Annotated in this window: 114 protein-coding genes and 1 tRNA gene (2 of these 115 cut by a window edge); 60 read left to right on the top strand and 55 right to left on the bottom strand. The window is 68.0% G+C overall.

Annotated elements, in window-relative coordinates; all coding sequences use genetic code 11:
• Positions 1 to 187, bottom strand: the 5' end (the start) of a protein-coding gene (locus tag OB2597_RS12720) for a tyrosine-protein phosphatase (RefSeq protein ID WP_009805982.1). The gene continues 494 nt to the left of window position 1, outside the view; 187 of the gene's 681 nt are visible here — the first part of the coding sequence; the start codon lies at positions 185 to 187; its stop codon lies off the left edge, out of view.
• A gap of 92 nt (positions 188 to 279) precedes the next feature.
• A complete protein-coding gene (locus tag OB2597_RS12715) occupies positions 280 to 1395 on the bottom strand; it encodes a flavin-containing monooxygenase (protein ID WP_009805981.1) in 1116 nt (371 codons plus the stop codon).
• A 164-nt stretch (positions 1396 to 1559) separates the two neighbouring features.
• Here OB2597_RS12715 and OB2597_RS12710 point away from each other — a divergent pair, with 164 nt between their 5' ends.
• Positions 1560 to 2759 carry a pyridoxal-phosphate-dependent aminotransferase family protein gene (locus OB2597_RS12710; protein ID WP_009805980.1) on the top strand — a complete coding sequence of 400 codons (1200 nt, stop codon included), beginning with the start codon at positions 1560 to 1562 and terminating at the stop codon, positions 2757 to 2759.
• Here the strand turns inward: OB2597_RS12710 and OB2597_RS22290 are convergent.
• Positions 2756 to 2929, bottom strand: coding sequence for a hypothetical protein (locus tag OB2597_RS22290; RefSeq protein ID WP_009805979.1), 174 nt, complete (start codon positions 2927 to 2929; stop codon positions 2756 to 2758). The genes OB2597_RS12710 and OB2597_RS22290 overlap by 4 nt on opposite strands.
• 115 nt (positions 2930 to 3044) lie before the next feature.
• Positions 3045 to 4160 carry a pyridoxal phosphate-dependent aminotransferase gene (locus OB2597_RS12705; RefSeq protein ID WP_009805978.1) on the bottom strand — a complete coding sequence of 372 codons (1116 nt, stop codon included), beginning with the start codon at positions 4158 to 4160 and terminating at the stop codon, positions 3045 to 3047.
• A 139-nt stretch (positions 4161 to 4299) separates the two neighbouring features.
• Between OB2597_RS12705 and OB2597_RS12700 the strand changes: the two genes are divergently transcribed.
• Positions 4300 to 5091 (top strand): crotonase/enoyl-CoA hydratase family protein, encoded by a 792-nt coding sequence (locus tag OB2597_RS12700; RefSeq protein ID WP_009805977.1) that lies wholly within the window; start codon positions 4300 to 4302, stop codon positions 5089 to 5091.
• Positions 5092 to 5170: 79 nt separating this feature from the next.
• Here OB2597_RS12700 and OB2597_RS20990 read toward each other — a convergent pair whose 3' ends face one another.
• Complete coding sequence (locus OB2597_RS20990) at positions 5171 to 7732, bottom strand: hypothetical protein (protein WP_050759236.1); 2562 nt, start codon at positions 7730 to 7732, stop codon at positions 5171 to 5173.
• Between the two features lie 190 nt (positions 7733 to 7922).
• On the opposite strand from OB2597_RS20990, the gene OB2597_RS12690 reads away from it, so the two are divergent.
• Positions 7923 to 8636 carry a thiamine diphosphokinase gene (locus tag OB2597_RS12690; RefSeq protein ID WP_009805975.1) on the top strand — a complete coding sequence of 238 codons (714 nt, stop codon included), beginning with the start codon at positions 7923 to 7925 and terminating at the stop codon, positions 8634 to 8636.
• Here the strand turns inward: OB2597_RS12690 and OB2597_RS12685 are convergent.
• Together OB2597_RS12685 and OB2597_RS12680 are read right to left on the bottom strand one after the other, a co-directional pair.
• Entirely contained in the window at positions 8554 to 9504 is a 951-nt protein-coding gene (locus OB2597_RS12685; RefSeq protein ID WP_009805974.1) for a DMT family transporter, read from the bottom strand. The two genes, OB2597_RS12690 and OB2597_RS12685, sit on opposite strands and share 83 nt — an antisense overlap.
• A gap of 117 nt (positions 9505 to 9621) precedes the next feature.
• Positions 9622 to 10992, bottom strand: a complete 1371-nt coding sequence (locus OB2597_RS12680; protein WP_009805973.1) for an L-serine ammonia-lyase — start codon at positions 10990 to 10992, stop codon at positions 9622 to 9624.
• Positions 10993 to 11233: 241 nt separating this feature from the next.
• On the opposite strand from OB2597_RS12680, the gene rpiA reads away from it, so the two are divergent.
• The 7 genes from rpiA (at position 11234) to OB2597_RS12645 (ending at position 18691) form a co-directional block, all read left to right on the top strand.
• On the top strand, positions 11234 to 12022 hold the full coding sequence (rpiA, locus tag OB2597_RS12675; protein WP_009805972.1) for a ribose-5-phosphate isomerase RpiA: 789 nt from the start codon (positions 11234 to 11236) through the stop codon (positions 12020 to 12022).
• A 130-nt stretch (positions 12023 to 12152) separates the two neighbouring features.
• Positions 12153 to 13514, top strand: a complete 1362-nt coding sequence (gene gor / locus OB2597_RS12670) for a glutathione-disulfide reductase (RefSeq protein WP_009805971.1) — start codon at positions 12153 to 12155, stop codon at positions 13512 to 13514.
• 66 nt (positions 13515 to 13580) lie between these two features.
• The gene (gene hflK, locus OB2597_RS12665; RefSeq protein WP_009805970.1) at positions 13581 to 14744 is read left to right on the top strand and encodes an FtsH protease activity modulator HflK; all 1164 of its coding nucleotides are present in this window, start codon (positions 13581 to 13583) and stop codon (positions 14742 to 14744) included.
• 1 nt (position 14745) lies between these two features.
• Positions 14746 to 15822 carry a protease modulator HflC gene (locus OB2597_RS12660; protein ID WP_009805969.1) on the top strand — a complete coding sequence of 359 codons (1077 nt, stop codon included), beginning with the start codon at positions 14746 to 14748 and terminating at the stop codon, positions 15820 to 15822.
• On the top strand, positions 15819 to 16016 hold the full coding sequence (locus OB2597_RS12655; RefSeq protein ID WP_009805968.1) for a DUF2065 domain-containing protein: 198 nt from the start codon (positions 15819 to 15821) through the stop codon (positions 16014 to 16016). Before OB2597_RS12660 ends, OB2597_RS12655 begins: the two co-directional genes overlap by 4 nt.
• Before the next feature lie 197 nt (positions 16017 to 16213).
• Positions 16214 to 17641: a DegQ family serine endoprotease gene (locus OB2597_RS12650; protein WP_009805967.1), complete on the top strand. Its 1428-nt coding sequence runs from the start codon at positions 16214 to 16216 to the stop codon at positions 17639 to 17641.
• Positions 17642 to 17851: 210 nt separating this feature from the next.
• Complete coding sequence (locus tag OB2597_RS12645) at positions 17852 to 18691, top strand: hypothetical protein (protein ID WP_009805966.1); 840 nt, start codon at positions 17852 to 17854, stop codon at positions 18689 to 18691.
• A 13-nt stretch (positions 18692 to 18704) separates the two neighbouring features.
• Here OB2597_RS12645 and OB2597_RS12640 read toward each other — a convergent pair whose 3' ends face one another.
• Both OB2597_RS12640 and OB2597_RS12635 read right to left on the bottom strand, forming a co-directional pair.
• Positions 18705 to 19268 (bottom strand): peptidoglycan-binding domain-containing protein, encoded by a 564-nt coding sequence (locus tag OB2597_RS12640; RefSeq protein ID WP_009805965.1) that lies wholly within the window; start codon positions 19266 to 19268, stop codon positions 18705 to 18707.
• A gap of 49 nt (positions 19269 to 19317) precedes the next feature.
• Positions 19318 to 19758 carry an OB-fold nucleic acid binding domain-containing protein gene (locus OB2597_RS12635; protein WP_009805964.1) on the bottom strand — a complete coding sequence of 147 codons (441 nt, stop codon included), beginning with the start codon at positions 19756 to 19758 and terminating at the stop codon, positions 19318 to 19320.
• A gap of 127 nt (positions 19759 to 19885) precedes the next feature.
• Here OB2597_RS12635 and OB2597_RS12630 point away from each other — a divergent pair, with 127 nt between their 5' ends.
• Both OB2597_RS12630 and OB2597_RS12625 read left to right on the top strand, forming a co-directional pair.
• The gene (locus OB2597_RS12630; protein ID WP_009805963.1) at positions 19886 to 20209 is read left to right on the top strand and encodes a 2Fe-2S iron-sulfur cluster-binding protein; all 324 of its coding nucleotides are present in this window, start codon (positions 19886 to 19888) and stop codon (positions 20207 to 20209) included.
• A 3-nt stretch (positions 20210 to 20212) separates the two neighbouring features.
• On the top strand, positions 20213 to 20971 hold the full coding sequence (locus OB2597_RS12625; protein WP_009805962.1) for an FG-GAP repeat domain-containing protein: 759 nt from the start codon (positions 20213 to 20215) through the stop codon (positions 20969 to 20971).
• A gap of 150 nt (positions 20972 to 21121) precedes the next feature.
• On the opposite strand, the gene purD is transcribed toward OB2597_RS12625, so the two are convergent.
• The 4 genes from purD to OB2597_RS12605 form a co-directional block, all read right to left on the bottom strand.
• On the bottom strand, positions 21122 to 22390 hold the full coding sequence (gene purD / locus OB2597_RS12620; protein ID WP_009805961.1) for a phosphoribosylamine--glycine ligase: 1269 nt from the start codon (positions 22388 to 22390) through the stop codon (positions 21122 to 21124).
• Between the two features lie 141 nt (positions 22391 to 22531).
• Positions 22532 to 23395 carry a carbon-nitrogen hydrolase family protein gene (locus OB2597_RS12615; RefSeq protein WP_009805960.1) on the bottom strand — a complete coding sequence of 288 codons (864 nt, stop codon included), beginning with the start codon at positions 23393 to 23395 and terminating at the stop codon, positions 22532 to 22534.
• Positions 23392 to 24000, bottom strand: a complete 609-nt coding sequence (locus OB2597_RS12610) for an inner membrane-spanning protein YciB (protein WP_009805959.1) — start codon at positions 23998 to 24000, stop codon at positions 23392 to 23394. Before OB2597_RS12610 ends, OB2597_RS12615 begins: the two co-directional genes overlap by 4 nt.
• A 14-nt stretch (positions 24001 to 24014) precedes the next feature.
• Positions 24015 to 24917 (bottom strand): DMT family transporter, encoded by a 903-nt coding sequence (locus OB2597_RS12605; protein ID WP_009805958.1) that lies wholly within the window; start codon positions 24915 to 24917, stop codon positions 24015 to 24017.
• 60 nt (positions 24918 to 24977) lie between these two features.
• Between OB2597_RS12605 and OB2597_RS12600 the strand changes: the two genes are divergently transcribed.
• Entirely contained in the window at positions 24978 to 25466 is a 489-nt protein-coding gene (locus OB2597_RS12600; protein ID WP_009805957.1) for an MgtC/SapB family protein, read from the top strand.
• 153 nt (positions 25467 to 25619) lie between these two features.
• Here OB2597_RS12600 and ftsY read toward each other — a convergent pair whose 3' ends face one another.
• On the bottom strand, positions 25620 to 26942 hold the full coding sequence (ftsY, locus tag OB2597_RS12595) for a signal recognition particle-docking protein FtsY (RefSeq protein ID WP_009805956.1): 1323 nt from the start codon (positions 26940 to 26942) through the stop codon (positions 25620 to 25622).
• A 244-nt stretch (positions 26943 to 27186) separates the two neighbouring features.
• On the opposite strand from ftsY, the gene OB2597_RS12590 reads away from it, so the two are divergent.
• Positions 27187 to 28212: an alkane 1-monooxygenase gene (locus tag OB2597_RS12590; RefSeq protein ID WP_009805955.1), complete on the top strand. Its 1026-nt coding sequence runs from the start codon at positions 27187 to 27189 to the stop codon at positions 28210 to 28212.
• A 76-nt stretch (positions 28213 to 28288) separates the two neighbouring features.
• Positions 28289 to 28693, top strand: a complete 405-nt coding sequence (locus OB2597_RS12585; protein ID WP_009805954.1) for a hypothetical protein — start codon at positions 28289 to 28291, stop codon at positions 28691 to 28693.
• Between the two features lie 3 nt (positions 28694 to 28696).
• Here OB2597_RS12585 and xseA read toward each other — a convergent pair whose 3' ends face one another.
• Positions 28697 to 30262 (bottom strand): exodeoxyribonuclease VII large subunit, encoded by a 1566-nt coding sequence (gene xseA, locus OB2597_RS12580; protein WP_009805953.1) that lies wholly within the window; start codon positions 30260 to 30262, stop codon positions 28697 to 28699.
• A gap of 220 nt (positions 30263 to 30482) precedes the next feature.
• On the opposite strand from xseA, the gene OB2597_RS12575 reads away from it, so the two are divergent.
• The 13 genes from OB2597_RS12575 to OB2597_RS12510 all read left to right on the top strand — a co-directional run bounded on the left by OB2597_RS12575 (position 30483) and on the right by OB2597_RS12510 (position 48578).
• Complete coding sequence (locus OB2597_RS12575; protein WP_040609752.1) at positions 30483 to 31619, top strand: TIGR03032 family protein; 1137 nt, start codon at positions 30483 to 30485, stop codon at positions 31617 to 31619.
• A gap of 5 nt (positions 31620 to 31624) precedes the next feature.
• Positions 31625 to 32845, top strand: a complete 1221-nt coding sequence (locus OB2597_RS12565; protein WP_009805951.1) for a glycosyltransferase — start codon at positions 31625 to 31627, stop codon at positions 32843 to 32845.
• A 186-nt stretch (positions 32846 to 33031) separates the two neighbouring features.
• Positions 33032 to 42241 carry an Ig-like domain-containing protein gene (locus OB2597_RS12560; protein WP_009805950.1) on the top strand — a complete coding sequence of 3070 codons (9210 nt, stop codon included), beginning with the start codon at positions 33032 to 33034 and terminating at the stop codon, positions 42239 to 42241.
• Between the two features lie 63 nt (positions 42242 to 42304).
• On the top strand, positions 42305 to 42874 hold the full coding sequence (locus OB2597_RS12555; RefSeq protein ID WP_009805949.1) for a VPLPA-CTERM sorting domain-containing protein: 570 nt from the start codon (positions 42305 to 42307) through the stop codon (positions 42872 to 42874).
• A gap of 233 nt (positions 42875 to 43107) precedes the next feature.
• Positions 43108 to 43326, top strand: a complete 219-nt coding sequence (gene infA, locus OB2597_RS12550) for a translation initiation factor IF-1 (RefSeq protein ID WP_005978431.1) — start codon at positions 43108 to 43110, stop codon at positions 43324 to 43326.
• Between the two features lie 22 nt (positions 43327 to 43348).
• Positions 43349 to 43924, top strand: coding sequence for a Maf family protein (locus OB2597_RS12545; RefSeq protein WP_009805948.1), 576 nt, complete (start codon positions 43349 to 43351; stop codon positions 43922 to 43924).
• A complete protein-coding gene (locus tag OB2597_RS12540; RefSeq protein ID WP_009805947.1) occupies positions 43921 to 44982 on the top strand; it encodes a ribonuclease E/G in 1062 nt (353 codons plus the stop codon). Before OB2597_RS12545 ends, OB2597_RS12540 begins: the two co-directional genes overlap by 4 nt.
• Positions 44979 to 45179: a DNA gyrase inhibitor YacG gene (locus tag OB2597_RS12535; RefSeq protein ID WP_009805946.1), complete on the top strand. Its 201-nt coding sequence runs from the start codon at positions 44979 to 44981 to the stop codon at positions 45177 to 45179. Before OB2597_RS12540 ends, OB2597_RS12535 begins: the two co-directional genes overlap by 4 nt.
• Before the next feature lie 55 nt (positions 45180 to 45234).
• Positions 45235 to 46554, top strand: a complete 1320-nt coding sequence (hisD, locus tag OB2597_RS12530; protein WP_009805945.1) for a histidinol dehydrogenase — start codon at positions 45235 to 45237, stop codon at positions 46552 to 46554.
• A gap of 108 nt (positions 46555 to 46662) precedes the next feature.
• The gene (locus OB2597_RS12525) at positions 46663 to 47142 is read left to right on the top strand and encodes a UPF0262 family protein (protein WP_009805944.1); all 480 of its coding nucleotides are present in this window, start codon (positions 46663 to 46665) and stop codon (positions 47140 to 47142) included.
• Positions 47143 to 47146: 4 nt separating this feature from the next.
• On the top strand, positions 47147 to 47608 hold the full coding sequence (locus tag OB2597_RS12520) for an arsenate-mycothiol transferase ArsC (protein ID WP_040609310.1): 462 nt from the start codon (positions 47147 to 47149) through the stop codon (positions 47606 to 47608).
• Positions 47605 to 47994 (top strand): ketosteroid isomerase-related protein, encoded by a 390-nt coding sequence (locus tag OB2597_RS12515; protein ID WP_009805942.1) that lies wholly within the window; start codon positions 47605 to 47607, stop codon positions 47992 to 47994. The genes OB2597_RS12520 and OB2597_RS12515 overlap by 4 nt, the downstream gene beginning before the upstream one ends.
• Positions 47991 to 48578, top strand: coding sequence for a GNAT family N-acetyltransferase (locus OB2597_RS12510; RefSeq protein ID WP_009805941.1), 588 nt, complete (start codon positions 47991 to 47993; stop codon positions 48576 to 48578). The genes OB2597_RS12515 and OB2597_RS12510 overlap by 4 nt, the downstream gene beginning before the upstream one ends.
• Here the strand turns inward: OB2597_RS12510 and OB2597_RS12505 are convergent.
• The 5 genes from OB2597_RS12505 to OB2597_RS12485 all read right to left on the bottom strand — a co-directional run bounded on the left by OB2597_RS12505 (position 48575) and on the right by OB2597_RS12485 (position 53908).
• Entirely contained in the window at positions 48575 to 49867 is a 1293-nt protein-coding gene (locus tag OB2597_RS12505) for a flavin-containing monooxygenase (RefSeq protein ID WP_009805940.1), read from the bottom strand. The genes OB2597_RS12510 and OB2597_RS12505 overlap by 4 nt on opposite strands.
• Position 49868: 1 nt before the next feature.
• On the bottom strand, positions 49869 to 50831 hold the full coding sequence (locus OB2597_RS12500; protein ID WP_009805939.1) for an NAD-dependent epimerase/dehydratase family protein: 963 nt from the start codon (positions 50829 to 50831) through the stop codon (positions 49869 to 49871).
• 48 nt (positions 50832 to 50879) lie between these two features.
• On the bottom strand, positions 50880 to 51515 hold the full coding sequence (locus OB2597_RS12495; protein WP_009805938.1) for a TetR/AcrR family transcriptional regulator: 636 nt from the start codon (positions 51513 to 51515) through the stop codon (positions 50880 to 50882).
• 153 nt (positions 51516 to 51668) lie between these two features.
• The gene (locus tag OB2597_RS12490) at positions 51669 to 53573 is read right to left on the bottom strand and encodes a sulfotransferase (protein ID WP_009805937.1); all 1905 of its coding nucleotides are present in this window, start codon (positions 53571 to 53573) and stop codon (positions 51669 to 51671) included.
• Positions 53570 to 53908 (bottom strand): hypothetical protein, encoded by a 339-nt coding sequence (locus OB2597_RS12485; protein WP_009805936.1) that lies wholly within the window; start codon positions 53906 to 53908, stop codon positions 53570 to 53572. The genes OB2597_RS12490 and OB2597_RS12485 overlap by 4 nt, the downstream gene beginning before the upstream one ends.
• Before the next feature lie 165 nt (positions 53909 to 54073).
• On the opposite strand from OB2597_RS12485, the gene OB2597_RS12480 reads away from it, so the two are divergent.
• From OB2597_RS12480 to OB2597_RS12465, 5 genes are read left to right on the top strand one after another with little or no spacing between them, the layout of a single operon-like run.
• On the top strand, positions 54074 to 54685 hold the full coding sequence (locus OB2597_RS12480; RefSeq protein WP_009805935.1) for a DUF4178 domain-containing protein: 612 nt from the start codon (positions 54074 to 54076) through the stop codon (positions 54683 to 54685).
• Complete coding sequence (locus OB2597_RS12475) at positions 54682 to 55974, top strand: DUF4178 domain-containing protein (RefSeq protein WP_009805934.1); 1293 nt, start codon at positions 54682 to 54684, stop codon at positions 55972 to 55974. Before OB2597_RS12480 ends, OB2597_RS12475 begins: the two co-directional genes overlap by 4 nt.
• Before the next feature lie 12 nt (positions 55975 to 55986).
• The gene (locus OB2597_RS22285) at positions 55987 to 56151 is read left to right on the top strand and encodes a hypothetical protein (protein ID WP_009805933.1); all 165 of its coding nucleotides are present in this window, start codon (positions 55987 to 55989) and stop codon (positions 56149 to 56151) included.
• 12 nt (positions 56152 to 56163) lie between these two features.
• Positions 56164 to 56382, top strand: a complete 219-nt coding sequence (locus OB2597_RS12470) for a DUF350 domain-containing protein (protein ID WP_009805932.1) — start codon at positions 56164 to 56166, stop codon at positions 56380 to 56382.
• 4 nt (positions 56383 to 56386) lie between these two features.
• Positions 56387 to 57925, top strand: a complete 1539-nt coding sequence (locus OB2597_RS12465; protein WP_040609307.1) for a polyamine aminopropyltransferase — start codon at positions 56387 to 56389, stop codon at positions 57923 to 57925.
• On the opposite strand, the gene speD is transcribed toward OB2597_RS12465, so the two are convergent.
• The 9 genes from speD to OB2597_RS12420 form a co-directional block, all read right to left on the bottom strand.
• On the bottom strand, positions 57892 to 58254 hold the full coding sequence (gene speD / locus OB2597_RS12460) for an adenosylmethionine decarboxylase (RefSeq protein ID WP_009805930.1): 363 nt from the start codon (positions 58252 to 58254) through the stop codon (positions 57892 to 57894). The two genes, OB2597_RS12465 and speD, sit on opposite strands and share 34 nt — an antisense overlap.
• Positions 58255 to 58518: 264 nt before the next feature.
• On the bottom strand, positions 58519 to 59313 hold the full coding sequence (locus tag OB2597_RS12455) for an enoyl-CoA hydratase-related protein (RefSeq protein WP_009805929.1): 795 nt from the start codon (positions 59311 to 59313) through the stop codon (positions 58519 to 58521).
• Positions 59314 to 59376: 63 nt separating this feature from the next.
• The gene (locus tag OB2597_RS12450) at positions 59377 to 60312 is read right to left on the bottom strand and encodes an AEC family transporter (RefSeq protein ID WP_009805928.1); all 936 of its coding nucleotides are present in this window, start codon (positions 60310 to 60312) and stop codon (positions 59377 to 59379) included.
• On the bottom strand, positions 60312 to 61109 hold the full coding sequence (locus OB2597_RS12445) for an MBL fold metallo-hydrolase (RefSeq protein WP_009805927.1): 798 nt from the start codon (positions 61107 to 61109) through the stop codon (positions 60312 to 60314). Before OB2597_RS12445 ends, OB2597_RS12450 begins: the two co-directional genes overlap by 1 nt.
• Entirely contained in the window at positions 61109 to 61924 is an 816-nt protein-coding gene (locus OB2597_RS12440) for a TatD family hydrolase (protein ID WP_009805926.1), read from the bottom strand. The genes OB2597_RS12445 and OB2597_RS12440 overlap by 1 nt, the downstream gene beginning before the upstream one ends.
• A gap of 12 nt (positions 61925 to 61936) precedes the next feature.
• Positions 61937 to 63097: a DNA polymerase III subunit delta' gene (locus OB2597_RS12435; RefSeq protein WP_009805925.1), complete on the bottom strand. Its 1161-nt coding sequence runs from the start codon at positions 63095 to 63097 to the stop codon at positions 61937 to 61939.
• Positions 63094 to 63747 (bottom strand): dTMP kinase, encoded by a 654-nt coding sequence (tmk, locus tag OB2597_RS12430; RefSeq protein ID WP_009805924.1) that lies wholly within the window; start codon positions 63745 to 63747, stop codon positions 63094 to 63096. Before tmk ends, OB2597_RS12435 begins: the two co-directional genes overlap by 4 nt.
• Positions 63744 to 64964, bottom strand: a complete 1221-nt coding sequence (locus OB2597_RS12425) for a D-alanyl-D-alanine carboxypeptidase family protein (protein ID WP_009805923.1) — start codon at positions 64962 to 64964, stop codon at positions 63744 to 63746. The genes tmk and OB2597_RS12425 overlap by 4 nt, the downstream gene beginning before the upstream one ends.
• 58 nt (positions 64965 to 65022) lie before the next feature.
• A complete protein-coding gene (locus OB2597_RS12420) occupies positions 65023 to 66075 on the bottom strand; it encodes an SPOR domain-containing protein (RefSeq protein ID WP_009805922.1) in 1053 nt (350 codons plus the stop codon).
• 191 nt (positions 66076 to 66266) lie between these two features.
• Here OB2597_RS12420 and OB2597_RS12415 point away from each other — a divergent pair.
• A tRNA-Ser gene (locus OB2597_RS12415) sits at positions 66267 to 66356 on the top strand.
• Positions 66357 to 66530: 174 nt separating this feature from the next.
• Here the strand turns inward: OB2597_RS12415 and OB2597_RS12410 are convergent.
• The 5 genes from OB2597_RS12410 to OB2597_RS12390 form a co-directional block, all read right to left on the bottom strand.
• Positions 66531 to 67289: a fumarylacetoacetate hydrolase family protein gene (locus tag OB2597_RS12410; RefSeq protein WP_009805921.1), complete on the bottom strand. Its 759-nt coding sequence runs from the start codon at positions 67287 to 67289 to the stop codon at positions 66531 to 66533.
• A gap of 249 nt (positions 67290 to 67538) precedes the next feature.
• Entirely contained in the window at positions 67539 to 69182 is a 1644-nt protein-coding gene (locus tag OB2597_RS12405) for an AMP-binding protein (RefSeq protein ID WP_009805920.1), read from the bottom strand.
• Positions 69183 to 69225: 43 nt separating this feature from the next.
• The gene (locus OB2597_RS12400; RefSeq protein WP_009805919.1) at positions 69226 to 70386 is read right to left on the bottom strand and encodes an acyl-CoA dehydrogenase family protein; all 1161 of its coding nucleotides are present in this window, start codon (positions 70384 to 70386) and stop codon (positions 69226 to 69228) included.
• Positions 70386 to 71186: an enoyl-CoA hydratase family protein gene (locus OB2597_RS12395; RefSeq protein WP_009805918.1), complete on the bottom strand. Its 801-nt coding sequence runs from the start codon at positions 71184 to 71186 to the stop codon at positions 70386 to 70388. Before OB2597_RS12395 ends, OB2597_RS12400 begins: the two co-directional genes overlap by 1 nt.
• Positions 71183 to 71683: a MarR family winged helix-turn-helix transcriptional regulator gene (locus OB2597_RS12390; protein ID WP_009805917.1), complete on the bottom strand. Its 501-nt coding sequence runs from the start codon at positions 71681 to 71683 to the stop codon at positions 71183 to 71185. The genes OB2597_RS12395 and OB2597_RS12390 overlap by 4 nt, the downstream gene beginning before the upstream one ends.
• Before the next feature lie 170 nt (positions 71684 to 71853).
• Between OB2597_RS12390 and OB2597_RS12385 the strand changes: the two genes are divergently transcribed.
• From OB2597_RS12385 to OB2597_RS12350, 8 genes are all read left to right on the top strand, one after another.
• On the top strand, positions 71854 to 72684 hold the full coding sequence (locus OB2597_RS12385) for an alpha/beta hydrolase (protein ID WP_009805916.1): 831 nt from the start codon (positions 71854 to 71856) through the stop codon (positions 72682 to 72684).
• 127 nt (positions 72685 to 72811) lie between these two features.
• A complete protein-coding gene (locus OB2597_RS12380; protein ID WP_009805915.1) occupies positions 72812 to 74002 on the top strand; it encodes an ABC transporter substrate-binding protein in 1191 nt (396 codons plus the stop codon).
• Positions 74003 to 74030: 28 nt separating this feature from the next.
• Complete coding sequence (locus OB2597_RS12375; protein WP_009805914.1) at positions 74031 to 74948, top strand: branched-chain amino acid ABC transporter permease; 918 nt, start codon at positions 74031 to 74033, stop codon at positions 74946 to 74948.
• Positions 74945 to 75940, top strand: coding sequence for a branched-chain amino acid ABC transporter permease (locus tag OB2597_RS12370; protein WP_238529720.1), 996 nt, complete (start codon positions 74945 to 74947; stop codon positions 75938 to 75940). The genes OB2597_RS12375 and OB2597_RS12370 overlap by 4 nt, the downstream gene beginning before the upstream one ends.
• The gene (locus OB2597_RS12365) at positions 75937 to 76692 is read left to right on the top strand and encodes an ABC transporter ATP-binding protein (RefSeq protein ID WP_009805912.1); all 756 of its coding nucleotides are present in this window, start codon (positions 75937 to 75939) and stop codon (positions 76690 to 76692) included. Before OB2597_RS12370 ends, OB2597_RS12365 begins: the two co-directional genes overlap by 4 nt.
• Positions 76692 to 77378, top strand: coding sequence for an ABC transporter ATP-binding protein (locus tag OB2597_RS12360; protein WP_009805911.1), 687 nt, complete (start codon positions 76692 to 76694; stop codon positions 77376 to 77378). Before OB2597_RS12365 ends, OB2597_RS12360 begins: the two co-directional genes overlap by 1 nt.
• Positions 77379 to 77395: 17 nt before the next feature.
• Positions 77396 to 77842: a cupin domain-containing protein gene (locus OB2597_RS12355; RefSeq protein ID WP_009805910.1), complete on the top strand. Its 447-nt coding sequence runs from the start codon at positions 77396 to 77398 to the stop codon at positions 77840 to 77842.
• Between the two features lie 4 nt (positions 77843 to 77846).
• The gene (locus OB2597_RS12350; RefSeq protein WP_009805909.1) at positions 77847 to 79091 is read left to right on the top strand and encodes a flavin-dependent oxidoreductase; all 1245 of its coding nucleotides are present in this window, start codon (positions 77847 to 77849) and stop codon (positions 79089 to 79091) included.
• A gap of 307 nt (positions 79092 to 79398) precedes the next feature.
• Here the strand turns inward: OB2597_RS12350 and OB2597_RS12345 are convergent, their stop codons facing one another.
• Complete coding sequence (locus OB2597_RS12345) at positions 79399 to 81687, bottom strand: bifunctional salicylyl-CoA 5-hydroxylase/oxidoreductase (RefSeq protein WP_009805908.1); 2289 nt, start codon at positions 81685 to 81687, stop codon at positions 79399 to 79401.
• A gap of 195 nt (positions 81688 to 81882) precedes the next feature.
• Between OB2597_RS12345 and OB2597_RS12340 the strand changes: the two genes are divergently transcribed.
• From OB2597_RS12340 to OB2597_RS12310, 7 genes are all read left to right on the top strand, one after another.
• A complete protein-coding gene (locus OB2597_RS12340) occupies positions 81883 to 82302 on the top strand; it encodes an acyl-CoA thioesterase (RefSeq protein WP_009805907.1) in 420 nt (139 codons plus the stop codon).
• Entirely contained in the window at positions 82299 to 82703 is a 405-nt protein-coding gene (locus OB2597_RS12335) for a RidA family protein (protein ID WP_009805906.1), read from the top strand. The genes OB2597_RS12340 and OB2597_RS12335 overlap by 4 nt, the downstream gene beginning before the upstream one ends.
• 11 nt (positions 82704 to 82714) lie before the next feature.
• Positions 82715 to 82951: an Lrp/AsnC ligand binding domain-containing protein gene (locus OB2597_RS12330; protein ID WP_009805905.1), complete on the top strand. Its 237-nt coding sequence runs from the start codon at positions 82715 to 82717 to the stop codon at positions 82949 to 82951.
• A 34-nt stretch (positions 82952 to 82985) separates the two neighbouring features.
• Positions 82986 to 83816 (top strand): tryptophan 2,3-dioxygenase, encoded by an 831-nt coding sequence (locus OB2597_RS12325; protein WP_009805904.1) that lies wholly within the window; start codon positions 82986 to 82988, stop codon positions 83814 to 83816.
• Positions 83813 to 85015 (top strand): kynureninase, encoded by a 1203-nt coding sequence (kynU, locus tag OB2597_RS12320; protein ID WP_009805903.1) that lies wholly within the window; start codon positions 83813 to 83815, stop codon positions 85013 to 85015. Before OB2597_RS12325 ends, kynU begins: the two co-directional genes overlap by 4 nt.
• Positions 85016 to 85159: 144 nt before the next feature.
• Entirely contained in the window at positions 85160 to 86026 is an 867-nt protein-coding gene (locus OB2597_RS12315; RefSeq protein ID WP_009805902.1) for a DMT family transporter, read from the top strand.
• Positions 86027 to 86320: 294 nt separating this feature from the next.
• The gene (locus OB2597_RS12310; protein WP_238529719.1) at positions 86321 to 87388 is read left to right on the top strand and encodes an AI-2E family transporter; all 1068 of its coding nucleotides are present in this window, start codon (positions 86321 to 86323) and stop codon (positions 87386 to 87388) included.
• Between the two features lie 3 nt (positions 87389 to 87391).
• Here OB2597_RS12310 and OB2597_RS12305 read toward each other — a convergent pair whose 3' ends face one another.
• From OB2597_RS12305 to OB2597_RS12290, 4 genes are read right to left on the bottom strand one after another with little or no spacing between them, the layout of a single operon-like run.
• Positions 87392 to 88327, bottom strand: coding sequence for an ornithine cyclodeaminase family protein (locus OB2597_RS12305; RefSeq protein WP_009805900.1), 936 nt, complete (start codon positions 88325 to 88327; stop codon positions 87392 to 87394).
• Entirely contained in the window at positions 88324 to 88839 is a 516-nt protein-coding gene (locus OB2597_RS12300; protein WP_009805899.1) for a TRAP transporter small permease, read from the bottom strand. The genes OB2597_RS12305 and OB2597_RS12300 overlap by 4 nt, the downstream gene beginning before the upstream one ends.
• Before the next feature lie 2 nt (positions 88840 to 88841).
• Positions 88842 to 89834 carry a TRAP transporter substrate-binding protein gene (locus OB2597_RS12295; RefSeq protein WP_148234727.1) on the bottom strand — a complete coding sequence of 331 codons (993 nt, stop codon included), beginning with the start codon at positions 89832 to 89834 and terminating at the stop codon, positions 88842 to 88844.
• Between the two features lie 30 nt (positions 89835 to 89864).
• The gene (locus OB2597_RS12290) at positions 89865 to 91184 is read right to left on the bottom strand and encodes a TRAP transporter large permease (RefSeq protein WP_009805897.1); all 1320 of its coding nucleotides are present in this window, start codon (positions 91182 to 91184) and stop codon (positions 89865 to 89867) included.
• 76 nt (positions 91185 to 91260) lie between these two features.
• Here OB2597_RS12290 and OB2597_RS12285 point away from each other — a divergent pair, with 76 nt between their 5' ends.
• Together OB2597_RS12285 and OB2597_RS12280 are read left to right on the top strand one after the other, a co-directional pair.
• Complete coding sequence (locus tag OB2597_RS12285; protein WP_009805896.1) at positions 91261 to 91896, top strand: helix-turn-helix domain-containing protein; 636 nt, start codon at positions 91261 to 91263, stop codon at positions 91894 to 91896.
• A gap of 1 nt (position 91897) precedes the next feature.
• Complete coding sequence (locus OB2597_RS12280; protein WP_009805895.1) at positions 91898 to 93322, top strand: amidase; 1425 nt, start codon at positions 91898 to 91900, stop codon at positions 93320 to 93322.
• Positions 93323 to 93378: 56 nt separating this feature from the next.
• Here the strand turns inward: OB2597_RS12280 and OB2597_RS22090 are convergent, their stop codons facing one another.
• From OB2597_RS22090 to OB2597_RS12255, 6 genes are all read right to left on the bottom strand, one after another.
• Positions 93379 to 93537 (bottom strand): hypothetical protein, encoded by a 159-nt coding sequence (locus OB2597_RS22090; protein ID WP_009805894.1) that lies wholly within the window; start codon positions 93535 to 93537, stop codon positions 93379 to 93381.
• Positions 93534 to 94211, bottom strand: a complete 678-nt coding sequence (locus tag OB2597_RS12275; RefSeq protein WP_009805893.1) for a DUF4386 family protein — start codon at positions 94209 to 94211, stop codon at positions 93534 to 93536. Before OB2597_RS12275 ends, OB2597_RS22090 begins: the two co-directional genes overlap by 4 nt.
• Positions 94208 to 95074, bottom strand: a complete 867-nt coding sequence (locus tag OB2597_RS12270; protein WP_009805892.1) for an SDR family oxidoreductase — start codon at positions 95072 to 95074, stop codon at positions 94208 to 94210. The genes OB2597_RS12275 and OB2597_RS12270 overlap by 4 nt, the downstream gene beginning before the upstream one ends.
• A 15-nt stretch (positions 95075 to 95089) precedes the next feature.
• On the bottom strand, positions 95090 to 95458 hold the full coding sequence (locus tag OB2597_RS12265; RefSeq protein ID WP_009805891.1) for a hypothetical protein: 369 nt from the start codon (positions 95456 to 95458) through the stop codon (positions 95090 to 95092).
• Positions 95459 to 95654: 196 nt separating this feature from the next.
• Positions 95655 to 96020 (bottom strand): hypothetical protein, encoded by a 366-nt coding sequence (locus OB2597_RS12260; RefSeq protein WP_009805890.1) that lies wholly within the window; start codon positions 96018 to 96020, stop codon positions 95655 to 95657.
• A 99-nt stretch (positions 96021 to 96119) separates the two neighbouring features.
• Positions 96120 to 97130 (bottom strand): AraC family transcriptional regulator, encoded by a 1011-nt coding sequence (locus tag OB2597_RS12255; protein WP_009805889.1) that lies wholly within the window; start codon positions 97128 to 97130, stop codon positions 96120 to 96122.
• Positions 97131 to 97230: 100 nt separating this feature from the next.
• On the opposite strand from OB2597_RS12255, the gene OB2597_RS20985 reads away from it, so the two are divergent.
• Both OB2597_RS20985 and OB2597_RS12245 read left to right on the top strand, forming a co-directional pair.
• Positions 97231 to 98241, top strand: a complete 1011-nt coding sequence (locus OB2597_RS20985; protein ID WP_009805888.1) for an alpha/beta fold hydrolase — start codon at positions 97231 to 97233, stop codon at positions 98239 to 98241.
• A 56-nt stretch (positions 98242 to 98297) separates the two neighbouring features.
• On the top strand, positions 98298 to 99362 hold the full coding sequence (locus OB2597_RS12245) for a serine hydrolase domain-containing protein (protein WP_148234726.1): 1065 nt from the start codon (positions 98298 to 98300) through the stop codon (positions 99360 to 99362).
• Positions 99363 to 99531: 169 nt separating this feature from the next.
• Here OB2597_RS12245 and trpS read toward each other — a convergent pair whose 3' ends face one another.
• The 4 genes from trpS to OB2597_RS12225 all read right to left on the bottom strand — a co-directional run bounded on the left by trpS (position 99532) and on the right by OB2597_RS12225 (position 102748).
• The gene (trpS, locus tag OB2597_RS12240; RefSeq protein WP_009805886.1) at positions 99532 to 100533 is read right to left on the bottom strand and encodes a tryptophan--tRNA ligase; all 1002 of its coding nucleotides are present in this window, start codon (positions 100531 to 100533) and stop codon (positions 99532 to 99534) included.
• A gap of 355 nt (positions 100534 to 100888) precedes the next feature.
• Positions 100889 to 101674, bottom strand: a complete 786-nt coding sequence (locus OB2597_RS12235; protein WP_009805884.1) for an SDR family oxidoreductase — start codon at positions 101672 to 101674, stop codon at positions 100889 to 100891.
• Positions 101675 to 101761: 87 nt separating this feature from the next.
• The gene (locus OB2597_RS12230) at positions 101762 to 102115 is read right to left on the bottom strand and encodes a VOC family protein (RefSeq protein ID WP_009805883.1); all 354 of its coding nucleotides are present in this window, start codon (positions 102113 to 102115) and stop codon (positions 101762 to 101764) included.
• A gap of 309 nt (positions 102116 to 102424) precedes the next feature.
• The gene (locus OB2597_RS12225) at positions 102425 to 102748 is read right to left on the bottom strand and encodes an ArsR/SmtB family transcription factor (RefSeq protein ID WP_009805882.1); all 324 of its coding nucleotides are present in this window, start codon (positions 102746 to 102748) and stop codon (positions 102425 to 102427) included.
• 122 nt (positions 102749 to 102870) lie between these two features.
• Between OB2597_RS12225 and arsB the strand changes: the two genes are divergently transcribed.
• Genes arsB through arsH form a run of 3 tightly spaced genes read left to right on the top strand, consistent with a single transcriptional unit; the run spans position 102871 to position 105053 of the window.
• Positions 102871 to 103923, top strand: a complete 1053-nt coding sequence (arsB, locus tag OB2597_RS12220) for an ACR3 family arsenite efflux transporter (protein WP_040609304.1) — start codon at positions 102871 to 102873, stop codon at positions 103921 to 103923.
• Positions 103924 to 103926: 3 nt separating this feature from the next.
• The gene (gene arsC, locus OB2597_RS12215) at positions 103927 to 104343 is read left to right on the top strand and encodes an arsenate reductase (glutaredoxin) (RefSeq protein ID WP_009805880.1); all 417 of its coding nucleotides are present in this window, start codon (positions 103927 to 103929) and stop codon (positions 104341 to 104343) included.
• Positions 104340 to 105053, top strand: coding sequence for an arsenical resistance protein ArsH (arsH, locus tag OB2597_RS12210; RefSeq protein WP_009805879.1), 714 nt, complete (start codon positions 104340 to 104342; stop codon positions 105051 to 105053). The genes arsC and arsH overlap by 4 nt, the downstream gene beginning before the upstream one ends.
• A 168-nt stretch (positions 105054 to 105221) precedes the next feature.
• On the opposite strand, the gene OB2597_RS12205 is transcribed toward arsH, so the two are convergent.
• From OB2597_RS12205 to OB2597_RS12195, 3 genes are all read right to left on the bottom strand, one after another.
• The gene (locus OB2597_RS12205; RefSeq protein ID WP_009805878.1) at positions 105222 to 105878 is read right to left on the bottom strand and encodes a 5-formyltetrahydrofolate cyclo-ligase; all 657 of its coding nucleotides are present in this window, start codon (positions 105876 to 105878) and stop codon (positions 105222 to 105224) included.
• Positions 105875 to 106306 (bottom strand): PACE efflux transporter, encoded by a 432-nt coding sequence (locus OB2597_RS12200; RefSeq protein WP_009805877.1) that lies wholly within the window; start codon positions 106304 to 106306, stop codon positions 105875 to 105877. The genes OB2597_RS12205 and OB2597_RS12200 overlap by 4 nt, the downstream gene beginning before the upstream one ends.
• 387 nt (positions 106307 to 106693) lie before the next feature.
• Positions 106694 to 107101 (bottom strand): zinc-binding dehydrogenase, encoded by a 408-nt coding sequence (locus tag OB2597_RS12195; protein ID WP_322786321.1) that lies wholly within the window; start codon positions 107099 to 107101, stop codon positions 106694 to 106696.
• Between the two features lie 29 nt (positions 107102 to 107130).
• Between OB2597_RS12195 and OB2597_RS12190 the strand changes: the two genes are divergently transcribed.
• Genes OB2597_RS12190 through OB2597_RS22545 form a run of 3 tightly spaced genes read left to right on the top strand, consistent with a single transcriptional unit; the run spans position 107131 to position 107745 of the window.
• Complete coding sequence (locus tag OB2597_RS12190) at positions 107131 to 107400, top strand: thiamine pyrophosphate-dependent enzyme (RefSeq protein ID WP_084658768.1); 270 nt, start codon at positions 107131 to 107133, stop codon at positions 107398 to 107400.
• A gap of 14 nt (positions 107401 to 107414) precedes the next feature.
• Positions 107415 to 107606 carry a hypothetical protein gene (locus OB2597_RS22550; RefSeq protein ID WP_238529718.1) on the top strand — a complete coding sequence of 64 codons (192 nt, stop codon included), beginning with the start codon at positions 107415 to 107417 and terminating at the stop codon, positions 107604 to 107606.
• On the top strand, positions 107557 to 107745 hold the full coding sequence (locus OB2597_RS22545) for a hypothetical protein (RefSeq protein ID WP_322786320.1): 189 nt from the start codon (positions 107557 to 107559) through the stop codon (positions 107743 to 107745). Before OB2597_RS22550 ends, OB2597_RS22545 begins: the two co-directional genes overlap by 50 nt.
• Positions 107746 to 107766: 21 nt before the next feature.
• On the opposite strand, the gene OB2597_RS12185 is transcribed toward OB2597_RS22545, so the two are convergent.
• Both OB2597_RS12185 and OB2597_RS12180 read right to left on the bottom strand, forming a co-directional pair.
• Positions 107767 to 108567 carry an SDR family NAD(P)-dependent oxidoreductase gene (locus tag OB2597_RS12185; protein ID WP_009805873.1) on the bottom strand — a complete coding sequence of 267 codons (801 nt, stop codon included), beginning with the start codon at positions 108565 to 108567 and terminating at the stop codon, positions 107767 to 107769.
• A gap of 9 nt (positions 108568 to 108576) precedes the next feature.
• A complete protein-coding gene (locus OB2597_RS12180; protein ID WP_050759235.1) occupies positions 108577 to 109545 on the bottom strand; it encodes an LLM class oxidoreductase in 969 nt (322 codons plus the stop codon).
• Positions 109546 to 109654: 109 nt separating this feature from the next.
• Here OB2597_RS12180 and OB2597_RS12175 point away from each other — a divergent pair, with 109 nt between their 5' ends.
• Positions 109655 to 110560, top strand: a complete 906-nt coding sequence (locus tag OB2597_RS12175) for a LysR family transcriptional regulator (RefSeq protein WP_040609740.1) — start codon at positions 109655 to 109657, stop codon at positions 110558 to 110560.
• A gap of 13 nt (positions 110561 to 110573) precedes the next feature.
• Here OB2597_RS12175 and OB2597_RS12170 read toward each other — a convergent pair whose 3' ends face one another.
• Positions 110574 to 110965, bottom strand: the 3' end of a protein-coding gene (locus tag OB2597_RS12170) for a LysR substrate-binding domain-containing protein (RefSeq protein ID WP_009805870.1). 502 nt of this gene lie beyond the right edge of the window; only the last 392 of its 894 coding nucleotides appear in the window; the start codon falls outside the window, past its right edge; the stop codon is at positions 110574 to 110576.

Below are 110965 nucleotides of genomic sequence, written 5' to 3'. Positions count from 1 at the left end.
GATGGTTCGAGCGGTACACGTCGGGCGAGATCTGGAAGAAGTTGCCCCAGACCGTGCGCAGGACCGCATGATCGAAATACAGGTTGTAGGTGCGCGCCCGCCGCCGGTTCTCCGGCGTCGACAGATCGACGTTGAAGGACTTTCGAAAGGCCCGTTCCCACGCCTGGAGTCTGGCAATCAGCTTCATCCGCCCCCGGCTCGTCTCGCCGGGTCCGGCCCGGCCCGACCCATTTAGGCGAGGGACCCGGCACTGACAAGCGGAGGGGTGCAGCCGCGCGGTCACGCCGTCGCCGCGAAGGCGCCCGCGACATGGGTGGCGATGGCCTTCGCCTCGCGGCTGCTGGTGCGCAACTGGCCCTCGGACGAGGCCCGGTAGGAACAGAAGTAGAGGCCCGGCTCGGGCGACGGTCCGCCGCTGACCACCGGGCGCCCCTGCGGGTCGAGGGCGCGGCACGCGCTGCCCAGCAGCGGGCGCAGATCGACGCGATAGCCGGTGGCGGCGACGACCGTGTCGAAACCCTCGGTCCCCTCGTCGGCAAAGGTGACGCGCCGGTCCGCGACGCCGGCGACGCCGGGCCGCACCTTGATGGCGCCGGCCTTTATGGCCGCCAGGGCGCCGACGTCGATCATCGGGATGCGCCCGTCCTCGGCCACCATCGTCGCGGGCCCCTTGCCGGAGGTCAGGCCGTAGTCCTCGGGCCGGCCGACGACCCGGCGCAGGATCGGGGCGGTCAGCCGGTCCGCCGCGCGGGGGCCGAGAAGGCGGCTCATCAATCCGAACGAGGTGATCGGCACGCCGAAAAGCTCCTTGGGCAGGATGGTGACCGGACCGCGGACCGAAAGCGTCACGTCGACCCCGGCCCGGGCCAGATCGAGCGCGATGTCGCCGCCGGAATTGCCGAAGCCGACCACGAGCACCCGCTGCCCCGAGAAGGGCCGGGAGCTCCTGTAGGCGCTGGAGTGCAGCACCGCGCCGCCGAACCCCTCTGTCCAGTCCGGCAGGCGCGGCTGGCCGTTCAGGCCGGTCGCCAGGACGACGACCGGCGCCTCTTCGGTGCCCCGGCCGTGCTCGACCCGCCACAGGTTCCCCTCGCGCCGGATGGCAGTCACCTCGCACCCGAACCGGGGGCGCAGATCCTGCGCCTCGGCATAGCTCTCGAGATAGTCGACCACCTGCGCGCGTGCGGGATACCGCCCCGCGCTTTCGGGAAAGGGCAGGCCCGGCAGGCCCGAGCGGTGTCGCGCGGTATGCAGCCGCAGGCTGTCGTAATGCGCGCGCCAGCTCGACCCCACGGTCGCGGCCTTCTCGAGCAGGATCGGCGTGATCCCGACCTGTCCGAGGCAGGCGCCGACGGCCAGTCCGGTTGGCCCGGCGCCCACGACGATGGCCCGCATGATCCCCTCCCTCTGCGTCAGCTGTCTTGCCGAGGACAAGCGTCCCGCGCCAGAGCGGCCCTGTCAATGCACCGGTCCCGTTGCGATAATCGCTCTCGCTGCGGATTGACCCCGGCGCAGGCGCGGCTAAGACTTGCGCCGTTCCACGTCATTCGAGGTGCCAGATGTCTCTTGCCGCAGGCCGCCCCTACCTTGCCATCCCCGGCCCCTCCGTCATGCCGGACGCGGTGCTGCAGGCGATGCATCAGCCCGCCCCCAACATCTACGAGGGCGATATCGTAACGATGGTGCAGGCCATGGTTCCCGACCTGCGGCGCGTTGCCATGACCGAGGGCAAGGTCGCGATCTACATCTCGAACGGGCACGGCGCCTGGGAAGCCTCGCTCGCCAATGTGGTCAGCCCGGGCGAAAAGGTCCTGGTCTGCGTCACCGGGCGGTTCGGAAACGGCTGGGCGGAAATGGCGGAAGGGCTGGGGATCGAAGCGGTCCGGCTGGATTTCGGCACCAAGACCGGCATCGACGCGGCGCGTCTGGAAGAGGCGCTGCGCGCGGACACGGGACACAGCTACAAGGCCGTGCTCTTCAGCCATGTCGATACCGCCTCGTCGCTGAGGAACGATCCCCGGCCGCTGCGGGCCGCGCTGGACGCGGCGGGACATCCGGCGCTGCTCATGGCGGACTGCATCGCCTCGATGGCCTGCGAGGAATTCCACATGGACGCCTGGGGCGTCGATATCGCCGTCACGGGCAGCCAGAAGGGTCTGATGGTGCCGCCGGGCCTTGCCTTCATCTTCGTGAACCGGCGGGCCGAGGAGGCCCGGCGCGCCATGCCGCGCGTCTCGCGCTACTGGGACTGGACCCCGCGGCTGGACCCGGAGTTCTTCTACCAGTTCTTCGGCGGCACGGCGCCGACACATCATCTCTTCGGGCTGCGCGCGGCGCTGGACCTGTTGCATGACGAGGGTATCGAGCACGTCTGGAAACGTCATCAAACGCTGGCCCGGACGATCTGGGCCGCCTGCGAGGCCTGGGGCAGCGACAACGGGGCGATGCGGCTGAACGTGGCCGATCCGGCCCTGCGCAGCCATGCGGTCACAGCCCTCGGGCTGGGCGAGAGGAACGGTTCGGCGCTGCGGCAATGGGTGGCGCGCAACGCCGGGGTGACGCTCGGGATCGGGCTCGGCATGGCGACCGAGGAGGATCCCAAGGGCGAGGGCTTTTTCCGCATCGGTCACATGGGGCACGTGAACGCGCATATGGTCCTGGGGATGCTCGGCACGCTCGAGGCGGGGATGCGCGCGATCGGCGTCCACCACGGCCCCGGCGGCCTCGAAGCCGCGGCCCGGGTCGTCGCCAGCGGCTAGGTGCGGCGCAGGCGGCTGATCCCCAGATTGAGCAGCCAGCCGACGGCGATGACGGCGAGCAGCCCGAAGAGCGACCAGATCAGCCCGAATATCCAGAGCAGGTTGATGAAGCCCATCCAGAGCGTGGCATTGGTGTAGTTCGGCGCGGAAGTCGGTCTGTCGGTCTGCACGATCGGGTCCGGGAAACGCGGCTGCGGGGTACCTGATCCGAATGATAGGCGCATCGCGCGGCCGGTCACGCGAATTCGGCGTGACCGGCCGGGCCCGCCGCCCCGGAGCGGCGCCTTACCCGGCGACCTTTTCGCGCGCGGCGGCGAGCGCCGGGGGCAGGGCCTCGTCCAGGACGCGCATGTCAGCTTCGGTCCCGCAGCTGATCCGGATGCACCGATCCTGGGGGGCGACGAAGGGCATGCGCACGAATACGCCACGGGCGCCCAGTTCGGTCACCATCGCCCGCGCAAGATCGCCGTCGCCGCCCAGGTCCACCGCCACGAAATTCGTCGCCGAGGGCAGGGGCGTCAGGCCGTTCCCGGCGGCGATGCGGGCGATCTCGTCCCGCGACCGGGCTACGCTGTCGATCACCCAGGCCAGGTGCTGCGGGTCCGCCAGCGCGGCAAGGGCACCGGCCTGCGCCGAGCGGTTCATCCCGAAATGATTGCGGATCTTCTCGAACGCGCGGATCAGCGGGGCCGCACCGAGAGCATAGCCGATGCGGGCGCCGGCCAGCCCGTAGGCCTTGGAAAACGTGCGCATCCGGATCACGCGCTCGTCGGTCACCGGCAGCGGCAGTGCCGCATCCTCCGGCGCGGTCTCGGCATAGGCCTCGTCCAGCACCATCAGCGTGCCGTCGCCCAGATCGTCCAGCGCGGCCGCGATCTCGGCCCCGCTCCAGTAGCCGCCCATCGGATTGTCGGGATTGGCAAGGTACACCAGCTTGGCGCCGGTGTCGGTCGCGCGGGCGACGAGGGCCGGAAGATCCTCGCGGTCGTCGCGATACGCCAGGAAATCCAGCACGCCGCCATGGCCGTTCACATGGTAGTTGAAGGTCGGATAGGCCCCCGACGACGTCACGACCCGGTCGCCGGGCGCAACCACGAGCCGGACCACGTAGCCCAGCAGCCCGTCGATCCCTTCGCCCACGAGGATGTTTTCGGGCGCGACGCGGTGGTGCTCGGCCAGCGCATGCCGCAGGTCGTAGCTGGTCGAGTCGCCGTATTTCCAGATCTCGGCATCCGCCGCGCGCATCGCCTCGAGCACCTTCGGCGAAGGGCCGAAGACGCTCTCGTTGGCGCCGAGGCGCGCGTCGAAGCCGGCGCCGCGTTCGCGTTCCAGGGTCTCGGGCCCGATGAAGGGCACCGTGGCGGGCAGGCTGTCTACCAGCGGGGTATAGCGCGGCGGCATCTCGTTTCCTCCTCGATCCGGGTGAGGGGCAGATAACCGGGCCGTTGCGTCATGAGCAAGAGGAACGCGCCATCGGGGCTGGTCTCGGGCCGTGGCTCCGGGCACACTCGTGCGGCAATGACCCATGGGAGGAGGCGGAATGCCCCGAGTGACCACCGAGATCCGCGACCACGTCGCCTATGTGACCCTGACGCGCGGCGACAAGATGAACGCCGTCGATCCGGACATGGCCGAGGCCATCGTCGAGGCGGGCGAGGCGCTGGTCGGCAATGCCGACATCCGCGCGGTCCTGCTGTCGGCCGAGGGGCGCGCCTTCTGCGCCGGTCTGGACGTGGCGAGTTTCGGCCAGCATGCTTCGGGCGGCGACCAGACCGACCGTATCGTCAAGCGGACGCACGGCGACTCGAACCTGATGCAGCGGGTCGCGACCGTCTGGCGCGACGTGCCGGTCCCGGTGATTGCCGCAGTGCAGGGCGTGGCCTTCGGTGCGGGGTTCCAGCTGGCGCTCGGCGCGGATGTGCGGATCGCGGCGCCGGGCACGAAATTCGCGGTGATGGAGGCCAAGTGGGGGCTCGTGCCGGACATGGGCGGCATGGTCCTGATGCCGCGCCTCATGCGGTCGGACGTGATCCGCCTCATGACCTACACGGCCGAGCCGGTGACGGCCGAAAAAGGGCTGGACTGGGGTTTCGTGACCGAGATCGCCGAGGACCCGCTGGCGCGCGCGACCGAGATCGTGACGCTGATCGCGGAAAAGTCTCCCTCGGCCACGCGTCTGGCGAAGTCGCTCATTGCAACGGCCGAGAGCGGCGCTTCGGATGCCGATGTGCTGATGGCGGAAAGCGTCGAGCAGGCCAAGCTGATCGGCGGCGCGGACCAGATCGAGATCGTCTCGGCCAACATGGCGGGGCGCAAGCCGAATTTCGGCTGACGGCGGATCCGGCAGCCGGTACCGAAATGTCAAAAGGCCGGCTATTCAGCCGGCCTTTTCCCGTGGCGGTGCGGGACCGTCAGACGGCGGCCCGTTCCTCGGGGCGGAAGTTGATCCGTTCCGAGACCGAGAACTGACCCGCCGCGACCTTGCGCAGCTTGCCTTCGCGCAGCAGCCGGCCGAAGTGGCGCAGCCCGTCCTCGCGCGAGAACTCGCCCTCGAGAGCCTGCCGTGCCTTGGTCATCAGCTGCGGGCGGGTGAACTCGCCACGCCCCTCGACGAAGGCGAGGTAGGAGGCCGCGGCCTCGAGGATGTCCGGCAGTTCATAGGCGCCGACGCGATCCGCGAATTCCGAGAACGAGGCCGCGTTGGCCGCCGTGGCACGGGCATGCGCCTCGGCCTCGTGATCCATGTCCAGGTCCTCGTGGCCCTCGTTCTCGGCCTGGCGCTCCGCGATGTCCGAAACTCGGACCCGCCGGGGGCGGATCGGACCGGCCTGGGCGGTGTCCGAGACGTCCACGCGCTGTTCCGCGACCAGTTTCAGCGGGGCCGGGCGGTCTTCGGTGCGGCGCGACGGGGCGTCGCCCCGGGGCACCGGACGGCGCGGCCGGACCACATGGGCGAGGTCGTCGCGATAGGCGTCGGTGGCTTCGCCATCGTCGTCGGCGAAATCGGCCCCGGCCTGTTTCTCGGCCTTGGTGGCGGCCACGGCGGCCCGCAGGTGGGCGATGGCGCTGCGGCGCCGGGTGCCGTCGCTGTCGCCCAGCTGGTTGTCGGTCTCGGCAAGGATCCGGTCCATGTCGTCATCGGCCTTGCGGAGCAGCCGGCGGCGCGGATTGATCACCTGCGGCGCCTCGTCCGGCACGGCGGGCGCGGCGGCCTGTTCGGCAACCTCTTCCGGTTCGGCGTTGTCGGCCCCTGCCGCGTCACCGGCATCTTCCTCGTCGTAGGCTTCGAGGTCGTCATGCTCTTGCAGAGCGCCGGGCCCGGCATCCGCGCCGCCACCGGAGATCTCCGCCTCGAGCGCCTTGAGTTCGCTCTGAAGCTCGGCCTCGTCCTCGGGGCTGAGCGTGCTTTCGCCATAGGCCGTTTCGGGCAGGGCGGCCTCGGTCCCGTCGGTGTCGGGCTCTTCCTCCAGCCGGCCCTCGCGGACGGCCTCTTCGAAGTCGCGGCGCTTGACCTTGAGGACCCGGGCGACCGGGCGGGCGGGCGTGTCCTGCGCGCCGGCGGGTTCGGGCGTCACCTCGTCCGCATGGTCCGGATCGTCGTGCGGATCCGACAGCGACAGGTCATCGTGATCGTCGTCTTCGCCGTCATCGAAGGACAGGTCGTCGAAGTCGTCGTCGTCGTAGGCCGCGAGGCCGAACCCGTCGTCCAGATCGTTCATATCCTCGTCCGCGTCGGATGCCGCGGCGATATCGTCGTCTTCGGAGACATCGGTCAGCGCGACATCGTCGGCGAGATCTTCGTCACCTAAATCCTCCTCGCCCGGCGCATTGGCGATCGCCATTGCCGCGCTGAGGTCGAGATCCTCCGTATCCTCGAGCCAGACATCGGGCTGCCGGGCGGGGCCGGCTTCGTCTGTCCCACGGGCCACGCTTTCGTGTTCGTCAGCGTCGAACCCGTCATCCAGAGCGGCGAAATCGCTGTCTTCCGTGATCTCGTCGTCTTCGAGGTCGTCCTCGGCGTAGTGGAAATCGGGCATCGCCGCGGCGGGCGCCAGGGGCACGTTATCGGCGTCAGACATGTTCCCGAGCAGGGCATCGCTTTCGGCGAGTTCGCCCTCGTCGGCATGCTGGTCCTCGCTGTAGTCGGCGACGGCGGGGGGCTTGCGGTCCTTGGCCACCACGTCGCGGATCCGCTGGAGCTTTGCCGCGACGGAGTTCTGATCGGCCGCCGGGGTTGCCGGGGCCGCGGGGGCGGTCGGCGTTGCCGGGACGGCGGGCCGGCCGGCCGAGACCCGGACGGTGCGCGGGCTGCTGGTCGAGACCCGGACGTTGGGGCGCGGTTTCGTCGAACGGGCGGTGGTCGCCTGGATCGGCCGGGCCCGCACCACCCGGGCGCGGGGCGCAGGGGCGGCCTCTTCGGCGGGAGGTTCGGTTGCGGCGGCGGGCTCTTCCCGGGGGGCTTCCGGTGGTTCGCTTCGATCCTCGGGTCCGCCCTCGACAGCGGCGGCCTCAGGGACGGGCTTAGGGGCGGGCTCATCCGTCTCGGGGGTGTCGCCGGCATCCGCTGCGGGCGCGGCCGGGGGCGGCGCGTCGGCCGTGTCCGAGGTGCCGCGGGGCGGCGACGCGGTCGCGTCGGGCTGCGGGCCCGTTTCCTCAGCCGTTTCCTCTGCCGCGTCAGCGACGGCGTCGGACGCGTGGCGGTCATCCGCCAGCGCAGCGCGGTCCTGGCGCAGCACGATACCGGTCTCGTTCCGGTGCGCCTCGACCCGGCGCGCAGCGCTGCGGCTGGCGAGCTGGGCCAGCATCTCGGGGTCGGGGGTCGGCGGCTCGGCGCCGAAGAAGCGATCCTCAGCCGCAAGGTCACGGAAATACTCTGCAATCGCCTTCATCGTCGAAAAGGCATCGTCGAACCCTTCGAGCGTGCAGGAGAACGTGCCATAGGACACGGTCAGGATTTTGTTTGACTCAGCCACGGTGTTTCTCGCTTCTTGTCACTTGCCTGTGGGCGGTACTGCTCTCACCACCTCGTCGGCCGGACGATGCGACCCATTGGGTTCGAATCTAAGGAATGGGTCGTCTCATTTTGTGACAATTTCGTGGTACCTGTCCACTTTGGCTCCTATTCATAGACAATCGCCCGCCCAATGCCCGGAAGAATACGCCTTGAGCCATGAAGATATCGTGATCTCGGACCGCCCCGTCCTCATGCTGGGCGGCGCGGTGACAGAGGCCGCGCTGCGGGTGGTCGGAGGTTTGCTGGCCGAGCCGGACCTGGCCGGCGCGCCGGTCGTTGCCGTGGACGGGGGCGCCCGGCTGGCCATCAGCGCCGGTCTCACGCCGCAGGCGGTCATCGGCGATTTCGACAGCCTGGGCCCCGATGAGGCCGCCCAATTCGATCCCGCGACCCTGCACCGGATCACCGAGCAGGAGACGACCGACTTCGACAAGGCTCTGCGATCGGTCCGCGCTCCGGTCGTGCTGGGGGCCGGCTTTCACGGCGCGCGGATCGACCATCATCTGGCGGCGCTGTCCGTGCTTGCCCGGTTTCCCGATCGTCACTGCATCCTCGTGGGAACCGAGGATGTCACCTGCCTCTGCCCGCCGGAACTTGCCATCGATCTGTCGCCCGGAGACTGGCTGTCGCTGTTTCCTCTGGCCGAGGTTCAGGGCACCTCGTCCGGGCTGGAGTGGCCGATCGACGGGCTGCGCTTTCGCCCGGACCACCGCATCGGCACGTCCAATCGCGTGACCGAGGGGCGGGTGCGGCTGCAGATGACCGCGCCGGGAATGCTGCTCATACTGCCGCGCCGGGCCCTCCGCCCGCTGCTTGCGGCACTGTCACGGTCTGGCGCGCGATGGCCCGCTCGCGCAGGATGACGTAGAGCCCGGCGCCCATCGTGATCACGATCCCCACGGCGGCGAGCCCGTTGGGCAGGTCCGAGAAGGCCAGCCAGCCGATCAGCGTGGCAAAGGGGATCTCGAGATACTGCATCGGGGCGAGCGTCGCCGAGGGCGCGAAGCGCAGCGACCAGGTCATCAGCAGATGGCCGAAAGAGCCGAGAAGCCCGAGCAGGATGTAGAACCCGATGGCCTCCTGCGGGATCGGCGCGAGGCTCAGGGTCTCGGACCCGGTCGCCCAGCCCAGGGCCGCGAGCGGAAGCAGCACCGCCATGGCCATCGCGCCGCTGACCCCCTGCATGGCGATGGGATCGGTCTCTTTCGCGATGCGCCGGGTGACCAGCATGAAGAGCGCGAAATTCAAAGCGACGCCGAGCGGCAGGAGCGCGGGCCAGCCGACATCGGCAAAGCTGGGCTGAATAACCAAAAGCGTGCCCAGGAACCCGACGGCACAGGCGGCGAGGCGCCGCCAGCCGACCTCTTCCCCCATGAGCGACCATCCCAGGAGCAGCAGGATGAAGGGCATGACGAAGGCGATGGCGATCGTCTCGGCCAGGGGGAGGAACCGCAGGGACAGGAACATCAGGCCCACCCCGAGGACATGCAGCACGGTCCGCAGGAAGACGAAGCCGGAGATCCGGGGCGACATGCGCAGGGTGCGGCCGGTCGCCACCGCGATGGGGATCAGGAACAGCGCCTGCATCAGGAAGCGCAGGAGCACCACCTGGAACACCGGCTGGGCGAACGCCGCCTGCCCAAGGTACTTGGCGGTGGCATCGCCGAGCGGCGCGGTAAAGCAGAACCCCAGCATGAGGGCGATCCCGAGAAGCGGGCGGTCGGCGGTCATCGGTTCCTCCGGTCAATCGGGGAACTGAAGCATGAGCCGGAAGGTGGAACAATGGCCCGGACGCGCACAGCGATGACCAACCGGGGTTGCATCATCGTCGGGCCGGCCGGCGCGGCCTCAGCAGTTCGGCACGTTGACCGCAAGCCCGCCGAGCGAGGTTTCCTTGTATTTCTCGTGCATGTCCCGTCCGGTCTGGCGCATGGTCTCGATCGCCGCGTCGAGCGGGACGAAATGCTGACCGTCGCCGCGCAGGGCCAGCGAGGCGGCACTGACGGCCTTGATGGCCCCGAGAGAGTTGCGTTCGATGCAGGGCACCTGCACCAACCCGCGGACCGGGTCGCAGGTCATGCCGAGGTGATGTTCCAGCGCGATCTCGGCCGCGTTCTCGATCTGCTCGGGGGTTCCGCCCAGCACCGCGCACAGCCCGGCCGCGGCCATGGCGGCGGCCGAGCCCACCTCGGCCTGACAGCCCGCCTCGGCCCCGCTGATCGAGGCGTTGTACTTGACCAGCCCGGCAATGGCCGCGGCGGTCAGCAGGAACTCGGGCACCCGCGTCTCGGAGGCGCCGGGCACGTGATCGAGCCAGTAGCGCATGACGGCGGGCACCACGCCGGCGGCCCCGTTGGTGGGCGAGGTGACGACCTGGCCACCGGCGGCGTTCTCCTCGTTCACGGCCATGGCGTAGGTGCCGATCCAGTCGTTGACCACGTGCGGCGCGGTCAGGTTCTGACCGCGTTCCTCGCGCAGCTTGGCGTAGATGCCCGGGGCGCGGCGGCGCACGTTGAGCCCGCCGGGCAGGACGCCCCCGGTGGCGAGACCGCGGTCCATGCAGGATTTCATCACCTGCCAGATGCGGTAGGTGCCCTGGCGCAGGGCGCCGGTCTTGCGCGCGGCCTCGTTGCGCTCCTTCATCTGGGCGATGCTCAGGCCCGACTCGGCCGCCATGTCGAGCATCTCCTGCGCCGTCTTGAAGGGGAAGGGCACCGGCGCCCCCTCGGCCCTGGCCTTGCCGGAGGTGAGTTCCTCGTCCGTCAGGACGAACCCGCCGCCGATGGAATAGTAGGTTTCCGACAGGATCACGTCGCCCTGCGCGTCCAGCGCCTCGATCACCATGCCGTTGGCGTGGCCGGGCAGCGCGTTCTCGTAGTCGAAGCGCAGGTCGCTGCGCGGATCGAAGGTCAGTTGCGGCAGGCCCGGCGCCGAGATCCGGCGCGATCCGGCGATGGACAGCAGCGTCGCCTCGGCCTCGTCCGCGTCGTAGGTCTCGGGCCGGAAGCCGGCGAGCCCCAGGATGACGGCCCGGTCCGTCGCGTGGCCGCGCCCGGTGAAGGCCAGCGATCCGTGCAGGGTCGCCCGGACCCCCTTGGCCGCGAAGGGCGCGCCGCGAAGCCGGTCGAGGAAGCGCGCCGCGGCCACCATGGGCCCCATGGTATGCGAGGACGAGGGGCCGACACCGATCTTGAAGACCTCGAAGACAGAAAGAAACATGCGCACTCCGTCAGATACCAGGTCGATCCTGCATGAGACACGGCCCGTGGCGCTACCGGAAAACGACAGGAATTCGGGCGATAGCGCCGCTTGCGCGCGAAACGTGTAAACTGCATGAACCCGGGTTGGCGCGCGAATGAGCTTTCGGGCCTGGATCCGGACGGAAATTTCGGGCGATTGCGTCTCGCCCTCGCGGCGGCTGGGCCCTATAAGCGGGCGAGTTCATGTACGGGGGAAGCCGATGTCCGGAGAGCTGTCGCCAATCGACAAGGCAAAATTCGTTGCCGCCAAGCGGTCCGTCGACTTTGTCGAGGACGGGATGCGCGTCGGCCTCGGCACCGGGTCGACCGCCGCCTGGATGGTCCGCTGTCTCGGCGAACTGGTGCGCGAGGACGGGCTGAGGATCAAGGGCGTGCCGACGTCCACCCGCACGGCGCAGCTGGCGCGGGAGGTGGGCATCGAGGTGATCTCGCTCGACGAGGCGAAGTGGCTCGACCTGACGATCGACGGCGCGGACGAGTTCGACAGCAGCCTGAACCTGATCAAGGGCGGTGGCGGCGCGCTGCTGCAGGAAAAGATCGTCGCGACCGCCAGCGACCAGATGATCGTGATCGCGGATATCGGCAAGCAGGTCGATGCGCTCGGCGCCTTCCCGCTGCCGATCGAGGTCATCCCCTTCGGCTGGCAGACGACCCAGGCGCTGGTCGAGGAGACGCTGATCTCGATGGACGTTCTGGGCCGCAACTCGACCCTGCGGATGAACGGTCAGCGTCCCTTCGTGACGGACGAGGGCAACTACATCCTCGATCTGCACCTCAACCGCATCGGCGATGCCCGCCAGCTCGCCATGGTGCTGAACCAGATGCCGGGGGTGGTCGAGAACGGGCTCTTCATCGACATCTGCGACTGCGTCATCGTGGGCTTCGGCGACGGCCGGGTCGAGGTGCGCGACATCAATGCCGGCACGGTCGAGGAGAGCCGGCTCGATTTCCTCGAGGACGACAACCTGTTCTCGGACCTCAGCGACTGAGGGCCGCCCCCGGCGCCAGCCGCGCCGCGCCGCCCGGGGCAGATGCCGTCAAGGTGATCGGGGGCGCGTTGCGCTGGCCATCGGGGTGCCCATGTGGGATAGGGAAGCGTGCTGAGCGGAGACGGGCTGAATGAGCGATTTCGACTATGATCTTTTTGTGATCGGCGGCGGATCGGGGGGCGTGCGCGCGGCCCGTGTCGCGGCGGGCGAGACGGGGGCCAGGGTCGCCCTGGCCGAAGAGAGCCGGTATGGCGGCACATGCGTGATCCGGGGCTGCGTTCCGAAAAAGCTCATGGTCTTCGCCAGCGGCTATGCCGAGATGGTCGAGGATGCCCGGGCCTACGGCTGGGAACTGGGCGACGGGACCTTTCACTGGGACACCTTCCGGCCCAAGCTGGATGCCGAGCTGGACCGGCTCGAAGGGATCTACAAGAAGCTGCTCGACACGCCGGGCGTGGAGCGGTTCGACCAGCGCGCGCGGATCAGGGATGCGCATACGGTCGAACTGGCGGACGGCACCACCAAGACGGCCAAGCACATCCTCGTCGCCACCGGCGGACGGCCGGTGCGTCCCGAGATGGAGAATGCCGAGCTGGGGATCGTCAGCGACGATGTCTTCCAGCTCGAGACGCTGCCGAAATCCGTGCTGGTGGTGGGCGGCGGCTACATCGCCTGCGAATTCGCCTGCATCCTGAACGGTATGGGCGTCGAGGTGACGCAGTACTATCGGGGGGCGCAGATCCTGCGCGGCTTCGACGACGAGGCGCGCGGACTGGTCGCCGAGGAGATGAACGCCAAGGGGGTCGACATTCACTGCGGTACCAACCTGCTCGAGATGCGCCGCGAGGGCGACGGCATCTGGGTGAAGGCGACCAACGGCAGCGAGAGGGTGTTCGACAAGGTCATCTTCGCCACCGGTCGCCGGCCCAATACCGACGATCTGGGCCTCGAGGAGGCCGGGGTGGAACTGGGACGCAGGGGCGAGGTGGTGGTCGACGACTATTCCCGGACATCGGTGCCCTCGATCTACGCCATCGGCGACGTCACGGACCGGGCCAACCTCACGCCTGTCGCCATCCGCGAGGGCATGGCCTTCGTCGAGACGGTGTTCCGGGGCAATCCCACCAAGCCGGATCACGAACTGATCCCGACAGCGATCTTCACGCAGCCCGAGATGGGCACTGTCGGTCTGAGCGAGGAAGCCGCGCGCGAGCAGGAGCCGATCGAGGTCTATGCCACCTCGTTCCGGCCCATGCAGACGGTCTTTGCGGGGCGGCCGGACCGTGTGATGATGAAACTGATCGTCAGCCGCGAGACGCGCCGGGTGCTGGGATGTCACATCGTCGCGCCGCAGGCGGGCGAGATGATCCAGCTGGCGGGGATCGCCGTCAAGATGGGCGCCACGAAAGAGGATTTCGACCGGACGGTGGCGGTTCACCCCACCATGGCCGAAGAGATCGTCACCATGCGCGAACCGACCCGCGCAACTTGAAATCCGGCCCCGGATGCACAGTTTGGGGCCTAAGACAATACGACAGGTAAAGTGAGAAGGACTGACATGGCTGGTAATTCGGGCGGCCCCTGGGGGGGCGGCGGCAATTCCGGCGGCGGGCGGCAGCAGCCCCCCTCCGGCGGCGGAGGGGGCGGCCGGCGCCCCGAGGGAGACGGACCGCAAATCCCGGATATCGACGAGCTGATGCGCAAGGGGCAGGACCAGTTGCGCGTGCTCATGGGGGGACGCGGAAACAACGGCAACGGCAGCGGCCAGGGCGGCGGCACCGGCGGCGGGCCGAAGTTGACCCGCGGGACGATCGTGATCGGTCTGCTGGTGGCCTTTGCCCTCTGGCTCACCGCCAGTTTCTACACGGTGCGCCCGGAAGAACAGTCGGTCGAGCTTTTCTTCGGCGACTATTCCTCGACCGGCAACCCGGGTCTGAACTTCGCGCCGTGGCCCTTCGTGACCTACGAGGTCATTCCGGTCACCCGCGAACAGACCGAGGATATCGGCGTCGGCGGGAACCGCGGTGGCGATGCCGGGCTGATGCTGACCGGCGACGAGAACATCGTGGACATCGACTTCCAGGTGGTCTGGAACATCAACGATCCGGCCAAGTTCCTGTTCAACCTGCGCGACCCGCGCATGACGATCCGGGCCGTGTCCGAATCCGCCATGCGCGAGATCATCGCGCAGTCGGAACTCGCGCCGATCCTCAACCGGGACCGTGGCGCCATTGCCGGCCGGCTGAGGGACATGATCCAGTCCACGCTCGACAGCTACGATTCGGGCATGAATGTCGTCCGCGTGAACTTCGACAAGGCCGACCCGCCCGCCGAGGTGATCGACGCCTTCCGCGAGGTGCAGGCGGCGGAACAGGAACGCGAGACCCTGACCAACCAGGCCGATGCCTATGCCAACCGTGTCCTGGCGGGCGCGCGCGGTGAAGCCGCGCAGGTCCTGGAAGAGGCCGAGGGCTATCGCGCCCGCGTGGTCAACGAGGCCGAGGGTGAAGCCAGCCGCTTCTCCGCCGTCCTGACCGAGTATACCAAGGCGCCCGAGGTGACGCGCAAGCGTCTCTATCTCGAGACGATGGAGGATGTGCTGGGTCGGGTCGACAAGATCATCATCGACGAACAGACCGGAGAGGGCGTGGTGCCGTATCTGCCGCTGAACGAATTGCAGCGGAACCGGGCGTCGGGCAACCAGCAGAGCGGAGGCAACTGAGATGAAGAGATCAGGACTCATTCTCATTCTCGTCGTGGTGCTGGCCCTGGTCGGCCTGAACTCGATCTTCATCGTGGACGAGCGCGAAAAGGGGCTGGTGCTCCAGTTCGGCCGCGTCGTCGACGTCAAGGAGGATCCGGGTCTCGCCTTCAAGGTGCCGATCATCCAGGAGGTCGTGCGCTATGACGACCGTATCCTCAGCCGTGACATCGACCCGCTCGAGGTGACGCCGCTGGACGACCGCCGTCTCGTGGTCGACGCCTTCGCCCGCTACCGCATCGTCGATGTGGAGCAGTTCCGGCAGGCCGTCGGTGCCGGCGGCATCGCGGCGGCGGAAAGCCGGCTGGATTCGATCCTCCGGTCCCAGACGCGGGAGATCCTCGGCTCGGTCAGTTCGAACGACATCCTGAGCGTCGACCGCGCTGCGCTGATGCTGCGTATCCGGAACGGGGCCATCGACGAGGCCGCGAACCTCGGGCTCGAGATCATCGACGTCCGGCTGAAGCGCACCGACCTGCCGCGCGAGAACCTCGACGCGACCTTTGCGCGGATGCGCGCAGAGCGTGAACGGGAGGCAGCGGACGAAGTGGCCCGCGGCAACGAGGCCGCGCAGCGGATCCGGGCGCAGGCCGACCGGACCCAGGTCGAGATCGTGTCGGACGCCAATCGCCAGGCCGACATCATCCGCGGTCAGGCCGACGCGCGCCGGAACGCCATCTTCGCCGAAGCCTTCGGGGCGGATCCGGAGTTCTTCGACTTCTACCGCTCTCTCACCGCCTACCAGCGGGCGCTGCAGGACGGCAATTCGACGATGGTCATCAACCCCAACAACGAATTCTTCACCTATCTGAAGAACACGGGGGCCGGGACGTCTTCGCTGGCCCAGGGCGGCGGGACGCCGGTGGCGGCCGAGGCTCCGGAGACCGGGTCCGAGACGCAGGCGGAACCGGAACCGCAGGCCGCGCCGGAATCGGAGACCGGACCGGAGACCCAGGCCGAAACAGGGACCGCGGCCGAACCGGTGGCCGAGGATGCCGCCGGAGCGCCGGACGCGGAAGACGTGCCGGCGACGCAATGATCGGCACCGCGCTTCTGGCCCTCGGGCTTGTACTGATTGTCGAGGGGCTGGCCTATGCGCTGGCCCCTTCGCTTGTTGAGCGCATGCTCGAGATGCTCCGCCTCATGGCCGAAGACCAGCGCCGGTTCCTCGGGCTGGCGGCCATGGCGCTCGGCCTCGCGCTCGTCTGGCTGGCCAGGTCGGCCGGTGCCTGAGCCGCTCTCACATACCTCTCACGGTCACTTGTGCGGCCGCGATTGGCTTTGTGTTGCGGACATGAGACCCTACATTGCATGACATGCCCGAAGGCCCTGGATGCCGCCGGGGCCCGAACCGATATCTACCAAAAGGAGAAACGGGAGTGAGTAACCAGGCAATTTCCCGGTCCACGGTCAGGTCAGAGCAGCGGGTGATGCTGTCTCCCCGGGCCCTCTGGACCCTCATGCTGGCAACTCTTCTGGTGCTCGTCCAGGCCGTTCAGGCCATGGCGCGCCCCGAGAGCTTTGCCGATCTGGCTGACAGGTTCAGCCCCTCGGTGGTCAACATCACCACCTCGACCATGGTGGCCGGTCGCGAACAGGGGTCGCCGATCGTTCCCGAAGGGTCCCCGTTCGAGGACTTCTTCCGCGAGTTCCAGGACCGGAACCGCGGTGACCGTGCCCCGCGCCGGTCCTCGGCGCTCGGATCGGGATTCGTGATTTCCGAGGACGGCTACATCGTCACCAACAACCACGTCATCTCGGGCGCGGACGAAATCACCATCGAATTCTTCAATGGCGAGGAACTCGATGCCGAACTCGTCGGCACGGACGAAAAGACCGACATCGCGCTTCTGAAGGTCGAAACGGACGAGCCGCTGCCCTACGTCAACTTCGGCGACAGCGACCTGGCCCGGGTCGGCGACTGGGTCGTCGCGATGGGCAATCCGCTCGGCCAGGGCTTCTCGGTTTCCGCCGGGATCGTCTCGGCTCGCAACCGGGCGCTCAGCGGCACCTATGACGACTACATCCAGACCGACGCCGCCATCAACCGCGGCAACTCGGGCGGGCCGCTGTTCAACCTCGACGGCGAAGTCATCGGCGTGAACACCGCAATCCTCAGCCCGACCGGCGGTTCCATCGGGATCGGCTTTTCCATGGCGTCCAACGTCGTGAAGGGCGTGGTGGACCAGCTCAAGGAATACGGCGAGACCCGCCGCGGCTGGCTGGGTGTCCGCATCCAGGACGTCACCGAGGATATGGCCGATGCGATGGGCCTCGAAGAGGTTCGCGGCGCGATGGTTTCTGACGTTCCCGAAGGCCCCGCGATGGAGGCCGGCATGAAGGCCGGCGATGTCATCACGTCCTTCGACGGTGTCGATGTCGAGGATACCCGCGGCCTCGTGCGTCAGGTCGGCAACACGCAGGTCGGCAAGACCGTGCGCGTGACCGTCTGGCGCGACGGCGAGACCGAGACGCTCCGGGTCACGCTGGGCCGTCGGGAAGAGGCCGAGGCGCAGGCCGTGCCTGCCGCGCAGCCGGGCGGCGACGAGCCGATGGAGAAGGACCTGATGGGCATGTCCCTGTCCGCGGTGACCGAGGACCTGGCGGGTCAGCTCGGGCTGGACGCCGATGCCGAGGGTCTCGTCGTGCGCGATGTCGACCAGGCCTCGGACGCCTACGAGAAGGGCCTGCGCGCGGGCGATCTCATCACCGAGGCGGGACAGCAGCAGATTGCCACCATCGGCGATCTCGAGGAACGCGTGGCCGCGGCGCGCGATGCGGGCCGCAAGTCGATCCTTCTGCTGATCCGGCGCGAAGGCGAGCCGCGCTTCGTGGCCTTGCCGATCAGCGAAGACTGATCCGACCGGACAGACGCACAGGTTGAGGGCCGCGCATCGCGCGGCCCTTTTTCGTGGCCGGCCGCCGCCGGGTCGTCGCGGCGCGTTTCCGGATTCGCGACGAAACGCGTCAGGGCACCACAATGACCGAAATACCGAAACTTTGCCTTAGTTACGTCGCAAACTTTATCTACATTGCTTCGCGAGCAGATCAGAAAGCAGGTAGAAACAATGCTTACGGATTCATCCAACGTCGCCCTGTGGGGCAAGCTCGGAATGTCGGCGAAGACCGTCGCGATGGGCACGGCAGGCGTGGCCCTCTGGGGGTCTCTCGCCTTCTTCTTCTTCGTCGGGGACGATGGGTCGGAGACCAAGGCCGCGGCGGGCGGGGCGGAAAGGCTCTTCCTGCGCATGGAGCTTCCGGAAACCGCCTTGCTCGACGGATGTACCGAGAATTTCGGCGGCGCCGACTGCACCGGTCAGGCCTGGGTCATCATTTCGGAAAACCGGGACGATGGATCGGCGTCCGGCATGCCCGCCGCGCTCGAGGACAAGCTGCCCGAACCGCTCTGGAACGAGGTGGTGGCGCGCCACTCCATATCCGAGGCGCAGTGCAGGGACACCCTGACCGAAGAGCTGCCCAAATGGCTGTCGAGCGGCGCCCGCGACGTTCCGGGGCTTCACGCGACGTTGCTGCCGGACCGGTTCACGGCCTGTCAGGGAATCGCGTCGGACATCGATCCCATGCGCGACGTCCAGGCGTTCTGGATCATGTCGGACCACCGGGTCGTCGCCGAGGTCCGGTGCACGATGCCCGGCGGCGACATGGATTCCGAATGCCAGCTTTCCGCCTTCCCCGAACACGGCGGCTATGTCGTGTCCTATTCGCGCCTTCCGGCAAGCAATATCCAGCAGATCGTCGCGCAGTCTTCCGGGATGCTGGCCATCGTCGCCGACAACCTGCCCGAAGAGGTTGCCGCCCATGTGAACCTCGCCTTCCTCGACGGGAGGATCGCGCTGGACGACGCGACGGCCCATGCCGTCACCTCGCTGCGCGGAATGGTCCGCTAGGCCGGGGCGTCTGCTAGGGCTGCCCCGGAGCTTCCGGGGCGTCCACCCGTTTGGGATCGACCACCGCCAGGCCGAGCTTGCGGGCCCCGGCCAGGGACAGGATCCCGCTGTCGAGGCCCAGCGGCGCCTGGTATCGCCGAACCGCATGGCGCGTCGCCCGGTCCATCACCCCGTTGACCTGTCCCCTGTAGAGCCCCCGGGCCGCCAGCGCGCGCTGCAGCGAGGCGACGAAGTCGAAGGTCAGCTCGGGCGGGCAGGGGGTGCGGAACCAGAGCTCCCGCCGCTCCTTGACGATGCGCTGCCGGGTTTCGGTCTTGTAGACCGCCGGCGCCTCGACAGTTCCGTCCGAACGCACCTGGGCCGGCTGCAGCAGGATCTGTTCGGTCACCGTCTCGATGACGGCGGGCGTGGCCTCGCGTCCCCAGCAGGCGCCGGGCGGCGAGCCCGGTGGCGGCGTGGAATGGATCCGGATGATCTCGGGTGCGCCGAGCCCGGGCACCGGCAGCGGCAGGTCGCATGCCGCCAGCAGGACAAGCGCCAGGGTTCCGGCGGTCGCGGACCTGCTGCCTCGGATCATGTGTCGGCCTTTTCTGCTCGGGGCGGGTCTGCGGCCCGCTGGCCCCAGTCTACCCGGTTTTCCGCTCCCGAGGAAGGGGCGCGGGCCGGGGCATCCGGTCGCCCGGTCCGCCGGGCCGAAGCAGATCGTCGAGCATCCCGGATATGTCCTCGACCCGCTCGGCGATGATGTGGGTCACTTCGCTCTCGCGCTGAAGCCGTCCCGTGATGCGGAGCATCCGCCCCGCGATCACCGCCCTGCGAAACTGCTCGTAGAGCTTGCGCCAGACGATCACGTTCACGACACCGGTCTCGTCCTCGAGCGTGATGAAGATCACCCCCTTGGCGGTGCCGGGCCTCTGCCGCAGGATCACCAGCCCCGCCACGGCCACGCGCGCGCCCTGCGGGGGGCGGTCCAGCAGCGCGGCGGGCAGACAGGCGGGGGGGCGCGGCCAGGGGTGGGGATCGGGCCGGCGCGGGTCGGGAAAGGGCGGCGGCGGGGCATCTCTCATTGCGGAACATTTAGGGAACAACCGGGCGGTTCGCAACCCCCGCCTTCCCGTGACGCGGCGCAAAGGGGCTGGAACCGCCAGCCGGGGGCCGTTACTAGGGTCGGAGCGACGGGTCAAGGAGTACAGCATGGCGAAGATCACCTATATCGAGCACAACGGAACCGAACACGTTGTCGAAGTCGCCACCGGCATGACCGTGATGGAGGGGGCCCGCGACAACGGCATCCCAGGGATCGAAGCCGATTGCGGCGGCGCCTGCGCCTGCTCCACCTGCCATGTCTATGTCGCGCCGGAATGGGTCGACAAGCTGCCCGAGCGGGAGGACATGGAAGAGGACATGCTCGATTTCGCCTACGAGCCCGACCCGACCCGCTCGCGGCTGACCTGCCAGATCAAGGTCACCGAGGCGCTGGACGGTCTGGTCGTCCAGATGCCGGAAAAGCAGATCTGATCCATGCCGGGCGGGGCGCGGCGTCACCCGGACCGCCCGTGGCGGCGTCATGCCCGCCGCGCAGTGGCGGCGTCGGTCCTGTGGCTGGCGGCGCTGGCACCCGCCGCGGCCGAGCCGCGGATAACCGGCGCGGCCTATGCCGATCCGACGGATCGCTATGATCACGGCGTGCTCGGCGATGCGATCGAACATGCCACGCTGGTATTGACTTTCGGGAACGGCAGCGAAGAGCGGTACACCCTGCCCGAGACCATGGTCTTCGAGGATACCGCCCCCCGGCTCGCGGATGTCACGGGCGATGGCCGGCCCGAGGTGATCGTGGTGGAATCCAGCCTCTCCTCCGGCGCGCGTCTCGCGGTCTATGCCGCCGGCGGGCGTCTGGTGGCGACGCCGCATATCGGCCGGCGCAACCGCTGGCTGGCCCCGGTCGGCGCGGCCGATCTCGACGGGGACGGCGCGATCGAGATCGCCTATGTCGACCGGCCCCACCTGATCCAGACGCTCCGCATCGTCCGGCTCGAGGGGGGCGCGCTCGTCGAGATCGCCGCCCTGCGCGGCGTCACCAACCACCGCATCGGCTGGGATCATATCGTCGGCGGCGTGCGCACCTGCACCGGCCGGCCCGAGATCATCGTGGCGACGGGCGAATGGTCGACCAACCTCTCGGTCTTCTGGGCTCGGGACGACCGGCTGGACACGCGCCCCGAGGGACGGTTCACCGGCCCCGAAAGCATGGAACGGCTGCTGCGCTGCGAAAGCTGACCCACGGGCCGGTCAAGGCGCCGCCGGGGCTGCCTGCCGCCGCGCCCCTGCTTCTTTGGTCCGGAAAATATCCTGGGGGGTGAATTGGCCCCGCAGGGGGCAAGAGGGGGCAGACAGCCCCCTTCGCCCGTTCCTGGCCCCCGCGCCGGCCTATCGCCGCAGGACCCGCCAGCCGATGTCGCCGCGATGGAACCCGTCGTCCCAGTCCACGGCTTCGGCCATCGCATAGGCCCGGTCCCGCGCCTCCTGCAGCGTCGCGCCGCGCGCCGTCGCGTTCAGGACCCGGCCGCCGTTCGCCAGCACCCGGCCGCCCTCGGCCCGGGTTCCGGCGTGAAAGCAGATCTCCCAGGCGGTTTCGGGCAGCTGGTCCAGCCCCCGGATCTCGGTGCCCTTGGCATAGTCGCCCGGATAGCCCTTGGCGGCCAGCACCACCGTCATCGCATGGTCGCCGGCCCAGTTGACCCGCGCCTCGTCCAGCCCGCCCTCGGCCGCGGCCAGCAGCAGGTCCAGCGCCTGCGCGCCGAGGCGCAGCATGAGCACCTGGCATTCCGGATCGCCGAAGCGGCAGTTGTACTCGACCAGCCGCGCCGTCCCGTCGCGGATCATCAGCCCGACATAGAGCACCCCCGCATAAGGCGTGCCCCGACGGGCCATCTCGGTCAGGGTGGGGCGCACGATCCGCTCCATCACCTGGTCCTGGAGCGCATCCGTCAGCACCGGGGCGGGCGAATAGGCGCCCATGCCGCCGGTGTTGGGCCCCTCGTCCCCGTCGAAGGCGCGCTTGTGATCCTGCGCCGTCCCCACGGGAAGCGCATTCGTTCCGTCGCAGAGCACGAAGAACGAGGCCTCCTCGCCCTCCATGAATTCCTCGATGACCACCTCGGCTCCGGCCGCGCCGAACTCGCCGCCGAACATGTCGTCGATGGCAGCCAGCGCGGTGGCTTCGTCCATCGCCACGATGACGCCCTTGCCGGCGGCCAGCCCGTCCGCCTTGACCACGATCGGCGCACCCTGCGCCCGCACATGGTCCTTCGCGGCGGCGGCGTCGTCGAACCGGGCGTAGGCGGCGGTCGGTGCGCCGGCCGCGTCGCAGATCTCCTTGGTGAAGCCTTTCGAGGCCTCCAGCCGCGCCGCCTCCTTCGAGGGGCCGAAGACAAGGAAGCCCGCGGCGCGGAGATCGTCCGCGACGCCCGCCGCCAGGGGCGCCTCGGGGCCGATGATGATGAACTCGACCGCGTTGTCCTGACAGAACTGGATGACGGCGCTGCCGTCCAGGATGTCCAGATCGGCGCATTCCGCGATATTGGCGATCCCGGCATTGCCCGGGGCGACGATCAGCTTGTCGCATTTCGGGTTCTGCAGCACGGCCCAGGCCAGCGCATGTTCGCGGCCGCCGCCGCCCAGGATCAGGATGTTCATTCGGTCGCCCCCGGTTTCGTCATGATCGCGGTTCTAGGCAGCTGCCTCGGGGAAGGCAATCGCCTGGGCGTGGCGGCGGGAACGGCGGGGACGGCGGGCGGAACGACCGGCGGCGCGAGACGGGGCCGAACCGCTCCGGTATCACGGCCGTTCGAGCTGGCGGCCCTCCTGCAGGGGCCAGTCGGCGCGCAACCGCACGCCCCCCTCCTCGCGCACGCGGGTCAGGGCGGCCAGGTCGATGTCGCCATAGGTCCAGCCCGCCTTGTCCAGGGCGCCGCAGGCGACGATGCCGGTCTCGGGCAGTCCGACGTCGGGGGGGCAGAAGATGCCGCCGGCCCCGTGGCTCACGTCGACCGCCTCGATCGGGTAGGGGCCGGTGACCGAGGCCATGGCCGTAAAGCACTGCCCCTCCAGAGCCCGGGCCATGGCGCCGATCCGCACCCGGTGATAGCCCGCGACCGTTTCCGTCGCCGAGGGCACGAGGATCAGGTCGGCCCCGGCCTCGGTCACCTTGCGCGCGAGCAGCGGGAATTCGCAGTCGTAGCAGACGAGGATCGCGATCCGGCCGTGGTCGGTGTCGAAAAGGCGCAGCGGGCCATGTCCCGCAACCCTCCAGGGCGAGATCTCCCAGGGGGTCATGATCTGCTTGTCCTGGTGTCCGATCCTGCCGTCCGGCCAGAGGAAATGCGCGCGGTTGATCAGCGCGTCCCCGGCCCGCACCGGCCCCGAGGGCGCGACGACATGCACCCCGTGCGCCCGGGCGAGATCCGACAGGATCCCCGTGGCGCATGCCATGTTGTCCGCAACGGCGGCGGTCGCGGCGTCCAGGTCCGCGGGGTCCACCCCGCTCAGCGAGGCCAGTTCCATGGCGCCGTATTCCGGAAACAGCAGGATGTCCGCCCCCGCGCCGGCCGCCTCGGAGACCCAGCCCCGCATCTTCGCCTCGTAGTCCGGCCAGCCGTCGAACCAGTCGAGCGGATAGGTGGCGGCAGCAATCCGTGTCATCTCCTGTCCTCCTCGGGCAGCGCATGCTCCTTGAAGAGCCGCCCCTGCGCCATGAAGAAGACAAAGAGCGCCGCGGTCAGGCCGAAGGTTTTGAAGTAGACCCAGATTTCGGTGGTCTGGGTCCGCCAGACGACCTCGTTGGCGAGCGCCAGCGCCAGGAAGAAGGCGCAGAGCCGGCGGGTCAACTTCATCCAGCCCTCGTGATCCAGCGGCATCAGTTCCTCCATCACCATGCGCAGCCAGCTCTGGCCGCGCAGCAGCCCCGCGCCCAGCAGCCCGCCGAAGATCAGGTAGATCAGCGTCGGTTTCATCTTGAAGAACCGGTCGTCGTTCAGCCAGACCGAGAGCCCGCCGAAGACGGTCACCAGCACCGCCGTCACGATCTGCATCCGCGACAGGTGGCCCGTCAGCTTCCACAGGATCGCGGTCGTCAGCAGGATCAGCGGAATGAAGGCCGCGGTGACGAGGATGAACCCGTCATACTCGGCCCCGCCGATCAGGAAGGTCCGGTCCTTGAGCCGGAGGTAGGCCACGAAGAAGAGCACGATGGGCCCCAGTTCGAGCCCGGTCTTCAGCCACGGATTCACATTTCGTTTCTCGGTCATTGGGGTCCCCTGAATCAGCCGCCAAGTTCCACGATCACCGCCCCGACCGCAATAAGCGTCATCAGGGCGATCCGCCGCGGCCCGACCGTTTCCCGCAGGACGAGCCAGCCGATGATCGCGGCGAAGACGGTCGAGGTCTCGCGCAGGATGGCCGCCTCGCCCACCTTGTCGAGCCGCGTCGCCAGCATCACCGATCCGAACGAGCCGAAGGCGATGAAGGCCCCGGTCACCCCGAGCCGGAGCAGGCGCACCGGATCGGGGCGGTCGCGCATGGTGCGCCAGCGCAGGGCGGCGATGACCGGCATGTCGAGCGAGCAGATCACGAAGAACCAGGCGAGAAAGGTGAACGGGTCGGGCACCGCGCGGATCGCATATGCGTCGTAGGTGGTATAGAGCGCCACCATCGCGCCGGTCCCGACGGCGAACCACAGCGCGGGCACCAGCGTCTCGCGGTCGAGTTCGATGGTGCGCAGGTTGTAGATGGCCAGGCCGAAAATCCCCGAAAGCAGCACGATCACCCCGAACCACTGCATCGGCAGGAAGATTTCCCCGAAGACGATCCAGGCACCGAAGACGGTGAAGACCGGCCCCATGCCGCGCACCACCGGATAGACCACGGTGAAGGCACCGCGGGAAAAGGCCTGCGCCATGCCCAGCTTGTAGACGAAATGGATCGGCAGCGCGCCGAGGATCAGTAACCATTCCGAGCCCACTGGCCTGGGCACCAGGAACAGGGCGGCCGGCAGGGCGATCAGCGCCTGCGAGGCGTCGATGGCGCCGCGCGACAGCCAGGGGTCGATCCGGCCCTTCTGCAAGGAACCGAAGACCGCGTGCAGCAGGGCGGCCAGCAGGGCGAGGAACATGGCGGCGGTATGTCCGGCCTCCGTCCCCTGGATCGAGGTGATCCAGTCGCTCATGCCGGCGAAATCCCGGCGTCCCGGATGAAACCTATTCCGACCTCGGGGCTTTTACCTGTCATGGATATGATCGTCAGCCAGTTCGCAGAATCCCCCGTCCCCGGAATAGGTTGGGGCGAGGTATCGCTCCGTCTCGGTGCCGCCGTCGTCCTCGGGGGGGCGCTGGGGTGGGAGCGTGAGGCCAAGAAGAAAGAGGCGGGCCTGCGCACCCACATCATGATCGCGCTTGCCGCCTGCCTGTTCGCCCTGATCACCCTGGGCCTGCTGCTGTCGCCGCTGGCCGATGACGACAGCATCCGCAAGGACCCGATCCGCCTGATCGAGGCGGTGACAGCCGGTGTCGCCTTCCTGGCCGCCGGGACGATCTTCACGCGCGGCGGCGACGTGAAGGGGCTGACGACCGGGGCCGGCATGTGGCTGGCCGGCGCGGTCGGCGTGGCGACGGGGCTCGGCAGCATCGGGCTTGCCGTGGTCTCGACCGTCCTGGCGCTGGTGGTGCTGCGGCTGTTCAAGGTGATCGAGCATCGCATGTCCGGCCCGGAGGACTGACCTTCGGCCGGCCGCCCTGTGCGACGGCCTCTCCGCGCGGCAAGCTCCGGCGCGCCCTCGCGGCGCAGGTGGCCGGCGTTTCGCAGGTTGGGGGATCGCGCCGGACACGGTCTTCGCGACGGGCCGGCGGCAGGCATATGTTCGGGCTTCACGTCAGGCTGCGGTCCCGAGATCGGCGCCGGTGAGGGCGCGGGCGAAATCCCCCGGGTCGAACGGCGCCAGATCGTCGATCTGCTCCCCCACACCGATGGCATGGATCGGCAGGCCGAACTTGTCCGCCAGCGCCACCAGGACGCCGCCCTTGGCCGTGCCGTCCAGCTTGGTCATCACGAGGCCGGTGACATCGGCCATCTTGCGGAAGGTCTCGACCTGGCTCAGGGCATTCTGACCGGTGGTCGCGTCGAGCACGAGCAGCGTGTTGTGAGGCGCCGACGGATCGCGCTTGCGCAGCACCCGGACGATCTTGGCCAGTTCCTCCATCAGGTCGGCCCGGTTCTGCAACCGTCCGGCCGTGTCGATCATCAGCAGGTCCGCGCCCTCGGCCTCGGCCTTTTCCAGCGCATCGTAGGCCAGCGCCGCCGGGTCCGATCCCTCGGCCGCCTTGAGCACCGGAACGCCCGCCCGGTCGCCCCAGATCTCCAGCTGTTCGACAGCAGCGGCGCGGAAGGTGTCGCCCGCGGCGATCACCACGGACTTCCCGGCCCCGCGGAACTGGCTGGCGAGCTTGCCGATCGTCGTGGTCTTGCCCGAGCCGTTCACGCCCACGACCAGCACCACCTGCGGCTTTTTCGGAAAGAGGGGCAGGGGGCGAGCCACCGGCTCCATGATGCGGGTCACCTCGTCGGCGAGAAGCCCCTTGATCTCGGCCGTGGAGAGGCGGCGGCCCATGCGCCCCTCGGCCATGTTCGAGGCGACGCGCAGGGCCGTGTCCACCCCCATGTCCGAGGCGATCAGCAGTTCTTCGAGCTGTTCCAGCATGTCGTCGTCCAGCGCCCGCCGCACGACCGGCGCCGATCCGGGGCCGCCGCGTCCGAAGAACCGCGACAGAAGACCGCCCTGGCGCGGCGTCTCGTCGGGCGGCGGGGGGACCGGGTCGGGTTCGGGCGTGGGCGCCGGGTCGGGTTCGGGCATCGGGACCATGTCGGGGGCGCGGGCCGGCACCTCTTCGGGGCCCGGACCGGGGAGCGTCGGGGACGGCGGCTCGGGCGTGGCCGGTTCCGGCTGCGGCACCTCGGGCTCGGGAAGATCGCGGCCGGGATCCTCCTCGGGCACCGGGGGCGGCGTCTCGTCGGGTTGGGGCGGGGTTTCCCGCGGCGGTTCGGGGGGGGACTCGGGCGGCTGTTCCTCGGGTACGCCGGGCGGCGTGTCCTCGCCCGGTTCGGCGCTGCCGCCATCCTCGACAATCGCGTCCAGCCCCTCTTCGAGCTTCGAAGAGGACTTGAACAGCCGGTCCTTGAGTTTCGTGAAAAAGGCCATGCGCGCTCCGCCTGATATGTGGGTCAAGACCTAGTACCGCGGAACGGAAAGTGAAAGGGGGCAGGCAGCCATGGCGCCAGCGCCGGAAGGTGCGGCAAGGCGGGCGGCGTGGCACGTGGGGCACCCTTTCCCGCCATCTCGCGCCTCCGGCACCCGGCGCGCGCAATAATCCTATGCTTGCACCGCCGGCTTGGAGTAGGACTGGTCCAAAGGGCGGTCAACGCCCGGTCGAGGTAGAGCTGAGATGATCGGATTCGTGTTTGCAACCCTTGTGCCGGTGCCTCTTCTGGTGCTGGCCACGGCGCAGGGCGGCGTCGTCGCCTGGGCCGTCCTGGCCTATCTCACGATCTTCACCGCGCTCATGGACCACCTGCTGCCCGCCAACTGGCGCAACCTCGATGCGGCGCGCGCCTTCCCGGCAGCGCATGGCCTGTCCATCGCGCTCGGCGTGATCCATCTGTTCCTCACCGTCATCGCCATCCGCTATCTCGGCGGCCCGGGCGGCGCCGAGGGCTGGGACGTCCTGCCCGCGATCTTCGCCTACGGCGTCTATTTCGGACAGGTCAGCCACCCCAATGCGCACGAGCTGATCCACCGTTCCGGAAAAGAGGCGGTGCAGCTGGGCAAGATCGTCTACACCTCCATGCTCTTCGGCCATCACGCCTCGTCCCACCCCAAGGTCCATCACGTCTACGTCGCGACGCCCTACGACCCGAACACCGCGCTGCTGGGCGAGAATTTCTATCGCTTCTTCTTCCGCGCCTGGATCGGTTCGTTCCGCGAGGGGATGAGGATCGAATCGCATGACCTGCGTCGCGCCGGGCGGCCCTGGAACGGGCATCCGTACCTGGGATACGTGCTCGGCGCGCTGGCGATCCTGCTGCTGGCCTGGCTGCTGGCGGGGGCCGAAGGGGTGGGGGTCCTTCTCGCCATTGCCGGTCTTGCGCAGGTGCAGATCCTGCTTTCGGACTACGTGCAGCACTACGGGCTCGAGCGGGGCGAGCTGTCGGACGGGCGCCTGGAGCCGGTGCGCGCCGTGCACAGCTGGAACAGCCCGCACCGCGTGACCTCGGCCATGATGTTGAACGCACCGCGGCATTCGGATCATCACATGCACCCGGGCCGGATCTACCCGGGCCTTCAGATCGACGAAGAGACGATGCCCATGCTCCCGCGGTCGCTGCCGGTGATGGCGGTGGTGGCGCTGTTTCCGCGGTGGTGGCGCCGGGTGATGAACCCGCGCATCCTGGAATGGCAGGACGAGATGTGAGGCGCCGCGGCGCGATCTGCCGCCTATCACGGGATCGTCTGTGGTATCAGACGTTTGCCTCTGGCAGGGTGCGCCCATGTTGAGATCGCTCCTTATCTCCGCCGCCCTTCTGGCGAGCGGTTTCGCCGCCGCCGAGACGCCGATGACCGCAGAGGAATTCGACGCCTATTCGCGCGGCAAGACCTTCTACTACGGCTCGATGGGGCAGCCCTATGGCGTCGAGGAATATTTCGACGGCCGGCGCGTGCGGTGGTCGTTCCTCGATGGCGAATGCGCCGACGGGTACTGGTACGAAAGCGACGGCATGATCTGTTTCGAGTACCACGCCGATCCGGACCCCGGGCCCCAGTGCTGGACCTTCTTCAAGGGGACGCGCGGGCTCGTGGCGCAGTTCGAGGGCGATCCGGAGCAGACGACGCTCTACGAGGTCGAGAACGCTGGCGAGCCGATGATCTGCCCGGGCCCCGAGGTCGGGGTCTGATCTTCAGAACAGGCTGCCCTGTTCCGGCGGCGGCTCTTTCCGGCCGGCCGAAGGCTTTTTCCTCGGTGCCGGCGAGGCTCCCTGATCCAGCGTCCCGTCGGCGAATTCGATGGCCAGGCTCTCGGCCTGTTCGGCCTGCGCCTTGCGGGTCATGACGGCGCCGTTTCCGTCCCGCACCACGGCGTAGCCCCGGGCGAGGGTTTCGCGGTATCCCAGCGTTTCGCGCAGACGGTCCAGCGTGGCCAGCCGGTCCCTGCGGCTCTCGACGCTGCGCCGCGCCGCCTCGGCGAAGCGGTTCGCCAGTTTCTCGAGCGCCTCCCGCTGGCGCAGGGTCTCGCGCCGCAGGGTGGCCGGCTGCAGCCGCGCGGCGCAGGTCTCGAACTGGCGCCGGTGCTGCATGACGTTGCGCGTCATCGACGAGGGCAGGCGGGCGCCGCGATCCGCGACGCGCTGCCGGTCCTCGGCGATGCGGCGGCGCAGGAGGCCGGGCCGCAGCGCGCCCGAGCAGTCGGACAGCGCCACCCGGCGCGCCGCCACCCCGCGCCGCAGGGCGTTCGGCAGCCGCTCGCCCCAGGTGTCCAGCTTCTGCCGCGCGGTTTCGGTCAGCCGTTCGGGGCGGGGCAGGGCGCGCGCCAGGTCGCTCAGCCTCTGCCGCCGCGACAGGATCGCCTGCCCCTGCGCCCGAATCAGCCGCGCGCGCATGTCCGCCACCCAGCCCGTCAGTTCCGCGCGCACCGGCACGGCGAGTTCCGCCGCCGCGGTCGGCGTGGGCGCCCGGCGGTCCGAGACGAAGTCGATCAGCGTGGTGTCCGTCTCGTGCCCGACGGCCGAGATCAGCGGTATCTCCGAACTGGCCGCGGCCCGGGCAACGATCTCTTCGTTGAAGCCCCAGAGGTCCTCGATCGAGCCGCCGCCCCGCGCCACGATCAGCAGGTCCGGGCGCGGCACCGCCCCCGCCGGCGATAGCCGGTTGAAGCCCGCGATGGCCCGCGAGACCTCTGCCGCGCAGGTCTGGCCCTGCACCGCGACCGGCCAGATCAGCACGTGAACGGGAAACCGGTCGCGCAGCCGGTGCAGGATGTCGCGGATGACCGCCCCCGAGGGCGAGGTGACCACACCGACGACGCGCGGCAGGTACGGCAGGGGCCGCTTGCGCTCGGCGGCGAAGAGGCCCTCGGCCCGCAGCATCGCCTTGCGCTTTTCCAGAAGCGCCATGAGGGCGCCGGCGCCGGCCGGTTCGACGTTGTCGACGATCAGCTGGTATTTCGACTGTCCGGGAAAGGTGGTCATGCGCCCGGTGGCGATGACCTCCATTCCCTCTTCGGGCTGCACCTGCATCCGGGCCACCTGGCCCTTCCAGCTGACCGCCGACAGAACCGCCCGGTCGTCCTTGAGGTCGAAATACATGTGGCCCGACCGAGGTCGCGAAACGCGCCCGACCTCGGCCCGCACCCGGACATGGCCGAAGCCGGACTCGATGGCCCGCTTCACCGCGCCCGAAAGCTCGCTCACCGTGAATTCGTGCGCGTTGCCGCCCGCACCGCCCTTGCCGTCGTCGATCAGGTCCATGCATCCCTCCGTTGGCGCAGACTAGGCGCGCCGGCGGGCAAGTGCCAGCCCGGAGGCACCGGGAGTGCCCGGTTCTTTTGGCCTGCGCGCCGCAACAATATGTTCGGCACCTGAGCGCTTTGACCGAAGGGAAAGGTTCGCTATGGTCGCGGCGCGCACCGCGCATCTATTTGGAGACGAGACCTTTGATTTCAAGCATTGCACCGAACCGGAGCCCCCGATGACCGAACAGGATCCCGCCCACGCACCGGATGCTCCGGACGCCGCCCAGCCCGAAAAGACCGGCACATTCAACCTTCAGCCATCGCGGACCTTCACGCCCTGGCTGCGCTCGGTCGGCGGCTCCATCGCCTTCACGACCTACCAGGTGGGCAAGCTCTTCCTGATCGGCATCAACCCCGAGACCGGCCGCCTGTCGGTCTACGAGCGGTCCTTTCCGCGCTGCATGGGATTCGGGGTCAGCCAGACCGGCGGCCGGACGACGCTGTGGATGTCGTCGCTCTATCAGCTCTGGCGGATGGAGAATTTCCTCGATCCCGGGCAGGTGTCCTCGGACGGGTTCGATGCGGTCTTCGTCCCGGTCGAGGGGCGGACCACCGGCGACATCGACATCCACGACATCCACCCGCAGCCCGACAGCCCCGCACCGGTCTTCGTGGCGACCCGGTTCAACTGCCTGGCGACGCTGGATTACCGGAACTCGTTCAAGCCGGTCTGGCTGCCGCCGTTCGTGGACCGGGTGGCGGCCGAGGATCGCTGCCACCTGAACGGGCTGGCGATGGCCGAGGGCAAGCCGAAATACGTCACCTGCGTCGCCACGACGAACAGCGGCGGGGCCTGGCGCAACAACCGGCAGGACGGCGGCGTGATCGTCGATGTCGAGACGAACGAGATTGTCTGCTCCGGCCTGTCGATGCCGCATTCGCCCCGGCTCTACCGGGGGGCGCTCTATGCCGTTCAGTCCGGCACGGGCGAATTCGGCAAGGTCGACCTCGAGACCGGCCGGTTCGAGCCGATGTGCTTTCTGCCCGGATTCGTCCGCGGCGTGGCCTTCGTAGGCGATCACGCCGTGATCGGCGTGTCGCGCCCGCGGCCCGAGAAGACCTTCGAGGGGCTCGCGCTCGACCAGCGCCTGGAGGAGGCCGGGCAGCAGCCGACCAGCATGGTGGCCATCGTCAACATCCACACGGGCGACATCGAACACACGCTGCAGATCCAGGGCGTGGTGCAGGAGCTTTACGACGTCGCCTTCCTGCCGGGGATCAGGCGGCCCAAGCTGCTGGGCTTCCGCACGCCGGAGATCCGGTTCCAGGTTCGCCCCGCCCCGTTCCCCGTCGCCGCCGGGCCCGGGGGCTGACGCTGGTGAGCGGGCGCCGTCCGCGCATCCTCTTTGCCTGGGAACTCGGCGCGAATTACGGGCATGTCACGAAGGTCGCCCTCGCCGCCGAGCAACTGGCGGACGAGGCCGAGATCTTCGTCGCGCTGCGCGATCCGGTCGCCTTCCGCGACATCGCGCCCGACCTGGCGGCGACGGTTCTGCCGGCGCCCCATGCGCGCACGCGCCAGCAGACCCCCGACAACCGGCCGCCGGCGAATTTCGCCGCGATGCTGACGACCGAAGGGTGGCACGCGACCGACGCGCTGGCGGCCCAGGTCGAGGCCTGGCGCGGGGTGATCGGGCTTGTCCGTCCCGACCTTCTGGTCGTGCAGGCCGCCCCGACGGCGGCGCTGGCGGCGCGCACCCTGTCCCTCCGCTTTGCCGTGCTGGGGTCGGGCTACGACAACCCGCCGCTGGCCGATCCGATGCCCGCCTTCGACGCGGCCGCGCCCATCGACCTCGTCCGGTCGCAGGAGGCCCGGGTCGTCGCGACGGCGAATGCGGTGCTGGAACGCTTCGGCGCGCCGTCCGTGGCGCGGTTTCGCGACATACTGGAGGGCGAGGCGTCGATCCTGACGACATGGGAGGTCACCGACCACTATGTCGCAAGGGGCAGGCTGCACCCCGATCACCCGCCGTACCTGGGGCACCTGCCGGGGCTGGACCGGGGGGCGCCGCGTGACTGGCGCGGGCGGCCGGGGCCGCGCATCTTCGCCTACCTGCGCCCCGGCACGCCCCCGGCGGCCGCCGGACTGGCCGCGCTGATGCAGATGGGGCCCGAGGCCGATGTGGTTCTCGCGGCCCCCGGCATCTCCGACAGCGACCGCTCGCGGCTCGCGCAGCGCGGTGTGCAGGTCGAGGCCGGGCCGGTGCAGCTTGCCCGGCTCCTGAGCGATTGCGACCTCGGGATCAGCCACGCCAGCAACGGCGTCGGCGCGTCGTTCCTGACCGCGGGCGTACCGCAGATCGGGCTGCCCGGCCACCGCGAGCAGGGCATGTTCGCGCGCGCCATCGCCCATCACGGACTGGGCCTCGGGGTCGAGGGGCGCTACGGCGGCGATGCGGTGGTGCGATCCATTCGACAGGCTCTCGGTTCCGAACGGCTGAAAAACCGGGTGGGAACGGTCGCGGCGCAACTCTCGGATCGTGCTGGGGTTCCCCCGCAGGTTGCGGTGGCTCGAACATTGCGCGCTCTGGTTTTTTAACCGACCGCAGTTCCCTTTCCAAAACAATGGGTTGATTGCGACGATCCGGGCGGCTGGCCAAAAGCTGACACGACGTCAATCATGCATTTGTGAATGAGGAATTCTGCCGTATATTTGCCTTAATTTGATTCTGCCGTAGCCCCGAATCGGGCGCGGCAAAGCGCTTTTGTAGCTGGGGGCACCGCTATGGGTAATTATGGATCGCGTATTATTGTCGGCCGTGACGGCGAATATGATCGCACAGGCTATACCGTTTCGGGCATAGGTGATTTCAACGGAGACGGGATCGGCGATTTTGCCGTCACCGCGCGAAACGGCGAGAACCGGTACGGTTCGGATACCGGGTCGGTCTACGTGGTCTACGGCACCGGTGACGCGGAACTCCGGTTCGATCTGGACGATATCGACGGCACGAACGGGTTCGAGGTCCGTGCGGACGTCGATCTCGACAATTACGACTATGGCAGCGTCTTCGGATCGCGCGTCACTGCGCTCGGCGATGTCAACAACGACGGTACCGACGACTTCGGCATCGTCCAGAACGCGACCAGCTACGGCAGCTATTCGGGCTATTACGGGTATTACGGATATTACGGCGAATACGGCTACGGCTATACCGCCAGCCGCACCAACGGAGTGGCCTACGTCATCTACGGCGGCCAGGACGTGGCGGCCGCCGGTGTGGACGTCGACGACCTCGACCACTTCCGTCTCGACGCGGATGGCGAGATCGTCGGGATGCTCGGCCTCGAGGACGTGAACGGAGACGGGATCGCGGATATCGGGCTGAACGTGGCCTCCCGCAGCGCATACTCCGGTTACAACGAGTATTACTACGTCTACGACGCGAACGGGAATGGGTACTACGACTACGACTACGACACCAATCCCGACGAGTTCATGAACTCGCACCAGCGCTATACCGCGATCGACGACGTCACCGGTTACGTGGTCTACGGCACGGGCGACGCGCGCGACAACGTGGACAACATCGCCGACCAGGGCGGCAGTTCGGTCATCGTCGACGTGACGAACCTGCAAACGGGCGAAGGGACGTCCTTCGACCTCGGCCAGGTGCTCGCCGGCAACTTCGGCTTTTACGGCGAGGTCGGGCTGGACGCCTTCGCGTCATCGTCCATCGGCGACGGCAATACGTATGACGCCTACGATTACGGCGTGGGCCTGGCGGGCTCGGTCGACATCGACGGCGACGGCTTTGCCGACGTCATCATGACCGAGGGAAGCGTCTATGCCGAAGACGCCTATGTCGTGAACACCTACGGGTCGACCTACTACTCGGGCGGGGTGTTCGCCTATATCGACGGTACCACGCTGGCCGATGTCGAGGGCGACACCACGACCCGGCTGACCTTCAGCACCATCAGCAACGCGCGCGACGGGGTGGCCGGGCTCGGCAACTTCTCGGGCAACGACGCCCCGCAGGAGATCGCGGTCTCGAGCTTCGTTCGGCCCGCGACCGATTTCCCCGACGAGGATCTGCCGGGTAACTTCCTGCGTGGCGTCTATGTCCTGAACGGCACCGAGGATTTCTTCGACAGCTCGTTCCGCAACGTCGGCCCGACCGAGGTCATGAACGGCGCGGCCTCGTTCTTCTACTCGGCGCTGACGTACACCGCCTCGAGCGGGAGCGAGTTCGCGGCGACCTTCTCGATCGACGGCGTTCTCGGGATCGGCGATTTCGACGGCGACGGCATCGACGACATGCTGATCGCGGCCACCCAGTACAACGCCGATGAACTTCGCTCCTACGACGTCGGTTTCGTCGTGCTCGGCACCGAAGGGGCGCGGACCGGCCTGATCGAACTGGAACAGCTGGTCGCGGACGGCGGGGCCTACAAGATCGTCGCGCCGGAGAATTCCGACATCGGGATGATCGCGCGCGCCGGCGACGTGGACAACGACGGCAATCAGGACCTGATCGTCGGCGAACCCTCCGCCGAAAGCGGCCTGGGTCTGGCGCGGATCCTGCATGGCGGCGCGGACGCACTGGAAGCAGCCGACAATGCCGACGGCTCCGATGACAACATCATCAACTACGGCAACTTCCTGGTCGATGTGGATACCGGTCTGGTGCCCATCGAGGTTTCGATCCAGAACCATATCACCGGCGCGACCGAGGGCGACACCGAAGCGGTGGAGCTCTCGTTCACGGTCTCGCGGACGGGCGACCTCTCGGCAGAGGTCACGGTCGACTGGGCCGTCGCAGGGGCTTCCGACTACTTCTATGCCGACGCTGATGCCGACGATTTCCAGGGGGGCGCCTTCCCGTCCGGTACGGTGACTTTCGCCGCGGGCGAGGATACCGCGACCATCTCTGTCTCGGTCGCCGGCGACCTGATCGACGAGAATACCGAGGACTTCAGGGTCGTGCTGTCGGATCCGACGACGGACAGCGAAGCGCCGATCCATATCGGAAACGACACCGCGTATGGCTTCATCTACGACAATGACGACCCAATGCGGTTCCGCGTCTACAATTCGGGCGTGAACGAGGGCGACCCGGGGGACGACAACGTCCTGCGTCTCCAGGTCTACCGCTACGGCAAGACCGACATCGAGGGATCGATCGACTGGTCCGTGACCGTCTACACCGCAAACACCTCGATTTCGGCCGAGGACGAGGATTTCGAGGACGCGCTGCCCCAGTCCGGCACGATCACCTTCGCCGCCGGGGAAAGCATCAAGTACATCGAGCTTCCGATCGCCGAGGACCAGGAGATCGAGGATCGGGAATATGTCGACGTCCGTCTGTCGAACGCGACGGCCGAGGGCGACTACCCGACCGAGATCGTCGACGGGGTCGGCTATGGGTGGATCGACAACGACGACTTCCCGGTCCAGTTCTCGGTCGATGACACGTCGGTCACCGAAGGCGATGGCGAGGACGTCACGCTGACCTTCACCATCACGCGGTCGGGCATCACCGATGCCGACGCGACGGTGGATTACCGTCTCGCCTCGAGCGGCGCCACGGCGGCCGACTTCTCGAGCGGCTATATCGACCCGGAGACGGGCCAGCCGATGGAAGGGACGCTGGAATTCGCCGCCGGCGAAACCACCAAGACGGTGTCGGTGCAGGTCGCGGGCGACGACATCGACGAGAATACCGAATATCTCTACATCTATCTGACGAACCCGACGACCACCGACACGAACACGCCGCAGATCAGCGACAGTTTCGGGCGCGGGAGCATCTTCGACGACGACGACTCGGTCGAATACCGGGTCTTCAACGCCTCCGCGACCGAAGGTGCGGACGGCGAACAGACCGCGCTGACCTTCACCATCACCCGCGGCGGGCTGACCGGCGTCGCCGGCACCGTGGACTTTTCGCTCGAAGCATACGTCAGCAGCAGCGCGGCGGATGCGACCGATTTCGCCTCGGGCTTCCCGCAGTCTGGCACGCTGGAATTCGCGGCCGGCGAAACCACCAAGACGGTCACGGCCTTCATCGCGGACGACGAAGCCGTCGAGAGTACGGAATACGTGCAGCTGGTGCTGTCGAACCCGACGGCCGAAGGGGGCGAGTCTGCCAAGATCACCGACGGGAACGGCATCGGAAGCATCTTCAACGACGACATTCCGGTCTCGTTCTCGGCCAACAGCGTGAGCGTCAACGAAGGCGACGATGGCGAGACCCCGACCGCCTCGGTGCGGGTGTACCGCACAGGCGAAACCTCGGTCGAGGCTTCGCTGGATTACACCATCCAGCCCTTCGTCAGTTCGCAGGCGGCCGACGACGACGACATCGTCGACACGTTCAACCTTACCGGCACGGTTGACTTTGCGGCCGGCGAGACCTTCAAGGACATCACGTTCGACATCCAGGGCGACGACGTACAGGAAGAGCACGAATACATCCAGGTCATCTTCTCGAACCCGACGGCTGTCGGCGCGCCCGTCCAGCTGGCGACCGGCAGCGTGACGGTCACGATCCTGAACGACGATGTCCCCGTCTCGTTCTCGGTCAACAACGCGGCCACGACCGAAGGGCAGAGCGGTGAGGAAACCCCGCTGACCTTCACGGTGTACCGCAGCGGTCCGAGCGACATCGAGGCGACGGTGGATTACCAGCTGCGGGCCTACCAGCCCAGTGCCTCCATCTCGGCCGAAAGCCCCGACTTCACCGGCGGTCTTCCTGCCTCGGGCACCGTCACCTTCGGGGTCGGCGAAACGTCCAAGACCCTGACCTTCCAGGTGCGCGACGACGAGGTCTATGAACAGACCGAATATGTCGAGCTGCTGCTGTCCAATCCGGTCGCCTCTGCCAATCCGCAGGGCGCCCAGATCAGCGACGACTATGGCCGCGGCACGATCTACGACGACGAGATCCCGGTGTATTTCCGCGTCTACAGCGACACCGTGACCGAAGGCGACCCGGGCGAGACCGAGACGCTGCGCTTCCTCGTGCAGCGGACCGGGGACACCGGCGTGGATGCTTCGGTCGATTACAGCGTCTCGACCTACTACTATCGCGGCGCCACCGATGCCGACCTGGCTGAAAGCATGTCGCTGCCGATCTCCGGCACGGTATCCTTCGCCGCCGGCGAGACGCAGAAATACGTCGAGATCGACGTGGCCGGCGACAATGCCTTCGAGGGCACGGAATACCTGCAGATCGACCTGTCGAACGCCGCCTCCGACAACGCCGCGGTGCTGCCGGTCATCCAGTCCTCGCGGGCCTATGGCTACATCAACGACGACGATATCCCCACCTACTTCCGTGTCAGCGGCTATTCCGCGACCGAAGGGGATGCGGGCGACAACAACGTGCTCCAGTTCATCGTCACACGCTACGGCGACACCTCGGCCGGCGCGAACGTCGATTACGACGTGTCGGGCGGCACCGTGGACGCGGCCGACTTCGACACCGGCGAATGGCCTACGTCCGGCACGCTGTCCTTCGCCGCGGGCGAGACCTCGAAAACCGTATCGCTCGTGATTTCGGGCGACCAGGATGTCGAGAACGACGAATACACCTACATGCGCCTGTCGAACGCGACCTCGGACGATGCCGAGATCACGGCGCAGATCACCACCTCGACGGCCAGCGCGGTGATCCGGAACGACGACTTCCCGGCCTACCTCTCGGTCAGCTACTCCACCTCGGTGACCGAGGGCGATACCTCGGCCGACAACACCGAACTGACCTTCACGGTCTACCGTTCCGGCGACACGACCTCGGCCGTCTCGGTCGACTACGACTTTGCCGGCGACAGCTATCAGCCGGTCAGCTCGGCCGATTTCGAAGCGGGTCTGCCGCAGAGCGGCACGATCGAATTCGCGGCCAGCGAAACCCAGAAGACCGTGTCCTTCCGGATCGCGGAAGACACCGAGATCGAGGGCAACGAGCGCGGCAAGTTCGTGCTCTCTAACGCCCAGCTGGTCAGCGGTGCGTCGGATGCGACCGTCCAGATCACGCGCAGCACCTCGATCGGCACGATCTACAACGACGACCAGCCGCCCGCGATCCAGGTGCTGGTCAACGGGTCGGCCTGGGGGACCTCGGTCAACGAGGGGCAGAGCGGCTTTACCGAAGTGCCCGTGGTCTTCGTGCGCGAAGGCGACCTGTCCGGCGCGCTGACGGTCAACTACGAGCTGCAGACCGTGCAGGGCAACGTGTTCTGGGCGGACAGCCAGGATATCGAGGGCTTCCTGCCGGCCAACGGCCTGTCGGTCTCCTTCGCCGATGGCGAGAGCACGTCGACCGCGGTGGTCCGCATCAATGGCGATGGCCTGATCGAGGCCAACGAGAGCCTGACGGTGCGCGTCACCGGCTACGATTCCGAGGACGACATCAGCTATCAGGTGCTGAACCCCTCGACCTCGATCATCATCCGCAACGACGACGGCCGGCCGCCGATCCCCGAACTGCCCTTCGACGTCGACGGCGACGGGGTGATCGAGGAGGGCGAATTCATCCGTGTCGAGGCGGACGTCTTCGGCGACCCGCATATCATCACGCTGGACGGTCTCGGCTACGACTTCCAGGCCGTGGGCGAGTATGTCCTCGTCGAAACCGAGGACGGGGCGAGCAATCCCTTCTCCGTCCAGGTCCGGTTCGAGGCCTTCCCCGGCTCCGATCTGGTCTCGGTCACGACCCGGATGGCCGTCGAGGTCAAGGGCAAGACCATCGAGATCGACGCCCATGACCCGGACAGCCCGCTGCTGATCGACGGCGTCGCCGTGGATATCGAGGCGGCCAAGCTCTCGGGCATCGACCTGGATGACGACGATACCAATGCCAACGACATCTTCATCACCGAGGACGGCAAGTTCTTCATCCGCCTGAACGATGCCAACGAACAGCTCATGGTGGGAATGCTCGACGGCGCGCTGAACGTCTGCGTCTTCCTCGGCGATCCGGCCGATGGCGGCAATGCCGGCGCGGTGCGGGGTCTGATGGGCAATGCCAACCAGGACCTGACCGACGACTTCAGCCTGCGTGACGGTTCGGAGATCCCCGACGAGGTCATCTCCTTCGACGACGACGGTACGCCCAGCCTCGATTTCGACTACATCTACGGGTTCGGCGATTACGAGGGCGGCGGCTACAAGGCCAGCTGGGCCCTGCAGGACGGCGAGGCGCTCTTCTCGGGCGACACGCCCGACTATCCCGAGAACTTCCCGGCCGCGCCGCTCAAGCTCGAGAACCTGCCGCAGAGCGTTCAGGACAAGGCGATCCAGGCCGCGCGGGACGCGGGCGTGGACGAGAGCGACCCGGTCATCTTCAACGCCGCGGCGCTCGACTTCGCGCTGACCGGCATGGGGGCCTTCCTCGGCGGGGCGACGCAGCTCGCGGCGGACCCGCAGGCGGCCTCCGACGTGACCGAGGCGCCGGACATCGTACCGACGGCCAACGTCACGGCGGACCTGACCTCGGTCACCGAGGGTGACAGCGGCGTGCAGGAGGTGACGTTCACCTTCTACCGTCTCGGCGGCACCAACGGCGCGCTCGAGGTGAGCTATGCCATCGGCGGCGACATCGATGCCGCCGACCTGGCCGACGACACCGACCTGACCGGCACCGTCTCCTTCGAGGACGGCGAGGACGAGGTGAGCCTGACCGTGCTGGTCAAGGGCGATCTGATGACCGAAGGCAACGAGGCGCTCGAAGTGTCGATCACCGGCACCGACAACGAGGCGGTCCTCGTCGGCGCGGCGCAGGGTGCGACCACCATCGTCACCGACGACACCGGCCCCGCCGCGCAGAACGACAGCCTCTCCGGCGAGGCCGGCGCCACGGTTTCGGGCAACGTCTTCGCCGACAACGGCCAGGGCGAGGACACGGATGCCGACGACGACACGCTGGTCCTGACCGGGATCACCATCGGCGGAACGGAATACGATGTCACCGACAGCCCGATCACGCTGGCCGACGGCCAGGTCCTGACCATCGACGACGAGGGCAACTTCCAGTTCGAGACGGGATCGGGCTTTGCCGATCTGCTGGTCGGCGAAGTGGGCTCGTTCGAGTTCGGGTACGAGGTGTCGGACGGCAACGGCGGCACGGATACGGCCATGGTGACCCTGTCGATCACCGGGACGGCGACCGAGAACCGCGCGCCCGTGGTCGAAGGCGAAACCGCCGAAGTGGACGAGGACGGGCGTCTCGATCTCTCGATCGTCGACCTGCTGTCGAACGACAGCGATCCCGATGGCGACACGCTCGAGATCACCGAGGTCTCGGCCCTCAACGGCACCGTCACGACCGGTCAGCCGTTCGGCGGCAACGGGCCGGGCAGTTTCTATGTCACCTACGAACCGGATGACGACTACAACGGGCCCGACACCATCACCTACGTCGTCAGCGACGGCAACGGGAACTCAACGAGCGGAGAGATCGCGGTCACCGTGAACCCGGTGAACGACAATCCGACGGCGGTCGTGGATACCGGTTTCACCACCGACGAAGACACGCACCTGTTCATCACGGAAGCCGAACTGCTGGCCAACGACTTCGACATCGACGGCGACACGACCCTGTCGGTCACACCGTTCACGAGCAACCTGCGCGCGGTCGAAGGCGGGTTCGAATTCACGCCCGGCGGCAACTTCAACGGGACCGCATATGCCAGCTATATCCTGCGTGACGGCAACGGCGGATCTTCGATCGCGAACATCGAGATCGAGGTGCTGCCGGTGAACGACGCGCCCCTGCTCGGCGTCGACAGCTACACCGCCGGTCTGGGCACGACCCTTGCCGTCGATGCCGCCGACGGTCTGCTGGACAATGACAGCGACGCCGACGGCGACGATCTTTCGGTGGTCGACAGCGAGGAGGGGGCCCTGGGCACCTTCGTTGTCAATGCCGACGGGTCGTTCACCTACACGCCGTTCGCCGGTGTGAGCGGGTCCGAGACACTCAGCTACACGGTGTCCGACCAGACCGTTGAGGTCTCCGGTTCCGTGACCTTCACCATCGACGAATCCACGGCGAACAAGGCGCCGATCGCGGTGGGCGACAGTTACGATGTGTCCGAGGATGCCGTTTCGGTCGTCCTCGACGTGCTCGGCAACGACAGCGATCCGGACGGCGACGACATCTTCATCTCGGCGTTCTCGCAAGGATCGAACGGAACGGTGGCGTTGGTCGGCGACACGCTGGTCTACACCCCGGTCGGCAACTACACCGGCGCGGACAGCTTTACCTATACCATTTCAAACGGGGATCTGACCAATACCGCGACGGTCGACATCACCGTCCTTGCAGAGAACGATCTGCCGGTCTTCACCGATACCGGGCCGTTCACGGTGGCCGAGAACTCGACCGCGGTCGGAACGGTCACCGCGTCGGATGTCGATGGCGACGGTCTCAGCTTCGGTATCGCTGCCGGCAAGGATGGCGGTCTGTTCGACATCTCCTCGGACGGTACGCTCAGCTTCAAGGTGGCGCCGGACTACGAGGCCCCGGGTGACGGCAATACGGACAATTCCTACCTCATCGACGTCACGGTCTTTGACGGAACGGAAACAGTCACGACCGAGGTCACCGTCAACGTGACCGACGAGGACGAGGGGCCGGAGCTCAACGAGATCCTGGGCACCACGGGCCGCGACTACCTGCTCGGCACGTCCGAGGCGGACGTCTTCATCTTCAACGGGGGCTTTGGTGACATGGCCCGCGGGCAGGGCGGGGCGGATGTCTTCGATGTATCGGTCAACATGTCGAACGGGGTGCGCGACGCCTCGCGGATCTTCGACTGGAGCGAGGATGATGCCTTGTCGGGCATCACCCTGGCTGATGTCGAAATGGCAACAGTCCGTTCGCTGCCGACCGCATTGCTTTTCACCTATGGGCCGGATAACGATATGATGACGATTACCGGGGACGTCTCCGGCGGTATTAATTCGCTCTTCGGGCTGGATGTTTGAGGCCCGACATTATTTTCCGGGCGCGACGGCCAAGCCGCGCCCGACCACACGGGGGAAATTGGAATGAAACATTTTATCAAGACGGCGATCGGCGCGGCCGCCATTGCCCTGTCGGCGGGGGCGGCTCAGGCGGTATCTCTGGACGACGTGGTTGCGACAGGACCCGAATACTTCAATGGCATAGTTGACCTCGACTATAATCTCACATTCGGGCCGGATGCCGGTTCAATTACGGATCTTGTTGGCCCCTTCCCAGTCGGCGGGAACCTCTCTTTCGATTCCCTCACTGATGCATTCATTTCTTCTTCGCTGACCGTTTTCGATACAGATTTTTCTATCTTGTTTGATGGTACCGTCGAGGACCATTCCCTGAGCCAAGACTTCGGCCCCGGCGATGACGTGCTGACACTTCTTCTTGTGAGGAGCTTTGGTGGCGCGACGCCATACGCAATCGCTACGCTGACGGGCGATCTCGACGCCTTGGGCGGGTTTTTCGCTGTAGGATTTGCGGGTGATGTGAATTTGACCGTCACCGGTGCCATCACGCCCGCCATCCCGCTGCCCGCCTCGCTGCCGCTTCTGCTGGCCGGTATCGGCGGCATGGGCTACGTCGCGCGTCGTCGCAAGGCCTGAGCCGGGGCGGCCCGCGCGGCCGCTCGCGGGACCGTCCTGCCCCCGCAGGCCCGATCGGCAGTTTCCTGCGGTCGGGCGGCCCGGGTCCCCGCAGAGGGCTTTGACGGCCGCCGCCCGCGCCCTGCGCCCTACCTGCCCCGCTCACGCATAATCCACTTGAAAACGTCGGCGTTTGCCCCCATTTAACGCGCACTCGCGCGTCCATTCGCGAGCAACGCAAGGATGGAGACTACATGGCCAAGGAAGACACTCTCGAATTCCCCGGCGTCGTGAAGGAACTCCTGCCCAATGCGACTTTCCGGGTCGAACTCGAGAACGGCCATGAAATCATCGCACATACGGCAGGCAAGATGCGCAAGAACCGCATCCGTGTTCTGGCCGGCGACAAGGTGCAGGTCGAGATGACCCCCTATGATCTGACCAAGGGTCGGATCAACTATCGTTTCAAGTAAGCGCCCCGGCGGCGCGGGCGATATGAAGCTGATCCTCGGATCCGGCAGTCCCCGCCGTCTGGACCTTCTCGCCACGCTCGGGCTGACGCCCGACGCGATCCGCCCCCCCGATATCGACGAGACACCCGGCAAGGGCGAACTGCCGCGTCCCTATTGCGCGCGGATGAGCCGCGAAAAGGCGCGGACGGTCCAGGCCGGCGCGGACGAGGTGGTGCTCTGTGCCGACACGACCGTCGCACTCGGCCGTCGGATCATGGGCAAACCGCGCGATGCCGGCGAGGCGGCGGAATTCCTGCTGGCCATGTCGGGGCGCCGGCACAAGGTGATCACCGCCGTGGCCGTCCGCCGTGGCGACCGCCTGTGGGAAAGGGACGTGGTCACCACCGTCCGCATGAAACGGCTGGACGATCTGGAACTGAACGCCTACCTCGCCACTGACGACTGGCGGGGCAAGGCGGGCGGCTACGGCATCCAGGGGCCGGCGGGCGCTTTCATCCCCTGGCTGCAGGGCAGCTATACCGCCGTCATGGGCCTGCCTGTCGCCGAAACGGCCAACCTGCTCAAAGCGGCCGGCTACCCGGTCTGGAGGACCGAATGAAAGGCACGCTGATCCTGCTCGATCACCTGCCGGGCCGGGACGGTCCGGTCGAGGCCGCCGCCCTCATGCGCGACGGCCGGCTCGAGGATCTGCTGATCGACAGCGACGCCCCGCGGCCGGGCACGATCTACCGCGCGCAGGCCGACCGGCCGGTGAAGGGGCAGGGGGGGATGTTCCTCGCGACCCCGGACGGGCCGGCCTTCCTGCGGCAGGTCAAGGGGCTGTCGCCGGGCGAGCCGCTGCTGGTGCAGGTCACCGGCCACGCCGAACCGGGCAAGGCCATCCCCGTCACCACCCGGCTGCTGTTCAAGAGCCGCCACGCCATCGTCACGCCCGAGGCGCCGGGGCTGAATGTCTCGCGACAGGTCCGGGACGAGGCCGCTCGCGACGCCCTTCTGGAAATTGCCCATGACACGCTTGCGGGCCATGCGATCCTCGACCGCAACGGCGGGCTGATCCTGCGATCCTCCTGCGAGGGCGCGGACGAAGAGGCGGTGGCCGAGGACATCCGCGCCATGGCCGACCTCGCCGTGCAGGTGCTGGGCGATGTCGCCGGAGCGCCCGAGAAGCTGACCGAGGGCGACGGCCCCCATGCCACCGCCTGGCGCGAATGGACCGAACCCGCGCAGATCGAGACCGAGGCGGGCTGTCTCGAAGATCACGGCATCCTCGAGAAGATCGAGGCCCTGCTGCGGCCGGCGGTGACGCTCGGCTCTGCCACGATGTTCGTTGAGCCGACCCGCGCCTTCACCGCGGTAGACGTGAACACCGGCGGCGATACCTCGCTTGCCGCCGGGCTGAAGGCGAACCTTGCCACGGCACGCGATCTGCCGCGCCAGCTGCGGCTGCGGGGGCTGGGCGGCCAGATCATCCTCGACCTCGCCCCTATGCCCAAGAAGGACCGCCGCACCTTCGAAACCGTCTTGCGCGCCGCGCTCAGGGCCGACGACACCGACACGGTGCTGGCCGGCTGGACCCCGCTCGGCAATTACGAGCTTCAGCGCAAGCGCGCCCGCCAGCCGCTGACCCAGATCGTGACGGAGGAGATGCTGCGATGAGCTGCCCGATCTGCCACAAGCCCTCGGAGGCGACATACCGCCCCTTCTGCTCGAAGCATTGCGCCGACGTGGACCTGGCCCGCTGGTTCAAGGGCGGGTACACGATCCCCTCGACCAATCCCGAGGATGTCGAAGAGGCCATCGAGGCCATCGAGCGCGGCGAGACGGGCGAGGATGATGAACCGACGCGCCACTAGCGGCTTGTGACGCCCCGGCCCGACCGGTAACAAGCGCCGAAAGCCGGAGAGTGCCATGCCCCACATCCTGTCCACGACCGATGCCGATTTCGAAGAGCGTTTCACGGCGCTTCTGTCGATGAAGCGTGAAGACAGCCCCGATGTGGATGACGTGGTGGCCGGGATCATCGCCGATGTATGTGCGCGCGGCGATGCCGCCCTGATTGAGCTGACCTCGCGCTTCGACCGGCTGGACCTGACGCCCGACACGCTGGCCTTTTCCGCTGCCGAGATCGACCGGAACTGCGCGCTCGTCACTCCGCAGGAGCGCGAGGCGCTGGAAACCGCCGCCGAACGCATCCGCGCCTATCACGTCCGGCAGATGCCCGAAGACGTCAGCTGGACCGATCCCGAGGGCGCGACGCTCGGCTGGCGCTGGACGCCGGTTTCGGCCGCCGGTCTCTATGTGCCGGGTGGGATCGCCTCCTATCCCTCGTCGATGCTGATGAACGCCATTCCCGCCAAGGTGGCGGGCGTGCCGCAACTGGCCGTCTGCGTGCCGACGCCCGACGGCCAGGTGAATCCGCTGGTGCTGATGGCCGCGCGCATCGCCGGGGTGGACCGGATCTACCGGCTCGGCGGTGCTCAGGCGATCGCGGCCCTCGCCTACGGCACGCAGACGATCCCGCCGGTCGACAAGATCACCGGGCCGGGCAACGCCTTCGTCGCCGCCGCCAAGCGCCGCGTCTTCGGCAAGGTCGGCATCGACATGATCGCCGGCCCCTCGGAGATTCTGGTGATCGCCGACCGGGACAACGACCCTGACTGGATCGCGCTCGACCTGCTCAGCCAGGCCGAACACGACGAGAGTGCGCAATCCATCCTGATCACAACCGACGCCGCCTTCGGGCAGGCCGTAGCGCAGGCCGTCGAGGCACGTCTGGAGACACTCGACCGCCGCGAGGTCGCCGGGGCCTCATGGGCCGGGAACGGCGCCGTGATCACGGTGCGCGACCTCGACGAGGCGGCCGAGCTTTCGAACCGCATCGCACCCGAGCATCTCGAACTCTGCGTGGCCGATCCCGAGGGGCTGGCCCGGTCCTGCATCCATGCCGGCGCGATCTTTCTCGGGCAGTGGACGCCCGAGGCGATCGGCGACTATGTCGGGGGGCCGAACCACGTCCTGCCGACCGCGCGCTCGGCCCGCTTTTCCTCGGGCCTGTCGGTCATGGACTTCCTCAAGCGGACCACCATGGCGCGGATGACGCCGCAGGCGCTGACCGCCATCGGCCCGGCCGCCGAAACGCTGGCCACGTCGGAAAGCCTCGGGGCGCACGGTCTCTCGGTCCGGGCACGGCGGGAAAAGCTGAACGCGCAGGGCACGAATACGGGGTGACAAACCCGCAAAAGTTAACCTACCTTCGCGAAGAAGTGGAAATTCGCTGCGGTGCAGCATAGATTGGAGCGCAGGGAGACCTGCATCCGATCAGAGGGAACCGGACCCATGTCCTACATTGCCCAGATAGAATTGGACGACCGCAATCTGCCGCCGCCCACCCCCGAAATCGAACAGGAGCGGCGCGTCGCCATGTTCGATCTTCTCGAGGAAAACAGTTTCAGCCTGCCGAACCGGGATGACCGCGTCGTGCCCGACGGCCCCTACAAGATCGCGCTGTCGATCCAGGAGAAACGGCTCGTCTTCGACGTGCAGACCGAAGATGGCAGCCCGGCCGCGCAATTCATCATGTCGCTCGGCCCGTTCCGACAGGTGGTCAAGGACTACTTCGCCATCTGCAAAAGCTATTTCGACGCGGTCAAGAACCTGCCGCCCGCGCAGATCGAGACCATCGACATGGCCCGGCGCGGCATTCACGACGAAGGCGCGCGCATCCTGATCGAGCGTCTCGAGGGCAAGGCCGAGGTCGATCACGACACAGCCCGCCGTCTGTTCACGCTGATCTGCGTCCTGCACTTCGGAGGCTGACCGCGTGGCAGCAGAACTTCCGCAATCCGTTCTGTTCTGCTGCGACCATAACGCGGTCCGGTCCCCGATGGCCGAAGGCATCATGAAAAAGCTCTACGGGACGGACACCTACGTCCAGTCGGCGGGCTGCTACAACGATCTCGAAATCGACGGCTTCGCCATCGCCGTCTGCGAAGAGATCGGGGTCGAGCTGTCCCGCCACCGGTCCCGATCGTTCGACGAGATGGAGCGCTTCGGCGACGACCTTTCCAGCTTCGACATGGTTGTCGCGCTCTCGCCAGCCAGTCAGAAACGCGCGCTGGACCTGACGAAATACTATCATCTGACGGTGGATTACTGGCCGATCATGGACCCGACCGGCATCGGCGAAACGCGCGAGCAGAAGCTGAACGCCTATCGCCAGTGCCGCGACCAGATCATCCAGAACCTGCGGCAACGCTTCGGACCTCCGGCGGTATCCCCATGACGATCATCGACAGCTATTTCGACGCCTTCAACAGGGGCGACACCGAGGGCATGCTCGCCTGCCTGACCGATGACATTGCGCATCACGTGAACGAGGGGCAGGTGCGGACCGGCAAGGTCCCCTTCGCCGCGTTCTGCGCCCACATGTCCCGCTGCTACCGCGAGAGGCTGACCGACATGGTCGTTTTCGTGAACGGTGACGGGACACGTGCCGCGGCCGAGTTCGTGGTGAACGGTACCTATCTCGCGACCGACGAGGGGCTGCCCGAGGCGCGCGGCCAAGACTATCGCCTGCCGGCGGGGTCGTTCTTCACCCTGCGCGACGGGCTGATCTGCCGGGTGACGACCTACTACAACCTGGCGGACTGGGTGCGGCAGGTCTCGTGATCGAGATCCGGACGCTCACGGGCGCCGCGCTCGAGACGGCGATCGATGACATCGCCCGGCTGCGGATCGCGGTCTTCCGCGACTGGCCCTATCTCTACGACGGCGATCTCGACTACGAGCGCAGTTACCTTCGCGACTACAACCATCCCACGGCGATCGTCGTCGCCGCGCTCGACGGGCCCCGGATCGTCGGCGCGGCCACGGGCATGGCGCTCGAGGTCCATGCCGAGGATTTCGCCGCCCCCTTCGCCAAAAGGCCCGAGCCGCTCGACCGCATATTCTACTGCGCCGAGTCGGTCCTTCTGCCGGAGTACCGGGGCCGGGGCCTCGGCCACGCCTTCTTCGACGCGCGCGAGGACCATGCCCGCAGCCTCGGCCGCCGCTATTGCGCCTTCTGCGGGGTGATCCGCCCCGAGGACCACCCGCTGCGGCCCGAGGGCGCGCGGACGCATGACGCCTTCTGGCGGGGGCGGGGCTATCTGCCGCTGCCGGGCGTGGTGGCGCATTTCAGGTGGCGCGACATCGACCAGCCGGGCGAGACCGACCATCGGCTTCAGTTCTGGATGCGCGACCTGACCCCCTAGGTGCCGGCCCGCCCCGAGGCCATGTCCGATTTCATCTGCGCGGTATAGAGCTTGTAATCCACCTCGAGGATGTACCGCGGCGCGTCGAGATAGGTGCGCCGCTGATAGTCCCGGTGCCTGCGGATCTCCTCGTCCATGGTCGGGCGGTCGGGCAGCGACATCCGGCCCGAAGCCAGCGCGGCGATCCATTTGCCCTGCGTCTCCACCAGCGGGATCGTCGGCCCGACCGGTTGCAGCAGCCCCGCGTGGATCAGGCCGGGATGGGCCGGCACCACCATCCGGCGGTAGAGCTCGCCCAGTTGCAGGTCCGGGTCGAACACGCCCCGGTCGAGAAACGGAAAGCCGACCTTGTATCCGGTGGCGAAGATGATCGCGTCATAGGGCGCGTCCGAGCCGTCCTCGAAGGCCACCCGGGCGCCGTTCAGCCCGGAGACATTGGGTTTCACGTCGATATAGCCGTGGCCGATGTTGGGCAGCAGATCCTGGCTCAGCGTGGCGTGTTCACGGTACATGGGATGTTCGGGGCGCGGCAGGCCGAAGCGTCGCTGGTCCCCGACCCCCAGCTTGATCAGCTGCGCCATGATCCGGCGGACCGCCGGTGTCGGCAACCGCAGCCGCCGGCCCAGAAATCCCGACCACTGGTCGATCGGAATGCCCATCAGGTACTTCGGCATGACCCAGGCCGAGCGCCGCGTCGACAGGGTGACATGCTTGGCCCGGCGGCAGAGATCGACGGCGATGTCCACCGCCGAGTTGCCGATTCCCACCACCAGGACGCGCTTGCCGATATAGGGATCGGCGGTCCTGTAGTGATGCGAATGGATCGTCTCGCCGTCGAAATGGCCGGGAAAGTCGGGCATGCGCGGATCCGACAGGTGGCCGGTCGCGATCACCACCCGGTCGTATTCCCGGCTTTCCCCGGACCCCAGCGTGACGGCGTAGCCCCCCTCCTTCGGAACGACCGAGTTGATGCGCGTGCCGAAGGTGACATGGCGCGGGATGTCGAAATGCTGGGCGTAGCGCTCCAGATGCTCCAGAAATTGCTGATGACTCAGAAAATCCGGAAGTTTCGGATCAATCGGAAAATCCGAATAGCCGAGGTTCGGGCGGCTGGTGTCGATGTGCAGCGAGGCATAGCAGGAGGACTGGCCGTTGTCGTTCTCGTAGCGCCACATCCCGCCGATGTTGCTGCCCTTCTCGAAGACGTCGAACTCTGCCCCGGCCTGCTTGAGAGCCTTCGCAACCGTGACCCCGGACGAGCCGGCGCCGATGATGCATGTCCTGCCCATGTCAGATGTCCCTGTGGTCCAGGTAATCCGCGATAATGGCGTCCGCGCTCTCGTCCGCCGCGATGCCCAGTCCGGCGGCGTGGCGCGAGACGAAGCGCGTCGGCCAGCCCTCGACCACCGCCTGCATCGCGTCGTCGGGCACGACCCGCACGCGGCCCGTGCCGCCGGCCCGCGATGCGGCCGAGATCATCTCGCCGACGCTCACCGTCAACGCAGGAAGGTTGAGCGCGCGTTTCGGCGGCAGGCGGTCCGCCGGGACGTCATGCAGCGCGATCAGCCCCGCCACGACCCGGCCAGCCGATACCACCGGCACCTCGGTCTCGGCGGACAGTGGGGCGTCGGTGTCCCGCCCCTCAAGCGGTTCGCGCAGGATCGCCGCGACCCGGTCCGAGACGACGGGCTGGGTCACGCCCGGGCGTATCAGGACGATCGGCAATCGCAGCGACCGCGCATCGACGCGCCCGTGGCGCGAGGCATCGGCCAGGATCAGCTCGTTCACCGCCTTGTGCGTGCCGTAGGTGGTCTCGGGCAGCGGGGCCAGGGCGTCGTCCACCTCGGGCGGCAGAGAGCCGCCGAAGACCGCGATGGACGAGGCAAAGACAATCCGGGGACAGTCGCGGGCGGCCGCGATGATCGCACGGAGCGGCGCGACATTCACCTGCCAGGCCTGGTCCGGGTCCTGTTCGGCGTGAAAGGTCAGCTGCGAGGCCAGGTGGAACAGGCTGTCGAACGGCTCGGCCGTCAGGGCGGCCAGTCGCTCGGGGTCCGAAAGGTCGCCCTGGAAGGTGCGGATGGAGAGGCCCGCCGGCGCCTCGGGCACCGAAAGCTTGCCGATGTCGCACAGCAGCAGCTCGGAAATCGCCTCTTCCGCCCCGCCGGGGCCGATGAGGCGCCCCCTGGCAATCAGCGCCGCTGTCAGTCGCCGCCCAAGAAATCCGGCCGCGCCGGTGATGATCACGCGCATGAAACCTCCTCTTTCGAGGAGACATACTGACGAGTATGTTTTTGTCTGTCAATCGGCCGCGCGCAAACCCGCGACCAGCGGCGCCACCATCTTTTCGGCCAGCGCGACCCGGTCGGCCTCGGTTTCTCCGGGTTGCGGGCGGTACCAGAAGATCGACCACTGCAGCCCGCCGAGCAGCACCTTGACGGCGATCGACACGTCGCGCGCGGCGAGCGTTCCCTCGGCGATGGCGTCCTCCAGCGTCGACTTGAAGAGCTGCTCGAGCGTGTCGCGCGTGGCGATCAGGTCGCGCATGGTCTGGCGCTGGCCCTCGGTCGTCTGGTCGAACCGGTGAACCTGGACGCCCTGGGCCACGACGGTCTCGTAAGTGTGGTGCTCCAGCATGGCGCGGGCATGGGCCAGCAGCATGGCGACCAGGCGCTCCCGCGCCGGTCCGCCGCGGTCGTGGACCGGCCTGATGGCAGAGAAAAGCCGGTCCATCCCCGTCCGGTGCACGTCGAAGAAGAGGTCGGTCTTGGTCGCGTAGTGGTGATAGATCCGGCCCTTGGTCGCGTTCAGCCGCGTGGCGACATCGTCGACCGTGGTCGCATGGTAGCCGCGCTCCATGAAGCACTGTGCCGCGGCCTCGATGATCTCGGCCTTGCGCCAGCCGGCCGGTTTATCGTCCTTTTTGGTGCGTGACATGTTCCCCCCGTTCCGGTCCGCCTTCCGACCGGGATACGGGATAGTACGCCGCGGGCGATTTGTCGCCCCTGTCCTGATCGCCCCTGTCCTGCTCGCCCGGGTGCCGGGCTGTCCGGGCCGCGCCCCTGCTGCCCGCGCGGACGGCCCGCCCGCTCAGGGCCGGGCCAGGGCCGCGCGCGCCGTAGCCGCCTCGAAGGTCAGTCCCGCCGCGTCGATCACCGGCCTGATCTGGTCGAGGTCCCCGGACGAGAGCGCATCCGCGTCCACCTCGAAGATCCGCGCGCCGCTGCCGCGCAGCAGGTTCAGCCGGAAATCGTAGGCATTGCAGAACGGTGTCCAGTATTCCGGGCTGGTGGAATGGCGTGCCATGAAAGAAGTCCGGCAGAGGCTGTCGAGAACCTTGCCGCGGTCACGGCGCACGATCACCCAGATCGCCTGCGGATAGGCGCGGTCGAACAGCTGCCACAGCAGGGTGAGCTTGGGGTCCTTGAACCCCCAGGGTCCGCTGCCGTCATAGCCTTCGCGCCGCAGCGCCCGGGTGATCCGGCGCGCCAGCGGCGGGCAGGGGGGAAGCACGTCCCGGGGGGGAAAGCTGCGCACGCCGAGCGGATCGGCCCCCATGTCCGACAGCAGCGGCTTGACGATGCCGTCGCGGATCACGCGGCTCTCGAAATAGCCCTGCGGGTTCTCGCGGTTGCCCGGCACGGTCTCGCCCAGCCAGAGCCCGTGCGCATGCAGCACGCGCATCGTCATCGACGTGGCGGACCGGGGCAGGCCGGTGACCAGGACGGGCCGCCGCCGGATGTCGGCGATGGCCGGGCGCACCGAGGCGGGGCGTGCGGACCACGCCTTCCGCGTCTCGTCGATCCAATCCGCGATGTGGCCCGGGTCCAGCACCTCCTTTCGGATGGTGGTGGCGCAGGGATAGGCATTCTCGGCGCGGGCGTCAGGGCCCCAGAACCAGTGCGCGGTCCGGTTCATGATGGCGAGAAGGGGCACGCCGCACAGCCCCGCCATGTGCCAGTTGGCACTGTCGACCGAGATCACGCCGGCCAGCGGCCGGATCATGTTGATCGTCTCGACCGGGTTCGCGGCGACATCCGCCAGCGGCACCATGCAGCGTGCGTCGGCGGTGAGGATCTCGCGCTCCTCGGGGGTCATGTCGAACTGCAGGGCCAGGAACCGGGCGTCGCGCGGCAGCAGGTCGAGAAAGACCCTGAGCGCGATATGCCGTTCCTCGCGCCGGTTCTGGCCCGAGCCGCCGCGCCAGCAGATCCCCCAGACCGGCGGCTCGCCCGTCCTGCGGCGCGGGCTGTCGAAGGTGACGGGTGCCGCGACACGGCCGGTCCGGGCAAAGCCGCGCCCGACGAAATCGCCGGCCAGATGGGCGCGCAGGCCCTGATGCGTCTCGGTCAGCTCCTCGTAGGGGAGGTAGGTGGCGCGGGGAAAATACCGGCGGATGAGCGGCCCGTACTTGCGCAGGCCGACAAAGCGCGCGGTCTCGTGCGCGCCCTCGTGGCGGACATGCGCCAGGTGGAACAGCACGTCGCCCAGCCCCTGTTCCAGGATGATCGTGTCCTCGTCCTGTCCGGGATCGGCGGGCAGGGGCACGTGCACCATCGCCTTGGGCACCGTGCGCGGAAAGAGGATGGCGTTGTGCCGGCAGGCATAGAGGGGGAACCCGGTGCGATACCGCCGCGCCCAGAGCATGTGCAGCCCCGCCGTCGTCCGGAAATCGTCGCGCTCCTTCTCGGTGACGCCGGGGTCGGTGCGCAGCCGCCTGGCCGTCGCCGGGTCGCGCAGCCTCAGCGAGAGGCGATAGCGCATCGGCCGCCAGAGCTGCGTCGGAAGCTCGGCGTTCAGGCGCCGCGCCAGGGCGAGGTCGCCGGTCTGGTAGAGCGCGCAGCCCAGCTGGAGATAGGCCAGACGGGCCCGGTCGCGCGGATCCTCGGGCGGGGCCGGGATCAGCGGCTCGATCAGGGTGTGGCAGTCCGAGACCCGGCCCGCGTTGAAGGCCTCCTGCGCCCGGGCGAGAATCGTGCCAGCCTCCTCCGTCACGGCGACCTCGGCGTGGCGAGCCTTGCGGGCGGCACCCGCTCGGCCGCCTCGTCGTTCACCGCGCTGCGCGGCATCGGCCGCCCCCGGGCGTTCCGCGTGCAAGCGAGGTTGATGCCGAAGGGGCAGGGGGTCTCGTCATACCGGTCCACGGGGTTCGGCACCGCCGGAGAGCGCGCGGGGCCTTTGGCGTGATCGCGCCGCGCCGCGCGGGAACCCATCCGGCGCGGCGGGTCGTGCAACACCGGGCTCTCGGTGTCGCCCAGGCGCCGGCCGACCGCGACCGACCCGCTTTTCGGGGCGTCGGGACCGCGCAGATGGGTGATGGTGAAGTGCATGGCCCGCCTCGTGCCGCAGCGCACCGGCAGCGCCGGTTCACCGAATTGGTAAGTTGAAAGCCGGTCCCTGACAAGCGTGGGGCGTCGCCGGTTGCGCCCGCCCCGCCGACGCGGCAAGCTGGGGCCGTTCCCGACCGAACATCCGTCACGAAGGCTCCGCGTTACATGGTCCAGATGTCCTGCCCCAACTGCGGAGACCGCGTCGAGACGCGGTCCGGGGTGCGGATGCTCACCTGTCCCTCCTGCGGGACGACCCTGCTGATCGAGGACGAGGTGGTGAAGGCTGCAGGGCAGGCCGGCGTGATGCACGAAGCGCCGCTGCTCTTCGGCATCGGCGACCGGGTGCACTGTCCGGCGGGCGTCTTCGACATCCTCGGCCATGCGCGGTTCAGCTATGGCCGCGGCTGGTGGGACGAATTCTGGGCCCTCGATGCAGAAGGTCACCCGGCCTGGCTCTCCATCGACGAGGGGGACGTGGCCGTGCAGCGCCGGCTGCGGGGCGAGGCGGGGCCGGGCGGCGGCATGGCGCTGCGCCTCGGTGACGGCTTCCGGTTCCGCGGCGACGACTACCGCGTGACCGAGATCGACCTGGCCGAGTGCATCGCCCTGCGCGGCGAATTCGACGAGGCCCTCTCGGTCGGCGAGACCTATCGTTTCATCAACGCGCTCTCGCAGGGTGGCGCGCTCCTGTCGGGAGAATTCCAGGACGGCAGCGCCCTGTGGTTCGAGGGCGAATGGATCGACCCGTTCGAGGTCCGGACGGAGCGCGCGGCATGACCCGGGCGCAGGGGATCACCGCCGTCAACTGCACCTCCTGCGGGGCGGGGCTCGACATTCTCGGCGGCGGCCGCGTCAGCACCCATGTCTGCGGCTATTGCGGCGCCGCGCTCGATGCCAACCAGGATTACGCGGTCATCGCGAGGTACAGCGGTCTTCAGCGGCCCGAGACGCCCCTCGCCCTCGGCATGGCGGGCGAGATCGACGGCGTGGCCTTCACCGTCATCGGGATCCTGGCGTGGGAGGAAATCTGGCAGGGCAGCGTCTGGACCTGGGTGGATCACCAGGTCTTTTCGCCCACCCATGGCTATGCCTGGCTGACGGTCGAGGAGGGGCACCTGATCTTCTCGCGCCGCTATAGGAAACCGACCCGACCCGCCTTTCTCACGTCCGCCACCGTCGAACGGGCCGAAAGCCGCCCCGTCGTTCGGACCGGAAGCGGCACCTACCGCTATTACGAGACCAGCACCGCGCGCATCACCTTCGCCGAGGGGGAGTTCAACTGGGAGCCGAAGGTGGGCGACCGCGCGACGGCCGTCTCGATCCTGGGGCGGGACGCGATGCTGACGTTCGAACACAGCACGACCGAGCGCGAGGTGGAAATCTCGACCTGGCTTCCGCCCGCGACCTACGCCGCCTTCGGGGCCGTCGCGCCGGCGCGGGCCAGCCGCAATCACCCGCTGATGCCCTATCCAGGACGACGCCTTCCCCGGTTCTATACGCTGGCCGCGGTCGGCCTCGCGGTGCTGGCGGTGATCGCCGGACTGGGCCTGTCCTCGATGCGCGGCCGTGCCGTCGCCTCGGCGCCCGAGATCCCCGTCGCCTCGCTGCCGGTCGACATCGCCTTCGATCTGACAGATACCGACCGGCTTGCCACGATCCGGCTGCAGGCGGATGTCTCGAACTCCTGGGCCTATGTCGACGTCGCCCTGACCGACCCCGAGGACCGGCCCGTCTTCGAGGCGGGGCGTGAGATCGGGTTCTACCATGGCCGTGACGCCGACGGGCGCTGGACCGAAGGCTCGACCGTTTCGACCCTGCGTTTCCACCCGCCGATGCCCGGCCGCTACACCCTTTCGCTCGACATGCCGGAAAGCGGCACCTGGCAGCGCGGCGGCGCGGCGGCCAGCGCGCTCTCGGTCCGCGTCGTCGAAAGCCAGTCGTCGGGCCTGTGGCTCTTTCTCCTGGCGTTCGTCTTCGGGCTGATCCCGGGCCTCTTCCTGCTGCGTGCGCTTCTGGCCCACAAGCGGCGCTGGAGCGGCAGCGACTGGACGGATGAGGATGACTAGGGGGCGGCGATCATGATGGTGCTCAGGATCCTCTTTCTGGCAATCGGCCTCTCGGCCATCGCGGGGACGGCGTGGCTCGGCTATTACGGGATCGGCAGGGACAGCACCGATCTCGACCGTTCGGTGCGGGCCGGCTCGGCCGGGCGGGTCATCGGCACCGGCGGGCGCATCAAGTAGAAAGGAATGCCTATGTTCGAAGCGATCATTCTGGCCGAGGTCCTCTCGACCGTCTTCTATTCCGTCCTCGGCCTGGTCCTGATGGGGGTGGTCTGGTTCGTCATCACCTGGCTCGCTCCCTTTCCGGTGGTGAAGGAGATCGAAGAGGACCAGAACATGGCCCTCGCCATCCTGATGGGCGCGGTCTTCGTCGGCATGGCGATCATCATCGCCGCCGTGATCCTGTCCTGACCCCATGACATCCCGCCCGCGCGTGCAGCCGCGCGAGGTCTGGCTGCTGACCGCGACCTTCCTCGTCGCGGTGGCCGGACTGATCTACGAACTCATCGCCGCGACCCTCTCCAGCTACCTGCTGGGGGATTCGGTGCGGCAGTTCTCGTTCGTCATCGGCATCTTCCTCGCCTCGATGGGGCTGGGCGCCTGGGTGTCGCGCTATGTCCGCGACCCGCTGCCCGGCTTCGTCTGGGCGCAGATCCTGCTGGGCATCGCCGGCGGTTTCCTCGCGCCGGTGGTCTTCGGCCTCTACGCCTGGACGGGCGAGGTGGCGGTGCCGCTCTACAGCCTGCTGATCGCCGTCGGGATCCTGTCGGGTATGGAGATTCCGTTGATCGCCCGCACGTTGCACGGGATCGGCGCGCCCGAGTTCCGGTTCGAGAACGTGCTCAGCTTCGATTATCTCGGGGCGCTGGCGGCCTCGCTCGCCTTTCCGGTCCTGATCATCCCGCATCTCGGCCTGATGTCCGCCTCGCTCGCCTTCGGAGCGCTGAATCTCGCGGTGGCGGCCCTCTCGCTGTGGATCTTCCGCCGGGACCTGTCGCTCGCGCCGCTGGCGGTCTGGGCGGTGGCGGCCGTGGCGACGGGCCTCGGGCTCTGGCAGGCGGAGCGGATCGTCTCGCTCACCGAGGCGCAGCTATACGAGGACGACGTGATCCTGTCCGAGGACACGGCCTATCAGCACATCACCGTGACCCGGTTCCGCGACCGGATCCGCCTGTTCCTCGATCACTCGATCCAGTTCGACAGCTACGACGAGTACCGCTATCACGAGGCGCTGGTGCATCCCGCCATGGGGCTCGTGCCTGCCCCGAAACGCGTGCTGATCCTGGGCGGCGGCGACGGCATGGCCCTGCGCGAGGTGCTGCGCCACCCGGTCGAGGCGGTCACGCTCGTCGATCTCGATCCCCGCGTGACCGAGATCTTTTCGTCCCATCCCGATCTCGCCGCGCTGAACGGCCACAGCTACGACGACCCAAGGTTGACAGCTGTCAACTTTGACGCGTGGCGGTTCGTCGAGGACACGGAAGAGGCGTATGATGTCATCATCCTGGACCTGCCGGATCCCAAGACCCTGGCCCTCTCCAAGCTCTACAGCCGCGAGTTCTACGCCATGCTCGTCGATCGCCTGGCCGCCGGCGGGGCTGTCGTCACGCAGGCGGGGTCGCCCTTCTACGCCCGCCAGGCCTTCTGGTCCATCGTCGAGACGTGGGAGGCGACCCGCAACCCCTATGCTCCGGGCGCGGGGCTCAACGTGATCCCCTATCACGCGCTGGTGCCCTCGTTCGGCGATTGGGGGTTCGTCCTCGCCACCGTCGAGGACCCGGCGCCGCGTCCACTGCCTCTGCCCGAGGGGCTGGGTTTCCTCACGCGCGGCACATGGGCGGCGGCGCAAAGTTTCGACGGCGACACCGACCGCATCGCGGCCCGCGTCAATTCGATCCGCGATCACGCGCTGCTGGGATTTTACGTCGGTGCGTGGGAGAAATGGTTCCGCTGAACCGCCCGGATCTGGGTCCAGTCGGGCAGTAGCGCGCGCGCGAGGAAGTCCGCGGCCTTCTTGCCCTGGCCTTCGCCGCAGACGAAGATGTCGAAGGCGGCGTAGTCGTGTTCCGGCCAGGTGTGGACGGAGATATGGCTCTCGGCCAGCAGCAGCACGCCGGTCACGCCGGCGCTGTCCGGGAACTGGTGGAAATGGGCGGACAGGACCGTGGCCTCGGCCGCCTCGGCGGCGCCGCGCATGGCCTGTTCCAGCACGTCCGGATCGGTCATGCCCGCGCCGCCGCGATGGTCGACCAGAAGATGTGTGCCGGGGCTGAAGTCATCCATGCGCCGTTTCTAGCGCCCCGCCGCGAGAAGGGGAATACCCGCTTGCGAGAGGTCCGGCGATCCCGTCCATCACGAACTCACCGGCGGGCAGGGCCGGCCTTGCGGCCGGACCGGACCTCGGGGGGACCCCTGCCGCCGGCACAGTCCCGCGGGCCGAGGTGCGCTGCCCGGGGCAACAATGCGCGGCGGGCGCAGGCTCCCGCACCGGATGGGCCGCGCCTCTTCCACAGGGGCGGGGGCGCGTGCTCGCCCGGGCCGGATGGATCAGGAACCGCGGAAGGCCGGCTTGCGCTTTTCGACGAAGGCCGCCGCCGCCTCGCGGTGATCCTTCGTGTCGGTGCTGCAGGTGTGATTGTCGGCCTCGAGATCCATCACCTCGACGAGCGATCCGCCGCCCGCCGCGAGGTTGAGGTTCTGTTTCATCCGGCCCAGGGCCAGCGGCGCGCCCTCGGCCAGCGGTGCGGCGAAGGTCAGAGCCTCGTCCAGGGCCGCGCCCGCGTCGACCGCGCGGGTCACCAGGCCGATGCGTTCGGCCTCCTTCCCCGAGATCACGGGCGAGAAGAGGTAGAGCTCCTTCGCCTTGGCGGTCCCGAGGATCTGGGTCAGGAAATAGGTGCCTCCGAAATCCCCCGAGAGGGCGACCTTGGCGAAGGCCGTGGTCAGCTTGGCGGTGTCGCTTGCGATGCGGAAATCGCAGGCGAGCGCCAGCGACAGCCCTGCGCCCGCGGCCGCGCCCTCGATGGCGGCGATGGTCGGTTTCGGCATCTCGTGCAGCAGACGGCTGCAGTCCATGCGGTGCCGCAGGTTGCGGCGCTGTTCGTAAAAACTCTGGTCGCGGCCGGACCCCTCGTTCATCGCCTTGACGTCGCCGCCGGCGCAGAAGGCGCCGCCCGCCCCGGTCAGGATCACGGCGCGCACCTCGGGGTCCTCGGCGGCCTTCTCCAGCTCATCGTGCAGGCCGAAGATCATGGGCCGGCTCATGGCGTTGCGCCGGTCCGGACGGTTCAGCGTCAGGACGAGGATCCCGCCCTTGCGTTCGATCAGCAGATCATCGGTCATACTATCCTCCATTTTGCGGAAGACTATTCCGCAGATCGAAATGGGTGTCCAGAGGCGCGGAGGTCACGGCAGGATCGAGAGCCAGAACCAGACCGTCAGGATCGAGCCGATGGTCGTCAGCAGCACGGACGAGGCCGCGATGCGCTTGGCCCGGTCGTAGAGGCTGGCGAAGACGTAGGTGTTGATGCCGGGCGCCACGGCGGCGGTGATGAGGGCCGAGCGGAACTGGGCGGTGTCCAGCGCGGCCAGTCCGCCGAAGACCCAGACCAGCGCGGGGTGGATCAGCAGGGTGATCATCGCGATGACCAGGACGATGCGCAGGTCGCCCTCGATCCGGTACTGCACCAGCACGCCGCCGACGGCGAAGAGCGCCGCCGGCACGGTGGCCGCCACCATCATGGTCACCGCGTCCATGACCGGCGCCGGGATCGGGACCCGCCCGAGGTTGACCGCAAAACCCAGTAGCAAGGCGATGACCAGCGGGTTGCGGATCATTTGGCGCCCGATCTGGCCCATGACGCGCAGCGGGTTGAGCCCGGCGCCGCGGGCCCGCACCGCCTCCATCGATGCGATGCCGACCGTGTAGCAGAATGGGGCGTGGATCGCGATGATGGCGAAATTCGCCTCGAGCGCCGAGGTGCCGTAGGCGCGTTCGGTGATCGGAAGGCCCAGCATCAGCGTGTTCGAGAAGAGGCAGCAGAAGCCGATGGCGACGCAATCCTCGAGATCGCGCCGGAAGATCAGCAGGGCGGCGAGGAAGCCGAGGACGTAGCTGATCGTCGCGGCGGCATAATAGCTCAGCAGCAGGGGCGCGCGGAACTGCTCGCCGATGTCGAACCCGGCGACGGCGTTGAACAGCAGGCAGGGAAAGGCATAGTTCTGCGTGAACCGCATCAGCCCGTCGACGGCGCCCTGGGAAAAGCCGCCAAAGCGCGTGGCGGCATAGCCCGCGCCGATCAGCAGGAACACCGGCAGGATGACGGTGATCAGGGATCCCATCAGATGGCGTACACGATCTGCATCCCGTCATGGGCGGGGCGGATGTGCGCGGGTGTCTCGCCGTCGACGGTCGCATAGTCGAGGTCGATATGCATGTTCGTCAGCACCGCGCGTCTCGGGTCCGCCCGGGCGATCCAGTCGAGCGACTGCTCCAGGTGCGAATGCGTCGGGTGCGGGTCGCGGCGCAGCGAGTCGAGCACCCAGCAGTCGAGATCCTGCACGGCCTCCCATGCCTCGTTCGACATGTCCGCCACGTCGGGGAGATAGGCGAAGTCGCGGATGCGGAAGCCGAGCGCGTCGATCGAGCCGTGGTTCACGCGGAACGGCGTGAAGGTCACCGGACCGCCGGCGCCGTCGATGACGAAGGGGCCGTCGATGGTCTTCATCCGCAGGATCGGCGGATAGGGCGAGCCCTCGGGCTGGACGAAGGCATAGGCGAACCGGTCGAGCAGGGCGGTCTGCGTGTCGCCATCGGCCCAGACCGTCAGCCGCTGGCGCATGTTGAAGACGATCATCCGCAGGTCGTCGAGCCCGTGGACGTGATCGGCATGGGCATGGGTATAGACCACGGCGTCGAGCGTGCCGACGCCCGCGTCGAGCAGCTGGCTGCGCATGTCCGGCCCGGTGTCGATCAGCACGCGGGTGATGCCGCTGTCCTGTTCCTGTTCGACCAGCAGGGCGCAGCGGCGGCGGGTGTTGCGGGGATCGGCCGGATCGCAGGCCCCCCAGTGTCCGCCGAGCCGGGGCACGCCGCCCGACGACCCGCAGCCGAGAATGGTAAAGCGCAGTTCTCCCATCAGGCGGCCTGCGCCTCCTGCCATTGCACCGCCTTCTGGAACAGACGGTCGAAATTCGCCTGGGTCGCGGCGGCGAAGTCCGGGTAGGACAGGCCGAAGACCTCGGCCCCGACCCTGGCGGTATGGGCGGTATAGGCCGGTTCGTTCCGCTTGCCCCGGTGCGGCGGGGGGGCGAGATAGGGGCTGTCGGTCTCGACCAGGATCCGGTCGAGGGGCGCGGCGGCGAAGATGTCGCGCAGCTCCTGCGACTTGGGGAAGGCGGCGATGCCGGACATGGACAGGTAGAACCCCAGGTCGAGCGCGGACCTGGCAAGGTCCGCTCCCGAGGAAAAGCAGTGCATCACGCAGGAAAAGGGCGCGTTGGCATGTTCCTCGGCCAGGATGCGGGCCATGTCGTCATCGGCCGCGCGGGCGTGGATGATCAGGGGCAGCCCGGTCTCGGCCGCGGCCGCGCAATGGACGCGGAGAGAGGCCTGCTGCACCCCGGCGCTTTCGGCGGTGTAGTGATAGTCGAGCCCGCTTTCCCCGATGCCGACCAGCTTGGGGTGCTTCGCGATCCCGACCAGCTGATCCACGGTCACGGGCTCGTGCTCGGCCGCCGACATCGGGTGTACGCCGAAGGCGTGGAACACCTCGGGATGCGCCTCGGAGATGGCCTGCACCTTGGGCAGCGAGGGCAGCTTGGTGCAGATGGTGACCATGCGGCCGACCCCGGCCTCGATCGCGCGGGCGATCACCGCGTCGCGCTCGTCGTCGAAATCGGGAAAGTCGAGATGGCAGTGGCTGTCGGTGATCTGAACGGTCTGGGAGGTCATAGGGCCCTGAAATCAGGCGGCCTGACCGCCCGCGATGCTCTGAAGTTTGAAGACGGTATCAAGGATCAGCGCGGCAGGGTCAAGGTTGACCGCCTCGCCGTGGCGGAGCCGCGCGCCGATCTCTTCCGCCGCCTGTGCCCAGGCCCGTCCCGCGGCGGGCGAGGGGGCCAGCCGGGCCAAGATCGCGGCCTCGTCCGGCGCGGCCTCGACGGCGGGGGGGCGGCCCGTCGCGCCCGTCCGCGCCAGTCGCGACAGCGCCAGGTCGATCAGGTGGAAAAGCAGGGCGCGCCGCTCTTCGCCGCCGCGCGCCGCCGCCATGTCGGCCAGGGCCTGGGCGCGGGCGGCGTCGAACCGGGGCATAGTGCCCAGCAGGGCGACGAGGTTGTGATAGGTGGCCAGCCCGTCCAGCGCGACGAGGCGGACCGCCTCTCCGACCGAGCCGCCGGCAAGCTCGGCCAGCGCCTCGGGGGCGGCGCCCGTCGCGATCTCGGCCTGATCGAGCGCCTCGGCGATGGCCGGTGGCGGCAGCGGCGCGAGGCGCAGTTCGCGACAGCGGGACCGGATCGTCGGCAGGAGGCGCGAGGGCTGGTGCGCGATCAGCAGCAGGACCGTGCGCGCCGGTGGCTCTTCGAGCAGCTTGAGGATGGCGTTGGCCGCGTTGGGGTTCAGGTCGTCGGCCGCGTCGATGATGACGACCCGGCGGCCCCCATCGACCGAGGAGAGCGAGAAGAAGGCCTTGAGCGGGCGCGCGTCCTCGACCCGGATCACCTTCGAGAACTTGCCGTCGCGCAGGTTCTTTTCCCGCTCTTTGTCGGTCGATCCGGCGCCGCCGCGCCGCAGGACGAAGAGCCCCGGCTCTGCGCCCGAAAGCATCCGCCGCGCCACCGGATGCTCGGCCGCGATATCCAGCGATGCGGGCGGGTGGGGCGCGCCGAAGAGGCCGTCGTCGCCGGGATCGGGGGTAGCCAGCAGGAACCGGGCGATGCGCCAGGCGAGCGTCGCCTTGCCGACGCCGCGCGGCCCCGTGATCAGCCAGCCGTGGTGCAGCCGGCCCGAGGTGAAGGCGGTGAGAAAGGCCGCCTCGGCGGCGTCCTGACCGATCAGGCGGGGGGTCTCGCGCGGGTGGGGCGCGCCTTCGATCCGGTCGGGTTCGGGAAGCTCCGCCTCGCTCATGCGGTTTCGCCCTCGGACAGGGCGGTGCGCGCCGCCGTCAGCACATCGGCCGCGACGGTCCCTTCCGGGCGGGCGCCGTCGATCACGCGGAACCGGGCGGGAAATTCCCGCGCAAGGTCGAGAAACCCGGTGCGCATCCTCGCTTGCAGGCCGGCGCCGAAGTCCTCGAACCTCTCTTCGATCCCCTGCCGCCCCTTTGCGCGCGAGAGGCCGACCTCGGGGTCCATGTCGATGAGAAGGGTGAGGTCGGGTTCGATCCCGATCATCAGCGCGTGCAGGTCGTCGACCGTGCGCCGCAGGTCGCCCCGGCTGAGCCCCTGGTACATCCGGGTACTGTCGGCAAAGCGGTCGCAGATCACCACGGCCCCGCGGTCGAGCGCGGGCCGGATGGTGCGTTCCAGATGATCGCGGCGGGCGGCGGTGAAGAGCAGTATCTCGGTCGCGGCGGACCAGCGGTCGGGATCGCCCTGCAGGACGAGCGCCCGGATCTCCTCGGCCCCCGGGCTGCCGCCCGGCTCGCGGGTCAGGACGACGTCGCGCCCCTCGGCCCGCAGCGCCTCGGCCAGCATCCGGGCCTGGGTGGACTTGCCCGAGCCGTCGATCCCCTCGAAGCTGAGGAACAGCCCGCGCCGCCCGGTCCCGTCGCTCAAGAGTTCGCCTCCTCCGCCTCGACCTCGGCGGGGGGCGTGTCCGAGGGCTTGCCGCCGCCGATCTCTGTCAGCAGGTGGTCGAGCGCGGTGGTCACGGTGACCATGAACCCCCCCTTGCGCACCGCCTCGCCGGCGACCAGCGGCACGCGGGTCTCGGGCAGGCCCTCGGGCGAGAGGATCAGTTCGGCCACCGGCTGTCCCAGGGCGACGGGTGCGCTGATCGGGCCGTTGTAGACCACCTCGGCCGGGATCTCGTCTCCGGCGAGCACGGGCAGGAGCGCGGTCAGGTCGTCCTCGGTGGTGAGCGAGACGGTCGGCACGTCGCCCATGTGCACGGTGGCCTTGGTCACCGTCTCGCCGGCCTTGAGCAGGGATTTCTGGGTGAACTGGCGGAAGGCCCAGTTGATGATCGCCTCGGATTCCTGTGCCCGCGCCGCGGTGGTCGGCAGGCCCGACAGGGCGAAGATCACGCGCCGGTCGCCCTGCTTGGCGGACCCCACGAGGCCATAGCCGGCCTCTTCGGTGTGGCCGGTCTTGAGCCCGTCCGCCCCGATCCCCAGCCCCAGCAGCGGATTGCGGTTGGTGTTGTTCTGCGGGGCGCGGCCGTCGAAGGCGAAGGTCCGTTCCGCGAAGAGCGGGTAGAAATTCGGGAAATCCTCGATCAGGCGCGCTGCGAGCAGCGCCAGGTCGCGCATCGACATGCGGTGACCGGCGGCCGGCCAGCCGTTGGAATTGGCGAAGGTCGAGTTGGTCATCCCCATCTTCTGCGCGCGCTGTGTCATGTAGCGGGCGAACCCGGCCTCGGTTCCGTCGGGCGACAGAGCCTCGGCAAGGACGACGCAGGCGTCGTTGCCGGACAGCACGATGATGCCCCTGAGCAGGTCCTCGACCTTCACGCGGTCGGTGGTGTCGAGGAACATGGTCGAGCCGCCGTAGCTCATCGCATGCGACGAGACGGGCAGTTCCTCGTCGAGCCGCAGCCGGCCGTCGCGCAACGCCTCGAACGCGATGTAGAGCGTCATCAGCTTGGACATCGAGGCAGGCGGCAGGGGCATGTCGGCGTTCTTGTCCAGCAGCACGGTCCGGGTGGTCAGGTCCATGACATAGGCGGCACGGGCCTGCGTGTCGAAGGCCGTGGCGGGCGCGGCGGCCAGCAGGATCAGGCCGAGGGCGAGACCTTTGACGGTCCGGATCAGGCGTGCGGAGGTGCGGGGCATGCGCGTCATCCTTTCTCCTTCAGGCAGTGTCGGGTGACGCGCCGGACGGAAGGCTCCGTCAGTTCGTCACCGCGTAGGCATCCGTGAAACCGGCCGCCTTGATCTTGTCGAGCAGCGCGGCGCGTTCGTCCGATGTTGTAGCGGGGCCGACGATGACTCGCCAGAAGGTCTTGCCCTGCGAGGACTGTTCGAGAACCGTCGGGATCATCCCGGCCTGGCGCATGGCGACGGCGGTGTTGCGGGCGTTCCGCTCGACGCTGAAGATGCCGATCTGCAGATAGGGCTTGTCGAGCCGCGACACCGGCCTCGGGGCGGGTGCGGGGGTGGCCGCCGCGGGGGCGGCGGCGGCCTCGGGCGCTGCGGGTGCAGCCGCAGGGGCGGGGGGCGCGGCGGTGGTGGCGACCTCGGGCTCCTTCTTCTGCCAGAACCAGCGGCGCTTTTTCCTCGGCGCTTCGGGAGCGGCGGCATCGACGGCGGTTTCGCCCACCGTTTCAGCCGCTTGCCCCGCATCCTCGGCCCGGTCGAGCGCCGCCGCGGCGCCCGCCACGGGATCGAGCGTCGCCGTCTCGACCGCCTCGGGGGCGGGCATGGTTTCGCCCGGATCGGCAGCCTCGGCCGTGTCGGCCTGCTCCGGGGCAGGGGCCGCGGATGGCGCTGTCGGCACCTCTTCGCGGCGCAGGGCGGTGACGTTGAGGTTCACCGGCTGCCCGGCCAGCATGCCGAGCGCCTCGGCCGCGTCCGAGGAGACCTGGAAGCGCGGGCCCGAGCGTTCGACCGAGGGTTTGAACAGCGCGCCGATGACGAACTTGTTATTCGCGGTGTTGCGGATCAGGGCGCGTTCGGGTTCCGTCACCGCCGGGTGCGCGACCCAGACACCGCCGAGCGAGGGGCGCCCGTCCCAGAGCCCGGCCTCGGATTCCTGGAAGACCTCGGGCGCCTCGACATCGCGTTCCACCAGGCGGGTCGATCCGCCCGCGGTGGTCGCCGCCGCACCGGAGGACTGAAAGAGCTGCCCGCCATCCTCGGCGCAGCCCGCCAGCAGCGCGGCCGCGCATACGCCCGCCACAAGCCGGTGCCGCGGCCCGCCGGTGATCCATTTCCCGAACGCCATTCTTCGCCCCTTTCCTGCACGGCCGAGCCGCGCGGCCGGAGTTCCGGCCCTGCCCTTTGTTTTGGCGCAGTCTACCCCTTGCGGCGTGCCGTGAAAAGTCTGGCGTCCGCGATCGGCGATTTTTCCCCGCGGCGCGTGGTCCCGATCCGCGCTTCCAGAATCGCCCGGGTCCCGCTAGACCGGCGCGACCGGGAGGAGTGGCAGAGTGGTCGAATGCACCGGTCTTGAAAACCGGCGTGCGTGAAAGCGTACCGTGGGTTCGAATCCCACCTCCTCCGCCACTTTGCCGGCAGCCTGTCCCCCGCCCCGCGGCGCGTGGCGCCGTTTACGGAAGCGGTCGGGCGACAGGCGCAGGCGGGGTGCCGTCGCTCGCGCGGCCGGAAGGGTCGGCTGCCGGGGCGCGCCATGCGCCGGGCGGGCGGCATGGCGCAGGGGGCTTGGGCGCCTGCCTTGGCCTACGCGTTGGCGACGGAATTGGCGAGCGTGCCGATGCCCTCGATTTCGATCTCGATGCGGTCGCCGGACCTCATGGGACCCACGCCTTCGGGCGTGCCGGTGATGATCACGTCGCCGGGGTTCAGGGTCATGATGCCCGAGACGAAGGCCACGATCCGGTCGATCGAAAAGATCATGTCGCTGGTGTTCGACTGCTGCCGGAGTTCGCCGTTCTGGCGGAGCGATATTGCCGCGTTGTCCGGGTCGAGCCCGGTTTCGATCCAGGGGCCGAGGGGCTTGTAGGTGTCGAAGGACTTCGCCCGGGTGAACTGCCCGTCCTTCTTCTGATAGTCGCGGTTCGAGACGTCGTTGCAGATCGTGTAGCCGAAGATGCAGGACCGGGCGTCGGCCTCGGGCAGGTTGCGGGCCTGCTTGCCGATCACGATGGCGATTTCCGCCTCGTAGTCGATCCTGGCGTCCTGGCTGTCCAGCAGGATGGTGCCGCCGTCGGGGATGACGGCGGACGGGGCGCACATGAAGAGCATCGGCTCTTCGGGGATCGCGGCACCGGATTCCTCGGCGTGACGCTTGTAGTTCAACCCGACGCACACCAGCTTGCCCGGCTCAACCGGCGGCAGGAGGGCGACGTCGGACAGCGGCAGCCTGTCCTCGGTGGTCGAGAAATCGCCGAAGATGTCGCCCCTTATCGGGCGCAGCGTGTCGCCTTCGACCATCCCGCAGGCGATTTGGTCGTTGTGCGTGTATCTCGCGATCTTCATTGGCTCGGGTCCTTGTCTGTCATGTCGTGTGTCGATTGTCTCTCTCGATGGCGGCGACCATACCGCGAAGTTCCGCGGTTGCCACCGTCAGGCCGTTGCGGGCCCGACCTTCGGGTTGAAGACCGGCTGCGACCGGCGGTTGCCGGAACCCCTCGCGCAGCATGATGTCGCGATAGGCCGGATGCGGAGAGAGCTCGAAGTGGGAGCGCAGGGCCGGTGCAGGGGTGACCGGAGCGCGGCGGCGGGTCTTCAGCGGGGCGCGCGTTTCAGGCGGAAGCGCTGGACCTTGCCGGTTTCGGTCTTGGGCAAAGCGTCGATGAACCGGACGGAGCGCGGGTACTTGTAGGGCGCGATCACCGCCTTGACGTGTTCCTGCAGGGCCTTGACCAGCTTTTCGCCGGCGGTGTGCCCCTCGGCCACGACGACATGGGCCTCGACGATGCTGCCGCGATCCTCGTCGGGCTGGCCGACGACGGCACATTCCGCCACCGCCGGGTGCGACAGGAGCGCGGCCTCGACCTCGGGGCCGGCGATGTTGTAGCCCGAGGAGATGATCATGTCGTCGTTGCGCGCGGCGAAGTGGAGATAGCCGTCCTCGTCCATGGTGAAGGCATCGCCGGTGATGTTCCAGCCGTCGAGCACGTAGCCCGCCTGCCGTTCGTCGGCGAGATAGCGGCAGCCCGTCGGCCCCCGCACGGCGAGGCGGCCGGTGGTGCCGGGGGGCACGTCGTTGCCCTCGTCGTCCACGACCCGGGCCTCGTAGCCCGTGACCGGCCTGCCGGTGCAGGCGGGGCGGTGGTCGTCGAAACGGTTGGTGACGAAGATGTGGAGCATCTCGGTCGCGCCGATCCCGTCGAGCATGGGTTTGCCCGTCTTCTCGATCCATTCGTCGTAGATCGGGGCGGGCAGGGTCTCGCCGGCCGAGACGGCCGCGCGCAGGGACGAGAGGTCCGCGCCCTCGTCCATCGCCCGCAGCATGACGCGATAGGCGGTCGGCGCGGTGAAGCTGACCGTCGCTTTGTACTTCTGGATGATGTCGATCATGTTGGGCGGGCTGGCGTTCTCGAGCAGCGTGGCCGCTGCGCCGAAGCGCAGGGGGAAGACGGCGAGCCCCCCCAGGCCGAAGGTGAAGGCGAGCGGGGGGGAGCCGACGAAGACATCCTCGGGCGTGACGTTCAGCACCTCTTTCGCATAGCCATCGGCGATGATCAGGATGTCGCGATGGAAGTGCATCGTTGCCTTGGGCGCGCCGGTCGTGCCGGAGGTGAAGCCCAGCAGGGCCACGTCGTCGCGGCCGGTGTCCACCGCGTCGAAGGTCACCGGCTTTTCCAGCGCCAGCCGGTCGAGTTCCGCGTCGTGGTTCGAGGTGCCGTCGAAACCCACGACCTTCTCGAGGTATTCCGAGGTCTTGGCACAGGTCGCCATCTCGTCCATCAGCCGCGTGTCACAGAAGGCGAACTGGATCTTCGCCTTGTCCACGATGGCCGTCAGCTCGCCCGCGCGCAGCAGCGGCATGGTGTTCACGACGACCGCGCCGGCCTTGGTCGCGGCCAGCCACACGGCGACCATGGCGGGGTTGTTGGCGGACCGGATCAACACGCGGTTGCCCGGCCTGATCCCGAGATCGGCCACCATGGCGTGGGCCAGCCGGTTGGTCCAGTCGGCCAGTTCCTTGTAGGTGCGGCGGCGGCCGTTGCCGATGAGCGCGGTGCGGTCGCCGAAGCCGCGCTCGACCATCGCGTCGGTCAGCTCGACGCCCACGTTGATCCGTTCGGGATAGTTGAACCGGTCGAGCAGGATGTCGGGCCATTGATCGGCGGGCGGGAGGTTGTCGCGGGTGAAGGTATCGACATGGGCCGAGGGGCCGAGGTCGATGATTTTCTGCGCCGTCATGTGTTCGGTCTCCCTTGTGCCGGTTCGTGCCGGTTTCTGTTCTTCAGCCCGCCATGGCTGCGTCGAGCGTCTGGCGGGCGATGATCACTTTCTGGACGTCGGACGCGCCCTCGTAGATGCGAAGCGCCCTAATCTCGCGGTAAAGCCTTTCCACGGTGTTACCGGACCGTACGCCGTCCCCGCCGTGCAGCTGGACGGCGGCGTCGATGACCTTCTGCGCCTCGTCGGTGGCAAAAAGCTTGGCCATCGCGGCCTCGCGGCTGACGCGGGACGCGCCGCTGTCCTTGGTCCAGGCGGCGCGGTAGACGAGAAGGGCGGCGGCATCGACGCGCAGCGCCATCTCGGCGATATGGGCCTGCACCATCTGGAGGTCGGCCAGCGGCTTGCCCTGCACCTCGCGGGACATCACGCGGGCGGTCGCCTCGTCGAGGGCGCGGCGGGCAAAACCGAGAGCGGCGGCCGCCACGGTGGTGCGGAACACGTCGAGCACGGACATGGCGATCCTGAAACCCTGGCCCGGCTGGCCGATCAGCGCCGATTTCGGCAGGCGCGCGCCGGAGAAGCGCAGGGTCGCCAGCGGATGCGGCGCGATGGTGTCGAGCCGCTCGGCGATCTCCAGCCCGGGGGTGTCGCCGGGCAGGATGAAAGCCGAGAGCCCCTTGGCGCCGGGGCCTTCGCCGGTGCGGGCGAAGAGGGTGTAGACATCGGCGATCCCGCCGTTGGAGATCCAGGTCTTCTCGCCATCCAGCACCCAGGCGTCGCCGTCGTCGCGGGCGGTCATGGTGGAATTCGCCACGTCCGAGCCCGATTGCGGTTCGGTCAGGGCGAAGGCCGAGATCGCCTTGCCCTTGCGGGTGAGGGGGAGCCATTCGGCCTGCTGGTCGGGCGATCCGAAGAGCGAGAGCGCCCCGGTGCCCAGCCCCTGCATGGCGAAGGCGAAATCGGCCAGGCCGTCATGCCGCGCCAGCGTCTCGCGGCTGAGGCACAGGGTGCGGACGTCGAGCGGCTGGGGGGTCGCGGGATCGACGGCCGTGGGTTCCAGCCAGCCGTCGGCGCCGAGCCGCGCCACGAGAGAGCGGCAGGTGGCGTCGGCGTCGTGATGATCGATCGGGCCGAGCGTGCCGGCCCAGTCGTCCAGCGCGGTGGCGTGGTCCTTGTGGGGGGACGTCAGGAAGGGCCAGTCGAGATAGGAGCGGTCGGCCATCAGTCGCCCTCGAATACGGGCGTTTCTTTGGCGACGAAGGCCTCGTAGGCGCGGGTGAAGTCCTGGGTCTGCATGCAGATCGCCTGCGCCTGCGCCTCGGCCTCGATCGCCTGGTCGAGCGACATGGACCATTCCTGCTGGAGCATGGTCTTGGTCATCATGTGGCCGAAGTTCGGGCCGTCGGCGATCCGGCGGGCGAGTTTCACGGCCTCGGCCTCGAGATCCTCCGCCGCGACGAGCCGGTTCCAGAAGCCCCATCTTTCGCCTTCCTCGGCGGACATGGCGCGGCCGGTGTAGAGCAGGTCGTTGGCGCGGCCCTGGCCGATGATGCGGGGCAGCATCGCGCAGGCGCCCATGTCGCAGCCCGCCAGCCCCACGCGGGTGAAGAGGAAGGCGCATTTCGCCTCGGGCGTGGCCAGCCGCAAATCCGAGGCCATGGCGATGATCGCGCCGGCGCCGACGCAGACGCCGTCGGCGGCGGCGATGATCGGCTTGCCGCAGTTGATCATCGACTTGACCAGGTCGCCGGTCATGCGGGTGAAGCGCAGCAGTTCCTTCATCGTCATCTTCGTCAGCGGGCCGATGATGTCATGCACGTCCCCGCCGGAGGAGAAATTGCCGCCGTTCGAGGCGAAGACCACCGCCTTGACCTCGTCGTCGTAGTGCAGCTCGCGGAACCAGTCGCGCAGCTCGGCATAGCTGTCGAAGGTCAGGGGGTTCTTGCGGTCCGGACGGTCGAGCCGGATCGTCGCGATCCCGTCGTCGATGTCGCAGCGGAAATGTGTCGTATCGGCCCTCATTCCGGGTCCTCCTCCTCGTTTCTGTGTGTCACCGCGTCGAAGCGGTCCGAGAAGATCCGCGCCTCCTCGGGCGTGAAGTCCTCGAGAAGTTCGCTGATCCATGCCTCGTGCGCGGCGGCCTGGCGGGCAAAGACCTCCTGTCCCTTGCGCGTCAGCCGGACGAGGGATGCGCGGCGGTCGCCGGGGACCTGCACGCGCACCACGAGCCCCTCTTCGGCCAGGCGGTCGACGATGCCGGTGACGTTGCCGTTGGATACGCGGAGCACGCCCGAGAGCGCGCTCATCTTCAGGCCGTCGTCGTAGCGCGCCAGGGCGGCCATCACGTCGAACCGGGGCAGGGTGGTGCCGAAGTCGCGCCGCAGCCTTTCGCGCAGCGCGGCCTCGACCCGGCGGGTGCTTTTCAGCATCCTGAGCCACATGCGCAGCCGTTCCTTCGAGGCGGCATCGGGGGCGGCGGCGGAGGTCCGGGTGTTGGCATCGGTGCCGTTGGGCGCCACGGTCGTCTCCTACGGTGATTTCGACGGAACTGACGGAAGGCTAGGCAGCGCCAAAAATTATTTCAAGCAAAAAAGGTTTGAGCTTGAAATATACGATTCCCGGCGTAACGATAGGTGCAAGGACCGGTGTCCCACGCAGGACGTCCGGCAGATCCAACAGGGGGTGCGTCGTGTTTTCCTTCGACGTGAAAGACTGGGATGACGCCTATGAGAACGGGCGGAACATTCCCGGCGGAACCGACTACCCGGCGGCCTGGGTCGAACCGGCCGCCGCCTTTCGCGAGGCGACGCAGGCCCGGTGCGATGTCGCCTACGGGTCCGGCGCGCGTCACCGCTATGATCTGTTTCTTCCCGAAGGGTCGCCGCGCGGCCTGTTCGTCTTCGTGCACGGGGGCTACTGGATCGCGCTGGACAAGTCCTACTGGTCGCACCTGGCGGCGGGGGCGGTGGCGCGCGGCTGGGCCGTGGCGATCCCGTCCTACGACCTGTGCCCCGACGTGAGCATCGCCGGGATCATCGCCCAGGTCGGGCAGGCGATCGCGCATGCGGCGGGCGAGATCGACGGGCCCCTCGTGCTGTCGGGCCATTCGGCCGGCGGGCATCTCGTCTCGGCGATGATGTGCCATGACAGCCCCCTCTCCGAGGAGCTGCGGGCGCGGCTGCGGCATGTCCTGTCGATCTCGGGCCTGCATGACCTGCGCCCGATGCTGCAGACCGCGCGCAACGAGATGCTGCGTCTCGACATGGACAGCGCCGAAGCGAACAGCCCCGCGCTGAAGCGGCCGCTGCCCGGGGTGGCGCTGACCTGCTGGGTCGGGGGCGGAGAGCGTCAGGAGTTCCTTCGCCAGACCGCGCTGCTGCCGAACATCTGGCATGGCCTCGGCGCCCGGACCGCTTCGGTGGTCGAGCCGGATCGTCATCATTTCAACGTGATAGACGGGCTGTGCGACGCGGGCTCGCCCATGATGCGCGCCGCGCTGGCACCGGTCGAGGAGAGGTGACACAGGATAAATGCTTGCATCCGTAACGCGTTACGCCGCTGAATGCGGCACGGGGCGCGGATGCCCGACAGGCCCCCGGGGCCCAACCAGACGGCCAAGCCGCATAACGACAACCAGGGAGTTCAACATGACCCACAAGACAAGACTGTTCGCTTCGACGGTGCTGGCCCTCGGCCTCGCCGCGCCGGCCATGGCGCAGGACGTGCCCGCTTCGGCGAATGACGACGTGCTGAAGATCGGCCTGATCTACACCCTCTCCGGCCCGCCGGCCGCGCTCGGCGTGCAGGCGCGCGACGGGTTCATGCTGGCGGCCGAGCGGATCGGCGAGATCGGCGGCATGGAAACCGAGATCATCGTCGTGGACGACGAGGGCCGTCCGGACCTCGCCGCCGACAAGGCGCGCGAACTGGTGCAGCGCGAGAATGTCGATTTCGTCGTCGGCCCGATCTTCTCGAACATCCTGATGGCGATCCACCAGCCGGTCACCAGCACGGGCACCATCCTGATCTCGACCAATGCCGGAACGTCGAACTTCGCGGGGGCCGAGTGCAACCCGAACTTCTTCACGACCTCCTACCAGAACGACCAGAACCACGAGGTGATGGGCGCCTATGCCGAACAGCAGGGCTATCAGAACGTGTTCCTGATGGTGCCGAACTACCAGGCGGGCAAGGACAGCGTCGCGGGGTTCAAGAACTCGTACACCGGCAATGTCGCGGGCGAGGTCTATACCGAACTCGGTCAGCTCGATTTCAGCTCGGAGCTGGCGCAGATCGCGGCGTTCCAGCCCGACGCGCTTTTCACCTTCATGCCGGGCGGCATGGGCGTGAACCTGGTGAAGCAGTATTCGCAGGCCGGGCTCACCTCGATCCCGTTCCTGTCGGCCTTCACCGTGGACGAGACCACGCTGCCGGCCACGCAGGAGGCCGCCGTCGGCCTTCTGGGCGGGGCGAACTGGGCGCCGGACATGGACAACGAGGCGAACCGGACTTTCGTGTCGGCGTATATCGAGAAATACGACTCGGTGCCCGGCACCTACGCGATGCAGGCCTATGACGCGGCGCAGCTGATCGACAGCGCGGTGCGCAAGACGGGCGGCGACCTCACCGACCGCGACGCGCTGCGCGCGGCGATCACGGAGGCCGATTTCGACAGCCCGCGCGGCGATTTCAGCTTTGGTGCGAACAACTACCCGGTGCAGGACTTCTACCTCGTCGAGGCGGTGAAGCGCGATGACGGCTATTACGGCACCTCCGTGAAGGAGAAGATCTTCGACGACTACGTCGACAACTACGCCGATCAGTGCGCGATGCAGTGATCGACAAGGTCGGCGGGGGATCGCGTCCATGATGAACCTTTTCGTTCTCCAGCTCCTCAACGGGGTTCAGCTGGGCGTTCTGCTGTTCCTGATCGCGGCGGGGCTGACGCTCGTCTTCGGGATCATGGACGTGATCAACCTCGCCCATGGCGTCCTCTACATGGTGGGCGCCTATCTCATCGCGACCTTCGCGGCGCTGACCGGCAGCTTCTGGTGGGGTCTCCTGCTGATGCTGCCGGCGGCGGTCGTGGTGGGGCTGCTGATCGAAGTGGTGATCATAAGGCGATTATACGCCCGGTCGCATCTGGACCAGGTGCTCGCCACCTTCGGGCTGGTCATGATCGCCAGCGAACTGGTCGAGATCGTCTGGGGCACCTCGCCGCTGTCGGTGCCGATGCCCGAGATGCTGTCGGGGTCCGTGCCCCTGATGGGCCCGCTGCGCTATCCGGTCTACCGCATCGCCGTGATCCTCGCCGGGCTGGCCGTGGCGGCAGGGCTCTACGTGGTGGTCAATCACACGCGCATCGGGATGCTGCTGCGGGCCGGGGCGACGAACCGGATGATGGTCTCGGCGCTCGGCGTGGACATCAACAAGCTCTTCGCCATCGTCTTTACGCTCGGGGCCGTGCTGGCCTGCCTGGCCGGAGCCCTGGTCGCGCCGATCCTGTCGGTGGATACCGGCATGGGGGAAAGCGTGCTGATCCTGGCCTTCGTCGTCGTGGTCATCGGCGGTATCGGGTCGATCAAGGGGGCCTTTCTCGGGGCGCTGCTGGTGGCCGTGGTGGACACGCTCGGCGGCGTGTTCGGGCCCTTCCTCCTGCGATCGCTGCTCGACCCGGCGGCGGCCGGACAGATGGGCCGGGTGCTGGCGCCGATGCTGGTCTACATCCTGATGGCGGTGATCCTGTTCGCGCGGCCCGCCGGCCTGTTCGGGAGGCGCGCATGATGTCCGACGCCCCCGCGATGCGCCCCGCCCCCCGGACGCCCGCCCTGGCCGGCCGGGTAAAGGCGGCGCTGGTGCTCTTCGTCCTCTTCGCGCTGATGCCGCCGCTCGCCTCGGCGCTGAACGATCCGTTCTACGTGCTGATCGGCACGCGCATCCTGGCCTATGCCATCGCCGCCATGGCGCTGGACCTGATCCTGGGGTTCGGGGCGCTGGTGTCCTTCGGCCATGCCGCCTATCTCGGCTTCGGGGCCTATGCCGTCGCGATCCTGTCGAGCTACGGGATCGACGACCTGTTCCTGCAGATCGCCGCGGGCATCGTGATGTCGGCCGGGTTCGCGCTGATCACGGGCGCGATCTCGCTCAGGACGCAGGGCGTCTATTTCATCATGATCACGCTGGCCTTCGGGCAAATGGCGTTCTTCTTCTTCATCTCGCTTTCGGCCTATGGCGGCGACGACGGCTATTCGCTGTCGCAGCGCTCCGGCGTCCTCGGCACCGACCTGCTCGGCAGCGACTATGGCCTCTACTACACGACGCTCGCCCTGCTGATCGCGGTCTTCGTGCTGTGCAACCGGATCGTCAATTCGCGGTTCGGACGGGTCTTCACCGGCATTCGCGAGAACCGGACCCGGATGGAGGCGGTCGGCTATGCCCCGTTCCGGTTCCAGCTGACCGCCTTCGTGATCTCGGCCTGCCTGACCTCGGTCGCCGGCGTGCTGCTGGCCAACCAGGCGCAGTTCGTGTCGCCGGCCTTCATGTCCTGGCACCGCTCGGGCGAGTTGATCGTCATGGTGGTGCTGGGCGGCGTGGGGACGCTGACGGGCGGCATCGTGGGGGCGGTGGTGGCGCTGCTGCTCGAGGAGTGGCTGGGGATGCTCACCCATCACTGGCCGCTGCTCTTCGGCACCTTCCTGGTGCTCATGGTGCTCTTCTCGCCGCGCGGGATCACCGGGCTGATCGAGAGGCTGGGCATCGGGAGGGGGCGGCGATGACCTCTCTGAGCGTGCAGAACCTGTCGAAGAACTTCGGCGCGCTGAAGGTGACCGACGACGTCTCGCTCGAGGTGGCGTCGGGCGAGATCCACGCCGTGATCGGCCCGAACGGGGCGGGCAAGACGACGCTGATCGCGCAGTTGTCGGGGCAGCTGCGGTCCGACGCCGGGCGGGTCCTGGTGGGGGGCGAGGATATCTCGCAGCTGTCGATGCCCGACCGCGTGGGGCGGGGCCTCGCGCGGTCCTTTCAGATCACCTGCGTCCTGCCCGGCTTCACCGCGCTCGAGAACGTGGCGGTCGCCGTGCAGGCGCGGTCCGGCTCGAGCTTTCGCTTCTTCGGCAGGGTCGCCGAGGAAGAGGCGCTGAACGCGGCCGCGCTGCGCGCGCTCGAGGAGGCGGGGCTGGGTGATCGCGCCCATGTCCGCGCCAGTTCGCTCAGCCACGGCGAACACCGGCGGCTGGAGCTGGCGATCGCGCTGGCGACCGAGCCGAAGGTGCTGCTGCTGGACGAGCCGCTGGCCGGCGTGGGCGGCGAGGATGCCGAGGCGTTCATCGACCGGCTCAAGCGGTTCAAGGGCCGGTTCACCATGGTGCTGATCGAACACGACATGGAGGCCGTGTTCGCGCTGGCCGACCGCGTGTCGGTGCTGGTCTACGGCCGGATCATCGCCACGGGCACGCCCGAGGCGATCCGCTCGGACCCGGAGGTGCGGGCCGCCTACCTGGGCGAGGAAGAAGAGGAGGTCGCCTGATGCTGGAGGTTTCGGGCCTGGAGGCGGCCTATGGCGAAAGCCGCATCCTCTTCGGGATCGACCTGAGCGTCGGGCCGGGCGAGGTGGTGACGCTGCTCGGCCGGAACGGGATGGGCAAGACGACCACCGTCAAGTCGATCTTCGGACTGCTGCGCCCGCGCGGCGGCCAGGTCAGGGTGGAGGGGCAGGATCTGACGGGGGCCGAGCCGCACCGCATGGCGCTGGCGGGGCTGGGACTGGTGCCCGAGGGACGCCAGGTCTTTCCGACGCTGAACGTCGAGGAGAACCTGCGCGCCACGGCCCGGCCGGGCAAGTGGACGCTGAACCGGATCTACGAGCTGTTCCCCCGGCTGGAGGAGCGGCGGCGCAACATGGGCACCCAGCTTTCGGGCGGAGAGCAGCAGATGCTGGCCATCGGTCGGGCGCTGATGACCAACCCGCGGCTCATGGTGCTGGACGAGGCGACCGAGGGGCTGGCGCCGCTGATCCGCGCCGACATCTGGGCCTGTCTCGCCCGGCTCAAGGCCGAGGGCGAGGCGATTCTCGTCATCGACAAGAACGTCGACGCGCTGACACGGTTCGCCGACCGTCACGTCGTGATCGAAAAGGGCCGCGTGGTCTGGACCGGCACGACGGCCGAGATCCTCGCCACGCCCGACGTCAAAGACCGTTTCCTGCACGTCTGATCTGAAAGGACAACACCATGATACCCGGCGTTACCAAGTCGAATTCCGGCATCGACGACATCTCCTGGAACATTCTCGGCCAGACCTATGTCCCCAAGCTCAAGTCGAAGAACTCGATGGCCTGGCATGCGACCCTGCCCAAGGGCACCTTCGTGCCGCCGCATATCCACCCGACGCAGGACGAGTTCATCTATGTGCTGGAGGGGCGGTTCGACCTGCTTCTGAACGGGGTCGAGACCTATGCCGAACCGGGCGACACGATCCGTCTGCCCATGGGCATCCCGCACGGGATCTTCAACAAGACCGACACCACCATCAAGTGCCTGTTCTGGGTGGCGCCGACGCGGCGGCTCTATGATCTGTTCTGGGCGCTGCACAACCTCGGGCCCGAGCCCAACCCGGCCGACGTGGTGGCGATCTCGGCCAAGCACGAGGTGGATTTCCTGCCCCCGGACGAGGACTGATCCGATGACGGTGATCGTCGCGGGGGCGGGAATCGGCGGGCTGACCACGGCGCTCATGCTGCATGCGCGCGGCGTTCCCGTTCGCATCTACGAGGCGGCGCGCGAGGTCCGCGAGGTGGGCGTCGGCATCAACGTGCTGCCCCATGCGATCCGCGAGCTCGCGGATCTCGGGCTTCTTCCGGCCCTGGATGCGGTCGGGGTGCGGACGCGCAAGCTTGCCTATCTGACGCGGCAGGGGCAGGAGGTCTGGTCGGAACTGCGCGGCATGCATGCCGGCCACGAGGTGCCGCAGTTCTCGATCCACCGGGGCCGGCTGCAGAAGGTCATCCACGATGCGGTTGTCGCGCGGCTGGGCCAGGACGCGCTGCGGACCGGGCGGCGGCTTGAGGGCTTCGTGCAGGACGATGCCGGCGTCACCGCGCATTTCAGCGACAGCACGATCGGCGGCGACGGCGAGAGCTGCCGGGGCGAGGTGCTGATCTGCGCCGACGGGATCCATTCGGTCGGCCGCCGCGTCTTCTATCCGGGCGAGGGGGCGCCGTCGTGGCAGGGCGTGGTGATGTGGCGCGGCGCGAGCGACTGGCCGGTCTGGGAGGATGGCGAGAGCATGGCCATCGGCGGCGGACTGGGCGGCAAGTTCGTGCTCTATCCGATCGCGCCGGCAGAGAACGGCCGGCAGCTGACGAACTGGGTCGTGAACGTGCGGATCAAGGACGGCGAGGCCTCGCCGCCGCCGCCGGATTCCTGGTCGCGGCAGGCGTCGCTGGCGCAGGTCCTGCCGCATGCGCTGCGGTTCCACGTGCCGGGCATGGATATCGGAGGTCTCGTGAAGGCCGCGCCGGCGATCTACGAATATCCGATGGCCGACCGCGACCCGCTGCCGCGCTGGACATTCGGACGTGTGACGCTGCTGGGCGACGCGGCCCATCCGATGTATCCGGTCGGGTCGAACGGGGCCAGCCAGGCGATCCTCGACGCGCGATGCCTGGCGGACGCGCTGGCCCGCGCCGAACACCCGCGGGCGGCGCTGTGGGCCTACGAGAAGGAACGGCTGCCCAAGACCTCCGACATCGTGCGCACCAACCGGGTCGGCGGACCCGAGCGGGTGATCGATGCCGTGGAGCGACTGGCGCCGGCCGGTTTCAAGGACGTGAACCAGGTCCTCTCGCGCGAGGAACGCAAGGGGATCGTCGGCGGCTATGCCTCGATGGCGGGGTTCTCGAAGGTGAAGGCGGGCATAAGGCGGTGAGCTCTGGTCCGGGTGGCGGTGCAGGCCGGGCCTGAGCCCCGGCCAGCGGCGTTCGGGGCGCGGTGCGTCCGCCGGTTTCAGCGTGAAACCGGGCCCGCCCCCGCGGGCCGGCGCTTTGGTGCCGTGTCGGAGAACTGCCACGGCAGGCACACGCCAAGAGGTCCAGCGGTTTACGCGCATCGGCTCCCGGGCCGGCGTTGCGCCGGTTTGCATGGGGGCGGTCGGGAAGATGGGCCGAATTCCATCCCTCCCATCCCGCGTGAAAAACTCCCCGTCCCCTCGAAGGAGGTGAGGGGGCCGGCGCAGCCTAGACCCGGATGCCCAGCCCTTCGCCACGTTCCGCGAGCCGCCGCATCTGGTCGCGGCCGGGCAGGTAGGGCAGCGGCCATTGCGTTTCCTCGTCGCCGAGGGCCGCTGCGGCGTGCAGGGTCCAGTAGGGGTCGGCCAGGTGCGGCCGGGCGAGGCAGACGAGATCCGCGCGCCCCGCCATGAGGATCGAGTTCACGTGGTCGGGTTCGTAGATATTACCGACCGCCATGGTCGGGATGCCGCGTTCGTTCCGGATCCGGTCCGAGAAGGGGGTCTGGAACATGCGGCCATAGACCGGCCGGGCCTCGACGCTGGTCTGTCCGGCCGAGACGTCGACGATGTCGACCCCGGCCTCGTGGAAGAGGGCGGCGATCTCGACCGCTTCCTCGCCCTCGACGCCCCGGTCGCCGATCCAGTCGGTGGCCGAGATGCGGACGGACATCGGCTTGTCCTCGGGCCAGGCGGCACGCATGGCGCGGAAGACCTCGAGCGGATAGCGCATCCGGTTCTCCAGCGATCCGCCGTAGTCGTCGGTCCGGTGGTTGGAGATCGGCGAGATGAAGGAGGACAGCAGATAGCCGTGCGCGGCGTGCAGTTCGATCATGTCAAAGCCCGCGCGGTCTGCCATCTGGGCGGCGGCGACAAACTGATCGCGGATCAGGTCCATCTCGGCCCGGTCGATGGCGCGGGGGGCGGCATGCCCTTCGTCCCAGGGAATGTCCGAGGCCGAGACGGTCGGCCAGTTGCCCTCGGGCAGGGGGGCGTCCATCGTCTCCCACCCCAGCTGGGTCGAGCCCTTGCGGCCGGAGTGCCCGATCTGCATGCAGAGCCGGGCGTCGGTTTCGGCGTGGACGAAATCGGTCAGGCGCTTCCACGCCGCTTCGTGTTCCGGAGCGTAGAGGCCCGGACAGCCCGGGGTGATCCGCCCCTCGGGCGAGACGCAGGTCATCTCGATATGGACCAGCCCCGCGCCGCCCTTGGCCCGTTCCGCGTAATGCGCGAAATGCCAGTCGGTCGGGCAGCCCTCCACGGCCTTGTATTGCGCCATGGGCGAGACGACGACGCGGTTCTTCAGCCGCATCCCGCGCAGCTGGAACGGGGCGAACATGGGCGCGCGATGCACGCCGTTGGCGCCGGCCCGGGCCTGGAACCACTCCTCGGCCTCCTTCAGCCAGCCGGGATCGCGCAGGCGCAGGTTCTCGTGGCTGATGCGCTGCGACCGGGTCAGCAGAGAATAGTTGAACTGGACCGGGTCGAGGTGGAGGTAGCGTTCGACATCCTCGAACCATTCGGTGGAGTTGCGGGCCGCCGATTGCAGGCGCAGCACGTCGAGGCGGCGATCCTCCTGGTACGTCCGGAAGGCCTCTTCCAGCGTGGGGCGGGTGTGGACCAGTTCGGCCAGGGCGATGGCGGATTCGAGCGCCAGTTTCGTGCCCGAGCCGATCGAGAAATGCGCCGTGGCCGAGGCGTCGCCCAGCAGCACAACATTCTCGTGATGCCATGTCTCGCAGAGCACGCGGTTGAAGTTCAGCCAGGCGGAACCGCGCAGGTGTTTCATGTTCGAGATCAGGGCGTTGCCGTTCAGGTGGTCGGCGAAGATACGCTCGCATTCCGCGATCATCGCCTCCTGTCCCATCTCGTCGAAGCCGAGCCCCCGCCAGGTGTCTTCGGCGCATTCGACGATGAAGGTCGCGGTGTCGGCGTCGAACTGGTAGGCGTGCGCCCAGATCCAGCCCTGCGGCGTCTTCTTGAAGATGAAGGTGAAGGCGTCGTCGAACTTGGCATGGGTGCCCAGCCAGACGAACTTGCAGGCGCGGGTGTCGATCTCGGGTCTGAAATGCGCGGCAAAGTGCTGGCGGGTCTTCGAATTGATCCCGTCGGCGGCGACCACGAGGTCGTATTCGGCGCGCAGCGTCTCGATGTCGTCCACCTCGGTCTCGAAGCGCATCTCGATGCCCAGCTCGCGACAGCGCTGCTGCAAGAGGAGAAGCATCTGCTTGCGTCCCAGTCCGCAGAACCCGTGCCCGGTCGACGTGATGGCCACGTCCTCCTTCACCACCTTGATGTCGTCCCAGTAGGCGAAGTGGTCGCGGATCGCGGCGGCGCTGACGGGGTCGTTCCGCTCGAGATTCTCGAGCGTCTCGTCCGACAGAACGACGCCCCAGCCGAAGGTGTCGTCGGGCCTGTTGCGTTCCAGGACGAGGATCTCGGCCTCGGGGTCGCGGAGCTTGAGGCTGATGGCGAAGTAGAGGCCAGAGGGACCACCCCCGATACAGACGGTCTTCATGCCTTTCCCTCCTTGCTGGCGCGGGTACAGACGGGATCTTCCATGCCCGGCGCCGAAATTTCAAGCCTAAAACTTTAGGCTTGAAATTTCTGTCGGGCTGGACGATTGTGCCTTCGAAGGCGGGACGACCCGCCGACGCGCCGCCAGGGCGGAATATGTGCGGGCGTCTCGCCCGCGGGCCGAGGGGAGCTGAACATGCCAGCCTTCGCGCATCGCAACGCGGTGATGTTCCAGCACTGCGATCCCGCCGGGATCGTCTTCTACCCGCGCTATTTCGAAATGATCAACGAAGTGGTCGAGGTCTTCTTCGCGCGGGCCCTCGGCTGGTCCTTCCGCCAGATGCACATGGTCGAACGGCTGGGCGTGCCGATGCGGCGGCTCGCGACCGACTTCCATGCGGCCTCGCGCCTGGGCGACGAACTCGACTGGTCCCTCGCCGTCACGCGGATCGGCGGCGCGAGCGCCGAGATCGAGATCCGGGCCGCCTGCGAAAGCGAGGCGCGGCTGACGGCACGGGGGACGCTCGTGCTCGTCGATCTCGACCGGATGACGTCGACCCGCTGGCCGGAGGGGCGGCGCGCGACACTGGAAAGCTATGCGGAGGACAGGGTTTGAGCACGATCACCATTCACCCGGAGGGCTGGAAGCCGGCCAAGGGCTATGCGAACGGCGTGGTTGCCGAAGGCCGGGTGCTGTTTGTCGGCGGCCAGATCGGCTGGACGGCGCAGCAGGTCTTCGAGTCACACGATTTCATCGGGCAGATGGAGCAGGCCCTGCGGAACATCGTCGAGGTGGTCGAGGCCGCCGGCGGCGAGGTCCGGGACATCACGCGTCTGACCTGGTACGTGACCGACAAGCAGGAATATCTCGCCCGCCAGTCCGAGGTCGGCGTGGCCTACCGCGAGGTTATGGGCTACCACTTCCCCGCAATGACCATGGTCGTCGTCGCCGCGCTGGTCGAGGACGAGGCCAAGGTCGAGATCGAGGCGACGGCAGTCCTGCCTGCCAGCGCATGAGGGAGATCGGAATGCAGTGCGTTTTTGTCCAGATCCAGTGCGAACCCGGCAAGGCCTACGAGGTCGCGGACGAGATCGCGCTTCTCGAGGTGCATTCGGAACTTTACTCGACCAGCGGCGAATTCGACCTGCTGGTGAAGATCTACATTCCCGACGACAGGGACATCGGCCATTTCCTGCACGATAGCGTCTTCGGCGTGCCGGGGATCGAACGGACCCTGACCACCATGACCTTCAAGACGTTCTGAGACCGCCTATCCGGGCAGACAGGGGGCGCGCGCCATGACCGCATACGACCCGACGCGCGACGGCGCGAAAATGTCCTTTTCCGGGGACATGAGCTATATCGACTATCTCTCGCTCGACCCGATCCTGGGGGCGCAGAAGCTGCGCTCGGACGCGCATGACGAGATGCTGTTCATCATCCAGCACCAGACCTCGGAGCTGTGGATGCGGCTGGCGCTCTACGAACTTTCCGCCGCCCGAGAGAACCTCGAACGGGGGAACTTCGCTCCGACCTTCAAGATGCTGACGCGGGTGGCGCGGGTGTGGGAGCAGCTCAACAGCGCCTGGGACGTGCTGCGCACCATGACGCCCAGCGAATACACCACCTTCCGCGATCAGCTGGGCGAGTCCTCGGGCTTTCAGTCCCATCAGTACCGGCTGATCGAGTTCATCCTGGGCAACCGGAACCGGTCGATGATGAAGGTGCACGCGCACCGGCCCGAACTGCATGGCATGCTGGAACAGGAGCTGGGCCGCAAGTCGCTCTATCACGTGGCGCTGAACAAGCTGGCCGCCGGGGTGGGGGCCGAGTTCGATCCCGCGGTCTATCGCCTGGACCGGCCGCACGAGGCGGACGAGGCGGTGATGGAGGCGTGGTCCCGCGTCTACCGCGACCCCGAGGCCCACTGGTCGCTTTACGAACTGGCGGAGAAGCTCGTCGATCTCGAGGACTATTTCCGGCGCTGGCGCTTCAATCACGTCACCACGGTCGAGCGCATCATCGGCTTCAAACGCGGCACGGGGGGGACGAGCGGGGTGACCTACCTGCGGCGGATGCTCGAGGTCGAGCTTTTCCCCGAACTCTGGAAACTGCGGGGGCAGCTATGAAGACCGACGTCAATTCACTGCCGAGAAAGCATCTTTTCGATCTGCCCGAGGGGATGATCTATCTCGACGGCAATTCGCTCGGGCCTCTGCCCCGCGCCGTGAAGGATCATCTCGGCGCGGTCGTGACCGACCAGTGGGGCGGGCATCTGATCAAGGGATGGAACCTCGACGGATGGATGGAACAGCCGATGCGCGTCGGCAATGCCATCGCCGGGCTGATCGGTGCCCCAGAAGGATCGGTCGTGATGGGGGACACGCTCTCGATCAAGGTCTACCAGGCGTTGTCCGCGGCCCTGGAGATGCGGCCCGAGCGCAAGGTCATCCTGTCCGACAGCGGCAATTTCCCCTCCGATCTCTACATGGCCGAGGGGTTGATCCGGCACCTGGGGCAGGGGCACGAGCTGCGTGTCGTGGCCCCGGAGGAGGTGGCTTCGGTCATCGGCGAGGATGTGGCCGTGGTGATGATCACCCAGGTCGACTACCGCACGGGACGGATGCACGACATGGCCGGGATCACCGAAGCCGCCCATGCCGCGGGGGCGGTGATGCTCTGGGATCTCGCGCATAGTGCGGGGGCGGTGCCGGTGGACCTGGCCGCCTCGGGCTGCGAGTTCGCGGTCGGCTGCACCTACAAGTATCTCAACGGCGGACCCGGGGCGCCGGCCTTCATCTATGTCCGCCCCGATCTCGTGGGCGGCATCCGGCCGGCCCTGTCCGGCTGGCTGGGCCATGACGCGCCCTTTGCCTTCGAGCCGAGCTACAGGCCGGCCGGGGATATCGAACGGATGCGGGTCGGCACGCCGCCGGTGCTGCAGATGTCGGCGCTGGAGGTGGCGCTCGGCGTCTGGAACGGCATCGACATGGAGGACGTGAGGGCCGCCTCGGTCGCGCTGTGCGAGCTGTTCATCGCCGAAGTCGAGGCCCGGTGTCCGCAGCTGACCCTGGCCAGCCCGCGCGAGGCGGCGATGCGGGGCAGCCAGGTCTCGTTCCGTTTCGAGAACGGCTATGCGGCGATGCAGGCGCTGATCGCGCGCGACGTGATCGGCGATTTCCGCGCGCCCGACGTCATGCGTTTCGGTTTCACGCCGCTCTACGTGGACGAGGCGGACGTGCGCCGCGCGGTCTCCATCCTCGCCGATATCCTCGACAACCGGCTCTGGGACGATCCGGCCTACAGGCGGACCGCCCGCGTGACCTGAACACCCGGCGGCGGGCGGCGGGCAAGGCCGCACCGCGCGATCGGTGCTGCCGGTCCGGGCCTTGTCTCTCACCTTGCGGGATGATCAAGAGGAGGGCGGGCCAAGGGGGACGAGATCATGCCGGAGGAGACACGAGGCGGGGCGATGACCGGTATCCTGCTGATGTGTACCGGGGTCGCCTGCCTGTGCATCAACGACGCGATCGCCAAGACGCTGGCCGTGCATTACGCGCCGGTCCAGATCCTGTTCCTGCGCAACCTCCTGGCCCTGCCCGGCGCGCTTGTCATCGCCGTGGCGATGGGGGGCACCGCCGCCCTGCGGTCCTACAGGCCGATGGCACACGTGCTGCGCGGTGCGCTCTGGCTGGGCGCCGCGGCGCTGTTCTTCACCAGCCTGCGCCATCTGGGGCTGGCCGAGGCGACGACGCTGATCTTCGCGGCCCCGGTCTTCATCACGGCCCTGTCGGCGATGTGGCTGCGCGAAGAGGTGGGGTGGCGGAGATGGTCGGCCGTGCTGGTGGGGTTCGCGGGCGTGCTGGTCGTCGTGCGGCCGGGCAGCGACGCGTTCCAGGCGGCCTCGGTCCTGCCGGTCGCGGCGGCGGTCCTCTATGCGGTGCTGATGATCGGGGCACGCTGGGTCGACCCGCGCGAGAGCGTCTGGACCCTCATGCTCTACCTGGTCGGGGCGGGGGCGCTGCTGGCGGGCCTTGTCAGCCCCTTCTTCTGGACGCCGGTCCGCGGCGAGGACGCCGCGCTGTTCATCGCCATCGCGATCTTCGGGACCGCCGGGATCACGATGATGACGCAGGCGTTCCGGTTCGCGCCGGCTCCGGTCGTGGCGCCCTTCGACTATACCGCGCTGCTCTGGGCGACGGCGCTGGGCTGGCTGGTCTGGCGGGACGTGCCGGACCTGGCCACCTACCTCGGTGCCGGGATCATCGCGGCGAGCGGACTGTTCATCGTCTTCCGGGAGCGCGCTGCCGAAGACCGGGGCGCGGGTCGGGACAGCTGACCGCGTCGCCCCGGTTGCCGGCGCGGGGGCGCCGCGTCGCGCTGCCGTGTCAGCGCCACATCATCGGGCGAGAGTGACGAATTTCGCGGCACCGCCCGTCCGAAAGCCCAGAAATTCGCCGGTGCCGGCGCCGTTGCGGGCGGAACGCGATTGCCTTCTTTCGCCCGGGAACGGCAGAAATGCGGGCGCCGGTCTCTGCGCGCCCTGCCACGGGGGCAGGTCCCGGCCGCGTCGCAAGGCCCGGCAAACGCATTCTGGCGGTGGTGCGTCACCCACAAAGGAGGTATTCCCCCGGTGCTCGACAGACACGCTCTCGCGGCTGGGATGATGATCGAAAAGGCCACATACGGAACCGCACTGACGCTGATGCTCGGCTGGCTGCTCTGGATCGGCAAGCCGGTGCTGTTGCCCGTCATCGCCGCAATGATTTCGGTCTACGTGCTGTCCACGGCGGCCGCGGCCATGCAGTCGCTGCCGGTGCTGGGCCGGTTTCCGGGCTGGGCGCGACGCACGGTGATCCTGATCGCCTTCGCCCTGGGGATGGGCCTGCTCTTCCTCCTGGTGATCAACAACCTTTCGCAGGTCGCGGCGGCGTTGCCGCGTTACGAGTCCAACCTGGACGCGCTCGTGACCCGCAGCGCCAACCTGCTCGGCATCGAGGACGAGCCGACCTGGGCGAATGTCCGGCGCATGACGCTGGACCGGATCGACGTGACCTCGTGGGTGACGCCGGCGCTGCTGTCGCTGCGCGGATTCGGCGTGACGCTGTTCCTCGTCGTGCTCTATTCCAGCTTCTTCATGGCCGAGCGGGGGTCGATGGCGCGCAAGGTGGTGATCGCCATGGGCGGCGAGGAAGCGGGCAGTCGGGCCCTGCTCCTGCTGTCGCGCGTCAACGAACGGATCGGGCGTTACCTGTTCGTCAAGACCGCGGTGAACGCGATCCTGGGGGCGCTGTGCTTCGGCATCATGCTGGTCCTCGGGATCGAGTTCGCGCTGTTCTGGGCGGTGCTGATCGCCTTCCTCAACTACATTCCCTACATCGGGTCGATCGTCGGCGTGATCTTTCCGGTGCTTCTCAGCCTGGCACAGTTCGGGACCCTGCTGATGGCCAGCGTCGTTCTGGTGACGCTGACGGCTGCGCAGACCTTCGTGGCGGCCTATCTCGAGCCGCGGATGATGGGTCGGGCGTTCAACCTCAGCCCCTTCGTCGTCCTGCTCGCGCTTGCGTTCTGGAGCACGTTGTGGGGGCTGCCCGGGGCGCTGCTCGCCGTGCCGATGACGGCGAGCCTGGTGCTCGTCCTGTCCGAGATCGGCACCACGCGACCCGTCGCCGTCATGCTCTCGGCAAGCGGAAAGGTCTGAGGGTCAGCCGAGGGTTTGGGCGATGTGCCAGCCGGCGGCGAGGTCCTGCACGATGAGGCCGTGGGACTTGTAGGCGGTGATCTGGTCGGCCGCGGTGCGGCCCGTGGCGTCACCCGACAGCACCGCGCCGAGTTCGCTGACAGGGTAGTCTTCAGCAATGGCCCCGGCCTGTTTCGCGCCGAGGATTTCGCCCGACTCCCGGCCCGAGCTTTCCAGCGAATCCGTGAACATCACCATCCGGGCGACGCCGGTGTCGTCGATCTCGCGCGAGTCGGCGAGGCTCGCTCCGACGAGGTTGACGTGCTGGCCGGGGCCGAGGTCCGCACCGCGCAGAAAGGCCTGCCGGGCCGAGGTGGCGGTGATCACCACGTCGGCCCCCGCCACGGCCCGGTCCAGCGCTTCGACCACGCGGACGGGGGCATCGGGGAAACGGGCGGCGAGCGCGCGGGCGGCGTCGGGGCGGCGGGCCCAGATGCGAACCTCCCTCGGGGCAAAGCACTGGAGGAGGCCCTGCAGGTGCAGGTCGGCCTGTTCGCCGGCGCCGCAGATGCAGAAGGTCTCGGGATCGGGCCGGGCGAGGGCGCGCGTGGCCAGCATCGAGACCGCGGCGGTGCGCAGCGCGGTCAGCGCGTCGGCCTCGATCGCGGCGACGGGCCGGCCCGTATCGCTCTCGAACAGCAGCACGAACCCCTGATGGCTCGACAGCCCGTGTTTCGGGGCGTCCGGGTAGAGGCTGAGGACCTTGGCGCCGTGCAGGGGCGGGTTCCGCAGCGCGCCGTACATCAGGCCCATCCGTCCCGCATCGTTGATCGGGATGGCAAAGCGGGGCGGGTGCAGCGCATGGCCGGAGGAGACGTCGCGCATCGCCGCCTCCATGACCGGGACCAGTTCGGCGACCGTGATGCGGCCGAGAACCTGTTTCGCTGTGATGACCTTCATTCCGTCGGACCTTTGGGAGGGGCGAAGGGGCCGGTGACCCGCGCCGCGCAGTGGATGAGGATGACGAGGCAGGTGATGGGGATGACCGCGCCGACCAGCGCCATGTTCAGCCCCAGCCCGGGCGAGTTGCGCCCCATGCCGCGCCAGAGGAAGCCGCGTTCGATGTTCCAGCCCGGTCCGAAGATCGAGTAGTGCAGCATCGGCAGCAGGAATATCGCGACCGCCAGCGCGAGCATCGCGCGTGCCAGCGCCTGTCGCCGTCGCGAATGCTCGGCGGTGACCGTCAGGATCACCGGGTCGAGTCCGCGCCGGAAGGCGCAGGTGGCACCGAGCAGGCCGCTCCAGACCATCAGGTAGCGCGCCATCTCCTCAGTCCAGGCGAAGGGGGAGCGCATGCCGTAGCGCACCCCGACCTGGAGGAGGATGACCAGCGCGATCCCGAACAGCCCGGCCTTGGCGAGCGCGAGGCAGATTTTGTCCAGCCCCGCGCTCAACTGCTCGATCCGACGCATTCCTATTCCGCGGAGGCGTCGGCGAGGGCCTGCATGTCGGCCACGGAGCCGGCGGGCATCAGCGTGTCCCAGACCTCTTGGGAGCGGCGCTTGAACTCGGCGAGCGCTTCCTCGGTCGGTGTCGTGATGGTGACGCCGGCGGCCTCGAGCTGCTCGATCTCGGTCTTTTCGGCGGCGTAGGTCCACTCGCGGTTCCTGGCGTTGGCGGTTTCGACCGCCGCGTCGACCACCGCCTTCTCGTCATCGCCGAGCGCGTCGTACCAGTCGGCCGACATCAGCGCGGCACGGAAGGGCGTGCCGGCCTTGAGGTCGGTGAAATGGGTCAGAAATTCGGTGTGCTTGAAGATCAGCGGCACGGCGGGCGGGTTGAAATAGCCGTCCACGATGCCCTGCTGCACGGCGCCCGCGAACTCCGGCATGTCGACCACGACGCCCTGGGTGCCCCAGGCCTCGAAGAGCTTGACCTGATTGGCGTCGATGGCGCGCAGGCGCAGATCGGTCAGGTCATCGACCGTGGCGACCGCCTTGGTGTCGTTGAAAAGGCCCATCTGCCCGCCGAGACCCGGCAGGCCCGCAACCTTGATGCCCTGAGATTCCATGTTCTCGCGGATGCCGTCGAGCAGGGGGCTGTCGGTTTCCTGCGTGGCGCGGAAGAACTGGGCGCTGTCCTCGAAGACGTAGGGCGCGAGAAAGCCCAGGATGCGCGGATCGACCTGCGCGATCATCACGAAGTTGGTCACCCCGAACTGCAGCAGCCCCTGCGACAGCTGGTCGACGATTTCCGGATCCTTGCCGAGGCTGGCGCCGGCAAAGACGGTGGCCTCCATCCCGCCCTCGCGCAGGGCGGCGGCGAAGTCCTCGGCATAGACCCAGTCGGAGCAGGCGGCGACGGGGGGGCACTGGACCGCGATGCGGACCTCCTGCGCGGCGGCGGGGGCGGCGATCGCGAGGCCGAGCGCGAGGCCCGGCAAGGTGTGGCGTAGTGTTCTGAGCATTGTGGTCTCCCTGTTTTTCGATTTGTGGGTCTAGTCGATCAGTCCGACCAGGCGCGGCACGGCCAGCGTCAGGTCGGGCACGAGGATGAGCAGCAGCAGGAGCGCGACCTGCACCCCCAGGAACGGCAGGATCGTCAGCGAAAGGCGCAGGTAGGACACCCGGCTGGCCGCCGAGACCACCATGAGGATCCCGCCGAAGGGCGGCGAGATCAGGCCGAGCGTCAGGTTCAGGCAGCTCACCACGCCGACATGCACCGGATCGGCCCCCGCCGTGACCGCAGCGGGGATCAGGACCGGCACCATCAGGACCAGCGCCATGGTCACGTCCATCACCATGCCGGCGGCGAACATGATAAGGCTGGCGATGAGGAAATAGCTCGTGGCGCTCAGGTCCAGCGCGGTCACCGTCTCGGCGATCATCTGCGGGACCTGCATGATTCCCACGAGGTAACCGAAGATCGCGGCGGCGAAGAGGATCATGAAGATCGACCCGGTCAGCATCACCGCGCTCTCGACCGCGCGGGACCCTTCCGAGATCGTGTGGCGCAGCGCCTCGGCGGGGCGGCTCCGGTCGAGCAGGCGGTAGACCAGCACCAGGATGACGGTGATCGCGACGGCCAGCGCGGCGGCCTCGGTCGGGGTGACGACGCCGAAGACGATGCCGCCCACGATGACGATCGGGATCAGCAGGGCCGGAACGGCGCGGGTGAGCGTCGGCCAGACCGGCGGCAATTCGACCCCCGCGCCGCCCGGGTGCCCCTCGCGTTTCGCGGCCCAGAAGTTGTAGGCGAAAAGGAAGACCGCCATGAGCAGGCCCGGGACGATGCCGCCCGCGAACATCGCGGCCACCGAGACGTTCATCAGCGCGCCGTAGAAGATCATGACGATGGAGGGCGGGATGATCGGGCCGATGACGCAGCTGGCCGCCGTCAGGGCGGCCGCGAAATCCGGGCGATAGCCGCGATCGACCATGGCGGGCACAAGCGTCCGGGTGGTGGCGGCCGCATCCGCCACGGCCGAGCCCGAGACCCCGGCCAGGAAGACGCTGGCAGATATGTTCACATAGCCCAGCCCGCCCTTGAGCCGACCGACCATCAGCATGGCGAGGTCGATCAGCGCCCGGGTCACGCCGCCCCGGGTCATCAGCTCTCCCGCGAGGATGAAGAGGGGCATCGACAGGAAGGTGAAGACGTCGATCTGGCTGAAGATGCGCTGCGGCAGGATCGCGAGGTAGTTGCCGAAGCCGGTGGCCACGAAGGCCAGCACCGCCGCCGACCCGGCGACATAGCTGATCGCGACCCCGCCGGCGATGGCGAGGGCGATGAATCCGAATATGAGGCCGGTTGCCATGATCGTGCTCCTTGCCGGGATGGTCACTTTCGTATAGGCAATATGTCAAGGAATATGTTGCGGATGGGAAATTTCCATGCCTCAATCGACCGGGGACAAGACGACCGCCAAGGCCCTGACCGCTTTCGGGCAGAAGGTGCGCACCCTGCGGCGCGGCAAGGGGTTGACGCTTCAGCAGGTGGCCGACCGGGCGGGGATGGCGGGCTCGACGATTTCCAAGATCGAGAATTCGAACCTGTCGCCGACATTTGACGGGTTGCTCAAGCTCGCGCGGGGGTTGGACGTGGACCTGTCGACCCTGCTCGAGGGCGAGGGGGGGGCGACCGCGACCTCTCCGGCACCGTCGATCGGACGGCTCGATGTCACCCGGGCGGCGTCCCGGGGGGCGCATGACGCCGCGACCTACATCTACGAACCGCTCGCCATGGGCCTCAAGCAGAAGCTGATCGATGCCACCTATGTCGTGGTCAAGGCCCGCGACGTGGCCGAGTTCGACCAGCTCGTCTCGCATCCGGGGGAAGAGCTGATCTACGTGCTGTCCGGAGAGGTCGAGCTGCACTCGGACCTCTATGCGCCGATCCGGCTCGGGGCGGGGGACAGCGTCTATTACGACGCGGGAATGGGCCACGCGCTGATCTCGGTCGGCGACGAGGACGCGACGCTGCTGAACATCGTGGCCGGCGGGGCCGGTTTCACCGCATTGGAGGGCTGACATGCTGACACGTGAGGAATGGATCGACAGGGACATGGTGGCCCTGGCGGCGATGGTCGAAAGTGGCAAGGTCGCCCCGCGCGAGCTGTTGCAGACCGCGATTCGCGAGATCGAGGCGCAGAACCCCCGGGTGAACGCGGTGGTGGTGACGCAGTTCGAAGAGGCGCTGGACGCGCTCGAGGCGCGGGTGGCGCAGGGCGAGCGGCCGCGCTTTCTCGGGGTTCCGTACCTGATCAAGGACCTGCATGCGCCGGTAAAGGGGATGCCGCTGTCCAACGGGTCGGGACGATTCAAGGGAACGGTCTTCGATTTCGATTCCACGCTGGTGGGTCGGCTGCGGGCGGCGGGGTTCGGTTTTCTCGGGCGCAGCGCCTCGCCGGAGTTCGGCCTGACGCTCGAGACCGACAGCGCCGCCTGGGGCACGACGCGCAACCCGTGGGACCCCGAGCGCGGGGCAGGGGGATCGAGCGGCGGCGCGGGTGCGGCGGTCGCCAGCGGCATGATGCCCGCGGCGCACGCCACCGACAGCGCCGGGTCGATCCGCATCCCCGCCGCCTACAACGGGCTGGTGGGCCTTAAGCCCAGCCGCGCGCTGAACCCCTTCGGCCCGCATCGCGGCGATCCCAATCACGGCATCAGCCATGAACACGCGGTCACCGTCAGCGTGCGCGACAGCGCCGCCCTGCTCGATGTGACGGCCGGGCCGGACACCGGTGCGCCCTATTTCACGCCCAAGCCGGACGAGCCGTTCGAGAGCCTGATCGCCCGCGCGCCGGAGCGGCTGCGCATCGGGCTGGTGACGACCCGGTTCGACGGTCAGCCGGTCGATCCGGACTGCGCCGAGGCCGCGGCGATGACGGGGCGGCTGCTGTCCGATCTCGGACACGAGGTCGAGGAGGCGATGCCGGAATTCGACGTGAACGGCCTGACCGACGCCATGATCCGCGTGCTGCTGGCGTCGCTGGCGGGGCTGTTCCCCGGCGCCGGCGCGCTGGAGGAGGCCGACCTGGCCGGGCTGGAGCCGACGACGCGGACGGCGCTGCGTTATTCGCGCAGCGTGTCCCTGTCGGATCATTTCCAGCGGCTGATGGTGATGAACCGCGAAGTGCGCAGGCTGGCAAGCTATTTCGACCGCTACGATTTGATGATCACACCGGCGACGGCCACGCCGCCGCCGCCGCACAGGTCGCTGCCGATGACCTCGACCGATCTCGACGCCTTCCTGGAAAAGCTGTTCGATCTCAGCCCATTCTCGGCCCCCTTCAATGCCAGCGGGATGCCGGCGATCGTGCTTCCGATCCACCAGACGGCCGAGGGGCTACCGGTGGCGGCGCAGATCGTCGGGCCGCTGGCCGCGGATGCGCTCGTGCTGCGCGCGGCCCATCAGGTGGAGCAGGCGCGACCCTTCCGCCGCAGGCCCGCATAGGCGCCGGATTGCCGTTGCCGCGGCCGCACCGGGCGGTGGCCGCAGCAAAGGTCGGGTCAGCGCGGCGAGGCCGGGTTGGCGAACTCTTGTCGGTCGGGCCGCACGCGCTCCTCAGGCGCAACGGCCGCAACGGAGCGGTCGCCTGTGGAGGCGCCGGGCGCGGTCGGGGCGATCGGCGTGAGGCTGGCGCCGATCGGTTCGCCAAGGGGGGTCATGCGGTCATCTCCTTGGCGAAAGGTCTTCGACCCCGCAGGAGCACCAGACCCGCGGCCACGAACCAGGCGATTGCGCCAAGCCCGAACACGACGCCAGCGAGTTCTCCGACCGGCGGCAGGACGGTCGCGAGCCCGGCGAGGCCGCTGAGCGCACCGATCGCGGTCGAGACGCGGCCGAAGAGGCCACTTGCGCGTGCAGCGAGGCTGACGCCCAGGATCCATGCGCCGCCAGCGATTTCATTGCCGCCGCCAAGCCCCAGTTCGACCGCGTGGAGCGTCTGCCAGAGGGTCGCCGCAGCCGCCGGGTCGGCGGCAAGCGCGTGGGTCCTTTCGACGGCAACGTTGGCGATCATGCCGGCGCCGAGTACGAGGGCGGCCCAGATCAGGCCGATCGCCCCGGTGAGAGCGGCAGCGTCGGGACGCGACGGGGCGATCAGCCGGCGGAGCGTCACGACCAGAACGACCAGCGCCAGCGCGTTGACGACGTAGATGAGGATGTTCCAGCCGATCAGCACGCCCGGCCGCGCGGCGATGAAGGCCGCGACGGCCGCGGGGTCGCTTTCGCCCGTCCCGTATCCCAGTGGGGCGAGCACGGTGACGAGAAAGGAAAAGCCTACGATGTAGGTCGCTGCGCAGGTCAGGGCGGCGAGACCTCCGGCTTGGCGGAGAGTCATGTTCGTGATCCCTCGGGTGGGCGTGCCGCTTCACCGGCAAGAGCCGCGAAGTGATCGGTGAGGCGCCGCGTGCCGAACCGCGGCGCGACCATGTTCAGCCCGAGCGCGGTCAGGAAGAAGCGCGCCGGGCCGCTGATCCGCCGGGGCAGGATCGGCAGAACGGCGAGGACGGCACGGCGCAGAGCGTCCGGCAGGTGCGTCACGCGCGGCGCGGTTCCGAGGGCGGCAAAGGCGGCGCGGGCGATCTCGTCCTGCGTCATCACATCGGGTCCGCCGATCTCGGCCCAGCTTTGACCCGCGTCGGTCGCGTCGGCGATGGCCTCTGCAAGGTCGGCGCCATGGATCGGGTTCAGGCGCTGCGTCCCGTCACCGAACAGCCAGACGCGGCCCTTGCGCGCCATTGCGAGCATGTCGCCCATGTCGGAGAAATAGCCCGTGGGCGCGATCACCGTCGCGGGCATGTCGGAGGCATGGAGCTTGTCCACGAAGGCGGACTTGGCATCGACGAGCGGCACGCCCGCCATGGCGTCGGCATTCAGGACATGCACATAGGCGAAGCGCCGGACACCCGCCGTTTCGGCCTCGCGCAGGAGGTTCAGGTTGGCCTGGAAGTCGACCTCCAGGTAGCCGAGCCCGTCGGCCTGTCGCGTGATTCCGAGCGATGAGACGACGAGGTCCATGCCGTCCATGATCCCGCGAAGCGTTTCGGGCCGGGTGACTTCGGCCTCGACCAGCACGTCGGCCAGACCCTCGGCCCGCCGGGCGTCGCGGACCAGGGCGGTGACGTGATGCCCCCGCCGCGCGTATTCGGCGCAAAGAAAGCGCCCGAGGTAGCCGGTCGCGCCGGCAACGAGAACGTTCATGGATCGTCTCCGTGTTCAGGAAAGACCGACGCCAAGCGCGGCGGCGGCCATGAGGAAAAGGACTGGCGTCCAGAGCAGGCGTTCCGGGCGCGAGGGGCTCGCGGCGTTAGCGGCGAGTGACAGTATCGTCAGCGCCAGGGCGGGCCAGAACAGGGGCGCAAGTGGCAGGGCGCCGAGGCCGGCCCGGGCAAGCACGGCCCCGGCCATGACGCACAGCAGCGCGGCCTGAACCAGCGCCAGCCCCCGCCAGGCCGGCGGCAGTCGGCCGGGAAAGCGGCCGCCGACCGTCAGCCGGCCGAGCGGCGCGCCGGCGGCGTTGGCCAGGTGCATCAGCACGGGCAACGCGGCCAGCCCGGCATAGGCGAAGGCGAGGGTCTGGGTCATGGGCCGGACACTTTGCATCGCAGCAGGCGCTTCGGAAGGGACCGTCGGTGACCGTGCGCCCTCTCCGCCGGATCGAGGTCGCCGCGGAGACGCCGGGGCGGACCGCCACACCGCCGGGAAGGCTGGTGCGATTCCCCGGTCAGCACGTGGTGCAGGCTGGTCATGCGGCTGTGATCGACGTGCATCACGCTCTCCCTCAGTTGACGACCGCATGGCCGCGGCCGCGCAGGCAGTTCAGGACGACGGTTTCCCGCGTGTCACTCGCCTCAGACACGCCCGCTGCGGCGCCGGCCAGCGCGCCGACGACGGCCCCGCCGAGCGCGTCGCCTTCGTCGGCGACCCCGCCCAGCACACCGCCGATCCCGGCACCGATGGCGGTTGCGGCCATCGTCTCGCGGTCGAGCTGCGACTGTCTGCGCGCGAGGCTGCGGCAAGCGGTGAGGTCACTCTGGAACTGCGCGTTAGGGGGGCCGTCCAGGATCGGGTTCACATCCGTGCCCATGTCGGCGCAGGCCCCCAGCAGGGCGATCAGGCCGAGGTGGGCGATCAGCTTCGATTTCATTCCGTGGCTCCTTCGACCGTCGGACTTGTCGAGAGAGGACCTATACCTCCGCGCCGGGTGGCGGCATGACCGCAGGGGCCAGCGTATTGACCCCGGGTATCAATTGCCGAGCCAGGCGGTCGGGCTGACGCCCGTCCAGCGCCTGAACGCCCTCACGAAAGCCGAGGCCTCGGAGAAGCCCAGAAGGTAGGCCGTCTCTCCGACCGAGACCTTGCGTGCGTTCAGGTAGTCCATCGCCATTCGCCGCCGAAGGTCGTCATGGACCTGCGCGAACGAAACGCCTTCGTCCTTCAGGCGCCGGTAGAGCGTCTGTCTGCTCATGCCGAGATCGCGGGCGATACGGTCCATCGACAGCGTGCCTTCGTGCAGGTCGGCAAGTATATGCGCCTCCACGGCCGAACGCACGGTGTCGTTGGTCGCGAGGTCCTCCATCAGGCTGTCGGCGTGGCGCGTGAAGACGCCGAAGACGTAGTCCTTGCCGCCGTCAAACGTCTCGTCGAGCCAGACGGGATTGATCCGGAGCGCGTTGCGCGTGGTCCGGAAACTGACCGGTACGCCGAAGAGTTCCGGGTAGCGATTGGCATGCGGCGGCGGCGCGTAGGTCACCTCCAACGCCTGCTCGAACGGGTGTTCGGGGGCGGAACGGCGAAATTCGGAAATGAATCGCGCGAAACTCGCCTCCGTCGCCATCCAGGTGCCGTCACTGGGGCGGTGGTCGACCAGCCAGACCGCCTCGCCCTCGCGGACCAGTTCGAACCGGTCCCTCCCGCCGGGGATCGGCACATCGGCCATGAGCCGGGCATAGCGGTTCAGCTGGACCAGGCTGTGCGGGAAGGAAGCGGAGGCATGAACGATCTGGCCGACGATCGACATCGTCTCCAGTTGGCTCTCCAGCACATGACGAAGAAGCAACGAGGTGTCGCCCGTCGCCTTTATCCCGGCGGCGATGAGCGCCTCGTAGGAGGCGACCGGGATGCGCCTGTCCTGATCCGTCAGGTCATCCTCGGTCAGCGCGCAGGCCGCCAGCAGGCCGTCGCGGGGCGCCCCTTCGACCACCGCGTAGGCAAGGAACGCGGCCGCGAAACCGGCGGCCATGGTCTGATCGGGCATGCGGCAGTCTCCCCGGGTCAATATCTTGGTGCGCCCGGTCATGCCCTCGCCGAACCGGCGCCGGCAGATTGTCGCAAGACATTACGTCAGGACAACCCCTATGCTGCACCGCATGTTCGCTTTGATCGCCACTCTTCTCTGTCTCTTCGCCCTCGCTTTCGCCTGGCTTCTCTGGGCCACGCGGGTACCGCCGCAGGTGCCGGTGACGGTGACGGGCGATGCGGTCCTGTCCCGGCTCCACGGGGAGGGCGTCCTGCTGCATGGCCGCGTCACCGGAGCGGAGGACGCGCCGCTCGTCGTCGTTCTGCATGGCGGGCCGGGGGGCGATCATCGCTCGCTGCTGGCGCTGGAGGGGCTGAGCGACACCCGCCGCGTTCTGTTCTACGACCAGCGCGGTGCGGGCCTGTCGGAGCGGGTGGCGGAGGACCGGCTGCGCGTGGCGGATCACCTGGCCGATCTCGATACGCTGATCGCGGCGCACGGCGGGGGTTCGGTCGTGCTGATCGGCCATTCCTGGGGCGCGATGCTGGCGACAGCCTACCTCGGCCACCGGCCCGATGCGATCTCCCGTGCCGTTCTGATCGAGCCGGGATTTCTCGACGCGGAAGGTCTTGCCGCGTTCGAGACGCGCCGCGCCGCGCTGTCCCGCAGCCCGCGCGTGATCTGGGCCGGTCTGCTGGCCGGGTTTCGCGCCCGGGCTGTCACCGGGGATGCGGAGGCTGCGCGGGACAGCATCGTCCAGACCGTCGTGCATGCCTTCGCCAACCATCCGGCGAACCCCTACCATTGCCCGGGGCAGGCCTACGACGCCCCCGCATGGCGCTTTGGCAGCCACGCGAGCGACAGCTTCTGGCGCGATCCGACCCCTGCGCTCGACGCCATGACACTCGGTCTTTCCTACGCCGGTCCCGTCCTGATCTTGGCCGGCGGATGCAACGACTGGACCGGCGCGCCGCTTCAGGCCCGCCACGCGGCGATGTTCCCCGACGCGCGGATGGAGGTGATCGAGAGCGCGGGCCACGACACCGTCTGGGACCAGCCCGAGGCCACGCTCGCCGTGATCAAGTCCTTTCTCGCCGCGCCGCCCGGGCCGGGGGCAGGGGACCGGTGAGAGGGGCCCGCGCCGTGCCGCACCCGCCATTCCCCCGCGAAGCCGCGCGAGGTCCCGTGACCATTGATGCGAAAGACGCCCGGCTGCGGGCCATGATGCAGACCTACGCCAGCCCCCGGCACAGGGTCGTCGGGGCCGCCATCCGGGGCGCTGACCACCGGTTCCTGGTCGCGGGCGCCCCGCCTCCCGCGACCGCCGTGGCAGAGACGATCTTCGAGATCGGGTCGATCACCAAGGTGTTCGCGGCCGTCCTGCTGTGCCTTCTGGTCGAGGAGGACAAGGTCGATCCCCGCGCGCCGCTCCGGCACATGGCGGACGAGCTTGCGCACGTGCCGGACTGGATCACGCCGGAGCGCCTGGTGACCCACACCAGCGGCCTGCCCGATTTCTACATGCCCATCTGGAAGGCGATGCTGCGCGCCTGGCCGGACGGACCCTACGCGGGGTTCTCCCGCTCCGACCTGCTGGTCTGGCTGGACGGGTGGCGCGGTCGCGCGCCCGGGCTGCACCCGCGCCACGCCTATTCGAACCTCGGGCTCGGCCTGCTGGGGGAGGCGATGGCGATGCGGGAGGGCGTGCCCTTCGTCGACCTGTTGGCCGAAAGGGTCACGGGACCGCTGGGGCTGACGGACACGAGGCATCATCTGGACGAGGAGCGGCAGAGACGTTTCGCGCAGCCGCGGTATCCCGGCGGACGGCCCGCACCGGCCTGGACGTTCGACGCCCTTGCAGCGGCGGGATGCCTGCGGTCTTCGGCACAAGATCTCGCGCGCTTCGCCACAAGCGTGATGCGCGCGCTGGACGCGCCGCAGACCGCGCTGGATCGCGCGATCCGCCGGTCGGCGATACCCGTCCTCGGCCTGGGCCGCGGCGGCAGTATGGAGACAGCGGCGCAATGCGCGGGCTGGCTGTCCATGGCCCCCGATGCGGACGGGCCCCGGTTCCTGTTTCACAATGGCGGCACGGCGGGGTCGAGCTGCGCCCTCTACATCTGTCCAGACCGGGCCGAGGCTTGCGTGATCCTCTCCAACAACGGCATTGCCGGGAACCTCTGGGGCAGCATCCGGCTGGGCCGATCCGACCAGGTCCGGCAAGCGCAGGGCTTTTTCGGTGAGGCATGATCCCGGGCTGCAGGACAAGCAAACAGCCCTTCTTTCGCGGAGCACGGGTCACGAATGCTGCGGTCGCAGCCGGCCTTTCAGGCTTTGGCCACAACCGCATCATCCTGATCATTGAGCTCGGCACCGCAGACGGAAGGGGCCTTAACCCGGTTTGCCCGCCCCTGGTCGCCTACAACTGGAACAGTCCCAAGGCATTGACGACATCCCGCCGTGTCGCCTCGGTGCGCTCTCGCGCCCGTTCCGTGCCATCTCTGATCACGTCAAGAACGTATCCGCGGTCCTCGGAGAGCTGTGCCCTACGCGCGCGAATCGGGGCGAGAAGCTCCTGAAGGATGGCCTCCAGGCGCGCCTTGATCTTGCTATCGCCAAGCCCGCCGCGTTGATACCGAGCCTTGAGTTCGGCAAGCCCGCCCGGGTGGGGATCGAAGGCGTCGAGATAGGTGAAGACGACGTTGCCCTCGATGCGGCCCGGGTCCTCGACACGCAGGTGGTTCGGATCGGTGAACATCGCCCTGACGGCGTTCCGGATCGTTTCCGGCGACGCTGACAGCGCAATGGCGTTGCCACCGGATTTCGACATCTTGGCCTTGCCGTCGATCCCGGGCAGCCGACCCGTCCTGGGGATGATCGCCCGCGCCTCGGGCAGCACGGCGCGATCTGTCATCGCATTGATGCGCCGCACGATCTCGTTCGTCTGCTCGATCAACGGGGCCTGATCCTCGCCGACCGGAACGACAGTCGCCCTGAAGGCCGTGATGTCCGCCGCCTGCGCCGCCGGATAGCAGAGGAATCCTGCGGGAATATCGCGCCCGAACCCTCGCGCGCGGATTTCATCCTTGATAGTCGGGTTCCGCTCGAGCCGCGCGACCGTGACAAAGTTCAGGTAGAGCATCGAGAGTTCGGCCAGCGCCGGAAGATGCGATTGCAGGCAGATGGTCGTGCGACCGGGATCAATGCCCACGGCCAGGTAGTCGAGCGCGACCTCGATCACGCTGCGCCGCACTTTCTCAGGATCATGCGCGTTGTCGGTCAGAGCCTGGGTATCCGCCAGCAGAAGGAATTGGTCGTGGCTGTCCTGATACCGCAGCCGGTTCGCAAGCGAGCCCGCATAGTGCCCGATGTGAAGCGGCCCCGTGGTGCGATCGCCTGTCAGAATGGTTGGTCTATTCATTTGCGTCTTCTCATGAAACGAGAGGCAGCGCATCGGGAAGCTTGGAAAACAAAAGGCCGCCCATGCGGCGGCCTCGGAATACCTTTGGTCATCCGGCCACCCTGTCAGGAGGCCAGCCACCAGGTCATTGCGATGGTCGTAATGTTTTCCATGGCCACATGGCTATCGTCCATGTGTCCGTTCGTCAATCCAGAGGCAGAAAGGGCGCGACGCCGACCTCGGACGCGGTGCGGCACATGCGCGGTTCGGGCGCCATGCCATGCCGGGACGGTCCTGATTTCACGGTGAAATCCATAGCCGCGGCCCGGCTTTCCCGGATCGGCCTGTTCGCGACATACCCGAGGTCGGCAGCATGTCACTCCCTCTTCGGCGCCGCCGCCGATCCGGCCAGCAAACCGCCGTCGATATTGAGTTCGGCGCCGCTCATGTAGGCCGCCTCGTCCGAGGCCAGCATGACGGCGAGGGCGGCGACCTCGTCTGGATCACCGAACCGGCGCAGCGGGGTGTCCGCGACAAAGGCCGCCATGCGCGCTTCGCGGTCCGGGCCGGTGCCCAGCATCGGCTCCCACATGGGCGTCAGGACGGCGGCGGGGTGGATCGAGTTGCAGCGGATGTTGAGGCCCTGTTCGGCGCAATAGAGCGCGACCGACTTCGTGTGGTTCCGCACGGCGGCCTTGGACGAAGCATAGGCCGCCGCGGCCGGTATGCCCACAAGGCCCGAGCGGGACGAGATGTTGATGATCGATCCCGCGCCGCGGGGCCGCATCGCGCGGATCCCGTAGCGGCATTCCAGGAAGGTCCCGTCGAGATTGACCGCATGGACCGCGCGCCAGTCCTCCAGGCTGGCGGTCTCGGGGTCGTGGGGGCGCGAATTCGCTTCGAAGCCGGTGACGCCGGCGTTGTTCACCAGCACGTCGCATTCCGGCCAGGCCTCGGCCAGCGCCGCCCAGTCCGGTTCCGAGGCCACGTCGAGGCGCATCGCCTCTCCGCCGATCTCGCGGGCGATATCGGCGGCGCCGCCTTTGTCCTTGTCGGTCACGAGGACGGTTGCGCCCTCGCGGGCGAAGGCCCGCGCGATGGCGGCACCGATGCCGCGCGCGGCACCGGTGACGATACAGATCTTGGTATTCAGCCGAGGCATGGGGTTCCTATCGGTTCACGTCGTCTTCGTCCCAAGAACACAATCCGCGAATGGGGGCCGGACCCGTTCGACCAGGAGTGGGGATACTCAGTCGGACAGGCACAGCTTGTTGCCGTCGAGGTCTCTCACGTAGGCCGAGAATTTCGGTCCGCGCTGACCGGGGGCACCTTCGCAGGTGCCACCAAGCTCCAGCGCCAGACGGTGCATCCTTTCGACATCGTCTCTGCCAACGCAAAAGCCCACCATCGTGCCGTTCCCGTTGGTCGCCGGCTTTTCGTCGAAGGGTATCGCAACCGCGAAGGCAAAATTCTCTCCAAGCCAATAGGTCATGCGGTCCGAGGGCGACATGCTCTGTAGACCCGCGCCTTCGAAAAATGCGTCGTAAAAGGCGCGGGATGCACGCATGTCGTTCGTTCCGACGACGAAGTAGTTCATATTCATGATAATATCTCCGATAGAATTGGCGGTTCCGGGGCCGGCCTTCGTGCGAGCCTATCACACCACGACGACATTGCCGGGTTTGTAGGCGGTCTCGACATGGGCGTGCACCCGATCAGGTCGGCGAGCGGATAAATCCGGTCCCTGATCCACGCGGCGGCTCCGGTCGGTCGCCGCGCGCCTTTCAGGGATGGACCTTCATTATCTCCTGACTTCGGCGCGCGCCACCCCGAGTTTTCGCCCGGATCGCGCGCGGGAACGCTCAGGTGGCAGCGCAATGAACCAAACACCGACAGGTGATCCGCTCCCCGCTCATGCCGGGGGTGGGGCGAGCCCGGCGCAGGCGGCCTCGTCACCGCCACAGCAATCCTCGAGCAAGAAGCGCACCAGCCCGTTCACCGTTTGGAGCCGGGGCGCATACAGCACCTCGCGGTGCTGCCGCTCGGCCTGAACCAAGCCGGCCCGTTTCAAGGTCGCGAGATGACCGGACAAGGTCGACGGCTTCAGGTCGAGGAGCCGGCCGACCTCCATCGCTGGCGTGCCCGCCGGCCCGCGCTGCACCAGGAGGCGGAAAATCTGCAAGCGTGTGTCGTGGGCAAGGGCGCCAAATGCGTCGATGGCATAGCTTTGGTCCATATTTCGTGATTACGCGAAATGAGGAGTGTTGACAAGGCGCGAGTCTTCGGCCTACCCAAGCGTCACTTCGCGAATACGCGAAATGACGAATTTATGACGCAGCACTGTTTCGGAGACCCTTCATGTCAGATACCTCAGCCCCGCCGACGATGGGCCGCTTCGAACGCCTGTTGAGCCTCTGGGTCGCGCTTGCCATGGTGGTCGGCATCGCCATCGGCAGCCTGGTGCCGGGTGCTGTCGATGCCATCGCCGCCGCCGAAGTCGCCTCGATCAACCTCGTGGTCGCGGTGCTGATCTGGGCGATGGTCTACCCGATGATGGTCGGCGTCGATTTCGGCGCCGTCGCCGGCGTCGCACGGCAGCCCAAGGGCCTGCTGGTCACGCTCGTTGTGAACTGGCTGATCAAGCCCTTCACCATGGCGTTGCTCGCGGTGCTGTTCTTCGAGCACATCTTCGCGCCGTGGATCGCGCCCGAGGACGCCGCGCAGTATATCGCGGGGCTGATCCTGCTCGGCGCGGCGCCCTGTACGGCGATGGTCTTCGTCTGGAGCCAGCTCACGCGGGGCGACGCCACCTATACGCTGGTGCAGGTCTCGGTCAACGACCTCATCATGGTGGTGGCCTTCGCGCCGATCGTGGCGTTGCTGCTCGGGGTGACCGAGATCGCCGTGCCATGGGAGACGCTGGTCCTGGCCACCGTGCTCTACGTCGTCCTGCCATTGCTTGCGGGGCTGCTCACCCGCCGCGCACTGGGGACGGAGGCGGCCGTCTCCGCCTTCACCGCCCGCATCAAGCCGGTCTCGATGATCGGTCTCGTCGCAACGGTGGCAATCCTTTTCGGCCTCCAGGGCGAGACGATCCTCTCGCGACCTGGAATTATCGCCCTGATCGCCGTGCCGATCCTGATCCAGAGCTACGGCATCTTCGCGCTCGCCTACGGTGCGGCCTGGCTTCTCAGGGTGCCCCATCGCATCGCCGCGCCCTGCGCGATGATCGGCACCTCGAACTTCTTCGAACTTGCGGTGGCCGTCGCCATCAGCCTGTTCGGACTGAACTCCGGCGCTGCGCTCGCCACGGTGGTGGGGGTGCTGGTCGAAGTGCCGGTCATGCTGTCCCTGGTCGCCTTCGCCAACCGGACCCGGGCGCGCTTTCCCGGCGCCGAGCACGGAGCCTGAGCGATGATCGTCATCCATCACAATCCTGACTGCGGAACCTCGCGCAACGTGCTGGCCTTCCTGCGGGCAAGCGGGGTCGAACCGGTGGTCATCGAGTATCTGAAGGAAGGCTGGACCCGGCCGCAGCTCCTGGCACTCTTCGCAGCCGCAGGCCTCACCCCGCGCGCAGCTCTGCGAGAGACGAAATCCCCGGCCCGAGAGCTCGGTCTTCTGGAAGAGGACGTTTCCGAGGACGCGCTCATCGACGCGATGCTCGCCCATCCCGTTCTTGTGAACCGCCCGATTGTCTGCACGGCAAAGGGCACCCGCCTCTGCCGTCCATCAGAGGCCGTGTTCGACCTGCTCGGTCAGCTGCCGCCCGGGCCGCTGTTCAAGGAGGACGGACAGATGGTGATTGATGAAAACGGAGCCCGCCCATGACCAGCCCCGCGCAACTCTCGGAAGACGCTTTTGCGCCGATCGATCCCGAGGCGCTGTTTCCTGCCGACATAAGCACCCACGCGCCGCGCATCTTGATCCTTTACGGTTCACTGCGCGCCCGCAGCTTCTCGCGGTTCGCCGCTGAAGAGGCCGGGCGTATCCTGACCCGCTTCGGGGCCGAGGTGGTGATCTTCGACCCTCACGGTCTGCCCGCTCCCGATGCCGAACCGGAAGATCATCCCAAGGTCGCCGAGTTGCGCGATCTGGTGAACTGGTGCGAGGGCATGGTTTGGTCATCTCCGGAACGTCATGGCGCCATGACCGGGCTCATGAAAAGTCAGATCGACTGGATTCCGCTGTCGCTGGGGGGCGTTCGGCCGACGCAGGGCAAGACGCTGGCGGTGATGCAGGTCTGTGGTGGTTCGCAATCATTCAACACGGTCAATCAACTGCGGATCCTCGGCCGCTGGATGCGGCTTCTGACGATCTCCAACCAATCCTCCGTCGCCAAGGCCTGGGACGAGTTCGACGAGGACGGGCGGATGAAACCCTCTCCCTATTACAACCGCATCGTCGATGTGATGGAGGAACTTGTGAAGTTCACTCTGCTGACACGTGACATCAAGGATGCTCTCGTCGACCGCTATTCCGAGCGGGTCGAAAGCCACAAGGCGCTGTCGAAGCGGGTGAATCAGGCAAAGGCGGTCTGAGCGACCATGCTGGCGGCCTTCTGTGTCGGCAAACAGTCTGCCGGCGGGGGGCGCGACTCGAGCAGGCGCGTCGCATAGGGCACGAGAGGCGCTTTATTCCGTGGTCGCGGCATTGGCGCTGTGTTGCCACTGGTGTTTTCCGCGATCCGAACGGGGCGCGCGCCGGGGTCATCGCTTCTTGTGCGTCCCGTCCGACAAGAGCAGCTCGCTCATCGGCACGTCCCAGGGCATCGGGTAGATGGAGGGCAGATGGCAGCCGGAGAACCCGACACCGATGACGCGCGGACGCGGCGCGAGCTGTGCCAGCGTGCGGTCATAGTATCCGCCGCCATTGCCGAGGCGGTAGAGCTCATCGTCGACGCCGACGAGCGGCGCGATGACAAGGTCGGGCGCATGCCTTTCCCCGTCGGCCGGCACCAGGATGTTCCAGAAGCCGCGGGTCATGCGACATCCCGGCCTCCAGGTATGAAACTCGAGCGGTTCGTTTTCCTCGACGACGACCGGCAGCAGAACCCGGGCGCCGGCCGCATCCGCGCGCTCCATCCAGGGACGCAGGTCCGGCTCGCCCCGGATCGGCCAATAGGCGGCAACGTTCATGCCTGCCTCGAGGGTGACGATCCGGTCAAGTCCTTCGATCAGTGCCGCCGTCGCCCTGTCGCGCTCCTCGGATGAGAGGGCGCGCGCCGCGACGAGCCGCGCCCGCTCGGCACGCCTGAACCGCGACACATCCCGCGCCGTCTCCGCATCGACCGGTTGCCCGTCGACAAGAAGGTGAGCGAAGCAGGGGGCGCTGCTTCCGCCGGTTTCGCCCTCGTCCTCCGTCATGCGGATACTCGCCCGGCTTGGCGCGGCGGGAACAGGGTATCGTAACCCCAGGTGAAGACGAAGGCGTAGACCATGTAGAAGGCGGCGAACGAGACCTCCATCAACAGCGCAGCAACCAGAGAGACATCGAGCCACCACGCGAAGAGCGGCAGGAGCAGCATCAGGAGCGTGGCCTCGAAAAGCATCGCATGGACGACGCGCAGCGGCAGCGTCTTGCGCACATCCCCTCGTAGCCGATGAAGCGCGTGATCGAACCCGAGGTTGAAGAGGTAGTTCCAGGCCGTCGCAGCCGTGGCGCCCAGCACGACCAGCACGCCCATGTCGCCCATCGGGTGGTCAAAGGCCCAGGCGAAGAGCGGCGTGACGATCAGGATGCCGATGAGCTCGAAGCTGATGGCCTGGCGAATACGGTCTGCGGTGCTGCGCATGGGTTGGCTCCGATTGTAGCTCGGGCCGTCCCGCGAGCTGACCGTCTGGCCGGGCGAGGTCGTCCTCGCTTGCCCTGATGATGTGTTCCGGATGCCGGTTTTTCAAGCGGCTCCTACGCCGCAGGACGCTTCGTCGCCCCATGAAGGGGGAGCCGCATGATGTCGGAGCGGGTTCATGCTCGGCGCGGCGAAGTCCCGGGCAGAGCCCAGACCGACCGAAGCGTCGGCGTTTTAGGTCGCAAGCGCGGCACAGCGTTGCTCGTCGAGGACGGCCCTAAGCCGACGCCTTTTCCAGTCGCAGCGAATGGCAGATCTGCCGACGTGATCGATGTTTGAGCTAGCCTACTGATGGATCGGGCGTTATGTCGCCCAACCACCATTTACGCGTCAGACCTCTACGACCACCTTGCCGCTTGCTTGACCGCTTTGCAGCCTGGCATAAGCGTCGCCGATCTGTGTCAGCGCGAAGTCGGGCGCGTCCAGCAGCGGCTTCACGACGCCGTCGTCCACCAGCTTGGCGAGGTCCGCGAGGATCTGCCCGTGCACCACGCGCCGGACGACGTGCAGCATTGGCAGCAGCATGAAGACAATGTGCAGCGACAGGCCCTTGAAGTGGGCGGGGGCGAGGTCGATCTCCGACAGCGCGACCGTCGTGACCACATGTGCGTTCAGCGCCGCGGCTGCGAAGGAGTTGGTCAGGTTCGCCCCGCCGACCGTGTCGAAAACCGCATCGAAGCCCGCGCTGTCGGTGTGGCTTTGCACGTAGGCCTTGATCTCCTCGGACCTGAAGTCGATGGGCGGGGCGCCGTAGCCCCCGATCCTCGCTGATCGAGGTGGAGACCTACCGGCTCGCCGGTCACTTCATGGGCGACGCGGAGGGTTACCGCCCCGAGGGCGAGAAGGACGGGCTATTCGAGAAGGACCCGATCCCCGCCATGCGCGCCCGCCTGTTGAAGGACGGAGCCGCGAGCGAGGAGGAGCTCGCCGCCATCGAGGCCGAGGCAGAGGCCCGCGTCGAGAAAGCGATCAAGTTTGCCCGCGACAGCGCGGACCCGGCCCCGGAAGACGCGCTGACCGCCGTTTTCGCAGCCTGAAGGGAGGAGATAAGATGACCAAATCCAACGAGAGAAAACTGACCATCGCCCGCGCCATGGCCGAGGCCACCGCGCAGGAAATGCGGCAAGATCCCAGCGTCTTCGTCATGAGCAGGACATCGCCGCCCTGGCGGGGTCTATGGCAACACCCGCGGGCTGCTGAACGAATTCGGCCCCGAGCGCATTCGCGACACGCCGATCTTTGAGACTGCCTTCATCGGCGCCGCTAAGGGCGGAATGCGCCCCGTGGTGGCGCTGATGTTCGTCGACTTTTTCGGCGTCTGTTTCGACGCGATCTACAACCTGATGGCCAAGAACATCTATTTTTCCGCGATGATACACTGACCCTGCCGCGATCTCCGACTCCTATCTTGCCGTCCCGGCCGCCGTGTCGGTCAGTGCGCGGATCGCGGCCATCACCTCGGCCACGTGGTCAGGGTCGCTTGTCGCCCCGTTGGGCGGGGCAAAGCGGCCGCTGTCGTTGTCGAAGTAGCGGCCCGAGGCCCCCGCGAACTCCTCCGACAGGGCCGCGCGGGTCAGGATATCGGCACCGATGGACAGATCGTTGCCCGCGACGCCAAAACCCTCCTTGACCATCTTCGAAGCCAGCAGCGAGCCCGGGTTCACGGCGACGAAGACCGGTCCCTCGGGGTGCGCCCGCGCCAGTTCCTGCGTCCAGATCGTGATGGCGAGCTTGCTTTGCGCATAGGCGTCCATGTCACCGAGGCTTCGCTCGCCCCGTAGCGCGGCCAAGTCCACTGGGGCCTGCGCCGCGGAGGAGAGGTTCACCACCCGGCCGTCCTTCGCCAGGATCGGCAGCAGCTCCTGCGTCAGCACATAAGGCGCCAGCGTGTTGACGACGAAGCGCAGGTCCAGCCCGGCCTCCGTCCGGGTCTGAGGCGCCTTCAGCACGCCCGCGTTGTTGATCATCACGTCCAGCCGGTCATGCCGCGCGCGAACCTCCTCCGCAAAGGAGGCCGCCGCGGAAAGGTCCGACAGATCGGCGCGGTAGGTCTCCGGATTGCCGCCGACCTCCGCCGCAGCGGCTTCCAGCTTGTCGGCGCTCCGGCCATGCAGCAGCACCTGGTGCCCCTCAGCTGCGAGCGTCTTGGCCGTCAAGAGGCCGATGCCGTCCGTGGCGCCGGTGATCAGGATCGTCTTGGGCATGTCGTCTCCTTACGGGTGGAAGCGCGGCAGGATCTCATCCGCCAGCCGCTTCATGGTGTCTTCGATATCCGCCCCGTTGAACCGCAGGTTCAGGGCGACGTGGTTGATGCCGAGGGCGCGGATCTCCTCGAGGTAGCGGTGCAGGTGGTCGGTGCCAGAGCGGAAGCCGAGGTGGATCGGGGTGGGCGCCGCATCCTTCTGCGCGACGAGGTCGACGTAGAGCGATTGCATCACCGGCTTGTCCGGCAGCCCCGCCTCGGCGATCCGCGCGCGATAGGCGCCCACGACCCGGCGCTGCGCGGCGGCATCGCGCGGGTAGGTCATCCATCCGTCGCCGTTGCTCGCCACCCAGTCGGGCGCCTGCTGGCTGCCGCCGGTGATCAGCAGGGGCAGACGCCCGGCCGCGGGTTTGGGCAGCATGTCGATCCCGCCCGAGAGCGCGCCCTGCGCGGTCTCGGCCCGCGGGTAAGGCTCGGCCATGGTCCTGATGTAATCCACGCTGTCGCGGAACCTTTCGCCGCGATCTTCGAAGCTCATGCCGAGGGCCGGGTATTCGTCCGGCCGGTCGCCCGAGGCCACGCCAAGCAGCAACCGCCCGTCCGAGAGCACATCGGCCGAGGCCGCCGCCTTGGCCACATGCGCCGGGTGGCGCAGGGGCAGGACGATGCTTGCCACCCCCAACGCGATATGCTGCGTCGCGCCGGCCAATGCGCCGAGGTAGACGAAGGGATCGAAGACCTGCCCCGCATCCCCGAAGGACGGCACATTGAACGGAACGTCCCGCAGCCAGAGCGCCGAGAAGCCCAAGGTGTCGGCCAGCCGCGCCCGCTCGATATGGCGGGTCATGTCGGGCACGGGATCGTTGCCATGCGCCTCCAGCGGGGCGACAAGGCCGATGCTGAGCCGCTCTGGCTGGAAGGTCGCGCTATAGGCCCGGTTCAGCGGGGCGAAGCCAGTTTGTTGCACAGCGTCCTTCACAGTTTCTCTCCTCGTCAGGCTTGGCCGGTCGGTCAAAGCTATACCTTGCGATGCTGCAATAAATCCGGGCATATCGGATTTGTTCTTTCGGATTTCGGATATAATCGCCGTGGATACCGACAGCCTGCGCCTCTTCGTCATGGCGGCCGACCGGCTGAATATCTCTGCCGCGGGGCGCGAGCTGGGCCTTGCGCCTGCGGTGGCCAGCGCCCGGCTTGCCAAGCTCGAGCAGGAGCTCGGGGTCGAGCTGCTGCGGCGGACCACGCGCAAGGTCTCGCTCTCGCTCGACGGTGCGGATTTTCTGCCCTACGCCCGCGAGATTCTCGCCCAGGCCGATGCGGGCCGCGCCGCGCTCGGCGGGACAGGGGCCGGCCCCAAGGGCACCCTGCGCTTCGCCGCCCCGAGCAGCTTCGCACAGTTGCACATCATGCCTCTCCTGCCCGAGTTTCATGAGGAATACCCCGACCTCACCCTCGACCTGCGCCTGTCCGACACGCGCTTCGACGCGATCGAGGGTAGTTTCGACCTCGCCCTGCGGAGCGGGCCGTTGACGGACAGCAGCCTGAAGGGCCGTAAGCTTGCCGACGACACCCGCATCCTCTGTGCCGCTCCGGCCTACCTCGACAGGCGCGGCATGCCGCAGACGCCAACAGATCTGTCCGGCCACGACCTCATCGCCTGGGGCAATCTGGAGCCGCGTGAGCTCGTGAACGCGCAGCGCGAGACGGCTCTGCTGGACCCGGCAAGCATGACCTGCCGGACGATCCTCGACGACGGCGACGCGCAGCGCGAGGCGACGCTGGCGGGGGCCGGTCTGTCGATGAACTCGCTCTGGAACGTGGCCGGCGAGATCGCGAGGGGCCGCCTGGTCCGCATCCTGCCGGAGTGGAAGATGAACGACCGATCGGTGCTGTGGCTGATCTATCCCCGCACCAACGTGCTGACCCCGAAGACCCGCGTATTTATGGACTTTCTGATCGGGAACCTGGGCAATCGTTCGGAATGGAGCGAATGAAGTAGCCGGGGCATCACCCCTCCCGAAGTTCCTCACGCGCCTTGCTTTTTAGCCACTCCATCACCCGAATTGCAGCCTCGGATGCGCCCTGACGGGGCAGGAGGGCATGGAAGTCCTGACCGCCCTCCAGTGCGGCTTGGACGGCACGCACCAGACGACCCGCATCAAGGTCACGCTGCACGAGGAAGCGGCTGGCCAGGGCAACACCCTGACCGGCCAAGGCTGCGTCAAGGCTCAGAGTCGTTTGGCTGAATTGCAGCCCGCGTGGCAGCGTCGGGACGGTTCCGAATGCCATACCAAGGAACTGCGGCCAAAGATCATGCGCATCGTGCAGCAGGGTCAGCCGGGACAGCGCGGCCGCGTCGACGGGGCCTTCCGGTGCCACCAAATGTGGCGAGCACACTG

This window comes from Pseudooceanicola batsensis HTCC2597 (genome assembly GCF_000152725.1).
Lineage (GTDB): Bacteria > Pseudomonadota > Alphaproteobacteria > Rhodobacterales > Rhodobacteraceae > Pseudooceanicola > Pseudooceanicola batsensis.
Note: the sequence above shows the minus strand (reverse complement) of the source record. Positions and strands in the feature narration are given on the sequence as shown.

Excerpts from the sequence above, each read along its gene's own strand:
- OB2597_RS12715 (WP_009805981.1), bottom strand. The coding sequence starts at position 1,395 with ATGCGGGCCATCGTCGTGGGCGCCGGGCCAACCGGACTGGCCGTCGGC.
- OB2597_RS12710 (WP_009805980.1), top strand. The coding sequence starts at position 1,560 with ATGTCTCTTGCCGCAGGCCGCCCCTACCTTGCCATCCCCGGCCCCTCC.
- OB2597_RS12705 (WP_009805978.1), bottom strand. The coding sequence starts at position 4,160 with ATGCCGCCGCGCTATACCCCGCTGGTAGACAGCCTGCCCGCCACGGTG.
- OB2597_RS12700 (WP_009805977.1), top strand. The coding sequence starts at position 4,300 with ATGCCCCGAGTGACCACCGAGATCCGCGACCACGTCGCCTATGTGACC.
- OB2597_RS12685 (WP_009805974.1), bottom strand. The coding sequence starts at position 9,504 with ATGACCGCCGACCGCCCGCTTCTCGGGATCGCCCTCATGCTGGGGTTC.
- OB2597_RS12680 (WP_009805973.1), bottom strand. The coding sequence starts at position 10,992 with ATGTTTCTTTCTGTCTTCGAGGTCTTCAAGATCGGTGTCGGCCCCTCG.
- rpiA (WP_009805972.1), top strand. The coding sequence starts at position 11,234 with ATGTCCGGAGAGCTGTCGCCAATCGACAAGGCAAAATTCGTTGCCGCC.
- gor (WP_009805971.1), top strand. The coding sequence starts at position 12,153 with ATGAGCGATTTCGACTATGATCTTTTTGTGATCGGCGGCGGATCGGGG.
- hflK (WP_009805970.1), top strand. The coding sequence starts at position 13,581 with ATGGCTGGTAATTCGGGCGGCCCCTGGGGGGGCGGCGGCAATTCCGGC.
- OB2597_RS12660 (WP_009805969.1), top strand. The coding sequence starts at position 14,746 with ATGAAGAGATCAGGACTCATTCTCATTCTCGTCGTGGTGCTGGCCCTG.
- OB2597_RS12655 (WP_009805968.1), top strand. The coding sequence starts at position 15,819 with ATGATCGGCACCGCGCTTCTGGCCCTCGGGCTTGTACTGATTGTCGAG.
- OB2597_RS12650 (WP_009805967.1), top strand. The coding sequence starts at position 16,214 with ATGCTGTCTCCCCGGGCCCTCTGGACCCTCATGCTGGCAACTCTTCTG.
- OB2597_RS12645 (WP_009805966.1), top strand. The coding sequence starts at position 17,852 with ATGCTTACGGATTCATCCAACGTCGCCCTGTGGGGCAAGCTCGGAATG.
- OB2597_RS12640 (WP_009805965.1), bottom strand. The coding sequence starts at position 19,268 with ATGATCCGAGGCAGCAGGTCCGCGACCGCCGGAACCCTGGCGCTTGTC.
- OB2597_RS12635 (WP_009805964.1), bottom strand. The coding sequence starts at position 19,758 with ATGAGAGATGCCCCGCCGCCGCCCTTTCCCGACCCGCGCCGGCCCGAT.
- OB2597_RS12630 (WP_009805963.1), top strand. The coding sequence starts at position 19,886 with ATGGCGAAGATCACCTATATCGAGCACAACGGAACCGAACACGTTGTC.
- OB2597_RS12625 (WP_009805962.1), top strand. The coding sequence starts at position 20,213 with ATGCCGGGCGGGGCGCGGCGTCACCCGGACCGCCCGTGGCGGCGTCAT.
- purD (WP_009805961.1), bottom strand. The coding sequence starts at position 22,390 with ATGAACATCCTGATCCTGGGCGGCGGCGGCCGCGAACATGCGCTGGCC.
- OB2597_RS12615 (WP_009805960.1), bottom strand. The coding sequence starts at position 23,395 with ATGACACGGATTGCTGCCGCCACCTATCCGCTCGACTGGTTCGACGGC.
- OB2597_RS12610 (WP_009805959.1), bottom strand. The coding sequence starts at position 24,000 with ATGACCGAGAAACGAAATGTGAATCCGTGGCTGAAGACCGGGCTCGAA.
- OB2597_RS12605 (WP_009805958.1), bottom strand. The coding sequence starts at position 24,917 with ATGAGCGACTGGATCACCTCGATCCAGGGGACGGAGGCCGGACATACC.
- OB2597_RS12600 (WP_009805957.1), top strand. The coding sequence starts at position 24,978 with ATGGATATGATCGTCAGCCAGTTCGCAGAATCCCCCGTCCCCGGAATA.
- ftsY (WP_009805956.1), bottom strand. The coding sequence starts at position 26,942 with ATGGCCTTTTTCACGAAACTCAAGGACCGGCTGTTCAAGTCCTCTTCG.
- OB2597_RS12590 (WP_009805955.1), top strand. The coding sequence starts at position 27,187 with ATGATCGGATTCGTGTTTGCAACCCTTGTGCCGGTGCCTCTTCTGGTG.
- OB2597_RS12585 (WP_009805954.1), top strand. The coding sequence starts at position 28,289 with ATGTTGAGATCGCTCCTTATCTCCGCCGCCCTTCTGGCGAGCGGTTTC.
- xseA (WP_009805953.1), bottom strand. The coding sequence starts at position 30,262 with ATGGACCTGATCGACGACGGCAAGGGCGGTGCGGGCGGCAACGCGCAC.
- OB2597_RS12575 (WP_040609752.1), top strand. The coding sequence starts at position 30,483 with ATGACCGAACAGGATCCCGCCCACGCACCGGATGCTCCGGACGCCGCC.
- OB2597_RS12560 (WP_009805950.1), top strand. The coding sequence starts at position 33,032 with ATGGGTAATTATGGATCGCGTATTATTGTCGGCCGTGACGGCGAATAT.
- OB2597_RS12555 (WP_009805949.1), top strand. The coding sequence starts at position 42,305 with ATGAAACATTTTATCAAGACGGCGATCGGCGCGGCCGCCATTGCCCTG.
- infA (WP_005978431.1), top strand. The coding sequence starts at position 43,108 with ATGGCCAAGGAAGACACTCTCGAATTCCCCGGCGTCGTGAAGGAACTC.
- OB2597_RS12545 (WP_009805948.1), top strand. The coding sequence starts at position 43,349 with ATGAAGCTGATCCTCGGATCCGGCAGTCCCCGCCGTCTGGACCTTCTC.
- OB2597_RS12540 (WP_009805947.1), top strand. The coding sequence starts at position 43,921 with ATGAAAGGCACGCTGATCCTGCTCGATCACCTGCCGGGCCGGGACGGT.
- OB2597_RS12535 (WP_009805946.1), top strand. The coding sequence starts at position 44,979 with ATGAGCTGCCCGATCTGCCACAAGCCCTCGGAGGCGACATACCGCCCC.
- hisD (WP_009805945.1), top strand. The coding sequence starts at position 45,235 with ATGCCCCACATCCTGTCCACGACCGATGCCGATTTCGAAGAGCGTTTC.
- OB2597_RS12525 (WP_009805944.1), top strand. The coding sequence starts at position 46,663 with ATGTCCTACATTGCCCAGATAGAATTGGACGACCGCAATCTGCCGCCG.
- OB2597_RS12515 (WP_009805942.1), top strand. The coding sequence starts at position 47,605 with ATGACGATCATCGACAGCTATTTCGACGCCTTCAACAGGGGCGACACC.
- OB2597_RS12505 (WP_009805940.1), bottom strand. The coding sequence starts at position 49,867 with ATGGGCAGGACATGCATCATCGGCGCCGGCTCGTCCGGGGTCACGGTT.
- OB2597_RS12500 (WP_009805939.1), bottom strand. The coding sequence starts at position 50,831 with ATGCGCGTGATCATCACCGGCGCGGCCGGATTTCTTGGGCGGCGACTG.
- OB2597_RS12495 (WP_009805938.1), bottom strand. The coding sequence starts at position 51,515 with ATGTCACGCACCAAAAAGGACGATAAACCGGCCGGCTGGCGCAAGGCC.
- OB2597_RS12485 (WP_009805936.1), bottom strand. The coding sequence starts at position 53,908 with ATGCACTTCACCATCACCCATCTGCGCGGTCCCGACGCCCCGAAAAGC.
- OB2597_RS12480 (WP_009805935.1), top strand. The coding sequence starts at position 54,074 with ATGGTCCAGATGTCCTGCCCCAACTGCGGAGACCGCGTCGAGACGCGG.
- OB2597_RS12475 (WP_009805934.1), top strand. The coding sequence starts at position 54,682 with ATGACCCGGGCGCAGGGGATCACCGCCGTCAACTGCACCTCCTGCGGG.
- OB2597_RS22285 (WP_009805933.1), top strand. The coding sequence starts at position 55,987 with ATGATGGTGCTCAGGATCCTCTTTCTGGCAATCGGCCTCTCGGCCATC.
- OB2597_RS12470 (WP_009805932.1), top strand. The coding sequence starts at position 56,164 with ATGTTCGAAGCGATCATTCTGGCCGAGGTCCTCTCGACCGTCTTCTAT.
- OB2597_RS12465 (WP_040609307.1), top strand. The coding sequence starts at position 56,387 with ATGACATCCCGCCCGCGCGTGCAGCCGCGCGAGGTCTGGCTGCTGACC.
- speD (WP_009805930.1), bottom strand. The coding sequence starts at position 58,254 with ATGGATGACTTCAGCCCCGGCACACATCTTCTGGTCGACCATCGCGGC.
- OB2597_RS12455 (WP_009805929.1), bottom strand. The coding sequence starts at position 59,313 with ATGACCGATGATCTGCTGATCGAACGCAAGGGCGGGATCCTCGTCCTG.
- OB2597_RS12450 (WP_009805928.1), bottom strand. The coding sequence starts at position 60,312 with ATGGGATCCCTGATCACCGTCATCCTGCCGGTGTTCCTGCTGATCGGC.
- OB2597_RS12445 (WP_009805927.1), bottom strand. The coding sequence starts at position 61,109 with ATGGGAGAACTGCGCTTTACCATTCTCGGCTGCGGGTCGTCGGGCGGC.
- OB2597_RS12440 (WP_009805926.1), bottom strand. The coding sequence starts at position 61,924 with ATGACCTCCCAGACCGTTCAGATCACCGACAGCCACTGCCATCTCGAC.
- OB2597_RS12435 (WP_009805925.1), bottom strand. The coding sequence starts at position 63,097 with ATGAGCGAGGCGGAGCTTCCCGAACCCGACCGGATCGAAGGCGCGCCC.
- OB2597_RS12425 (WP_009805923.1), bottom strand. The coding sequence starts at position 64,964 with ATGCCCCGCACCTCCGCACGCCTGATCCGGACCGTCAAAGGTCTCGCC.
- OB2597_RS12420 (WP_009805922.1), bottom strand. The coding sequence starts at position 66,075 with ATGGCGTTCGGGAAATGGATCACCGGCGGGCCGCGGCACCGGCTTGTG.
- OB2597_RS12410 (WP_009805921.1), bottom strand. The coding sequence starts at position 67,289 with ATGAAGATCGCGAGATACACGCACAACGACCAAATCGCCTGCGGGATG.
- OB2597_RS12405 (WP_009805920.1), bottom strand. The coding sequence starts at position 69,182 with ATGACGGCGCAGAAAATCATCGACCTCGGCCCCTCGGCCCATGTCGAT.
- OB2597_RS12400 (WP_009805919.1), bottom strand. The coding sequence starts at position 70,386 with ATGGCCGACCGCTCCTATCTCGACTGGCCCTTCCTGACGTCCCCCCAC.
- OB2597_RS12395 (WP_009805918.1), bottom strand. The coding sequence starts at position 71,186 with ATGAGGGCCGATACGACACATTTCCGCTGCGACATCGACGACGGGATC.
- OB2597_RS12380 (WP_009805915.1), top strand. The coding sequence starts at position 72,812 with ATGACCCACAAGACAAGACTGTTCGCTTCGACGGTGCTGGCCCTCGGC.
- OB2597_RS12375 (WP_009805914.1), top strand. The coding sequence starts at position 74,031 with ATGATGAACCTTTTCGTTCTCCAGCTCCTCAACGGGGTTCAGCTGGGC.
- OB2597_RS12370 (WP_238529720.1), top strand. The coding sequence starts at position 74,945 with ATGATGTCCGACGCCCCCGCGATGCGCCCCGCCCCCCGGACGCCCGCC.
- OB2597_RS12365 (WP_009805912.1), top strand. The coding sequence starts at position 75,937 with ATGACCTCTCTGAGCGTGCAGAACCTGTCGAAGAACTTCGGCGCGCTG.
- OB2597_RS12360 (WP_009805911.1), top strand. The coding sequence starts at position 76,692 with ATGCTGGAGGTTTCGGGCCTGGAGGCGGCCTATGGCGAAAGCCGCATC.
- OB2597_RS12355 (WP_009805910.1), top strand. The coding sequence starts at position 77,396 with ATGATACCCGGCGTTACCAAGTCGAATTCCGGCATCGACGACATCTCC.
- OB2597_RS12350 (WP_009805909.1), top strand. The coding sequence starts at position 77,847 with ATGACGGTGATCGTCGCGGGGGCGGGAATCGGCGGGCTGACCACGGCG.
- OB2597_RS12345 (WP_009805908.1), bottom strand. The coding sequence starts at position 81,687 with ATGAAGACCGTCTGTATCGGGGGTGGTCCCTCTGGCCTCTACTTCGCC.
- OB2597_RS12340 (WP_009805907.1), top strand. The coding sequence starts at position 81,883 with ATGCCAGCCTTCGCGCATCGCAACGCGGTGATGTTCCAGCACTGCGAT.
- OB2597_RS12330 (WP_009805905.1), top strand. The coding sequence starts at position 82,715 with ATGCAGTGCGTTTTTGTCCAGATCCAGTGCGAACCCGGCAAGGCCTAC.
- OB2597_RS12325 (WP_009805904.1), top strand. The coding sequence starts at position 82,986 with ATGACCGCATACGACCCGACGCGCGACGGCGCGAAAATGTCCTTTTCC.
- kynU (WP_009805903.1), top strand. The coding sequence starts at position 83,813 with ATGAAGACCGACGTCAATTCACTGCCGAGAAAGCATCTTTTCGATCTG.
- OB2597_RS12315 (WP_009805902.1), top strand. The coding sequence starts at position 85,160 with ATGACCGGTATCCTGCTGATGTGTACCGGGGTCGCCTGCCTGTGCATC.
- OB2597_RS12305 (WP_009805900.1), bottom strand. The coding sequence starts at position 88,327 with ATGAAGGTCATCACAGCGAAACAGGTTCTCGGCCGCATCACGGTCGCC.
- OB2597_RS12300 (WP_009805899.1), bottom strand. The coding sequence starts at position 88,839 with ATGCGTCGGATCGAGCAGTTGAGCGCGGGGCTGGACAAAATCTGCCTC.
- OB2597_RS12295 (WP_148234727.1), bottom strand. The coding sequence starts at position 89,834 with ATGCTCAGAACACTACGCCACACCTTGCCGGGCCTCGCGCTCGGCCTC.
- OB2597_RS12290 (WP_009805897.1), bottom strand. The coding sequence starts at position 91,184 with ATGGCAACCGGCCTCATATTCGGATTCATCGCCCTCGCCATCGCCGGC.
- OB2597_RS12285 (WP_009805896.1), top strand. The coding sequence starts at position 91,261 with ATGCCTCAATCGACCGGGGACAAGACGACCGCCAAGGCCCTGACCGCT.
- OB2597_RS12280 (WP_009805895.1), top strand. The coding sequence starts at position 91,898 with ATGCTGACACGTGAGGAATGGATCGACAGGGACATGGTGGCCCTGGCG.
- OB2597_RS22090 (WP_009805894.1), bottom strand. The coding sequence starts at position 93,537 with ATGACCCCCCTTGGCGAACCGATCGGCGCCAGCCTCACGCCGATCGCC.
- OB2597_RS12275 (WP_009805893.1), bottom strand. The coding sequence starts at position 94,211 with ATGACTCTCCGCCAAGCCGGAGGTCTCGCCGCCCTGACCTGCGCAGCG.
- OB2597_RS12270 (WP_009805892.1), bottom strand. The coding sequence starts at position 95,074 with ATGAACGTTCTCGTTGCCGGCGCGACCGGCTACCTCGGGCGCTTTCTT.
- OB2597_RS12265 (WP_009805891.1), bottom strand. The coding sequence starts at position 95,458 with ATGACCCAGACCCTCGCCTTCGCCTATGCCGGGCTGGCCGCGTTGCCC.
- OB2597_RS12260 (WP_009805890.1), bottom strand. The coding sequence starts at position 96,020 with ATGAAATCGAAGCTGATCGCCCACCTCGGCCTGATCGCCCTGCTGGGG.
- OB2597_RS12255 (WP_009805889.1), bottom strand. The coding sequence starts at position 97,130 with ATGCCCGATCAGACCATGGCCGCCGGTTTCGCGGCCGCGTTCCTTGCC.
- OB2597_RS20985 (WP_009805888.1), top strand. The coding sequence starts at position 97,231 with ATGCTGCACCGCATGTTCGCTTTGATCGCCACTCTTCTCTGTCTCTTC.
- trpS (WP_009805886.1), bottom strand. The coding sequence starts at position 100,533 with ATGAATAGACCAACCATTCTGACAGGCGATCGCACCACGGGGCCGCTT.
- OB2597_RS12235 (WP_009805884.1), bottom strand. The coding sequence starts at position 101,674 with ATGCCTCGGCTGAATACCAAGATCTGTATCGTCACCGGTGCCGCGCGC.
- OB2597_RS12230 (WP_009805883.1), bottom strand. The coding sequence starts at position 102,115 with ATGAATATGAACTACTTCGTCGTCGGAACGAACGACATGCGTGCATCC.
- OB2597_RS12225 (WP_009805882.1), bottom strand. The coding sequence starts at position 102,748 with ATGGACCAAAGCTATGCCATCGACGCATTTGGCGCCCTTGCCCACGAC.
- arsB (WP_040609304.1), top strand. The coding sequence starts at position 102,871 with ATGTCAGATACCTCAGCCCCGCCGACGATGGGCCGCTTCGAACGCCTG.
- arsC (WP_009805880.1), top strand. The coding sequence starts at position 103,927 with ATGATCGTCATCCATCACAATCCTGACTGCGGAACCTCGCGCAACGTG.
- arsH (WP_009805879.1), top strand. The coding sequence starts at position 104,340 with ATGACCAGCCCCGCGCAACTCTCGGAAGACGCTTTTGCGCCGATCGAT.
- OB2597_RS12205 (WP_009805878.1), bottom strand. The coding sequence starts at position 105,878 with ATGACGGAGGACGAGGGCGAAACCGGCGGAAGCAGCGCCCCCTGCTTC.
- OB2597_RS12200 (WP_009805877.1), bottom strand. The coding sequence starts at position 106,306 with ATGCGCAGCACCGCAGACCGTATTCGCCAGGCCATCAGCTTCGAGCTC.
- OB2597_RS22550 (WP_238529718.1), top strand. The coding sequence starts at position 107,415 with ATGACCAAATCCAACGAGAGAAAACTGACCATCGCCCGCGCCATGGCC.
- OB2597_RS12185 (WP_009805873.1), bottom strand. The coding sequence starts at position 108,567 with ATGCCCAAGACGATCCTGATCACCGGCGCCACGGACGGCATCGGCCTC.